The organism is Nonomuraea fuscirosea, from assembly GCF_035917475.1.
GTDB classification, from domain to species: Bacteria; Actinomycetota; Actinomycetes; order Streptosporangiales; family Streptosporangiaceae; genus Nonomuraea; species Nonomuraea fuscirosea.
In genome coordinates this window covers 1,937,621-2,052,963 of sequence record NZ_CP109074.1, presented here as the reverse complement: position 1 = coordinate 2,052,963, position 115,343 = coordinate 1,937,621, and the positions used below count along the sequence as shown (strand labels likewise).

Below are 115,343 nucleotides of genomic sequence, written 5' to 3'. Positions count from 1 at the left end.
GGGCAGCAGCAGCGCCGCCACCACTCCCCCGCCGCTGAACAGCAGCCACAGGTACGGCTCCGGCGTGCGCCTCACTGGAACCCCCTCAGCACGAAGAACGCGACGACCGCCGACACCGCCAGCCACAACGAGTGGTTGCCGCCCTGGATCAGCCACGCGGGCAGCCGGTAGCCGTCCAGGCGCACCACGGTGGCCCTGGGCGCGAGGTTGAGGAACGTGATCGCGTGGAAGCAGGTCGCGGCCAGGGCCAGCACGTTGAGCGCGATCATCCACGGCCGGGCGGCCAGCGCCGCGAACTCCGGCAGGCTCCCGCCCAGCACCGCGTCCACCAGCAGCAGCAGGAAGACGACCGTCCAGGCCACGAAGACGCTGGTCAGCTCGCGCAGCACGAAGACGGTGTAGGCGCGGCTGCGGGCGAACCAGAAGGCGTCGCGGCGCGGCCGGTAGCCGCCGGGGGTGACGTCGTCGCGGGTCTTCATCGCCGGCTCCACGGCAGCACCGAGCGCAGGGCCGCGGTCAGCTTGTAGCGCTGGATGGCCTCGGCCGGATCCACGTGCTTGGGGCAGGCGCTGGTGCACTCGCCGACGAACGTGCAGCCCCACACCGAGTCCTCCAGGTTGAGCACGTCGAACCGGTCGCCCATGTCCCGCGAGTCCAGGTTGTAGCGCTGGGCGAGCGCGATGGCGGCCGGGCCGAGGAAGTCGGGGTCGAGCACGTAGACGGGGCAGGCCGAGTAACACAGCAGGCAGTTGATGCACATGCTGTACTGCTTGTACGCCTCCAGCTGCTCGGGCGTCTGGGCGTACTCGGCCGTCAGCGGCGGCTCCTCCCCCTCCCTGATCAGCCACGGCCGCACGGACGACAGCTTGGCCAGGAAGTCGTCGATGTCCACGACCAGGTCCCTGATCACGGGGAAGCCCTTGAGCGGCTCGATCCTGACCGGCCCCTCGCCGTACTCGGACAGGAAGGTGCCGCAGGTCAGCCGGGGCTCGCCGTTGACGTTCATGCCGCACGAGCCGCATACGCCCATCCGGCACGACCAGCGGAAGGACAGGCTGCCGTCGAGCCGGTCCTTGATGTAGTTGAGCCCGTCCAGCACGGCCCAGTCGGCCATGAGCGGCACCTCGTACTCCTGGAACACCGGCTCCGCGTCCTCGCCCGGCCGGTAGCGGGAGACCTCCACGCGGATCGTGCGCGTGCTCGCCCGCCGTACCGCTTCGGTGGTGTCAGTCACGGCCGTAGACCCTTTCTCCCGGAGGCCAGCGGGTGATCGTCACGGGCAGCAGCCCGACGGACGGGGAGCCGTCGGGCGCGCGGTGCACGAGCGAATGGGCCAGGTACGTCTCGTCGTCCCTGGCGGTGAAGTCGGTGCGCTGGTGCGCGCCGCGCGACTCCTGCCTGTTCAGCGCGCAGGCCACCACGGTCCGCGCGATCTCCAGCATGGCGTGCAGCTCCTGCAGGCTGATCAGCTCGGTGTTGAAGGCGGTGCTGCTGTCGTCGACGCGCGCCTCCTGGGCCCGCTCGCCCAGGTCCGCGAGCGTGTCGACGGCCTTGGTCAGCACGTCTCCCGCGCGGTAGATGCCGGCGGCTCCCTCCAGCGTGTGCTGCATCCGCTCGCGCAGGTCGGCGATCCGCTCACCGTGCCCGCCGCCCCCGCGCACGCGTTCCAGCCGCCGCCGCTCGTCCTCGCCCTGGGCGCGTACGGCGGACGCCTCCGCCTGCCCGGCGTGCGACCTGGCGAACGCGGCGGCGGCGATCCCGGCCCGGCGGCCGAAGACGAGGATCTCGGGCAGCGAGTTGGAGCCGAGCCGGTTGGCGCCGTTGATGCTCACGCACGCCGTCTCCCCGGCCGCGAACAGGCCGGCGATCGGGGTGGCGCCGTCGATGTCGGTGTGGACGCCGCCCATCATGTAGTGCGCGACGGGCCGCACGGGGATGAGGTCGGTGGCCGGGTCGAGGTTCTGGTAACTGCGGCACAGCTCGCGCACGAACGGGATGCGGGCGTCGATCTTCGACTCGCCGAGGTGGCGCAGGTCGAGGTAGACGACGGGCCCGTACGGGGTGTCCACCGTGCGGCCCTTCTCCTGCTCGTGCACGAACGCCTGCGACAGCCGGTCGCGCGGCCCGAGCTCCATGCTGCGCAGCTTCGGCGTGGGCGTGGGGCTGCCGAGGTCGTAGTCCTGGAGGTAGCGGTAGCCGTCCTTGTTGATCAGCCAGCCGCCCTCCGCCCTGGCCGCCTCGGTGATGAGGATGCCGGTGAAGGGCAGGCCGGTGGGGTGGTACTGGACGAACTCCATGTCCTTCAGCGGCGCGCCCTCGCGGTAGGCCAGGGCCATGCCGTCGCCCGTCTTGATGGCGGCGTTCGTGGTGAAGGGGAAGACCTTGCCGCAGCCGCCGGTGGCCAGGACGACCGTTCTGGCGGGGATGGTCTCGATCCTGCCGGTCCTGATCTCGACGGCCACGACGCCGTGGACCCGGCCGTCGTCGACGACGAGCTTGGTGACGTACCACTCGTCGTACCTGATGATGTCCTGATATTTCAGGGTGGTCTGGAAGAGCGTGTGCAGCAGGTGGAAGCCGGTCTTGTCGGCGGCGTACCAGGTGCGCATCTTCTTCATCCCGCCGAACGGGCGCACCGCGACCCGGCCGTCGCTCTCCCGGCTCCACGGGCAGCCCCAGTGCTCCAGCTGGATCAGCTCCTTGGGCGCCTCCGACACGAACGCCTCCACCGCGTCCTGGTCGCAGAGCCAGTCGCCGCCCGAGATCGTGTCGTAGCAGTGCTCGTCGAGCGTGTCGCCGGCACCGATCACGGCCGCGGCGCCGCCCTCGGCGGAGACGGTGTGGCTGCGCATCGGATAGACCTTCGACACGACCGCCACCCTGAGCGAGGGGTCGGTCTCGGCGACCGCGATCGCCGCCCGCAGCCCCGCTCCGCCTCCCCCGACGATGAGCACATCGATCATTGGGGTCACACTCCGTGGTCCGGCTGGATCGGGTCCTTCACGCGCTTGCCGTCGTGGCGGATGGCGGACAGGTGGATGCTGCCGTCGTGGTACTCGTGGCGGATCCTGCGGCAGCCGCAGTCGAAGAGCTGATCCCGGATGACCAGGCCGTAACCGTCGTCGTCGAGAAGACGTTCACCGCCCGATCTCCTCCCGCAGGGGGCAGTCTCAGGATCGAAGGGAGTCTTCGTGCCGGTCATCGCCGATCTCCTTAGATGGGCGAAACATGGGGGGTCAGCCAGGCTCGTCCTGCTTCTCGTGCGGGTAGTGCAGGTCGAACGCGGGCCGTTCGGAGCGGATGCTCGGCATGCTGGTGAAGTTGTGTCGTGGCGGCGGGCAGCTCGTGGCCCATTCCAGGGACCCGCCGTAGCCCCACGGGTCGTCGAGGGTGACCTTGGGCGCGTGCCTGGCGGTCTTCCAGACGTTGTAGAGGAACGGCAGCGTCGAGGCGCCCAGCAGGAACGCGCCGACCGAGGAGATCTGGTTGAGCGTCGTGAAGCCGTCGCCCGGGCTGTAGTCGGCGTAACGCCTGGGCATCCCGGCCTGGCCGAGCCAGTGCTGGATGAGGAACGTGGTGTGGAAGCCGAGGAACAGCGTCCAGAAGTGCACCTTGCCCAGCCGGTCGTCGAGCATCCGGCCGGTCATCTTGGGCCACCAGAAGTAGAACCCGGCGAACATGGCGAACACCACCGTGCCGAAGACCACGTAGTGGAAGTGGGCGACGACGAAGTAGGTGTCGCTGATGTGGAAGTCGAGCGGCGGCGAGGCCAGGATGACGCCCGTCAGGCCCCCCAGGAGGAACGTGACGAGGAAGCCCACCGCGAACAACATGGGCGGCTCGAAGCTCAGATGGCCCCGCCACATCGTGCCGATCCAGTTGAAGAACTTCACGCCCGTCGGCACCGCGATGAGGAACGTCATGAACGAGAAGAAGGGCAGCAGCACCTGCCCGGTCGGGAACATGTGGTGCGCCCAGACGGTCATCGACAGCCCGGCGATGGCGATGGTGGCGCCGACCAGGCTCATGTAGCCGAAGATCGGCTTGCGGCTGAAGACCGGGATGACCTCGGTGACGATGCCGAAGAAGGGCAGCGCGATGATGTAGACCTCGGGGTGGCCGAAGAACCAGAACAGGTGCTGCCAGAGCAGCGGCCCGCCGTTGCCGGCCACGAAGACCTGCGTGCCGAGCTTGCGGTCCGACTCCAGCACCAGCAGCGCCGCCGCCAGCACGGGGAAGGCCATCAGCACGAGCATGCTGGTCAGCAGCACGTTCCAGGTGAAGATGGGCATCCGGAACATGGTCATCCCGGGCGCGCGCATGCCGATGATCGTGGTGATGAAGTTCACCGCGCCGAGGATCGTGCCGAGGCCGGACAGCGCCAGGCCCATGATCCACAGGTCCGCGCCGACCTGCGGCGAGTACACCGAGTCCGACAGCGGCGTGTAGGCGAACCAGCCGAAGTCGGCCGCGCCGCCCGGCGTGAAGAACCCGGCCACCACCATGAGCCCGCCGAACAGGAACAGCCAGTACGCCACCGCGTTGAGCCGCGGGAAGGCCACGTCCGGCGCGCCGATCTGCAGCGGCATGACCACGTTGGCGAACCCGGCGAACAGCGGCGTGGCGAACAGCAGCAGCATCACCGTGCCGTGAATGGTGAACAGCTGGTTGTACTGCTGCTGGCCGACGAGTTGCATGCCGGGCGCGGCCAGCTCGGCCCGGATGATCATGGCCATGATGCCGGCCACGAGGAAGAACCCGAACGAGGTGATCAGGTAGAGGTACCCGATGACCTTGTGGTCGGTCGTCGACATCCAGGAGGCGATGACGGTCCCGGTGCGGCGGCGCCTGACCTGCTCGATCGAGGTCTCGCGAACAGTCGTCACGGGTGCTCCCTCCGACGCGGAGTTGTGCCTGCCCCGATCTACCCATTCCACGCCAACGATCGCCGCTCGGGAAGTCGTTCTTTGACATTCGCCACCGAAACCTTTGGCGATCACCTCCGAAGGACCCGTCCGGCGCCCTTTCCGTGCCGTCCACATGGCGGATATCGAGCGGTCCACCCGGCGGCGTCTTCTATCCTTCGATAAGCCGAACCGAGGAGAGAACATCGTGACCGCTCAGCGTGACTACGCCGCCCTCGTCCAGCGGGGGCTCTCGCTCGACCTGACCCGGGGCAAGCCGTCGCCGCGCCAGCTCGATCTCTCCAACGCCATGCTCACGCTGCCGGCGTCGTACCGGGCGGCCGACGGCACGGACGGCCGCAACTACGGCAACCTGCAGGGGCTGGCCGAGCTGCGCGAGCTGTTCGCGCCGCTGATCCAGGTGCCGGCCGGTCAGCTCGTCGTCGGCGGCAACGCCAGCCTGGCCCTGATGCACGACACGATCGTGCACGCGCTGCTGAGCCCGGTGCCCGGGGCCGCGCGCCGGTGGATCGAGGAGCCGGAGATCACGTTCCTGTGCCCGGTCCCCGGCTATGACCGGCATTTCACCATCTGTGAGCGGTTCGGCATCAAGATGGTCAGCGTCCCGATGAACGCCGACGGCCCCGACATGGACGTCGTCGAGCGCCTGGTCGCCGCCGACGCGAGCGTCAAGGGCATGTGGTGCGTGCCGAAGTACAGCAACCCGACCGGCGTCACCTACAGCGACGAGACCGTGCGCCGGCTGGCCGCCATGACCACCGCCGCCCCCGACTTCCGCCTCTTCTGGGACAACGCCTACGCCGTCCACCACCTCACCGACACCCCCGCCGAGCTGGCCGACCTGCTCACGCTCAGCGCGGAGCACGGCCACCCCGACCGCGTGTTCGTCTACGCCTCGACCTCCAAGGTGACGCTGGCCGGCGCGGGCGTGTCCTTCTTCGGCTCCTCGCCGGAGAACGTGAAGTGGTTCCTGCACAACACCTCGAAGCAGTCCATCGGCCCCGACAAGATCAACCAGCTCCGCCACGTGGAGTTCCTGCGTGACGGCGCCGGCGTGGCCGCGCACATGCGGCGGCACGCCGAGCTGGTCGGGCAGAAGTTCGAGCTGGTGGACAAGATGCTGACCGAGCGGCTCGGCGGCCTGGCCACCTGGACCAGCCCGAAGGGCGGCTACTTCGTCAGCCTGGAGGTGCCGCACGCCGCCGAGGTGGTGGCGAAGGCCAAGGCGGCCGGGATCGCGCTGACGCCCGCGGGCGCCACGCACCCGTACGGGAAGGACCCCGAGGACCGCACGATCAGGATCGCGCCGACCTTCCCCGAGCTGGACGAGCTGGAGCAGGCCATCGACGGGCTGGCGACCTGCGTGCGGCTGGTCGCCGACGAGCGGGGCTGAGCCCGCCCGCGGTCATCTGGGGGCGCCGCCGTTCCTGAAGCCGAAGATGTACTCGCGCGTCTCGCTCGGATGGAACGGGACGCCGACCTCCGGCTCGAAGGCGACGTTGTCGCGGGGGCAGTAGTAGAGGCGTTCCCAGACGGTCAGGGCCTTCTCCCTGGCCGGGGCCTCCTGCGTGTCGCGCTTGCGGGCGCCGTACGAGCCGAGCACGTTGAGCAGCCCCAGCCCCCAGAACAGGCCCGTCAGGCAGAACGGCGCCAGCAGTACTTCGCCCCAGCGCGGGTCCTGCCCCATGGCGATCACCAGCGACACGACCAGATGCACCAGGGCCGCCACCAGCAGCAGCACGTAGCCCTGGTTCCTGGCCCACGGCGTGTAGTGGCGGGCGGGGAACGACAGCCAGACGGCGAGCTGCGTCCGGCTCATGACGTGCTTCGACGCGCCGAGCGAGGCCGCCGTCGGCAGATCGGCGATCTCACGCGTCCCCGGTAACCTGACCCGCCCGATTCTGTACGTGGTACCGGCGGCGACCGCCCCGGGAACCGCTACGACCTGGCCGGTCTCCGAGCACACCGGGCACCTGACTTCCACCCGGGCAGTCTGGCCTTAAGGAACGCACTGCGCAAACCGTCCGTCACCCCTGGCGGCCGGGCCGTCCCGACCTGGCGCTTCCCCGCGCCGGGCGTGCGCCTAGGGTGCATAGTGTGAGACCGATCGATGCCCTGGTGAAGTCCCTGCCCGAAGCCCGCGTCATCACCGACCCCGACGTGATCGACTCCTATGCCCGTGACCGCACGTTCCTGGAGCCCGGCAAGCCGGTCGGCGTGGTGCTCGCCGCCTCGCGCGACGACGTGGTGACCACCCTGCGCTGGGCCACCGAGCACCGGGTGCCGGTGGTGCCCAGGGGCGGGGGCACCGGCCTGGCCGGCGCCTCGGTCGCCGGCGACGGCTCGATCGTGCTGTCGCTGGCCAGGATGACGGCGATCAGGGAGCTGTCGCCGGCCGACGAGATCGCCGTGGTCGAGCCCGGTGTCATCACCGCCGACCTCGACCGGGCCGCGAGGGAGCACGGGCTCATGTACGCGCCCGACCCGTCCTCGTACGAGATCTCCACCATCGGCGGCAACCTGGCCACCAACGCCGGCGGGCTGCGCTGCGTGAAGTACGGCGTGACCAGGGACTCGGCGCTCGGCCTTGAGGTCGTGCTGGCCGACGGCCGGGTGCTGAACACCGGCCGGCGCACGATGAAGGGCGTCACCGGCTACGACCTGACCGGCCTGTTCGTCGGCTCGGAAGGCACGCTCGGCGTGATCACCGCCGCCACCGTGCGGCTGCGCCGCGCGCCGGCCGCGCCGCCCGCGACGTTCGCCGCCGAGTTCGGCTCGCTGCGCGACGCGGGCGCGGCCGTCTCGGCGATCATGGCGGCCGGTTGCCAGCCGTCGCTCATGGAGCTGCTCGACCGGGCCACGCTGGAGGCCATCGACGAGTGGCGCAACATCGGGCTCGAACCCGGCACGCAGGCCATGCTGATCGGCCAGTCCGACGCCGCCGACAGCCAGGTCATGGCCGGGCGCATGGAGGCGATCTGCACCGAGAACGGCGCCTCGTTCGTGGCCGTGTCCTCCAGTCCGGAGGAGGCCGACGAGCTGATCGGGCTGCGCCGGCTGGCGTACGGGGCCAAGGAGCGGCAGGGGGCGTGCCTGGTCGAGGACGTGTGCGTGCCCCGGTCGGCACTGCCCGACATGATCACCGCGATCGAGGCGGCGGCGGTCAGGCACGGCGTGCGGATCGCCACGGTGGCGCACGCGGGCGACGGCAACGTGCATCCGGTCTTCATCTTCGAGCACGGGTCGGTGGAGCCGCCGCCCGAGGTGTGGGCCGCGGCGGACGAGGTGTTCAAGCGGGCGCTGGAGTTCGGCGGCACGCTCACCGGGGAGCACGGGGTGGGGTTGCTGAAGCGGCGCTGGCTGGGGCTGGAGGCCGGGCCGGTGGCGGAGGAGGTGCAGCGGGGGATCAAGGCCGTCTTCGACCCGCTCGGCATCCTCAACCCCGGCAAGGCGATCTGACGCCCTCCGACCCGCTCGGCCCCCGCCGCCCTCGGCGAATCCGACCGCTCGGTGATCGCGGCCGCGGCGAGGCGATCTGACGTGCGCGGTAAATCGATCTTGCCTTGACCAAGCCGTGACTTCGGTCACGGAAGCGCACTCGACCTGCACGAAACGCTGACTTTGCTCGTCAAAACATGAAACTTCTGACAGGTCCGGCAGACGCCCCGTCTGTCGCGCTGGTAGCGTTTTGCCTCATCTATTGGGTGGTAATGGGGGTCCGACGTGAATCAGTTCCAGCCGTTGGCGGCGGACGACCCGCGGCGGCTGGGGGCGTTCGACATCGTCGCCCGGCTCGGCGAGGGCGGCCAGGGCGTTGTCTATCTCGGCAAGAGCGACTCCGGTGAGCAGGTCGCGGTCAAGCTGCTGCACCACGCTCTGGTGGCCGACACCGACGCCAGGACGCGATTCCTGCGCGAGGTGGCGGTGGCCCAGCGGGTGGCCAGGTTCTGCACCGCTCCAGTACTGCACGCCGACCTCGACGGGAGCCGGCCGTACATCGTGAGCGAGTACGTCCCGGGGCCGTCGCTGCGGGAGCTCGTGATCAACGAGGGGCCGCGGCGGGGCGCGGCGCTCGAACGCCTGGCGATCAGTACGGCCACCGCGCTCGCGGCCATCCACCGCGCCGGGATCCTGCACCGCGACTTCAAGCCCGCCAACGTCCTCATGGGGCCCGAGGGTCCCGTCGTGATCGACTTCGGCATCGCCCGCGCCCTCGACTCCCCCGGCGCGACCGCCACCGGCATGGCCATGGGGACGCCTTCGTACCTGGCGCCCGAGCAGCTCAGCGGGGCGGCGGTGTCCGAGGCGGCCGACGTCTTCGCGTGGGGCGTCACGATGGTGTTCGCCGCGACGGGCAAGCCCGCGTTCGGCGCCGACTCCATCCCCGTCGTGATGAACCGGATCCTCAACGAGGAGCCGGAGCTGGAGCAGATGGAGGGCGGGGTCCTCGGGGACCTGGTGGCCGCCTGTCTGTCGAAGGACCCGGCCCAGCGGCCCAGCGCCGACGAGCTGATCGTGCACCTGACCGGCCAGCCGGCCCCCAACGCGGCCGTCGAGCCGATCACGGGCCGGCAGAAGACGGCCGGCGCAGCCGCGGCGGGTGCCGCCGCGGCTCACGCGGGCGGTGGCGCGGGTGGAGCCGGCGGCCCGAAGGGCGCCGGCGGCAGCGGTGGTGCGGCCGGCTCCGCGCAGGACAACTACCCCGGTCCCTGGCACCAGCCGACCGGCCCCGTCGCGGTGGGCGGACCGCAGCAGACGGGTCCGCAGTCCGTGGCGCCGCCGCAGACGGGCGACTACGGCCACGCGGCCGCCGCCGCGCAGGGCGGTCCCGCAGGGCACGCGCCCCAGGCCGGAGCTCAGGCGGGCGCGCCGCACGGCGGCCAGGGCGCTCCCCTGGCCGGTGCGCCGCAGACCGGGCCGCTTGGCACGCCGCCGGCCGGACCGCATGGCGCGGCTCAGGCCGGACCGCAGGGCGGGCCGCATGGCGCGGCTCAGGGCGGACCCCAGGCGGGCATGGCGCCCGGAGCGCAGGCGGGCATGGGGCAGGGCGGTCAGGCCGGTGGGGCGTTCGGGGCACAGCAGCCCGGCGGCTTCCCGCCCGGCGCTCCGCAGCCGCCGCACGGTCCCGCCCAGGGCGGGATCGGGATGCAGGCGTCCGGGATGCCGCACGGCCCCGGCGTTCCGCCCGGCGGCCCCTTCCCCGGCGGGCCCGGCCACCCCGGTGGACCCGGCGCCGGTCATGGCGCGGGCGGTCCTAGTGCCGGTAGTCCTGCGGTCGGTGGTCCAGGGGCCGGTGGTCCTGGTTCGGGTGGTCCTGGCGCCGGTCATGGTGCCGGTGGGCAGTCCGGTGACGGGGTGCCCGCCAAGCAGCGTCGTACGCTGACCCTCGCTCTCTCCGGCGCCGCCGCGGCCGCGCTGCTCGTCGTGGCCGGCGCGGTCGTCGTCCAGGCGAACAGCGGCAAGGAGGTCCCGGTCGTCGCCGTGGGCAACACCAGCGAGCCCGACGGCGGCTCCGGCGCGGGACAGCCGGGCGAGCCGCCCGAGTCCGTGCCGATCCCGACGGACAGCACGCCTCCTGTCCCCACCCTGGACATCGAGGAGAAGAAGACGCGCAAGCCCACCAGGGAGCCCGTCGCCCAGGTGCCCAACCCGGCCACGCAGGCTCCCCGGCCGCAGACCACCACGAGCCGGCCGCAGGCCACGCCGACCAAGAAGAAGAGCAGGAACATGGTCGAGCCGGATCCCGATCCGTCGACCCGGCCGTTCGACGAGCAAGGGAAGGCCACCGACCAGCCGGCCAAGCCGTCGCAGCCGCCGCTGAAGCCCAACACGGCCACGCCGGTCGGGGTGTGCGGCGCCGGATACAAGGTGATCAACTCGCACAAGCTGGGCGAGGGCGCCACGACGTACCTGCTCTACCACGCCGGCGCGGGCAAGAACTGCGTGGTCACCATCTCGCGCATGGTGATCCCCGGCAAGGTGAACATGAACGCGATCCTCCAGGTCAAGGGCGGCTCCAGCGGGAGCAACCCGGGCAAGTTCACCTCGTACGCCGGTCCCGTCCGTCTGGCCGCCAAGAAGAAGTGCGTCATCTGGGGCGGCACGTGGCACAAGACCTCGTGGAAGTCCGGCTGGAGCCACTGCACCTGACCTCGGGCATCCCTGCCCTCGGGCACCTGACCCCGGGCACCCCTGGCCTTCGGCATCCCTGGTCTCGGGCACCTGATCCTGGGAGCCCGGGTCCTGGGCGGCCGAGTCATGGGAGCCCGGGTCCTGAGCGGCCCGATCCGTGCGTCCGAGCGGGACGAGTGGTGTCCCGTTCACGAGCCGTCGCCCGTCATCGGGCGGCGGCTCGGTCTGTGCCGGGGGCACCGGGCTGCGCTAGCGTGCTCACCACATGATCGTCGGCTCTGCCGGAGGAGTGCGCGTGATCAGGAGCAGGCTCGACACGGACAGCGAGGACTACCGGCTGCGCCGTGAGGCGATGCTGACCAGGCTGGCCGAGCTCGACGCCGAGCAGTCCAAGGCGGTGGCCGGCGGCGGCCAGAAGTACGTCGAGCGCCATCGTGCCCGCGGCAAGCTGCTGGCCAGGGAGCGGATCGAGCTGCTCGTCGACCCCGACTCCCCCTTCCTTGAGCTGTCGCCGCTGGCGGCGTGGGGCAGCGAGTTCCCCGTCGGGGCGAGCGTGGTGTCCGGGATCGGGGTGATCGAGGACGTCGAGTGCGTGATCACCGCGAACGACCCCACGGTCCGCGGCGGCGCCTCCAACCCGTGGACGCTGAAGAAGTCGCTGCGCGCGGCGGAGATCGCACTGCGCAACCGGCTCCCGTACGTCAATCTCGTCGAGAGCGGCGGCGCGGACCTGCCCACGCAGAAGGAGATCTTCATCCCCGGCGGCCAGATCTTCCGCGACCTGACCCGGCTGTCGGCGGCCGGGGTGCCGACGGTCGCGCTGGTCTTCGGCAACTCCACGGCCGGCGGGGCCTACGTGCCCGGGATGAGCGACCACGTGGTGATGGTGCGGGAGCGGGCCAAGGTGTTCCTCGGCGGGCCGCCGCTGGTCAAGATGGCGACCGGCGAGGAGTCCGACGACGAGTCACTAGGCGGCGCGGAGATGCACGCCAGGATCAGCGGGCTGGCCGACCACCTGGCCGTGGACGAGCTCGACGCGCTGCGGATCGGGCGGCGGATCATCGCCTCGCTCGGCTGGCGCAAGCGCGGCTTCGTGCCGGACGGGCCGGTGCGGGAGCCGGTGTACGCGGCCGACGAGCTGCTCGGGATCGTGCCTGAGGATCTCAAGGTGCCGTTCGACCCGCGCGAGGTGATCGCCAGGGTGGCCGACGGGAGCGAGTTCGACGAGTTCAAGCCGCTGTACGGGGCCTCGCTGGTGACCGGGTGGGCGAAGATCCACGGTTATCCGGTGGGCGTGCTGGCCAACGCGCGCGGCGTGCTGTTCAGCGAGGAGTCGCAGAAGGCCGCGCAGTTCATCCAGCTGGCGAACCAGTCGCGCACGCCGCTGCTCTTCCTGCAGAACACGACCGGCTACATGGTCGGCAAGGACTACGAGCAGGGCGGCATCATCAAGCACGGCGCGATGATGATCAACGCGGTGTCCAACTCGACGGTGCCGCATCTGACGGTCGTGATGGGCGCCTCGTACGGGGCGGGGAACTACGGGATGTGCGGGCGGGCCTACGATCCCCGCTTCCTGTTCAGCTGGCCCAGCGCCAAATCGGCGGTGATGGGGCCGGCGCAGCTGGCCGGGGTGATGTCCATCGTGGGACGGGCCTCGGCGCTGGCGAAGGGCCAGGTCTACGACGAGGAGGCGGACGCCGCGATGCGGGCGATGGTGGAGGAACGGATCGAGGCCGAGTCGCTGGCCTTCTTCCTGTCTGGGCGCCTGTACGACGACGGGGTGATCGACCCGCGCGACACGCGTACCGTGCTGGGCCTGTGCCTGTCGGCGATCAACAGCGCGCCGGAGCCGGAGCCGGCCGGGTTCGGGGTGTTCCGCCCGTGATCAACCGCCTGCTCGTCGCGAACCGGGGGGAGATCGCCCGCCGGATCTTCCGTACCTGCCGGGAGCTCGGCGTCTCGACGGTCGCGCTCTTCTCCGACCCCGACGCGGACGCGCCTCACGTGGCCGAGGCGGACCTGGCGGTACGTCTGCCCGGCGCGCACCCGGCGGACACCTATCTGGACGCAGCGGCGATCCTGGCGGCCTGTACGGCCACCGGAGCGGACGCGGTCCACCCCGGATACGGCTTTCTGTCGGAGAACGCCGACTTCGCCCGGGCCGTCATCGATGCCGGGCTGGTGTGGATCGGCCCGCCGCCCGAGGCCATCGCGGCCATGGGCGTCAAGATCGGGGCCAAGCGGCTGATGGCGGCGGCCGGGGTGCCCGTGCTGCCCTCGTACGACCTGTCCGAGCCCGCCGCCGTGACCGTGCCCGATCCCGCGTCCGCTCCGGCGTCCGATGCCCCGACCGACCCGACGTCCGACCCGATGTCCGACCCGGCGCCCGATCCGGCGTCCGACCCGGCGTCCGTGCCCGTGGAGTTTCCGCTGCTGGTGAAGGCGTCCGCGGGCGGGGGCGGGCGCGGGATGCGCGTCGTGCGGGCGGCGGGTGAGCTGGCGCGGGAGGTGGAGTCGGCGCGGCGGGAGGCGGCGGCCGCCTTCGGCGACGGCACGGTCTTCGCCGAGCCGCTGCTGGAGCGGGCCAGGCACGTCGAGGTCCAGGTGCTGGCCGATCAGCACGGGACCGTGTGGGCGCTGGGCGAGCGCGAGTGCAGCGTGCAGCGGCGGCACCAGAAGGTGATCGAGGAGTGCCCCGCTCCCGGCATCTCCCCCGGCACACGCGAGCTGCTGCACGACGCCGCCGTCCGCGCCGCCCGCGAGATCGGCTACGTGGGCGCGGGCACGGTGGAGTTCCTGGTCGACGGGGAACGGGTGGCGTTCCTGGAGATGAACACCCGGCTCCAGGTCGAGCATCCGGTGACCGAGCTGGTGCACGGGGTCGATCTGGTGCGGCTGCAGCTGGAGGTGGCCGAGGGGGCGGCGCTGCCGTCCGTCCCGCCGGAGCCGGCCGGGTGGGCGGTCGAGGCGCGGCTGTACGCCGAGGACTCCGCGTACGTGCCGCAGTCGGGTGTGTTGCGGCGGTTCGAGATCGCCGGCGACGTACGGGTGGATTCCGGGGTGGAGTCCGGGTCCGTGGTGTCGCCCTACTACGACGCGATGCTGGCCAAGGTGATCGCGCACGGGGCCACGCGGGAGCAGGCGGTGCGGAAACTGGTGACGGCGCTGCGCGGGGCGCGACTGCACGGCCTCACCACCAATCGGGATTTACTGGTAAATATCCTGACGAATCGGGAGTTCTTGGCCGGCGACACGCACACCGCCTTCCTCGCCCCCGGCGGCCCCCTTCACCCCAGCCCCACGCCCGGCAACCCCACCTCTGACGGCCCTGCCGCCGACGGCGGTGCCGGCCCGGACGGCGATGGCGAGCTGAGCAGCGGTGCCGGACTGAGCAGCGATGCCGCGTCGGGCGGTGGTGCTGGTCCCATGGGCGGGGCGGAGGAGCTGGCGGTGCTGGCGGCTGCTCTGGCCGTCGCCGCGGGCAACCGGCGCAGGGCCAGGGTGCTCGGTGGGCTGCCCGGCGGGTGGCGCAACGTCCGTTCCCAGCCCCGCCGTACCCGCTTCGCCGAGATCGAGGAGGACGTCGTCTACGACCCGCTGCCCCCGGGCGTCACGGTCGTCCGGGCGGAGCCGGACGGGGTGGTGCTGGAGCGGGACCGCGTCCGGCACGCCTTCGACGTGGCGCGCTACCCCGACGGGAAGGTCTGCGTCGACCACGCCGGCGGCCACGCCGAGCTGACCCCGCTCCCCCGCCTGCCCGAACCCGCCGACCAGGTCGCCCCCGGCTCACTCCTGGCTCCCATGCCGGGTAGCGTGCTGCGGGTCGAGGTGGAGCCGGGCGACCGGGTGACCAAGGGCCAGGAGGTCCTCGTCCTTGAGGCGATGAAGATGGAGCATCGGATCGCCGCGCCGGCCGACGGCGTGGTGGCCGCCGTACACGTGGAGAAGGGCCGCCAGGTCGACGCGGGAGCGGTGCTGGCGGTCATCGAAGAGGGGGACTCATGACGGACCTGGTGCACAAGGACCTGGCGGGGGGCGTCGCGACGATCACGCTGGACTCGCCGCCCAACCGCAACGCCCTGTCCTCGCGCCTGCTCGCCCAGCTGTCGGACCGGCTGAGCTGGGCGCTGTCCGAGCCCGAGGTCAGGGTGATCGTGCTGACGGCCACCGGCAAGGTGTTCTGCTCGGGGGCCGACCTCAAGGAGCAGCGCGCGGCGGAGGGAAGCCCCGACGCGCCGGTGACGGCGTCGTTCCCCGAGGTCCTCGAACTGATCTGGGACAGCCCCAAGCCGGTCGTCTGCCGGCTCAACGGCACCGCGCGGGCCGGGGGCCTGGGGCTGGTGGCCGCCTGCGACTTCGCCGTCGCGCCGCTGACGGCGTCGTTCGCGTTCACCGAGGTACGGCTCGGGGTCGCGCCGGCCATGATCGCCGTGCCCGTGCTCAGGAGGCTGAACGCCCGCGCGGCGGCCGAGTACTTCCTGACCGGCGAGGTGTTCGACGCGGCGCGGGCGGCGGAGATCGGCCTGCTGTCGCGCGCCGTCCCCGAGGACGAATTGGACTCGGCCGTCGCCCACTACACCGGGATGCTGATCAAGGGTGGCCCCGAGGCGCTGGCGATCACCAAGCGGCTGGTCAGGGAGGTGCCCGCGATGTCGTTCCGCGACGGGCTGGGCCGGATGACCGAGCTGTCGGCCGAGCGCTTCACCTCGGACGAGGGCCAGGAGGGCATCGCCGCGTTCATGGACAAGAGGGCCCCCAAGTGGGTCCCGCCGCAGGGCTGAGCATGGTGCTGCGCATCGCGAACTGCAGCGGCTTCTACGGCGACCGCCTCTCCGCGGCCAGGGAGATGGTCGAGGGCGGGCCGATCGACGTGCTGACCGGCGACTGGCTGGCCGAGCTGACAATGCTCATCCTGGCCGGGAACCGGCTCAAAGGCCGTCCCGGCTACGCGCCGACGTTCCTGCGCCAGCTCGAAGAGGTGCTCGGCACCTGCCTCGACCGGGGCATCAAGATCGTGACGAACGCGGGCGGGCTGGACCCGGCGGGCTGCGCGCGGGCCGTGCACGAGCTGGCCGGACGCCTCGGCCTGTCCCTCTCCGTGGCGCACGTGACCGGCGACGACCTCACCGGCCGGCCGCTCGACCTGGTCAACGCCGACACCGGCGAACGCCTGGAGGCCACGCCGCTGACCGCCAACGCCTACCTCGGCGGCCGGCCGATCGCCGCCGCACTGTCGGCGGGGGCGGACGTGGTCGTGACGGGCCGGGTGACGGACGCGGCACTGGTGACGGGGCCGGGCATCTGGCGGTACGGGTGGGGTCCCGACGACCTCGATCCGCTGGCCGGGTCGGTGGTGGCGGGGCACGTGATCGAGTGCGGCTGCCAGGCCACGGGCGGCAACTACGCCTTCTTCCAGGACGTACCCGACCTCGCGCACTGCGGGTTCCCGCTGGCCGAGCTGCGGCCCGACGGCTCCAGCGTGATCACCAAGCATCCCGGCACGGGCGGGCTCGTCTCGGTCGGCACGGTCACGGCGCAGCTCGTGTACGAACTGGGCGGCCCCCGCTACCTGGGCCCCGACGTGACGGCCAGGTTCGACACGATCAGGCTCTCGGGCGACGGGCCCGACCGGGTGCTGATCTCCGGCGTCTGCGGCGAGCCGCCGCCCGGCACGCTCAAGGTGGCCGTCAACTACCTCGGCGGCTACCGCAACACGATGACGCTCGTGCTGACGGGTCTCGACCTGCCGGCCAAGGCGCGGGTGGCGGAGGAGGCCCTGTGGGCGCGGATCCCGCGGGAGTCGTTCGACGAGGTGGACGTGACGCTGACGGACTCGGGGCTGCTGCGGATCACGGTGATGTCCGCCGACGAGCGCACGGCGGGCCGGGCCTTCTCCTCGGCCGTGGTGGAGACGGGGCTGGCCAGCTATCCGGGCTTCTACGGGCTGACTCCGCCGGGGAACGCGTCGGCGTACGGGGTGTACTGGCCGGTGCTGGTGCCGACGTCGGAGGTGCGGGCGCGGGTGTTCGTGGACGGGGAGGAACTGCCGTCCACACCACCGGAGACGCCAGAAACGCCGCAGACGGCAGGAACGGCGATGTCGGCGGAACCGCCACCGGAGACACCGGAACCTCAAGCCACGCCGGCCACCGTCGAATCCGAGCCTTCGTCGGCGGCGGAGCCCGCCGGCGACACGGAGACCGTGCGGATCCCGCTGGGCCGGGTGGCCGGTGCGCGGTCGGGGGACAAGGGCGGCAACGCCAACCTGGGCGTATGGGCCGACACCCACGAGCGTTACGCGTGGCTGGCGGGTCACCTGACGGTCGAACGGCTCAAGGAGCTGCTGCCCGGCCTGGCGCCGTACCGGATCGACCGTCATCCGCTGCCCAACGTCAACGCGCTCAACTTCGTCGTCCACGGGCTGCTCGGCCGCGGCGTGGCGGCGAGCCCGCGGATGGACCCGCAGGCGAAGGCCCTGGGCGAGGAGTTGCGCGCCTGTCCTGCGGACGTTCCCGTCACGCTGGTGTGAGGCCGGAATCCGGGTTGACCGTGCGAGCGGCGCTCTCTAGGGTCGAGGCGCAGAACATCGTTCTGGTGAGAAGGGCGGTCCATGACCTCCACCCACATCGACGTCGCCACCGTGGACTTCGACGCGCTCGGCGCGTGGATGGACGCCCAGGGGCTCCCCGGCGGCCCGATCACGGGCGCGGCGCCGGTCCTGGGCGGCACGCAGAACGTCATGATCCGCTTCGAGCGCGGCGGCCGCCCGTACATCCTGCGCCGCCCGCCCGTGCACGCCCGCCGCAAGAGCAACGAGGTGCTGCGCCGCGAGTCGCGGGTGCTGGCGGCGCTGCGCGGCACGCAGGTCCCCGCGCCCCGGCTGGTGGCCGCGCAGACCGAGCGGGAGCCGGTGTTCTACCTGATGGAGCCGGTGGACGGGTTCAACCCCTCGACCGGGCTGCCCGAGCCGCACGCGTCGGACCCCGCGATCAGGCACCGCATGGGGCTGGAGGCCGCGGCGGCGCTGGCCGAGCTGGGGCGGGTGGATCCGGCGGTGCTGCCGGGCTTCGGCCGGCCCGAGGGCTTCCTCGAACGGCAGGTGCCGCGCTGGCTCAAGGAGCTCGACTCGTACGGCGAGCTCGACGGCTATCCGGGCCCCGACATCCCCGGACTGCGCGAGACGGCCGACTGGCTCACCCGGCACCTGCCGCGCACGTTCACGCCGGGCATCATGCACGGCGACTACCACTTCGCGAACCTCATGTTCGCCTGCGACGGCCCCCGCGTGGCCGCGATCGTGGACTGGGAGATGTGCACGATCGGCGACCCGCTGCTCGACCTGGGCTGGCTGCTGGCCACGTGGCCGAGCAACAACGGTCACGTGCCGGGGCTGCCGGCGCCGCGGGAGATCATCGCGTACTACACGGCGCTGTCGGAGCGCGACCTGTCGGCCGTCGGCTGGTACGCGGTGATGGCCTGCTTCAAGCTCGGCATCGTGCTGGAGGGCACCCACGCGCGGGCGTTCGCCGGCAAGGCGCCCAAGGACATCGGCGACCTGTTGCACGCGACGACGCTGAGCCTGTTCGAGCGGGCGGGGCAGTTCATGGCCGGCGCCCTCGACTGAACCGGACACCACCCAGCGAACCGCTCATTTCTTCCGATTATCCGGCAATGTCAACTCGGACTTATGTCGTGATTTCTGGAAAAACGATCACACCTCACCTTTCGGGACGTACAATTGCGCGCAATTGCACCTGATATCGGGGAAGGATCGTCATGCGCATGCGGTTCCTCGGCTCCACCTCGGAGGCGGGCGCCTGCCCCACCCTGTACGAGACCGACCGCGGCACCATCGTCGTCCAAGGTCTGCAAGTCACCGACACGGAGGCGCTCGCCGACCTCCGCGACGTCCTCGACGGCGAGGCCGCGGTGGAGGTCCCCCGGGAACTCCTCACCGAGATCGCCCGCCGCGTCCTGCCCGAGTACGCGGCAAACGCTTTCCCGACCAGCGGAAGAACACCCACGGCAACCGGTTGATCACAATTGCGGCAGGCCCTGGCATGATCGGCGCAAGCGGGGCTAGCCTCTTGCGGCGTGACGTCCTTTCAGCAGGCGCGCATCGACCTCGGCAGCCAGCTACGTCAGCTGCGCGAGGCCGCCCATCTGTCGGGCAAGGAGCTGGCGGAGCGCCTGCGCTGGCAGCCCTCCAAGGTCAGCAGGCTGGAGAACGCCAGGCAGACGGCGACCGAGGATGACGTGGTCGTGTGGGCGCAGGCGGTCGGCGCCTCGCCCGACACGACGGACGGCCTGCTCAGGCAGTCGATCGCGCTGCTGGAGCGGCACGACGACTGGAAACAGCGCCACCGCAGCGGCCTGGCCGCGCTCCAGGAGGACGTCCGCGACCTCGAATCGCGCACCAAGCTCTTCCGCGTCTTCGAGCCCGGCATCATCGTGGGCCTGCTGCAGACCTCCGAATACGCCCGGCACGTCTTCCAGAAGGTCAAACGCCTCTACAGCGCCGCCGACCAGATCGACGCGGCCGTGCGGGTGCGCATGCAACGCCAGGAGATCCTGTACGACCGCACGCGGACGTTCAGGTTCGTGGTGAGCGAGGCCGCGCTGCGCACCGCACTCGCGCCGCCCGAGGTCATGCGCGGCCAGCTCGACCGCCTGCTCGCGGTCAGCACACTGCCGAACGTGGAGTTCGGCGTGATCCCCTTCGGCACCGAGCTGCCGGCCAACCCGGTCAACGGCTTCTGGATCTACAACGAGGCCCTGGTCGCCGTCGCCACCATGACGAAGGATCTGATCCTGCGCGACCCCGACGACATCGCCTTCTACGTCCGGGCCTTCGACGATTACGCGAAGGTGGCGGAGTTCGAGGAATCCGGACGGGAGGTCATCATGGCGATTCTTCACGAATATCGGAAACAAAGTCCACATTAACCGCAGCAATTGCTTGCCTCCCACCCCAAGATCGTGCAATTCTGTCGCGAGACGTTGCGGAGGTGACGCATGATGCTCGATACCGCGCTCTGCCTCGAGCGGTTCGCCTGGCACGCCGGGCGCCACGCCGACCTGGCCGTCCAGAGCCTCGCGTTGGCCAGTGATCCGGCGTACGTGTCGGTCCGCAACCGTTTCTCGGCCACCCTCGCAGAGACCGTGACCTGCTCCGACGAGGGAGCCTTCATCACCTCGTGGGGCTACCGCCTGGGCACGACGGCGGACGTCGAGTCCGCCGCCGCCCGCCTCGCCTTCCTCCTGGCCGCTCTCCCCGCCTGAGCCCGCACCTCCGCCCGGCCCAGGCCCGGCCCGCCCTGAACGGCCGCGCCCGAGCCCGCTTTGAACGGATGGGCCCGAGCCCGCCCTGAGCGGTCGCCCCTGGCGCCGGTTCAGCAGCCGGCCTTGTAGAGCACCTTCTGCACCTCGGGCTGGTCCACGTTCTCCGCCGTCACGATCGTGGCGTCGGTCGGGATCGACGGCGTGACCTGCTGCCCCTTGACCGCCGCGACCGCCTGCTCGACCCCCTTGGCCCCGATCTCACCGGGAAGCTGCGCGATCAGCGCCTGGACGACGCCGTCCTTGAGCTGCTTGACCTGGGCCGGACCCGCGTCGAAGCCCACCATCTTGACCTCACCCAGCTTGCCCGCCTGCTGCAGGGCCGACCCGGCGCCGGTGGCCGAGTTGAGGTTGGCCGCGAAGATGCCCGCCAGGTCGGGGTCCTTGGCCAGGGCCGCGTTCACGATCCTGGACGCCTCGCTCACGTCGTTGTGCGAGTACTGCACGCCGAGGTAGCCGATCCCCGCGTGGTTCGCCTTGATCTCGTCCTCGAAGCCCTTGATCCGCGCGTCCACGGTGCTCACGCCCGGATCGGTCGAGATCACCAGCACCTTCCCCTTGCCGCCGATCTGCTCCGACAGCGCCTTGGCCGCCGCCGCGCCGCCCTTGACGTTGTCCGTGCTGATCCGCGACAGCCCGATGCTCTGGTCCTCGACCACCGTGTCCACCAGGATGATCTTGATGTCCTGCTGCTTGGCCTGGGTCAGCGGCGCGATCATCGCCTTGACGTCGGTCGGCGCGATCAGCAGGGCGTCCGGTTTGCCCGCGACGACCGAGTTCACGATCGGCGTCTGCAGGGTGGGATCGAACTTCTGCGGCCCCTGCACGTCCAGCGTCACCCCGAGCTCCTGGGCCTTGGCCTTCGCCCCGCACGCCATGGTCTCGTAGAACTCCTCCCCGGCCAGGCCCTGCACGAGCGTCACCCTGACCTGGTCGGTGCCGCCACCACCGCCTCCGCCACACGCGGTGATCAACATGAGCGTCCCGAGTACGGCCATCGCCTTGCGCATGGTGGTGCCTCCTGTCGCCTTCCTACTGATCGCGGGCCCTGCGTCGCCACTGGTCCACGTACACGGCGGCGACGAGCACGGCGCCCACCACCACCTGCTGCCAGAACGGCCGCACGCCGAGGATCTGGAACCCGTTCTGCAGCACGACGGGGATGAACACCCCGATGACCGTCCCCGCCACCGTGCCGACCCCGCCGAACAGCGACGTGCCGCCGATCACCACCGCGGCGATGGCCTGGAGGTTGTCGGTGGAGTGCGCGGACACGCCGGTGATGCCGTACTTGGCCAGCGACAGGTAGCCCGCCAGCCCGGCCAGCAGCCCGGCCAGCCCGTACACCTTGATCAGATGCCCGCCCACGGCCACGCCGCCGCGCCGGGACGCCTCGGCGTTGGAGCCGATGGCGTACGTGTGCCGCCCGAACCGCGTCCACGCGAGCACCACCCCCGCGACGGCGGTGATGGCGGCGCAGATCCACACGATCAACGGCACCCCGAGCCAGCGCGCCAGGCCCAGCCCCAGGTTCAGCTCGGCCGGCGCGCGCAGGTCCACGCCGCCGGTCAGCAGCAGCGCCCCGCCCAGCGACATGCCGAGCGTCCCCAGCGTGACGATCAGCGCGGGGATCCGCCCGAGCGCGACGAGCACACCGTTCAGCAGCCCCCACCCCAGCCCGGTGACCAACCCGGCCACCGCCCCGAGCGTCAGCGACCCCGTCCCCTCGATGACCTTGGCCGCCACGACGGCGGAGAAGACCAGCACGCCGCCCACCGACAGGTCGATCCCCGCCGTGACGATCACGAACGTCATCCCCGTGGCCAGCAGCAGCAGGATGGCCGCGTCGCTCACCAGGTTGAGCAGGTTGAACGAGGTCGGGAACGAACCGGGGGCGAGCACGGAGAAGGCCACGAGCAGCCCGGCCAGCACCAGCCCGATCCACACGATCTGCAACCGGCCCAGCTCCCGCACCACCTTCACGCCCGCCCCCTTCACCGCTCGCCCGGTCCGGCCTGCTCGCCCGGCCCGGCCGCCGCGTCCCGTCCGGCCTCGTCCCGTCCAGCCGCGTCCCGTCCGGCCGCCTCATCCTGCCCGTTACGCCCGTTTTGCCCGTTCCGCCCGTTCTGCTCGTCCTGTTCCATGGCGCCGGTCATGGCGCCGACGAGTTCCTCCATCGACACGCGGCCGGTCTCGAAGCCGGCCACCCGCCGTCCCAGCCGCAGCACCTCGACCCGGTCGGACACCGCCATCACGTCCTGCATGTTGTGGCTGATCAGCACGACGGACACACCCGCGTCGCGGACGCTCCTGATCAGGTCGAGCACCCGCCGCGTCTGCAGCACGCCCAGCGCCGCGGTGGGCTCGTCCATGAACACCACCCGCCGCGCCCATGTCGCGGCCCTGGCGACGGCCACCCCCTGCCGCTGCCCGCCGGACAGCGCCGACACCGGCGCGCTCATCGACGCCAGCCGCACCCCGAGCCGCTCGCAGGCCTCCCGCGTCTCCCGCCGCATCCGGGCGTTGTCCAGCACACCGAGCAGCCCGAGCAGCCCCGGGCGGAGCCGTTCCCTGCCGAGGAAGAAGTTGGCCGCGGGGCTGAGGTCGGCGCACAGCGCGAGGTCCTGATAGACGGTCTCGATCCCGGCCGCCCTGGCCTCCTCCACGGTCCCGAAGGCGACGCTCTCACCGTCGAGCGAGATCGTCCCGCCGTCGGGCCGCTCGACCCCGGAAAGGATCTTCGCCAGCGTGGACTTGCCGGCTCCGTTGTCGCCGATGAGCGCGACGACCTCGCCACCGCGCAGGCTGAAGTCCGCTCCCCGCAACGCCTCGACCTGCCCGTAGCTCTTCACGATCCCGCGGGCGTCGATCAGCGGTACGGCCATATGACCATCAAGAAACGCATTGACATCGTTGTCAACCCCACCCGTGCCGAAAAGGCACGCCACACCCAGAAGATCCGCTACGACTCCGCGCGGCGGTCCGGGCTTCCCGGCAGGTCCACGGTCGCGATCGCCCCGCCGCCGGGCGCGTTGGCCAGGCGTACCTCGCCACCCGTCTCGGCGACGGCCTGGGCCACGATCGCCAGCCCCAGCCCCGACCCCGGCAACCCGCGAGCGGACGGGGAGCGCCAGAAGCGCTCGAAGACGTGCGGGAGCTCGTCTTCCGGCAGTCCTGGGCCGTGGTCGCGGACGGTCAGGCAGCCGTCGCGCAGCTTCACCTCGACCTGGCCGCCGGGGCTGAACTTGGCGGCGTTGTCGATGAGGTTGAGCGCGGCGCGTTCGAGCGAAGAGGCGCTGCCCACGACATACCACGGCCGCAGGTCGGTGGTGACCTCGGCGCCGCGCAGCCTGGCGCGTTCCACGGCGGCGGTGACCACCTCGTGCAGGCCCAGCTCGACGTGCGGCTCGTGGTCGCTGTCGCCCCTGGCGAGCTGGAGCAGGTCGGCCACGAGCGTGGACAGCTCGGCGAACTGCGCCTTGACGTTGATCAGCAGGCGCTCCTTGGCGCCGGGGTCGAGGCTGCGGCCGGTCTGCTCGCTGCGCAGGAGCAGGTCGATGTTGGTGCGCAGCGTCGTGAGCGGGGTGCGCAGCTCGTGGCCGGCGTCGGCGACCAGCTGTTTCTGGCGTTCCCTCGATCCGGCCAGGGCGGCGGTCATGGCGTTGAACGAGGAGGACAGGCGGGCGATCTCGTCGGTGCCCGTGACGGGGATGCGGGTGCCGAGGTCTTCGGTCTGCGCGATGTGCTCGACCGCCCGGGTCAGATTCCCGACCGGGCGCAGCGCGGCACGGGAGATGGCGAGCCCGGCCCAGGCCGCGCCGAGCACGCCCAGCGCGGTTATGCCGCCGAGGGTGAGCGCGGCGATCCGCTTCGTCCGCTCGATGTGCCCGTACGGTCTGGCCTCCATGACCGCGACGCCGGGTTTGAAGTGGACCGTCACCACCCGGACCCGTTTGCCGTCACGCGTCTCGCCGTAGCGGTAGACGGGTTCGCACGGCTGGAAGGCCTCCTTGTCCTGCTCGAAGTCGGCCAGGATGGGCGAGGGCCCGACCGAGCAGGTCCTGCCGTCGGTGAACAGCAGCGTGGCCAGACCGTCGGCGAACGGGCCCGGGGTGCCGTCGGACGAGCAGTGCTCCATCAGCCACTTCTTGTCGCCCTGATTCACCGACTCCAGGATGGTCATGTCGAGGTTGCCGCGCAGCCGGTCCGCCAGGATGACGTACGACAGGGCCGCGCACATCGCGATGGCCACCGCCACGGCCACCGTGACCAGGAGCGTCAGGCGGGTGCGCAGGCTGCCGCGGGTGGCCAGGCCGGCCACCCGCTCGCGGAGGCGGCCGGCTCTCACGCCGTGGCCCGCAGCACGTAACCCACCCCGCGCACGGTGTGGATCACCCGTGGCTCGCCACCGGCCTCGGTCTTGCGGCGCAGGTACATCACATAGACGTCGAGGGAGTTGGACGTCGGCTCGAAGTCGAAGCCCCACACCTCGCTGAGGATCTGGTCGCGGGTCAGCACCTGGCGCGGATGGGCGAGGAACAGCTCCATCAGCAGGTATTCGGTCCTGGTCAGGTCGAGCCTGCGCTCGCCGCGGGTGACCTCCCTGGTCGACGGGTCCATCCGCAGGTCGCCGTAGGACAGCGAGTCGCCCTCGGGTGTGCCCGCGCTGAGCGCGCCCCGCCGCAGCAGGGCGCGCACCCGGGCCAGCAGCTCGTCCAGCTCGAACGGCTTGACGAGGTAGTCGTCGGCGCCCGCGTCGAGCCCCGACACCCGGTCGCCGACCGCGTCGCGGGCGGTGAGCATGAGCACGGGGATGTGGTTGCCGGACGCGCGCAGCCTGCGGCACGCGGTCAGCCCGTCGAGCCTGGGCATCATCACGTCGAGCAGCACCGCGTCGTAGGAGTCTGTGGCGACGGCGTCGAGCGCCTCCTGCCCGTCGACGGCGGTGACGACCTTGTAGCCCTCGAACTCCAGGCTCGACTGCAGGGCCTCGCGCAGGGCGGGCTCGTCGTCCACTACCAGCAACCGTGCGGGCTCGTTCATAGAAGAAAACTAAGGGGTCATCATGAGAACGCGATGAAGGATCTCACACCGGCTTCATGAGGAGTTGATGAGGGATTCCCCGACAGGTCACCACGTGACGGGCATCGCCGTGAGACCGAAGATGGCTCCATCGTACTTGGCCGGCAGCTCCTCGTCGGACATCGTCACCCGCAGCCCGGGCACGCGCTCGAACAACGTGCGCAGGGCGATCTCCAGCTCGGCCCTGGCCAGGTTCTGACCCAGGCACTGGTGCACGCCGTACCCGAAGGCCACGTGGTGGTTGGCGCCGCGCCCGGGGTCGAACGCGTCGGGCCGCTCGAACGCCCGCTCGTCATGGTTGGCGCTGGCGCCGAGCACGTAGATGCCGTCGCCCTTCCGCACCTGCTGCCCGCCGATCTCCTGGTCCTCGGTGCTGACGCGGTCGAACGCCACCCAGTCCACGATCGACAGGTAACGCAGCAGCTCGTCCACCGCCGCCGGCCAGCCGGACGGGTCGGCGCGCAGCACGGCGAGCTGTTCGGGATGGCGCAGCAGGGTGAGCGCGGACAGCGGGATCATGTTCGCGGTGGTCTCGTGACCGGCGACGAGCAGCAGGAACGCCACGCCCACGAGCTCGTCGTGGCTGAGCGCGCCCCCGGCGATCAGCCGCCCGAACAGGTCGTCTCCCGGCCGCTCGGCCATGGAGGTGATCAGGGCGTCGAGGTAGTCGTGGATCTCCATCGCCGCCGCCATGCGGACCTGCGGATCGTCCATGGAGGAGATCATCGTGCGGGTCCGCGACTGGAAGAGTTCGTGGTCGGCGTACGGGACGCCGAGCAGCTGGCAGATGACGAGGGACGGCAGCGCCAGCCCGTACGCCTCCACCAGGTCGGCGTCGGGACCCTTGGCGAGCATGTCGTCGAGGAGCTCGTCCGCGAGCCGCTGGATGCCGGGCCGCAGCTCCTTCATCCGCCTGACGGTGAACTCGGGGATGAGCAGGCGCCGGAACCTGCCGTGCTCCGGCGGGTCGAGGTCGATGAAGTGGCCGGCGGTGAACTTGTCCCGCGCCGCCCGCTCCTCCGGCGTCACCTGCTCGTCGTCGGGCGGGGCGCTGGGATGACCGGGGGTGGCCGGGTTGGTGCTGATGCCGGAGCCGGCCAGGACCTGTTTGGCCTCGGCGTGCCGGGTGACGAGCCACACGTCTTTGCCGGAGAGGGTGCCCTTGACGAGAGGAGCCTGCTCGCGCATCCGCTCGTACTCGGGCGGCGGCGCGAACGGGCACGTGCGCTGGACAGGGAAGGGCTGAGCCATAGTCTGCTCCCTACAAGCCGGACCGCATTGCTTACTTACGCGAAAGTAAGCAATGTTGGGCCGGTCGTCAAGCGAGGGAGCGGAATGGCTGGGCGGCGGACGGACACACGAGAGCGGATCCAGCAGGTCGCGCTGGAACTGTTCGCCGAGCGCGGATACGACAAGACCACGCTGCAGGAGGTGGCGGAGCGGCTGGACATCACCAGGCCGGCCCTCTACTACCACTTCCGGACGAAGGAGGCGATCCTCGCCAGCGTGGTGGACCGGCTGACGGAGTCCATGGATGAGCTGGTGGCCTGGGCCAAGGAGCAGCCGGCGACGGCCGCGGCGCGGCTGGAGATCCTGCGGCGCATCGCCGGGCTGCTGGAGGACCAGTGGCGGCCGCTGTTCAGGTTCGCGCAGGTGAACCAGGGGGCCCTGCGGGAGAGCGCGGCCGGCGAACGGCTGCAGACCGGGGTGATCAGCATGCTGTCCCTGCTGTCCTCGCCGCAGGACGGCCCGGTCAGGCAGTTCGAGGCCAGGCTGGCGGTCTTCGCGGTGATCCTCGGGAACGTGCCGTTCCTGTCGGACATGGGGCTGGAGGAGTCGGAGCGCACGGCCGTGGCCCTGGAGGTGGCCGCCAAGCTCATCGCGGACGACTAGGCACCCGGGCGACGCGGCGCTCACCGGCACCCCGGCGGCACGGGTGCACCAGCGGCGCGGTGTTCACCGGCACCCCAGGCGGCGCGGGTGTGCGCCGGTGACCCGCCGCTGGCCGGCGCGATGTTCACCGGCGCCTCGGCGGCGGGTGGTTCGCTAGCGCCCCAGCAGGGCCATCGCGGCGTTGTGGCCGCCGATGCCGCTCACCGCGCCGCCCCTGCGGGCGCCGGCGCCGCACATGAGGATCCGCTCGTGCTCGGTCTCCACGCCCCAGCCGCCCTCCTCCGCGTACGGCCAGCTCAGGTCGGTGTGGAAGATGTGGCCGCCGGGCAGGCCCGCGTCGCGTTCGAGGTCGACCGGTGACTTGGCCTCGACGCACAGGGTGCCGTCGGGGGCGCGGAGCAGGCAGTCCTCGATGGGCTCGGCCAGGACCGTGTTGATGGAGGCGAAGGTGGCGTCCAGGGCCATCTTCCGCGCTTTTTCAGGATTTTTCCGGAAAAGGCGGGCGGGCATGTGCAGCCCGAACAGCGTCATCGTCTCCGCGCGGCCGCGCAGCTCAGGACCGAGGATCGACGGGTCCGTCAGCGAATGGCAGTAGACCTCGGCCGGCGGCAGCTCAGGGATCTCCCCGCGGGCCGCCTGCGCGTACGCGGCGTCGAGCTGGCCGCGTCCCTCGTTGATGTGGAACGTCCCGCTGAAGGCCGCCCGCGGGTCCACCGAGGCGTCCTTGAGCCTGGGCAGCCGCGTGAGCACCATGTTGACCTTGAGCTGCGCGCCCTCGGGCACCGTCACGGGGCGGCCGAGCAGCCGGTCGAGCACGGCGGGCGGCAGGTTGACCAGGACGTGGCCGCCGTTCACCGTGTGCTCGCCGTCCTCGGCCACGTAGGTGACCTCGCCCGTCGGCGCGATGCCGACGATCTCGGCGCCGGTCCTGATCTCGGCGCCCGCCCGCCTGGCCGCCGCCTCCAGCGCGCCGGAGACCGCGCCCATGCCGCCGACGGGGACGTTCCACTCGCCGGTGCCGTCGCCGATCACGTGGTAGAGGAAGCACCGGTTGGCCAGCACGTCGGTGTCCGGATCGGCGAACGTGCCGATCAGCGCGTCGGTGAGCACGACCCCGCGCACGGTGTCGTCGCCGAACCGCTCGTTCACCGTCCGGCCGATCGGCTCGGCGAACAGGTCGCGCCACGCCTCGGGGCCGACCAGGCGCTCGATCTCGGCCTGGGGTCGCAGCGGTTCGAGCAGGGTGGGGGCCAGGGTCCGCGCCACCTCGCCGACCATGCCGTAGAAGCGCCGCCACGCCTCGTGGTCGGCCTCGCCGCCGGTGACGCCCCTGAACGAGGCCGCCGTACGCAGGTCGTCCTCGTTGTCCACGAGCAGGCCGCGCTCGCCCCTGGGCGTGTAGGAGGCGTAACGGCGGCGGCGCAGCTCCAGGTCGAGCCCCAGGTCCCGGACGATGCCCGAGGGCAGCAGGCTGACCAGGTAGGAGTAACGCGACAGGAGCACGTCGACGCCGGGAAAGGCGCGCGTGGAGATCGCCAGCCCGCCCACGTGGTCGTAGCGCTCCAGCACCAGCACCCTGCGTCCGGCCCCGGCGAGATAGGCGGCCGCGACCAGCCCGTTGTGCCCGCCGCCCGCGATGACCACGTCGAACGTCCTCATCGTCGCACCATACGACCCACCCCGCACCCTTCGTCAACGCCACGAACGGCGTCACCGACCGCCATCACCGGCCGACGTCAGGAACCGGCGTCGGACCGGGGTAAGGGGACCGAGATCAGAAGGCCCGAGTCGGGGGTCGGGGACGAGGGGTGGGGCCGGCGGGCGGGGCCGGCGGGCAAGGTCAGGGGCGGGGTCGGGGTTGGGGCGGCGTCATGGGCGGCTGGCGATCGACAGGAGGGTGGCGGCCGGGCCGGTCAGGGCGCGGCCGCGCCGCCATACCGCGCGCAGGCTCCTGACCAGGTTGATGCCCGCCAGCGGAACCTCCACCAGCCGCCCGGTGTCCACGTCGGCCTCCACCGCGTACCGGCTCAGCACCGCCGGCGCCGCCCCCGCCTGGGCCGCCCCCTTGACCGCCGAGTTGGACCCCAGTTCCAGCCGCGGGCTGGCGCGGTGCAGGCCGCCGAAGGCGACGTCCAGCGTCTCGCGGGTACCCGAGCCTGGCTCGCGTACCACGAGGGGCGTGGCGGCCAGCTCAGGACCTCTCAGCGCGGTACGGCGGCGCGCCCACGGATGCCCCGGCGCCACCACGACCACCAGCCGGTCGGTCCCCACGACCCGCCCGGCCAGCCCGTCGGCCACGCTGGGCCCCTCCACGAACCCCAGCTCCACCTCCCCGGCCAGCACCCGCGCCGCCACGTCGGCGGAGTTGACCACGTCCAGCCCCACCTGCACGTCGGGCTCCCGGTTCTGCAACTCGCCGAGCCAGCGCGGCACCAGGTACTCGGCCACCGTCATGCTGGCCGCCACCCGCAGATGGGCGGCCTCGCCGTGCCGCACGGCCTGGACGGCCCGCATGAGCTCCTGCGCGGCGGCGAGCACCTGCGCGGCCCAGCCGGCCACCATCTTGCCCTCGGCGGTGAGCGCGGATCCGCGCGGCGTGCGTTCGATCAGGGGCAGGCCGAGGCGGCGTTCGAGCTGCGCGACCCGCTTGCTGGCGGACGGCTGCGCGATCCCGGCGGCCCTGGCGGCGCGCCCGAGGCTGCCCAGCTCGCCGACGTCGACGAGGAGCTTCAGCGAGTCGAGATCGGGCAGCGCACTCATAGCCACAGGCTATGACCTCCCAGGCAAGGTGTGGCTACCGGGCGTTCCCGCCGTTCAGAAGACTGAGATCGTGCCCGCCACCGCGCAGGATCCCGCCGTCCGCCCCACCCGGAAGGACGCCCAGAGAATCACCCGGACAACCGCCCGGGAAAGCGCCCGTCTCCTGTGGCCAGGACTCCTCGTGGCGGCCGTCGCGACGGCGCTGTCGATGATCGTCAACCGGTACGTCCCCACGCTCAGCCCCGCCGTCGTCGCCGTACTCGCGGGCGCCGTGACGGCGAACCTGACGGGCGTGGCCGGGCGCCTCCGCCCCGGGCTCGCGTTCGTCTCCAGGCGGGTGCTGCGCGTCGCGATCGCCCTGCTCGGCCTGCAGATCGCCCTGCCCGAGGTGCTCGGGCTCGGCTGGCGGACGCTGGCGATCATCACGGTCGCGACGGGGCTCACGTTCGTCACGACCCAGGTGATCGGGCGCGCACTCGGCCTGAGCCCCGGCACGTCGCTGCTCATCGCGACGGGCGTGTCCATCTGCGGCGCCGCGGCCATCGCCGCCATGCGCGAGAGCGCCGGGCTGGCCGACGACGACGAGGCCGCGGCGAGCGCGCTCGGTGTCGTGGTCCTGTACGGGACCGCGGCCATCCCCCTCGTGCCCCTCCTGGGCTCGCTCCTGGGCCTGTCGGCGGCGCAGCTCGGCGTGTGGACGGGCGCCGCCGTGCACGAGGTGGCGCAGGTGGCCGCGGTGGGCGCCGCCACGGGAGTGCTGGCCGCCGCCGTGACGGTCAAACTGGGCCGGGTCGTGCTGCTGGCCCCGATCGTGGCCCTGACATCCTATCGCCGGCGCGGGGCGCACGAGCGGAAGACGGGGCCGAGGCCGCCGATCGTGCCGCTGTTCGTGGCCGCGTTCCTCGCGATGGTGCTGCTGCGCGGCACCGGGCTGGTCCCCCAGGCCGTCACGGCGGCCGTCCCCGCGCTCACGAACGTGCTCATGGCCGCCGCCCTGTTCGGCCTCGGCACCGGCATCGACCTGCGGAAACTGGCCAGAGGTGGCCGGGCGGCGCTGCTCGGCGGGATCGCCACCGCGATCATCGCGGCCACGTCCCTGGCGGGCGTCGCGTTTCTCGTGTGATCCTCGGGTGGACGGCCGCGCCGGGGGCCCGTAGGCTGCTCGGTTTGGAACAAATCCCGTGAAAACGGCCGTTCCTCCTATGTCAGGGCCAAGGACCACACGAGGAGCACGAAACTCACCATGCGCAGCACCACCGACTCCCTTCTGCGGCCGTCCGACGAGGTCGCCGAGGCCTTGGCAACCGGCGCGCCGGTCGTGGCGCTGGAGTCCACGATCATCTCCCACGGGCTGCCGCAGCCGCGCAACCTGGAGGTGGCGCGGGAGCTGGAGGGTGTCGTGCGTGCGGCGGGCGCCGTGCCGGCCACGATCGCCGTGCTCGACGGCGTGCCCCGCATCGGCCTGAACGAGGTCGAGCTGGAGCGCATCGCGACCGAGTCGGGGCTGCGCAAGCTGGGCCAGCGCGACCTGCCCGTGGCGGCGGCACTGAAGGCCAGCGGCGCCACCACCGTGTCGGCCACGTCCTTCCTGGCCGCCCGCGCCGGCATCCGCGTCTTCGCGACCGGCGGGCTCGGCGGCGTGCACCGCGGCTGGACCGAGGACCAGGACGAGTCCGCCGACCTCGGCACGCTCGCGGCCACCCGCATCACCGTCGTCTGCGCCGGGGTGAAGTCGATCCTCGACGTGCCGGCCACGCTGCAACGGCTGGAGACGCGGGGCGTGAGCGTGGTGGGCTACCGTACCGACCACTTCCCCGGCTTCTACCTGCACTCCTCCGGCCAGCCGATCGAATGGCGGATCGAGTCGCCCGAGGACGCGGCGGCCGTCATGCGCGGCCAGGACGCGCTCGGCGGCGCCGACAGCGCCCTCATCGTGGCCAACCCGGTCCCCGAGGACGCCCAGCTCGATCCGGAGCTGCACGACCGCGTGCTCGGCGAGGCGCTGGCCGCCGCCGAGCGCGAGGGCGTCAAGGGACAGGCGATCACCCCGTTCCTGCTCGGCTATCTGGTGGACGGCACCGGCGGCGCCTCCCTGGAGGCCAACCTCGCCGCCGTACGCGGGAACACCGCCCTGGCCGCCCGGATCGCCCTGGCCTGGGCCCGATCGTGACGGACGGCGCCCTGCTCGTCATCGGCGACGTGGTCACCGATGTCGTGGCCCGGCACGGCTCACCCGTCACGGCCGGCACGGACACGGCCGCCGACATCGTGCTGCGTCCCGGCGGCTCCGGCGCGAACACCGCCGCCTGGGCCGCCTCCCTGGGCGCCGAGGTCCACCTGCTGGCCAGGCTCGGCTACGACAGCAGCGAGTGGCACGCCACCGAGCTGATCAAGACGGGCGTCAATCCGCACTTCTCCGTGGACCCCGCGCACCCCACGGCGGTGGTGATCGCGATGGTGGACAAGAGCGGCGAGCGCTCGATGCTCACCAACCGCGGCGCCGGCGGCCTGATCTCCGAGGCCGACTGGGACCCGGCTCTGCTCGACGGCGTCGCCATGCTGCATCTTTCCGGGTACGTGCTGTTCGCCGAGGCGGGGCTGCGGCTGGCCCGGCGGGCGATGGCGGACGCGGCGGCGGCGGGCGTGGCGATCAGCGTCGATCCGGCCTCCACGGGCCCGCTGCGTGACTTCGGCGTCGAACGTTTCATCCGCGAGACGGCGGCGGCCGGGCTGGTCATCCCCAATCTCGACGAGGCCCTTTTGCTCAGTGGGGCGGCGACGGCCACGCGGGCGGCCGTACTCTTGAGTGAGACATACGGCACAGCGGTCGTGAAGCTCGGCGCCGGTGGAGCGCTGGCGGCCGTCGACGGAGAGGTGGTGGCGACCGCGGAAGGTGTGTCCGCCGAGGTCGTGGACTCGACGGGGGCGGGTGACGCCTTCGCCGCCGGGTTCCTCGCCGCCACTCTGCTCGGCTCCGCCAAACAGGCCGCGCTGGAGGCCGGCTGCCGTGCCGGTGCCGCATGTGTGGCCCAGGTGGGGGGCCGTCCACGGTACGGTTTGGATCTGAACCGTCTTTACCCTATTCACACTGATTGATAGCTTGCCGCGTAGGCTTGCACCATTAGCCACATGCGTTACGGGCAGCACCACGCGGCTCACTGGGGAGGATAAGGTCCGCCGATGGAAGTCGAGTCATCGATCTGCCTGAGCGACCTCATCCCTGCGCTGCGCTGGAGCCGCCCTCAGCAGGTGGCCGAGGCGTTGGGCGATCCGCGCCTACCGGCGGGGTGGTGGTCCTCCCTGCCGCTGTCGAAAGCGCTCGGCACCGCCGGGCTCGACTGGATCTGTGACCGCCTGGCCAAGCTGGCCGTCGCCCGCTGGGACCACCTGCCGCTGGCCGATCTGCTGCCCGCGCTGACGGTTCACCCCATCGACCCCGCGCTGCCCGGCTGGTCCGAGGCCACCCGCACCGCCGTCACCGGCCTCGGCGGCTGGCAGCGGCTGCGCCGCCTGTCGCCCAGCGACCTGAGCACGCCGTCGGCCACGCCCGAGGTCGTGATCGGCTCGGTCCTGCGCGAGATCCTGGGCCGCATCCCCGCCCATCGCGAAATTCCCGTCGCCGCGGGCCACCCCGAGGTCACACGCCCGCTCCAGCGGGACCAGATGCCCGTCTCCGCCCGTGGCACCGGCACTTTTCCCGCGGTCGGGCCCGACGGCACGCCACAGTCGCGCAGCGCCTTCACCCCGTCCGAGGCCAACCCAAGCGGCCCCCAGCCGACCGGCCCGTTCGCCGGGCAGGGGCAGGGGCAGGGCGATCTGCGCCGGCCCGCGCCCGGCCAGAGCGGCGCCTTCCCCGTGCCGTCGGCGGCCGACGGCGGTCCCCGCTCCACCGGCTCCTTCCCCGCGCCGCCGTCCTCCGAGAGCAACCCGCGCCAGCCGGGCGTCTTCCCCGCGCCGACCTCCACCGACAGCCCCTCGCGCTCGACCGGGTCGTTCCCCGCCGCCGAGGGCGGCCCGCGCCAGACGGGCTCGTTCCCCGCCGTACCCGGCCAGGACAACGATCCGCGCCAGTCCGGCGCCTTTCCCGCGCCGCCGTCCGCGCAGGGCAACCAGCGTCAGACGGGCTCCTTCCCCGCCGTGCCCTCCTCGGAGAGCAGCCCGCGCCAGAGCCTCTTCCCCGCTCCGCCGCCCTCGGCGGGCAACCAGCGCCACACCGGCTCCTTCCCGGCCGTACCGCCTGCGGAGGGCAACTCGCGTCAGACGGGTTCCTTCCCGGCCGTGCCCTCCTCGGAGGGCAACGCCCGCCAGAGCGGCGCCTTCCCCGGGCCGTCCTCCCCTGAGCGTTCGACCGGCTCGTTCTCCGGACAGCCCCAGACGGGCTCGTTCTCGGCGCAGCCGCAGAGCGGCGCGAATCCGCGTCAGGGGCTCGCGGGTGAGGGCGGCCTGCCGCAGCGCCCCGCATCCGGCCAGTCGGAACGCCTTCCGCAACGCCCCACGGGCCCGCAGTCCGGCCGCCAGGACGCCGGAGGCCCTTCCGCCAACGGCCCGCACCCTGGGAGCGGCGGCCCGCACACCGGCTCGATCCCGCCCATTCCCGGTACACCGCCCTCCCAGAGCGCTCCTGGCGCCCCCGGAGCCCCTGGCACCGGAGCCCCGGGCACCGGAACCCCGGGCACCGGGATCCCTGGCGCCGGGGCCCCCGCCGCTGGGACTCCCGGAGCCCCCGGAACGCCTGGCGCCGCAGGCCCCGGCGCGGGAACGCCCGGATCCGCCAACCCCGCCGGCCTCCCAGGAGCCGCGAACCCTGCCCCCGGCCTCCCAGGAGCTGCCAATCCCGCCGCCGGCCTCGCCGGGGCCGGAAACCCGGTCGCCGGACTTCCCGCGGCCGGAACGCCCGGAGCCGGCATCCCCGGATCAGCCGCCCGCGCGGCCGCAGGCACCCCGGCCGGCCCCTCGGGAGCCCCCTCCGCCCCCGCCCCTTCGTCGCCACCCTCCGCCTCCGGCTCCACCCCCAGCTACCCGGCCGGCACCAGCCCGGTTCCCTCCGACACCGACCACGCGATGGTCCGCGTCGTGGACAACCTGTTCCGCAGTCTGGACAAGCTGGAGCTTTCGGTGGCCGTGCACCGGCTGTTCGCCGAGGACCCGGTCAGTCTCCGTACGCTCGCCCACAAGATGCTCGTCGAGCGTGACGCGCTCTCGCAGGCCCAGCGCACCGCCGAGGAGCGCGTCCTGCACTGGCTGCGCTCCTCCGAGTCCGCGCCGGTCACCGGCCACATGTTCCGCCTGACCGAATGGCTCGGCGCGGCGGCCACCGAGGACCAGCTCATCGGCGCCGACCCGGCGCACCCCGTGACGGTCCCGTCGCTGCGCACGCCGCTCTGGCGCGTCCTGGTGACGCTCATGCCGGACCGCCGTTTCCAGGACGGCTGGCTCGTCGTGGGCGACCTGCACGGCCTGCAGAGCCGTACCAGGCAGCTCCTGGCCTCCAGCCCGCCCGACACCGACCTCGTGGAACTCATGGGCGAACTGGGCATCCGCGCCCATTCCGCCAAGGCCTGGCTCGACGCGCTACCCCCTGAGACCGGCCCCGACCCGGTGGCCGCCGCCTCGTCCCCGGCCCAGCCTCTCCCCCGCCGTACCCCGGGGGCCAACGGCCACCACCACCGGGGGGGCCAGCCCATCCCGTCGGCGACGGCCGGAGCCATCGACCCCTCCGCCGCGCTGGCCACCCTGTCGGCGCTCTCGGGCGGCCGCTCCCCCATGCTCCCCGGCCTGGCGGGCGCCCCCGCCACCCCGCCGCCACCGCTGCCCGGCCCGAACTCGGACCCGCGCCGCTGGCAGCGCATCGAGGTCACCCCCGAACACCTCAGGGGCGGCCCGGTGCCGGTGCCCGAGGGGTACGCGGCCCAGCTGGGCATGCGCCCCGGCACCCTGCTGTCGGTGACCGGCCCCGGCGACAACGCCATCGTCCTGGTCTGGCAGGGCCACCAGCCCGTCTTCGACTCACTGCAGCCGGTCCTCATGCGCCTGAACGCCCGCCCGGGCGACCAGGTCTACGTCACCGTGGACGGCTACCGCCTCGAAGCCCAGCTGACCGGCTGACCCCACCTCGCCGGCCCTTACCGGCGGGCAACGGCCTCCACAGCGAGGAGCCGCCCGCCCCGCGACCGACGGCGCCTTCTGGCTGCTCGGGCGTGCACCAGCCGTCACGGTGAACCGGACGCCGCCACACCCACGCCGGCCGGAACATGGTGCGGCACCCTGGTCGGGCGGACGGTGCCCCGGCATCACCATCAGGAGCCGACGCTGACCACCAGCCAGACCTGGGAACGATCGCAACCCTCCGGGGCCGAGGTGATGACCTCCGCCCGCGCGGTTCCCCCGCCGAGTTCCACGGTCTGCCCGAGTACCGCGGTGCGCCCGTCCATGGTCAGGGTCCGCGCCGCCGCGTCCCACTCGGTGCCCGCGGCGGGGAAGACCGGCAGCCACCGTCGCCCCTCGCTGTCGGCGTAGAGGCAGCCCCGGTCCAGGACGAGTCTCGCGGTCAGCAGGGCGGCGTCGCCCACTCCAGGTTCGGAGCGGTCGTAGGCGGCGAAAGGGGCCGCCGCCGGCGTCTCCACTGAGCTCTCCACTGGGCTCCCCACCGGGCTCTCCATTGGGGTCTGTCCGCCGGTCGTACAGGCGGCGATCGCGAGGGACAGGATGACGAGGCCGGTCGCGGCCCTGATCGCGTGCATGGCTGCTCCGGTCGGTCGGGTGTCTCCTCTTTCGACGCACATCCGTGGGCATGCGTCGCGGCGCATGCCCACGGATGTCACCTCGACCCTGTCACCCGTACAGACGGGAGACGTTGATGTTGGAGATGTAGTTGATCGCCATGTAGACGGCCCAGTTGCAACCGGCGGTCCCGGTTCCGGTGGACGACTGGCCCTTGTAGATGGAGTGCGATCAGCACTCCCGGCACACGCTTACTGATCCTCATCTTCGCCCTTTCTCGTCCGCTCGCGGGCTGCCCGCCCGTTCCTCGTGATCATCGTTGGACGAGATCAATCGGGCAATGCCTGATCAGCTTCCGCCGGGGCGGCGAAAAGGGACCTAGTCCTGGTCGAACAGGCGGAGGCGGTGGGCGGTGGCGGCGGCTTCGCCTCGGGTGGCCACGCCCAGTTTGGCCAGGATGTTGGAAACGTGCACGCTGACCGTCTTCACCGAGATGAACAGCGCCTCCGCGATCTCCCGGTTGCTGCGGCCGCTGGTCACCTCCCGCAGCACCTCCAGCTCCCGCGCCGTCAGCCCGAGCGGCTGCCCGTCGTTCACGTCGTCGGTGCCCCCGAGCCGGGCTCGCCGGCCGAAGACGTCCAGCTGTTCCAGCAGCGGTGTGGCGCCGAGCTCTCTGGCCAGCTCTCGCGACCGGGTCAGCCGGGCGGCCGCCTCCTGCCGGTCTCCCGCCGCCAGCGCCGCCTGCGCCGCGCCCACCAGGCACTGCGCCTCCGGGTACGGCTCCCGCAGGTCGGCCCAGGCCCGCACCGCCTGGTCCCACGCCTTGAACTGCCAGGAGGCCGCGTCGCTCACGTACGCGGACGTCGGCCCCGGCCCGGTCAGGGCCGTGAAGGTGAGCCGGTGGGCCTGCTGCGACTCCCCCATGGTGTCGAGCCGCAACGCGAGCGCCCTGATCTTCGGCAGCAACGACAACGCGAGCCGCGCGAGCGCCCCCAGCCCCGCGCCCGCACCGGACGACATCTCGACGGCGGCCGCCCCGTCACCGGATCTCCCCCCGGTGGGCAGGACGTCACCGGCGCCACCTCCGGAGGGCTCCTCCGCTCCGGATCCCTCCGCGGCGGGCCGGTCGCCGACGGGTGGAGGAGCCTGCATCATGGCGTCGATGAGCTGCTTGGACGGCACCACGGCCCAGATGAGCCGCGCGATGGTCACCAGCACCGGCCACGAGTAGCGCGGGCTGCTCATCAGGTCGTGCTCCTCCAGCGCCCTGGCCGCCGCCTCCACCGCCTGCTCCATCTCCCCTCGCGCCGACAGCAGCTGCACCTCCCTGCGCAGGTGCGGCAGCGTCACCTGGTCGCGGAAGGTGCCGCGCGACAGGATCTGGCGGGAGGAGGCCATCAGGGTCTCGGCCCGGTCGAGCTGCCCCCGCGCGAGCGCGATGTCGGCGGCGAGCCCCTGGAGGCTGGCCCGGTAGGGGGCGGGCGGCGCGAGGTCGAGGGCGTGCTCCACCACCCGCAGCGCCTCGTCCCAGCGCCCGAGCGACAGCAGCGGCTCGGCCAGGTTGATCGACAGGAACGTGCCGGACGTGCGGGCCAGCCCGTATTGGGCGGCGTCGTCGACCCCGCGCCTGGCGACCTGGGTGGCCAGCTCGTGCCAGCCCGCGCCCTCGAAGGCGTCGGACTCGGAGACCGCGCAGCGCAGCAGGGCGTTGTACGCCCCGTCGCGCTGGGCGATGCGGCGCGCCTCGGCGAACGTCTCGATCTGCAGCTCCATGTCGGTGTAGCACGCCTTGCCCCAGTTGAAGCTGATCATCGCGTGCGCCTCGACGTTGGCGTCGCCGATCTCATGGCCCAGCTCGATCGCGCGCTGGGCCGTGTCGAGCCGTTCCTGGAGTTCGTCCGGGTGGGTGAGCATCCGCGCGAACGTCTCCAGCACCTGGCCGAGCAGCCTGGGCTGGTCGGCGGGCACGAGGGCGGCGGCCTTGCGCAGGTCGTCGAGGAAGCCGGGACGGCCGAGATCCCAGCTGGTCAGGCCGCGCTGGCGCAGCACCATGGCCGTACGCGCCGGGTCGGCGTCGTGGTCGAGCTCGTCGAGGGCGGCGCTGCCGAAGGCGATGCCGCGTTCGTACTCGCCGGCCAGGTGGGCGACCGTGGCCGTCCGCCTGAGCACGTCGATCCGGTCGGCGCCGACGCGCTCGGCCGCGTCGGGCACCTGGTCCCACAGCTCCAGCACCCTGGACAGCATCCGCAGCTGCACGTCGTAGGCGGTGGAGGTGCGGGCCGCGTCCGCCGCGCGCCAGGCGCTGACCAGCGCCCAGGCGTAGTCGGCGGACTGCCTGGTGTGGTGGGCCAGCTCGATCGCGCCGCGCGGGGCGGGCAGGATCGACGGGTCGCGCTCCAGGGCCTCGGCGTAGCGGGTGTGCAGGCGGATGTGCTCGCCGGGCAGCAGGTCGTCGTCGAGCGCCTCGCGGATGAGCGCGTGGCGGAAGGAGTAGCCCTCGCCGTCGACCACGAGCACGTTGCCCGCCACGGCGGGGCGCAGGGCGCGCGACAGCGTGTCCTCGTCGAGGCCGGCGACGGCGGTGAGCAGGTCGTGCTCGATGCGCTGACCGCCGACGCTGGCCACCCGCAGCAGCTCCTGCGTCTCCGCCGGCAGCCGCTCGACGCTGGCCAGCAGCAGGTCGCGCAGCGACTCGGGCAGCGCCTCCTGTCCGTCGGCCTCGCTGAGCAGCGCCTCCACGAACAGCGGGTTGCCCTCGCTGCGCGCGTAGATGAGGTCCATGTCGCCGGCGGACGGCTCGCGCTCCAGGATCCCGGCGGCCAGCGCGACGGCCTCCCTGCGGGTGAGCCGGCGCAGCTCGGTCCTGGTCACCCACTCCACCCGGCCCAGCTCGGCGAGCAGCGGCCGCAGCGGGTGGGAGCGGTGCAGCTCGTCGGTGCGGTAGGTCACGACGAGGAGCAGCCGGGCGGCGGTGCGCTGATAGCGGACGAGGAACGTCAGCAGGTCACGGGTGGCGCGGTCGGCCCAGTGGGCGTCTTCCACGATCAGCACCACGGGACGGTCCTCCGCGAGCCGCTCCAGCAGCCCGAGCACCTGCTCGAACAGCCTGGCCCTGGCCTCCGCCCCCTCCTCGCCCGGCTCGCCGAACTCGGGCAGCAGCCGGGCCAGCCCGCGCGTGTCGCCGCCGGGCACCAGCGCGGCGACGCCGTCGCGGCCGAGCTCGCGCACGAGCCCGCGCAGCACGGCGGTGAACGGCGCGAACGGCAGGCCCTCCGTGCCCAGCTCCAGGCAGCCGCCGACGAGCACCCTGGCGTCGTCGGCGCGCCGGGCGGTGAACTCCCTGATCAGGCGCGTCTTGCCGACCCCCGCCTCGCCGCCGACGAGCACGGTGGACGACGCGCCCGCGCGGGCCCGGCCCAGGGCGTCGCCGAGGGCTGCGAGCTCGCGGGCACGCCCGATGAACAAGGGGCTCACGGCGTGGATACTCACGCCCCCAGGATGCCATCCAGCGGTGACAGAAAACGTCGGCCGCCCCCACCTTCGCGGGGAGCGTACGAAAGCCCGAGCAACGGAAGCCCGAGCACGGAAGCCCGAGTGCAGCGGCCCGAGGTCAGCGCACGACCTCGCGGAAGCCGGAAGTCCTCAGCGCAGCACCTTGCGGAAGAACGTGGCCGACGCCTCGTAACCCAGCGCGTGGTAGAACTCCGGCGCCCGCCGCGTGGCCATCGCCACGTAGCCGGCCTCCCGTGTGCGGGCCCACCGCTCGAACTCCTCCAGCAGTGTCCGCCCGATCCCCTGCCGCCGCGATCCGGACTGGACCATGGCCTCCTCCACCCAGGCCACCGGCCCGTTGGCGAAGAGCGTCAGGTGCACGAACCCCAGCAGGTAACCCTGCACCCGGCCGTTCACGACGGCCACGAGCAGGAGGGCGTCGTCGTTGGCGAGGAGTTGGGGAAGCGCCGCGTCGAAGGCCTCGCGCTCGGGCCTGAAGGTCAGACCGAACTCGCGGGCCAGCGCGAACACCTCGTCCGCGTCCGCCTTCTCCGCCTTCCTGATGAGAAGATCGTCAGCCGTCATGACCATCGACCCTAGATCGTGCACCGTCGCCTCCGCAAACATCGTTCACAGGTCACCGAGCCCGAGCTGGCGGGCGATGAGCATGCGCTGCACCTCGCTCGTGCCCTCCCCGATCTCCAGCACCTTCGCGTCGCGGTAGAAACGCGCGACGGGGAACTCGTTCATGAAGCCGTAGCCGCCGAACACCTGGGTCGCGTCCCGCGCGTTGTCCATCGCCGCGTTGGAGGCGACCAGCTTGGCGATCGCCGCTTCCTTCTTGAACGGTACCCCGGCCAGCATCTTCTCGGCCGCGTGGTAGTAGGCCAGGCGCGCGGTGTGGGCGCGGACCTCCATGTCGGCGATCTTGAACTGGATGGACTGGTAGTGGCCGATCGGATGGCCGAACGCCCTGCGGTCCCGTACGTACGTCAGGCACTCGTCCACGCACCCCTGCGCCAGCCCGACGCTGAGGGCCGCGAGCGCGATCCTGCCCTCGTCGAGCGTCTGCAGGAACTGGGCGTAACCCCGGCCGCGCTCGCCCAGCAGGTTCTCGGCGGGCACGCGGCAGTCGGTGAAGGCCAGCTCGCGGGTGTCGGAGGCGTTCCAGCCGACCTTGGAGTACTTCTTCGAGACCGTGAACCCGGGCGTGCCGCTGGGCACGAGGATCGTGGAGATCTCGCGTTCGCCGGTGAGCGCGGCCACGCCGACGACGCCGGTGATGTCGGTGCCGGAGTTCGTGATGAACGCCTTCGTCCCGTTGATCACCCATTCGCCGCCGTCCAGGACGGCGGTGCTGCGCATCCCGCCGGGCACGTCGGACCCGCCGCCGGGCTCGGTCAGGCCGAACGCGCCGAGCATCTCCCCCGAGGTGAGCCGGGGCAGCCAGGTGCCGCGCTGCTCGTCGGTGCCGAAGCGGTAGATCGGCATCGCGCCGAGCGACACCGCCGCCTCCAGCGTGATCGCCACGCTGGAGTCGACCCTGGCCAGCTCCTCCAGGGTCAGGCAGAGGGCGAAGTAGTCGCCGCCCATCCCGCCGTACTCCTCGGGGATGGGCAGCCCGAACAGCCCCATCGCGCCCATCTGCCGCACGATGTCGTACGGGAACTCCTCGCGCTCGTAGAAGTCCCCGATCACGGGGGCGACCACCTCGCGGGCGAAAGACTCGACGGTCTTGCGCAGCTCTTCGTACTCGTCCTTGAGCATGTCTCAGCCTTTCGACAGCGCCTGTACGACGCGAGAGGGGCTGGGCCGGCCGAGCAGCTCCGCCAGCCAGGTGCTGGTGGACACGAGCTTGCCCAGATCGAGCCCGGTTTCGATGCCGAGTCCGCGCAACATCCAGACGAGGTCCTCGGTGGCGAGGTTGCCGGTGGCGGACTCGGCGTAGGGACAGCCCCCGATGCCGCCCGTGGAGGCGTCGACCGTCGTGACGCCCGCCCTGAGGGCGGCGAGGGTGTTGGCGAGGGCCTGGCCGTAGGTGTCGTGGAAGTGCACGGCGAGGCGTTCGGGCCGGCGGAACGCGTCGATCAGGGCCGTGACGTGGCCCGGCGTGCCGACGCCGATGGTGTCGCCGAGCGAGAGCTGGTAGCAGCCGAGCCCGAGCAGCCGCTCGCCGACCGCGACCACCTGCCCGATGGGCGTGGGACCCTCCCAGGGGTCGCCGAAGCACATCGACACGTACGCGCGCACCTTGATCCCGTTGTCCAGCGCCCTGGCCACGACCGGCTCGAACATCTCGAACTGGCTCTCCAGGCTGCGGTTCAGGTTCTTCGCGGCGAAGGTCTCGGTCGCGCTGGCGAAGACGGCGATCTCGTCCACGCCGAGGTCGAGCGCGCGGTCGAGGCCGCGTTCGTTCGGCACGAGGACGGGGTAGCGCACGCCCGGCCTCCTGTGCAGCCGCTCCAGCAGCTCACCTGCGTCGGCGAGCTGCGGCACCCACTTCGGATGCACGAAGCTGGTCGCCTCGATCACCTTGTGTCCCGCGTCCGCGAGCCGGTCGATGAACTCGGCCTTGACCTCGACGGGCACGATCGCGGACTCGTTCTGCAGCCCGTCGCGCGGGCCGACCTCGTAGATCGTGACCTGGTGCGGCAGGCCTTCCTCCGGGTACGGCATCACGTCGCCTCCTCAGCGGTGATCACGGCCAGGACGGCGTCCATGTCGACGGGACGGCCCGCCCGCGCGGTCAGCTCGGAGACGATCCCGTCGCGCGGGGCCGTGACCGTGTGCTCCATCTTCATCGCCTCCACCACGATCAGCGGCTGCCCCTCGCTCACCCGGTCTCCCGGCTCGGCCTTGACGAGCAGGACCGTGCCGGGCATGGGGCTCCTGACCACGCCGTCGCCCGCCGCCGCGGCGCCGGGGCGGTCGCCGGGGTCGCCGATGCGGTGCCTGGTCAGCTGCCAGGACGCGCCGTCGCGGCCGAGCCACAGCGTGTCGGCGCGGCGTACAAACAGGTAATTCTCGGTACGCCCGCCGATGGTGACGCCGAGCGAGCGTTCGCCGGGAACGCCGCGCCGGGTACGGATCCTGGCCGGCCGCGGGCGCCCGTCGTCGTCCAGGACCTCGGCGGCCTCCTCCGGCAGGCCGCGCACCCGGACCTCGTGCACGCCGTCCCGCGACTCCAGCCGCCACGTCGTCCACGCCGGCGCGCCGACGCGCCAGCCGTCGGTGACCTCCCACGGGTCGTCGCCCTGCGGCAGGGCGTGGAAGACGAGAGCCGCCGCGGCGAGCACGTCCCACGGGACGCCGTCGTCCCCCACCAGCTCGGGCAGCACCCGTTCGACCAGGCCCGTGTCCAGATCGCCCGCGCGTACGGCCGGGTGGGCGACCAGAGTTCGCAGGAACGGCACGTTGGTGACCACGCCCAGGACGGCCGTGTCGGCCAGCGCCCGGTCGAGCGCGCGCAGGGCCGCGTCGCGGTCCGGGGCCCAGGCGATGACCTTGGACAGCATGGGGTCGTACGCGCTGCCGACCGTCCCGCCCTCGGCCAGCCCGGAGTCCACCCGGACGACCGCGCGCCCGCCGTGCGGTCGCGCCGCTGTCAGGGGTCCTGGCGTCGCTCCCGTGTCGTCGCCGGGCTCGCGCAGGACGAGCACGCGCCCGCCCGTCGGCAGGAAGCCGCGCGCCGGGTCCTCGGCGTACACGCGCGCCTCGACCGCGTGCCCGCCGAGCCGCACGTCGTCCTGCCCGAACGGGAGCCGTTCGCCGGCCGCCACCCTGAGCTGCAGCTCGACCAGGTCCAGCCCGGTGACCAGCTCGGTGACGGGGTGCTCGACCTGGAGCCGGGTGTTCATCTCCATGAAGTGGTAGGCCCCGGTCGTGCCGTCCACGATGAACTCGACCGTGCCCGCGCCCACGTAGCCCACCGCGCGCGCGGCCTCCACGGCCGCCGCGCCCATCCCGGCGCGCGTCTCGGGGGTGACGAACGGCGACGGCGCCTCCTCGATGATCTTCTGGTGCCTGCGCTGGAGGCTGCACTCGCGCTCGCCCAGGTGCACGACGCCGCCGTGGGCGTCGGCCATGACCTGGATCTCGATGTGGCGCGGGCGCTCGACGTAACGCTCGATCAGCAGCGTGCCGTCGCCGAACGCCGCCAGCGCCGTACGGCGGGCCGACTCGATCGCGCCGGGCAGCTCGGCGGCCGAGCGCACCAGCACCATGCCCTTGCCGCCGCCACCGGCGGACGGCTTGATCAGAGCGGGGAAGTCGGTCCACGCCTCCAGGCCCGGCTCTGTCGCGCCCGGCACCACGGACACGCCGGCGGCCGACACGGTGGCCTTGGCCCGGATCTTGTCGCCCATGGCCTCGATGGCCGCGGCCGGCGGGCCGACGAACACGAGCCCGGCGGCCACGCAGCGGCGGGCGAACTCGGGGTTCTCGGCCAGGAAGCCGTAGCCGGGGTGCACGGCCTGCGCTCCCGCCGCGCGGGCCGCCCCAATAATCGCCTCAATATCCAGATATTTCGGCACCTGGAGGGCTATGTCGGCTTCGCGGACGTGCCTGGCCTCCGCGTCGGACGGCGTGTGCACGGCCACGGACGTGATGCCGAGGGCGCGCAGCGTGCGCGCGATCCGTACGGCGATCTCGCCCCTGTTGGCGATCAGAACACGGTCGAACACCATCGCGTCACATCCGGAAGACGCCGTAACCGGCGGGCTCGAGCGGGGCGTTGGCCGCCGCGGACAGTGCCAGGCCCAGGACGGTACGGGTGTCGAGCGGGTCGATCACCCCGTCGTCCCACAGCCTGGCCGTGGAGTAGTAGGGGTTGCCCTGGTGCTCGTACTGGGCCCTGATCGCGTCGGGGTCGGCGTCGCCGACGGTGGTGAGCACGTTCGCGGCCTGCTCGCCGCCCATGACCGAGATGCGGGCGTTCGGCCACATCCACAGGAATCTGGGCGAGTACGCCCGCCCCGCCATCGCGTAGTTCCCCGCCCCGAACGAGCCGCCGATCACCACCGTGAACTTGGGCACCCGCGCGCACGCCACGGCCGTCACCATCTTGGCGCCGTGCTTGGCGATGCCGCCCGCCTCGTAGGCCTTGCCGACCATGAAGCCGCTGATGTTCTGCAGGAACAGCAGGGGGATGCGGCGCTGGTCGCACAACTCGATGAAGTGGGCGCCCTTCATGGCCGACTCGCTGAACAGGATGCCGTTGTTGGCCACGATGCCGACCGGGTGGCCGTGCACGTGGGCGAACCCGGTCACGAGGGTCGATCCGTATTCGGCCTTGAACTCCAGGAAGCGCGAGCCGTCCGCGATCCTGGCGATCACCTCGCGCACGTCGTAGGGCTGACGTGTGTCGGCGGGGACGATCCCGTACAGGTCGCGGGGGTCGTGCACGGGCGGCTCCGGCGCGATCGTGTCCCACGGGCGGGCGGCGCGCGGGGCCAGCGTGGAGACGATGTCGCGGACGATGGCCAGCGCGTGCGCGTCGTCCTCGGCCAGGTGGTCGGTGACGCCGCTGACGCGTGCGTGCAGGTCGCCGCCGCCCAGCTCCTCCGCCGTGACCTCCTCGCCGGTGGCCGCCTTCACCAGCGGCGGGCCGCCCAGGAAGATCGTGCCCTGGCCGCGGACGATGACCGCCTCGTCGCTCATGGCAGGCACGTACGCGCCGCCGGCCGTGCACGAGCCGAGCACGGCGGCGATCTGCGGGATGCCCCGGGCCGACATCGTGGCCTGGTTGTAGAAGATGCGGCCGAAGTGCTCGCGATCGGGGAACACCTCGTCCTGCCTGGGCAGGAACGCCCCGCCCGAGTCGACGAGATAGACGCACGGCAGGTGGTTGTGCAGGGCCACCTCCTGCGCGCGCAGGTGCTTCTTGACCGTGATCGGGTAGTACGTGCCGCCCTTCACGGTGGCGTCGTTGGCCACGATCACGCACTCGCGGCCCGACACCCGGCCGACGCCGGTGATGATGCCGGCCGCGGGCGCCTGGTCGTCGTAGAGACCGCCGGCGGCCAGCGGCGACAGCTCCAGGAAGCGCGAGCCCGGGTCGAGCAGGCCGTCCACGCGGTCGCGCGGCAGCAGCTTGCCGCGCTCGACGTGGCGCCGCCGCGACCGCTCAGGCCCGCCGAGCGCGGCGGTCGCGAGCCGTTCGAGCAGCTCGGCGGCCAGCCGCTCGTTGAGCTCGGCGTTGTGCTTGTACGCCTCGCTCCCGGGCACGGCGGCCGATCTCAGCACCGGCCAGTCACTGCTCATGAGTCCCCTCTCATGGCACGGATGTTAGTCATCATTAACGTCATCGTCTAGCATGTGAGACGTGGCCACCGTCTCCAGCACCACCTCCGGCACCGCTTCAGGCACTCCTACCCGTGGTCGGCGCAACAGGCGCGGGGAAATCCTGGAGGCGGCCGCCCGGCTGTTCGCGGCGCGCGGCTTCCACGGCGTCTCGATCGAGGACATCGGCGGCGCGGTCGGGGTCTCAGGCCCCGCGCTCTACCGCCACTTCGACGGCAAGGACGCGCTGCTGTCGGAGATGCTGCTGGACATCAGCTCACGGCTGCGCGAGTCGGCGGTCGCGGCCGTCACGACCTCCCCCGACCCTAGGGCCACGCTGGACGCGCTGCTCGACGCGCAGATCACGTTCGCGATCGAACAGCCGGCGCTGATCACGGTGCACGACAGGGAGCTGGGCAACGTGCCGGAGCCCGCCCGCCGGCAGATCAGACGGCTGCAGCGGCTCTACGTCGAGGAGTGGGTGACGGTGCTGGCCGAGCTCCACCCCGCCTGCCCGGCGGCCCGGCTGCGCGCGGCCACGCACGCGGTCTTCGGCCTGCTCAACTCCACCCCGCACAGCGCCGGCGAACTACCGGCCCAGGACATGCGCCCGCTCCTGCACACGATGGCCCACGCCGCCATCACCGCCGCCGTTAAGGCTCGCTAACTTCTCCGGGGTCACTCAGATCGAACAGGAGTGAATCTCGCATCTTTCTGCGCATGATCTTGTACGGAGGGTAACTTTCCCGATGCAGCCGCGCGGCTCATCCCCTTCTCCCTCCGAAGCAAGGAGCACATCCGAGATGTTCGAACTTCGAACGAAGTGCCGCGACCTGGAAGTCAGGGTCGCCAGGCTGGAGCAGACTACTGTGAGTGGTGTGCCAGGAAACAGCATCGCAGACCGGCTCGATACGCTCCACGAGCGTGTGGACGCCGTCGGGGAGAACCTTCTCGAGAAGATCGACAAGAGGTTCGACGAGGCCACACAGAAGATGCAGAAGGGGTTCAGCGACGTCACGCGCGAACTCAACAGCACGAACGAGCGCATCACCAAGCTGACGTCGTCGACGGCGGAACGTCTGGGCCGCATCGACACCGACATCTCCCGCGTCGAGCTGCGGATCGACCAGGTCAACAACCGGCTCGATCAGCACGACGCACGTTTCGACAGCCTCAAGTCCCTCATCGAGCAGCAAGCCGGTGAGACCGAACGGCAGTTCAAAGCCATCGACGGACGCTTCGAAGCCATCGACAGGCGCTTCGAAGCCATGGACGGACGCTTCGAGGTCATCGACAAGCGCTTCGAAGCCATGGACGGACGCTTCGAGGCCATCGACAAGCGCTTCGAGGGTGTGGACGGGGAGATCGCCGACATCAAGGCGATGCTGACTCGCGTCCACGACAAGATCGTCACCTGAGCCGGCGAATGGGCGAGGCCCGAGGTGGTGCCCCCGGGCCTCGTTCGTTCAGTGGTGGGTGATCAGCGTCGCACGCGGACGTAGTCCCTGCGGCTGTCGTCGCCGTAGGCGTCCTCGTCGCCGCCGAAGACGAACTTCCAGTAGCCCGACCGCCAGGCCTTGGCCCTGGTGTAGAGGCGGCCGCTCTCGCTGGACCAGGTCGTCTTCACGTACTGCCACTTCTTCGAGCCGAGCGGCTTGAAGTACAGCCCGACCTTGCCCTCGTAGCCTTCCCAGGTGCCCTCGTCGTCGATCTGCAGCTTGCCCTTGAACTTCAGGTACCGGCCGCGCTTGACCGGCTCCGGGTAGGCGTTGAACTTGGTCAGCCGCGTGTCGGCCCTCGACGGCTCGGGCTCGGGCTCGGGGGCGGGCTGGTTGACCCGCACCCAGTCGGCGCCGCTGGTCGAGCCGTCGACGCCGCGCGTGCCCGCGTACTGGGCGCGCCACCAGCCGGAGGTCTGCGCCCGCGTCGTGGCCCAGAAGCGGCCGTGCCTGCTGGTCACGTCGCTGGTGACGTACTCCCACCTGCGCGACCCGTCGGCCTTGAAGAAGACGCTGACGCGCTGGCCGTCCAGGCCGCCGCGGCCGTCGACGCGCAGGGAGCCGGTGAAGGCGAGCCGGTCGCCCTTGTCCACCGGTTCCGGCCGGGCGTCGAAGCCGACGAGGTGGCTGGCGAGGTCGGCACGCTTGACGTCCACCCGGTCGGACTCGCTGACCGAGCCCTTGGCGGTGCCGGAGGCGCTGAACGAGGCCCGCCACCAGCCGGTGGCCTCGGCCTTGACGCGGGTGCCGAACCAGCCGCCGCGGCCGGAGGTCACCTTGGCGACCTCGCGGTAGTCGTTCGAGCCGCGGGCGCGGAAGGCGATGGAGACGGACTGGCCGCCGAATCCTCTGCCGTCGGCCAGCAGCCGGCCGGTGACCCTGATGTCGTCACCCTTGTCGACCAGGTCAGGGCTGGCGTCGAAGTCGCCGAACGAGGTGGTCACGGCCTTGGTGACGATGAACGAGCCGGACTTGACCGCGGGCGGCGTGCCCTGGGCGGTGGCGGCGTAGTCGTACCTGCCGGGGCCGAGGGACTTGGTGCCCGTCCACTTCAGGCCGCCGCCGGCCGGCGAGGAGGAGACGTTGACCGTCTGTCCGTTGAGCTTGAGGCCGGCGTCGGTCGCGTCGGTGGTGGTGAAGGTGAACGTGACGTTGACCGGCGAGTCGAAGACGACCGGAGCGGCCGGGCTGACCGCCACGTCACTGATGGCTGGGGCGGTGGCCGCCGTCGCCGCCGCGGTGGGAGCCAGGGTGAGCGTCCCTGCTCCGAGCACGACTGCGAGGGCGGCGACACGAATGCGTTGTAACATGCGGGTTCCTTTCTGGAGACCCCATTGGTCCAACGCGGCATTGAGGGTGCCACGTGTGTCATATAAGTAGACGTACGCGCGGGCGACAGGGTTGAGTATTCTGACAAACCGTAATAATTGCGGGTCAAACGGACCGGTCCACAACATGTCACCGGTGTCCGGCAGACGTCAGCGCCGATCAGAGACATAATCGATGCTGTGGCGCGGGACACAGTTGAGACTCACTTCATCCAGGCGGTTGCGACGCTCAAGACGGGCCCCGAGCGAGATCCGGGGCAGCCGATCCTTGAGGGCACGTCCCTGACCGGCGAGCGGGCGAGGACGTTGTTCCTGCGCCAGCTCGACAGCAGGCTGCTCGACATCGCCGCCCGCTGGCTGCGCGGGCAGGACGAGGGTTACTACACGATCGGCTCCGCCGGTCACGAGGGCAACGCGGCCGTCGCCGCCGCCCTGCGGCCCGACGACCCGGCGCTGCTCCACTACCGCTCGGGCGCGTTCTACCTGACCCGGTCCGAGCAGGCCGGGCGGCTGCCCGAGCAGGGCATCCGCGACGTGCTGATGGGCCTGACCGCCGCGGCGGACGAGCCCATCGCGGGCGGCCGGCACAAGGTGTTCGGCCACCCCGACCTGGCGGTCATCCCGCAGACCTCGACCATCGCCAGCCATCTGCCCAGGGCCGTGGGCGTGGCGTTCGCCATCGAGCGGGCCCGCGCGCTCGGGGTGCGGGCCGCCTGGCCCGGCGACGCCATCGCGGTGTGCAGCTTCGGTGACGCCTCGGTCAACCACGCCAGCGCCCTGTCGGGCTTCAACACCGCCTCCTACGCCACCTACCAGGGGCAGGCGCTGCCGCTGCTGTTCGTGTGCGAGGACAACGGCATCGGCATCAGCGTCCGCACGCCCCAGGGCTGGGTGGAGGCGGCCGCGCGCCGTCCCGGCATCGAATACTTCGCCGCCGACGGCTGCGACCTGACCGCCGCGTACGACGCCGCCGCCCGCGCCGCCGAGCACGTGCGCGAGCGCCGCTCCCCCGCCTTCCTCCACCTGTCCACGGTGCGGCTCATGGGCCACGCCGGGTCCGACGTCGAGTCGGCGTACCGTACCCAGCGCGAGATCAGGGCCGACCTCGAACGCGACCCGCTGCTGCGTACCGCCGCCCTGCTCATCGAGGCGGGGCTGGAGACGCCGGAGGATCTGCTCACCCTGTACGAGTCCGCCCGCGAGCACGTGCTGCGGATCGCTCTGGAGACGACCCGCAGCCCGCGGCTCGGCTCGGCCGAGGAGGTCATGGAGCCGATCGCGCCGCGCCGGCCCGAGCTGATCGCCAAGATCAGCCCGATGGCGGCCTCCGCCGCGGTCAGGGAGAAGGCGTTCGCCGGGGCGCTGCCCGAGAACGACAAGGCGATGACGCTGTCGCAGTCCATCAACCGCACGCTCGCCGACGCGCTGGCCGTCTATCCGGAGATGACGGTGTTCGGCGAGGACGTTGCCAAGAAGGGCGGCGTCTACGGCGTGACCAGGGGGCTGCAGAAGCGGTTCGGGGCGGGGCGGGTGTTCGACACGCTGCTCGACGAGCAGGCCGTGCTGGGGCTGGCGCTCGGCCAGGGCGTGTCGAAGCTGCTGCCCGTACCCGAGATCCAATATCTGGCTTACCTGCACAACGCGCTCGACCAGATCCGCGGCGAGGCGGCCACGCTGTCGTTCTTCTCGCGTCACCAGTACACCAACCCGATGGTGGTGCGGGTGGCCGGATTCTCCTACCAGAAGGGGTTCGGCGGCCACTTCCACAACGACAACGCGGTGGCCGCGCTGCGGGACATCCCCGGGCTGGTCATCGCCTCACCGGCGCGGCCCGACGACGCCTCCGCCATGCTGCGCACGTGCCTGGCGGCGGCCCGTACGTCCGGCTCGGTCTGCGTGTTCCTGGAGCCGATCGCGCTCTACCACACGCGCGACCTGTTCGACGAGGGCGACGGCGGCTGGCTGGCGCCCTACGCGCCCCCCGGGCGCTGGCCGGAGACGCACGTGCCGATCGGGCGGGCGCGCTCCTACGGCGACGGCCGCGACCTGACCATCGTCACGTTCGGCAACGGGCTGCGGATGAGCCTGCGGGCCGCGGTGCGACTGACCCAGGAGGGGTACGGCTGCCGCGTCCTCGACCTGCGCTGGCTGTCCCCGCTGCCGGTCGAGGACCTGCTGCGGGCGGCCGAGCTGACCGGCAACGTGCTGATCGCCGACGAGACCCGCCGCTCCGGCGGCGTCTCCGAGGGCATCGTGGCCGAGCTGCTCGACGCCGGCTTCACCGGCACCGTCGCCCGGGTCACCTCCTCCGACAGCTTCATCCCGCTCGGCGGCGCCGCCGATCACGTGCTGCTGTCGGAGGACGAGATCGAGCAGGCGGCGCGCAAGCTCCTCGGCTGATCTCCCCTGGTCACTGACCTTGTTTGGCGCGTGCGCCCCTGATGCAGTACGGCGCCGACCAGGCCACCGTGGAGTTCTCCGAGATCCGCAGCGGCACGCCGACCAGGAAGCAGTAGCCGCGGTTCGGATCGAGGCCGGCTACCCGGGCCGAAGTGGCGCCCGTGCTCAGCGCGGTGATCGCCTGCTCGCCCTCCTTGATCGGAGAGCGCTGCAGGACCACCGGATAGTCGCGGGCGCCGGCGGGCAGGGTCCAGCGCAGCTCCACCAGCGCTCCCTGGTCGGCCGCCGCCTTCACCTGGCGCGGCGCCAGGGCCGCCACCTCGCTCTTGTCGATGGAGGTCTGGTTCTCGGGCTGCTGCCGGGGCGCGGCCGTGCTGGTGGCCGGGGTCGTCCGGGGGTCGGAGGGCGGCTGGAGCGACAGGTAGACCGCCAGCACGGTGCCGCCGGTGACGGCCACCGCCACCGCGCCGCCGACCAGGATGCCGTTCCTGACGCGGGTGGCGCTCTCCGAACCGGCCGGCTTCCGGTGCCCGGCGCCCGGCTGGACCGGATTCTGCGGGGTTGTGGGGGGCTGAGCCGGGGGGTAGGTGGGCTGTTGCGCGTGCTGGGCCTGGGCGGAGCCGAACTGCGCCGCGGAGTGGGGGTGTACGGGGCCCGGCTGGGCTTGGTTGGGCTGGGCTGGACCGGGCTGCGTCGAGCCGGGCTGGGCTTGACGGGAGGCTGAGTACTCCGGGCTCCACCGCAGGTCGTTCTGCCGGCCCGGCGCCGTGTACGCCTGCGCCGACGCGGCGGCGGCCGTGTCGGGCGTCGCCTCGCTCTGGCCGGTGGCCTGCCGCGGGAAGGGCGGCAACTGGCTGCCCGTGGCGGGGAAAGCGCCGCTTCCCTGTGTCGGATGGTTGCCCGTAGCGAGAAAGGCGTCCCCTCCCTGTGGCGGGTGCTGGCCGGGCACGGGTTGAGCACCACCGCCCTGCGGCGCATGCTGACCTGTGGTGGGGAGGGCGCCGCCCTGCGGCAGGTGGTGACCCGTGGAGGGGAGGGCGCTGCCCTGCGGCAGGTGGTGGCCTGTGGAGGGTGGGCCGCCGCCGGTCTGGGACGGGTGGCCGCCGGTGGCGGCAGCGGGGCCGGAGTCCTGGCCGAGCAGGTCGGTGACCGGGAGGCCCAGGTCCGCCTGCACCGCCTGGAGGCGCCTGGCCAGCTCGCGCGCGGAGCCGTACCGGGACTCGGGCTGCTTGGACATCGCCCGTACGACGGTCTCGAAGACCGCCCGCGGCACGTCCGGGCGGTTGATCGGCGGCGGTTCGACGCTGAGCACGCGGTACATCAGCGGCGCGATCGACGGGTCGGCCGGGTTGTGGAAGGCTGGCCGGCCGGCCAGCAGGTGGTAGAGGGTCGAGCCGAGCGAGTAGATGTCGGTCGAGGCCGAGTGGGGCTGTCCGGTGAGCACCTCGGGCGCGGCGTGCAGCGGGGTGAACGCCTGCGAGGTGGCCGAGATCTCCGAGGAGTCCACGACCCTGGCCACGCCGAAGTCGGCGATCGCGAGCTCGCCGTACCGGGAGATGAGGATGTTCTGCGGCTTGATGTCGCCGTGCAGCACCCCGGCCTCGTGTACGGCGGCCAGCGCGCCGGCGAGCTTGACGCCCGCCCGCAGCACCTCGGACACCGGCAGCGGCCCCTCCTTGCGGACCTTGTCGCGCAGGGAGCCGTTCTCGAAGAAGTCCATCGCGATGTACGGCTTGCCCGAGCTGGTCACGCCCGTGTCGAAGACGGTGACGACGTTCGGATGCCCGGTGAGCCGGCCGGTGAGCTGCAGTTCGCGCTGGAACCTGCGCATCGTGCGCTGGTCGACCCGATCGACGGACAGCACCTTGAGCGCCACGACGCGGTCGAGGCGCTCCTGGTAGGCGCGGTACACGACGGCGAATCCGCCCTGACCCGCCTGATCGAGTACCCGGTAGCCCGGGGCGTCCTCGACTGGCAGCACGTCATCTCCCCCTGTTGCTGTGGAGTTTAGTGCGAAATAGCGGGATCAGAGGGGGTTCATGAGGTATGCGCCGAAGAGCACGGACACCACCGCGACCAGCAGGAAGAAGAACACGTAGAACCCGCCGGGCAGGAACGTCAGCCGGGCGAGCTGGTCGGCGTCGGAGTCTCTGGCCTGCCGCCTGCGCCGCTTGTGCTGCAGCTCGATGATCGGCCGGATGCCGCCGAAGAGCAGGAACCAGGCCGCCACCATGGCCACGACCTGCTGCACGTCGGCCGGCGCGTACATGATCAGCGCGAACACCGCGCCGCCGGTCACCAGGAGGATCAGCGCGCCGTACAGGTTGCGGATCAGCAGCAGCATGCAGACCAGGAGCAGCAGCACGCCCCAGATCAGCAGCGTGATGCGCCCCTGCTCGGTCATCCACGCGGCGCCCAGCCCGAGGAACGGCGGCGCGAGGTAGCCCGCGAGCGCGGTCAGCACCATGCCGGGACCGGTGGGCCGGCCCCTGGTCAGGGTCACACCCGAGGTGTCGGAGTGCAGCCGGATGCCTTCGAGCTTGCGCCTGGTGAGCAGGGCCATCAGGGCGTGACCGCCCTCGTGGGCGATCGTGATCAGGCCGCGCGACACCTGCCAGGGCATGCGGAAGCCGACGATCAGCAGGGCGGCCAGCGCCGAGACGCCCACCACCCAGGGATCGGGGTTGGGCTGAACCGCGATCAGGTGGGCCCAGAACTTGTCCATCGAGGAGAAACCCTAACCGCTCGGCCTGCTCCCCGGAGCCCGTGAAGCCAGGGATTTCCGGCCGGCATGAACCGATCGGCGGAGATCGGCGGGCCACCGGTGGACGACCCTGTGGGGATGACCACCGGCGGGGGCCGGAGAGTGGCGGCCTGCCGGTCGCGGGAGCCCGTCGGTAGGGTCGGCACCGTGCCCGAAGAAGCCACACCCTCAGCCGCACCCTCGGCTACGCCCTCAGCTGCGCGCGGGCCCTTGCCCGGAGTCACGCCCCCGGCTACGCCGGAAGAGAACGCACCGGACGGGACCTCCTTCGACGAGCCCGAATCCGACGCGCGGGTGCCCGGCTGGTGGAGCGAGCTGGGGCTGCCCGGCCTGATCGACCTGCACGTGCACTTCCTGCCCGAACGCATGGAGCGCCGGGTGTGGCACCACTTCGCCCACGGCGGGCCGCTCATGGGCGACGGCTGGCACATCGCCTACCGGTGGCCGGTCGAGCGCCGGGTCGAGCGGCTGCGGATGATGGGCGTGCGCACGTTCCCCGCCCTCGCGTACGCGCACAAACCCGGCATGGCCTCCGACCTGAACGTCTGGACGCTGGAGTTCGCCCGGCGTACACCCGGCTGTCTTCCGTCGGCGACCTTCTACCCCGAGCCTGGGGTCGACGGATACGTGCGGCGGTCGCTGGCGGACGGGGTCAAGATCTTCAAGGTGCATCTGCAGGTGGGCGGATTCGATCCGCGTGCCCCTGAACTGGACGGGGTGTGGGGGCTGCTGGCCGAGGCCGGGGTGCCGGCGGTGGTGCACGCGAGCTCCGTACCCGTGCCGGGCGGTTACGTCGGGGCGGAGCCGATCGGCGAGGTGCTGCGCCGGCATCCGGCGCTGCGCGTGGTGATCGCTCATCTCGGGATGCCCGAGTACGACCCGTTCTTCGACCTCGCCGCCCGCCACGAGCGGGTGATGCTGGACACGACGATGGCGTTCACCGAGTTCAGCGAGCTGGGCATGCCGTTCCCCGATCGGCTGCGGCCCGCGCTGCTTGATCTGGGTCTGGCGGGGAAGGTGGTGCTCGGCAGCGACTTCCCGACCATTCCGTACCCCTATGTCCATCAGCTCGACGCCCTGGAACGCCTTGATCTCGGGGATGCCTGGTTGCGGGCTGTGTGCTGGGACAACGGTGCGGCCGTGATTCGATAGAGGGGTGAACGATCGGCACGTGGCGCTCATCAGCGCTTTCTACGACGCTCTGGGGCGCGCGGACTACGCGGCCATGGAGCGCTGCTACCACCCTGAGGTCAGCTTCGGCGATCCCATCTTCCAGGAGGTCGAAGGGCGGGACCGGGTGATGAGGATGTGGCGGCTGCAGCTCGGCGTTCGTGACGGGCTGAAGTCGGAATACCGGGATGTCACCGCCGACGACCGTAGCGGCACCGCTCACTGGACCGCCCGCTACACCTTCTCCAGCACCGGGCGTGAGGTCGTCAACGAGATCGACGCGCTGTTCAGGTTCGAGGACGACCTGATCGTGCGCCACCACGACGAGTTCGACTTCAAGCGGTGGTCGAAGATGGCGCTGGGCAGACCCCACGGGCTGCTCTTCGGCTGGACGCCGATGTGGCGCAAGACCATCAGAGACCGCGCCACCCAGCAGCTCGACGAGTTCCGTCCGTCATAGTCACAGTCGTCAGGGAGGCTTCATGGCCAGGGTGAAGGGGTTCAGGCGCGGCGCGGACGTACGCGAGGAAGCGCCGGAACACTCGATGGACCCGCGGGCCGGCGACGAGCCCCCCTACCGTCCCACCGTCATCGACAACGCGATCTACCAGAACGGCGAGCGGGTCGACAACCCCGGCTCGCTCGCCGACGCCTTCGACCGCCTCAAGCAGATGCCCGACGCCATGGCCTGGATCGGGCTCTACCGGCCGAAGGAGTGGGAGCTGGTCAAGCTCGGCGAGGAGTTCGAGCTGCACGAGCTGGCGCTCGAAGACGCCATCGTCGGCTCCCAGCGGCCCAAGGCCGACCGCTACGGCGACACGCTGTTCGTCGTGCTGCGCGCCGCGCGCTACCTGGACGCGGCCGAGGAGGTCGCGTTCGGCGAACTGCACATCTTCGTCGGCCCCAACTTCGTCATCACCGTACGCCACGCGGAGGCCCCCGACCTCGTGGCCGTGCGCCGGCGCATGGAATCCGACCCCGACCTGCTCCGCCAGGGCCCGCAGGCCGTCCTGTACGCGCTCCTCGACGCCGTCGTCGACGGATTCGCGCCGGTGGTCGCCGGGCTGCAGAAGGACATCGAGGAGATCGAGGCCGAGGTCTTCAGCGGCGACCCGTCGGTGTCGCGGCGCGTGTACGAGCTCTCCGGCGAGGTCATCGAGTTCCAGCGGGCCACGGCGCCCCTGACCGACATGATCAACGGCTTCATCGCGGGGGCGCGGAAATACGGGGTGGCCGAAGAACTCCAGAGCTACCTGCGCGACGTCACCGACCACGCGATCACCGTGACCGAGCGCATCTCCTCGTTCCGGCAGATGCTGCAGAACATCCTGATCGTCAACTCCACCCTGGTGACCCAGGCCCAGAACGCGGAGATGGCCCGCATGACGGAGGCCAGCATCCAGCAGGGCGAGGAGGTCAAGCGCATTTCCGCCTGGGCCGCCATCCTCTTCGCCCCCACTTTGGTCGGCACCATCTACGGGATGAACTTCGACTTCATGCCGGAGACGCACTGGGTGTTCGGTTACCCGTTCGCCATCGTCCTGATGGGTGCCGTCTGCCTGATCCTCCACAGGGTCTTCAAACGCCGCAACTGGCTGTAGATTCTCCCCGATTTAGCATTTGCCACGCTATAACACCTGAAACCCATAAACAGACACGCCCGCCCGACAAGCGGCACCTCCCCGATGGCTCTTTCTCTGCAATCCCCTGATCCACTCCACTCCGCGGCCGGCCTCCGGTTACCATTCCATCGGCTCGGCGTGCCCGTTCCACAGGACGAATGAGATCAGGCGATGATGGCGACGCGGGAACAGATCGACGCCGCCCGGCGGCACATTGAGGAATTGCGCGATTATCACGTGAATGACGTGACCGCGCTCATCCGCCTGGTGGACGACGGCGCGCTCAAAGGCGCGTCCGGAGACCGGCTCGCCGCCGAACTGCGCGCCTGGGACCGCGGCTTCAGAGACCGCTTCACCCGCGCCCTGTCCCTCCTGGACTCACTCCAGCCGAGCGACCAGGGCGCCGCGGGAGTTCCTCGATGAGCCCCATGGTCGGCATCGATCCCGCGCTGATGACCCGCCTGATCGACGGCATGAAGCGGGTCAGCGGCATGATCCCGGACGTCGACCGCCAGGTGGAGCGGGCGCTGACGTCCCTGGGCATCCACCTGTGGGGCCCGTCGCCGCTGCGCGACATCGGCCGTCAGATGAGCGACCTGATCCCCTCGCTCCAAGGCCGCCTCGACCTCATCCTCGCCGAACCGGACCGCACCTCCGGCACGGGCGGCACCCTCTGGGCCGACGAATCACCCTGGCTGTCGAGCTCACCCGCCGAGGGCGCGGCCTCCGCCAAGACCCTGGCCACTCAGCTACGGGACCAGGTCACGAGCCATTCCCTCGATCCGCACCTGGTGGCCGAGATCGAGCGGCACAAGAACGACCCGTACTTCGCCACGGCCTTCGCCACGGAGATACCGCCGCGCGAACTGAAGGCGTTGATCAACGCCCTCTACGGGGCCGGCCTCTCCGCCTCGGCCCGCCCGCTCCAGCGCGACGTCATCACCCAGGACAGGCTCCTCACCATGCTCAGCACCATCCTCGGCACCGCCTCACGGGGCGCGGGCCGGATGAGACTGCCGGACGGCTACGCCGACCAACTGGTCGACGGGATCGAGAACGGGCAGGACGCGTTCGCGGTGAAGAGGCTGCTCCAGGACGCGGAGTTCGACCACACGTTCCTGCTCACGGTGGTCCAGAAACTGTACGACAAGGACCTGGCCCACCCACCGGACCCGAGCCTCCCACGAGACCCCTGGGCACTGCCCGGCCCGAGAGACGCGGCACCCGGCGACCTCAGCCCCATGGGCGCCGCCCTGACCGCCCTCGCCCACCATCCCACCGTCGCCCAGGACTTCTTCACCGACCCGCAGCGGCGTCCGCTGGCGTACCTGATGCGCAAACACCACTGGGACAGCGACGCCGACACGGAACTCGGCTGGGCCATCGAGGCGGCCGGCACGGAATTCCGCGATCACGACCTGCCACCGGGGGATTCACGCGGCTACAAGTCCGCACTGATCGCCTCATGGGCGGTCCACTTCTGGAGCGACCCGAAAGTCCAGCAGAACCTCCCGACCACCCGCGGCCACCTCGCGTCAGTGCTCGCCCAGTACACGGGAGACGTGCATCGCGACACGCGCGCCTTCACACAGAAGATGCCGGGAGTCGTGACAGGCCCGGACGCCGACAAGAATTTGATCGGGTCTGAACCCTACGGAGCCAAGTTCAACTCCGTGAATCTGAAGCAGGCCATGACGTGGGCATTCGAAGACCCGGACGCCTTCAAGACGGTGATCGCCGCACACGGACAGTACTCCACCGATGTACTGGACCAACTGGGCGCCGAGATCGCACAGAAGGTAGCGGCCGACTTTGAATCTTGGCATAAAGCCCATCCGGACGCCACAAACCAGCATAGCGCCGCCATACGACAGACGCTGCTCGAATCTCGTATGAGCGGTAGCGATGGTGGAGAATTCACCCAAGCAGTGCGAAACCTTAGCATGACAACATATGCGCTCACCGATGCAGCCAACATCGCCAGCATCGAGGCGGCGAAACGAGATGATGCTCGTTTCGCCATATTCAAGGAGGTGAGTGAGAAAGTGGTCGGCCTGGCGCCAGGTCCGCAGGGAAAGTTCATCGGACTCTTGGTCGACGAAGCCAGAGGGAAGATCTTCGGGAAGATCAAGTCCACTAACGAGGGACGAGCACGCACAGATGCGGACACCGCCCTCGGAGCCGCAAAGCACATGTTCACCGATCTCACCATCGCCGCGATGCTGCGCCATCGCCTATTCGGCGACGAAAAAGAACCGCCGGAGATGCACCCTTACTTCCACCAGGATTTCCTTCCCGGCGCTGAGGGTCATTTTCTAGCCGATGGAAAACTCATCCCATGGGCGGAGATGAACGACAGCCAGCGAGAGAACTACGAGGAATGGCTGACCTTGGATGACATCGGCCGCGTCTTCAGCCAACCATACGGCGCCATCGCGGACGGTTTCAACGCCGCCAAGGATCACTATTCCGGGAGTAGTGCATGAAAATGCTGCTCCTTACGATCGTTATCGCCATCCCCACTGGAGCAGGCACGGCATGTTCCGCTCCTCTCGTAGTTCCTCCCGACACCCGCCCGCTAGGAGATGTCACTGCCGCGCCGCGCGAGTGCGACCTGATCTCAGCGAACGCCATCAAAATTGCCACGGGCCTTAGTCGCTACAAGGCTTCCATCACCAAGCTGGGTTCCAGTCAGCATTTCACATCGTGCACAGTCAGCGATGATGGAATCTCCGCAGGCGAGCGAGGACTTCTGATCGAGCTCCTCGATCCATCAGAGAACGACGCGGAGGACCTCGAGAACACCAGGCTGGCCACTCAAGCTCAACAGCTACCTGACGGGATGGGGCCGGGATTCGCCGGACGACGAAAGAATGCCCAGAACGAGACCGTAGCATTCGTCTACGGATGGACGTCAGATTACCATCGCCTGCTCATCGTCAGCATTATGCAAAGCACGCAGAACAGAGACTCGCTGGCGGACGCTACTGAATTCTTCCGGCAACTCAAGCCCGTCTTGCTGGATGAGCATGAGTGAGCTATTTCGGGCTTTCGGCCGATGTCCAGTGCCCGTTCAGAGCTCGGGATCGACGAGGTCGTGTGGCCGTACAAACTGAAAAGCCGGTCCGGCGACTCTGCGTGCCTGCTCTTTTGAGCACGCCTGCGGCACGATCACCGTCAGGACGCTCTGTGCCTCCGGCGACAGGACGGTGATGTTCTCAGCGGTGCGGAGGTAACCGGTGGAGACCAGCCCGGGCCGTATCGACTCTCCCTTTCCCGGGAAATGCAGGAGGGTGACGCGGAAGCCTGTGTCGTCGCCCAATACCACCGCCCCGTCGCCCCGGGACAGAAGCTTGAGGGAAGGGTCGAGGTGGAAGGTGGTGCGTAGGGTGCCTGAGTCGGCGGTGTCGTGTACTGCCAGCCAATCCGTTCCGTGGTTGATCACGATGTGGCGGGTTCTGCGGATGCCGTAGGCGTCGTCGGTGAGGGTGAAGGACTGGGTGGCCGGGGTGATGGAGGAGGAGAGGAGGTGGGTGGGAGTGCCGGGGCGGAAGGTGCCGGTGGTGGGGATGGGGACGTTGTGGGCTTCGGGTGAGCGGGTCCAGTCGACGTAGCCGGTGCGTTCGTAGGAGTGGAAGCCGGCCTCCACCAGGATGCGGCGGCCTCGGGCGGCGTAGGTGAGGCCGAGGTGGTCCTCGTGGCCGTGCAGGCGGCGGCCGGGGCCGAATCGGATCGAGTAGTACGCGGAGTGCGGGTCGTCCCAGGCGGTCCGGCCGAAGACGTAACCTCCGTCGAAAACCCGCACCGTGGGGCCCTCGTGGGGGAAGCCGTCCGCGCGGGTGTCGGCGGGGCTGTCGCCGATGGGGACGAGGTGGCCGTCGGGCTGGGTGGCGTGGGCCACGTAGGTCTCCAGGGCGCGCCGTCTGGCCAGCAGCCGTTCGGGGGGCTCGGTGCCGCTCTCGCGGATGGCACGCAGGGCGACGCCGAGGCGGCGGTAGACGTAGAGGCCGTAGCGGGGGGCCTGTTCGTGCAGGACGCCCTGGGCGTCGATGGCGCGTTCCGCGGAGCCGGTCATCCTGCGTACGGCCAGGTCACGCCAGCGGGCCCGGCCCAGGCGGCAGCCCACGACCAGGAGGGCGATGTCCTGGTCCAGGCCGTGGTTGTGGCCTTCGCGGTAGAGCGCCGGGGCGGCCAGGACCTCCCCGTGCTCGGCCAGGGAGTCCCACAGGGCGGGTGTCCGGACGTGTTCGCTGAGGCACACCAGGGCGGGGGCGCGCAGCGCGACGGCGTGCTCGGCCCAGGCCCACGGGCTGACGCCGACGCCGCCTCTCGGGTTGGCGCGCAGCCACTGGGTGGTGATGTCGGCGGCGCGGTCGAGGCGGGCTCGATCACCGCTCTGCTCGTACGCGCCGACCAGCCGCCCCATCCAGCGCAGCGTGTGCAGGTTGAGCGCCCAGGAACGGTTGCCGTGCGGGTTCGCGGTCCAGTCGATCTCGCCGGTGCCGAGTTCTACCGGTGGCAGGCCGACGAAGGTCACCTGGCCGCGCATCACCTCCTCCACCTTGATTCCGGGGAACTGATCGCTCAGGCAGATGGCCTTGCCTGAGGTCGAGCGGGCACGCCAGAACACGTCGTCATGCTCCAAAGGGTGAATTGACCGGCATATGCCTCAGGCCCAGTGCGAGGCCGCCACCCCTATGGCCGGGCCGGCGCCACACACGCTGAAGTCACACGTGCGTGGCGGGTGAGGAGGCGCGGGTCAGGGGAGGTTCGGAGGGGCCTGGTCGGTCCATCCGGCGGTCAGGATGAGTTCCGAGCGGCCGCCCTGACCGCTGTCGACGCTGGACAGCACCTGCGAGGAGGCTGGGTCGATGATCAACGTGCGCCGCACGCCGGAGGGCAGCCCGTAGGCGAACGCCTCCCCGCCGCGCCCCCGCGGGTCCGTGGCGGCCCCCAGGTAGCGGACCTCGGGCAGGTCGGCCAGGGCCCGGTACGCGGCCGCGCGCACGCCGGGGGCCGACGGCTTGGTCCACAGCAGGCCGCTGAGCGCGTCGGCGAGCAGCCCGCGTGAGCCGTCGGGCAACAGGGCGGCCACCTGGTCGCGCAGCGCGCCCGCCTCCGCGGGCAGGGCCCGGATCTGTTCGTACGTCATGCCGCGCCCGGCCAGGCTGAACGGCGGCCGGCCGGTGACGCGGCTGACCCGCCCGCGTTCGGCGGTCCACGCCCGGCCTTGGGCGTTCACCCAGAGCTCGGTCTCAGGGCCGCCGTCGCGCTGCTTCCTGACGTGCCAGTACGCGCCCGCGGATCCGCTGGACGCGGCGGAGGCGGCGGCCGTCAGCAGGATCGAGCGGCCGGGGACCGGCGGCGGATCGGTGGCGGGGAGGACGGTCAGCAGGATCGCCGTCAGCGCCGCGGTGAAGGGGATCGTCATCCAGGTCAGCCGCGCGCGCCGGCGTCTGGCCGTCACCTTGCGCCACACCCGCTGCCGGGCCCGCGGGTCCTCGCGCGGCGTCCCGTACAGGTCGCGGATCAGCTCATCCATGGACGGCCACCTCCCCGAGCAGCGCCCGCAGTTTCCTTCTGGCCCGGTTCAGGCGGGAGCAGACGGTGCCGTACGGGATGCCGAGCACCGTGGCGATCTCGTCGTGGCCGAGTCCGGCCAGCGCGACCAGCAGCAGGACGTCGCGGTCGCCCCGGTTCAGCCCGGCCAGGGCGGCGGCCAGTTCCGGCCGCAGGCTCTGGGCGCTGACCCGTACGGCGACCGTCTCCTCGTGTCCCGGCGCGTCGGTGTCGGGGGCGCAGCGGGCGAGCGCGCGCAGGGTGCGCGCCTCCAGGCGGCGGTGTTTGCCGACGAGGTTCGTGGCGATGCCGTACAGCCAGGCCCGCACCCCGGCGCGGGACGGGTCGTACTGGGCGCGCTTCCTGAACGCGGTGAGGAAGGTCTCGGCCACGATGTCCTCGGCGTGGTCGGGGCCGACGCGCTGGGCGACGTAGGCGTGGATCTCGCCGAAGTGCGCGTCGAACGCCGCCTCGAACGCCGCCTCGTCCGCGAGCGTTCCCGGCGCGCGGGCCGCCCAGGGCATCATGGCCGCGATGCTCTCCCCTGTCATGTGCAACCCTCCGGTGGATCGGTGCTCATGACTAATCACCCGATAGGCCGATTCGGCTTCACGCCCGCGTCTCCACGCTGAGGAAGCGGTGGACGTCGGTGATCTCCGCGTCGAGCATCTCCCCGGGAAGGTCGCCGAACGGTTCCACGCTCGCGCGCGGGCCCTTCCGCGTCCACACGCCCTGGATCACGCCGTTCACCAGCACGACGGGCCGCAGGATGCCGCCTCCTGGGAAGACTTTCCGCGCGTGGTCGGCGGCCAGGATCGGCGTCCGGTCGCGCCAGCCCATCAGGTATTCGTCGAAGGCGGGGGCGAGCCGGACGAAAGGGGCCGTACGTGGCACAGGCGCGGGGGCGGCGCTCATGGCCCAGGCGCGGCGGGCCTGTCCGAGCGGGAGGCCGGACCAGGCGGTCAGGTCCTCGGGGTCGGCGGGGTGGTGGGCGCGGCGGTAGCGGACGGCCAGTTCCTTCAGTGCGCGGTCGCGGTCGGGCTCGGGCGTGATGGGCGCGCCGAGCCAGTCGGCGGCGTGGACGTACGTGGGCTTGCCCGCGCGGGACGGCCCGAGTACGGCCAGGCCGTGGTGGGCGGCCAGCGCCACCAGGTGCACGACGCCCTGACCGCGGGCCCGGCCCGCGAGACGTTCCTCCAGTTCGGCCTTGGTGAGCGGGCCCTGGCCCGCGAGGGCGCGGTCGATGAGGGCGAGCAGGTCGTCGCCGGTGACGCCCTCTTGGGCCAGGCGGCGCCGGGCGTTCGTGGCGCTGCTGGTGAGGGCGTGGATCCAGGGGAGGTCGTCGGCGTGCACGAGGTGGAGGGTGCCGCGCGGGCCCCACGTCCTGACGAGCTCGCGGGCCTGCCCGGCGGCCTCGACGTCGGCCCTGGTGAGGGTGGCGGAGCGGGCGCGGAAGGCGAGCAGGGCGGAGGGCACGTCCTGGGCCTGGACGGCCGTCAGGCACCGGACGATCTCGCCCGCCGTCAGGCCGGGAGGGCGGTGCAGGAGTTGCGCCTCGACGCTTCTCATCGGTTATCGCAGCAGCAGACGGTCGCGCAGGCGGATGGTAAAGGGGGTGCGGGCGTGGACGATCCGGCGGATGGCGTCGCTGTGGTGCCAGGCTTCTGTGGCCGCCGTGTCGGTGCCGGCTTCGGGGGCGTACCGGACGAAGTTCGAAATTTCGGCCAACGGCCGGAGATGCGGTGAGATGTCGACGGGCTGGCGGGACAGCACGTCCTCCGCCGTCAGCGCGGGCTCACCCCGCAGCCCCAGGTCGTCGCACGTCTGCCGCCACGCCCCGAGCACCCGCCGCTCCGGGCCCGGCGCCAGACGGCGGCCGCGCCTGCGCCGCCACGGCACCACCACGATCACGACGCCGTACGCCACCAGCAGGCCGCCCGCCGCCACCGCCGCGACCACCCAGACCGGCGGGCCGGAGCCGTCCTGCTCGCCGTTCCCCGTGGCCTGCGGTTTTGACTGCCGTGACCGGTCGCTGCCGCCCTTGGCGAACTCCCCCTCCAGTTCCTCGCTCTCCTCGATCGCCGACGAGACGACCTCGTGGTCGTCCTTGGCCCCGCTGCGTCCCGGCGTCGGATAGAACGGCCGCCAGCCCAGCCCCTCGAACTCGATCTCCGCCCACGCCATCACATGTCCCGACTTGACGTGATAAGCCCCGCCGGACGCCTGCCCCGGCCGGAACCCCACGACCACCCGTGACGGCAGCCCGAGGGTTCTGGCCATGAGCGCGAACGTGGCCGCGAACTGCTCCGACGTCCCCCGGTGGGTGGTCTGCAGGAAGAACTCCAGCCCCTTGAGCGAGTGCCCCGGAGGGGCGGTGACGTCGTAACTGGCGTTGGTGCGCAGGTAACTCTGCAGGCGGTAGGCCTGCTTGATCGGCGCGTCGGCGCCCTTGACGGCCTGCTGGGCGAGCCGGCGGAACAGCCGTTCCTGCGGGCCGGCGGGGAACGCGGTCAGGGCGGGGTCGCGTACGGGCGTGGCGGCGAGCAGGTCCTCCTTGGACGGTTTGGGCACACGCGAGGTCACCTGGTAACCGAATCCCTTGCCCGGTTTACCGCCGGTGGTGAGCAGGGCCCCGCTGCCCGGGTCCACCGCCAGGCCGCGTACGCCGGTGACGTTCTCGGGGCGTTCGGCGGCGGGCAGCCAGGTGCCGGGCAGGCCGCCGAACGTCACCTTCTGGTGGACGACGTCCGCCGCGCCCGTCCACTCGCCCTCGGGGACCCGGCCGCCGGTGGGCTGGAAGCGGGCGCCCGAGGTCCAGCGGACGCCGTCGTACCGGTCGAGCACGGCCAGCCGCCAGTTCTGCGGCTTGTCGGCCCTGACGGTGAACAGGTCGCGGTCGGGGATCTGCAGCCACGCGGAGACGCGGTCGAGCGGGCTGACGCTGTCCACGCGGGCCGGCGGGGGCAGTTCGACGTCGTTCCTGGGGTTGTACGGCTGCGCCGCCATCGGCAGCAGCGGGCCCGCCACCAGCGCCAGCGCGGCCAGGGCGGCCGCCGCGGGAAGGCCGGTGAGCAGCCAGACGGGCGAGCGGCCGTCGCGCAGGAGGGCGAGGGCGGCGATCAGCACGAAGAGCGCGGCGGCGACCGGGAGGTTGGAGCCCTCGCCGTCCACGCCGAGCAGCAGCGCCACGCCGTAGACGGCGAGGGCGGGCAGGGCGGCCACGATCTTGGTTCTGGTACGGGTCAGGGTCTCCGCGCCGATGGTGGCGGCGGCCCAGACCAGGGTGTGCACGAGGACCAGCAGCCGGGGTTCCGGCTGGGCGGGCAGGAGGGTGGTGAGCAGGGCGTGCCAGGCGTTGCCCACGTCGGCCAGGACCGTGGGGGTGAGTGCCTGGTAGAGGGGGACGGTGCCGGCCAGCCAGAGCAGCACGTCCAGGGCCAGGGCCAGCCAGAGCGGGCGGCGGCGGACGAGCGCGGCGACGACGGCGGGGGCCACGGCCGCGGGGACGACGGCCAGGAGCAGCCCGTCCGACGGGAAGACCCGGTGGAACCCGCATCCGGCCACGGCCGCGGTCGCCGCCACGACCCCCAGCCCGGCCGCCCACCGCCACCCGGGCCCGTCCGCCCCGCGCCCCCGCCACTCGCCGCCCTCCCGAGTGTCCGCGCGCCGGTCGCCGCCGTCCTGGGTGTCCGCGCGCCGGTCGCCGCCGGTCGCGGCCCGCCGGGCGCGCCCACGGGACCCGGCACGGTCGTGCCGGGACGACCGCGAGCCCGCCGCCCGCTCGCCGCCGGACGCCGCGCCGCCGCCGGATCCACCGGCTGGCGCCGCCCCGGGTCCGTGCCCGCCCGAGCCGGGCGCCCCCATCGGCGTCGCCTCATGAGCGGGTACGCCGCCCACCGGCCCGTGCCCAGGGGCGGCACCAGGCGGAGGACCGTACCCGGGCGGCGGTACGGGGCCGGATGGGCCGCCGAGGGTCTGGTCGGTCATCGGGCGCCCCAGGCCACCGGCAGTTCCTCCAGTGACGAGACGCGTACCACCGACACCCCGGGCGGCGCGGCAGGAGCGGGGCCGGCGCCGACGTACACGCAGATGACCCGGTCGAAGCGGCGCCGCACTCCCGCGGCCCGCCCCACCTCAGCCGGGTCCGCCGTCACCAGCACCAGCGATCCCCCGCCCCGCGCCGTCCGCAGCGCCTCCGTGACTCCCGAAGCGCCGGCGGCTCCCGACGTGCGCGCCTGGACCAGGGCGAGCCGGTCCAGGACCGCCTCCGCGTCCGACTTGCTGTCGGGCAGGGGCCCGGCGTCGGTGAGGAGCCGTACCGGGAAGCCGGCCCGGGCGGCGGCCACCGCGACCGAGGCGGCCGCGTCCACCGCCGGCTCCGTCAGGCCCCGCGTGTCGAGCAGGACCGTCGTCGTCGGCAGGCTGGCGTCGATGAGCTGGCGCACCATCAGCGTCCCCGTGCGGGCGCTCGACCGCCAGTGGACGTGACGCAGGTCGTCGCCCACCACGTACTCGCGCAGGGTGTGGAAGGTGACCGTGCCGCTCGGCGCGTTGTCGCTGGTGGGGCCCTCCAGGTGGTGGGCCTTGCCGGACGGCGGGACGGACAGGGGGACCGTGCGGGGCCGGACGAGCAGGGTGACGGGCCGGCCGTACTCGCGCACGCGGCGCGTCAGCCCGAACGGGTCGGCGCGCACGAGCGCGAGCGGCCCCACCGGGATCTCCCCCCGGGTGCCGGTCGGCAGCGGGTACGACACCGTCCGCGTCGCCCCCTTGGGCAGCCTGGGCAGGTCGACGGTGTGCTCGTCGGCCCCGATCCGGTCCTGGGCGCGCAGCCCGGACAGACCGCGGCCGCCGAGGTTGGCCACGTTCAGCACGGCCACCGCGGCCTCGCCGCGCGGCACCTTGACCGGCGTGACCTCCCTGAGCACCTCCAGCCGCGGCTTCGGCGCGGTCCAGGCCAGCGCGGCGGCCAGCGCGAGCAGGGCGCCCGTGGCGAGCACGACGGGCTCGGGGTAGCCGAGCGCGAACCCGGCCGCGTACAGGACGACGGCGCCGGCCAGCGTGCCGCGCCCGAGCGGCGTCAGCACCGCCATGAGCCGCACCCTACGCCGCCTGCGGCACCGGCATCCCGGCGAGGATCTCGCCGAGCGCGGCGGCGGCGGTGACCTCGCGCAGCTCGGCCTCCGGGGTGAGGATCAGGCGGTGCGCCAGGACGGGCACGGCCAGCGCCTTGACGTCTTCGGGCACGACGAAGTGCCGTCCGGCCGCGGCGGCCTTGACCCTGGCCGCGCGCAGCAGCGCCAGGCTGCCGCGCGGGCTGGCGCCCAGCCGCAGATGGGGGCTGGTACGGGTGGCGCCGCAGAGCGCCACGATGTAGTCGTAGACCGGGTCGGCGACGTGGATCCGCGAGGCGAAGTCGATCATCCCGGCCACGTCGGAGGCGCGCGCCACCACCGGCAGCCGCTCGACCTGCGGCCCCGTCGGCATGCCCTTGAGCACCTCGACCTCCGACACGTGGTCCGGGTAGCCGACAGAAATCTTCATCAGGAACCGGTCGAGCTGGGCCTCGGGCAGCGGGTACGTGCCGTCCATGTCGACCGGGTTCTGCGTGGCGACCACGAGGAAGGGCCTGGGCACCGGATGCGGCTCGGCGTCCACCGTGACCCGGCGCTCCTCCATGACCTCCAGCAGCGCGGCCTGCGTCTTCGGCGAGGCGCGGTTGATCTCGTCGGCGAGCACGATGTTGGCGAAGACGGGCCCCTGGTGGAACTCGAACTTCTGGTGCGCCTGGTTGAAGATGGACACGCCGGTGATGTCGCTGGGCAGCAGGTCGGGCGTGAACTGGATGCGCCGCCACTCCGCGTCCACGCTGGCCGCGACGGAGCGGGCGAGCGTGGTCTTGCCGGTGCCGGGCACGTCCTCGACCAGCAGGTGCCCCTCGGCGAACAGGCAGATCAGCGCCAGCTCGATGGCCTCGTGCTTGCCGCGGATGATGCGTTCGATGTTGCTCGCCAGCAGCTGGAACCGCTGGGCGAACTGGCCGGCCAGCTGCGCGGGCTGCTGGGCGACCTGCTGCTGCGGCACCTGCGGCTGCTGCTGGTACGGCTGTGCGGTCTGCTCGAACTGGTCCCCGTAGTTGTACTGGTTCAACTGAGTTCCCCTTCTCAGTCGGTGCACTCGAACAGCGGCCCCTCGGGGAAGCCTCCGTCCGGAGTCGCCACCAGGGTGTCGTTCAGGTAGCCGTTGCCGTACTGGCTCTCGATCCGGTTCCAGATGTCGCTGGTCTTGCCGGTGGACGAGTCGGTGTACGAGGCTCCCTTCACCTGGCAGATCACGGTCAGGGTGATGTACTCCCCCTTCGGGATCGTTCCGGCCTTGTCACCGGCCGACGGGCCGGTCCTGATGATCGTGTTGGTGTCGTCGTTGCTGGCGTTCTTGTACTGCTGCTTCGGGTAGGCCAGGTCCACCTCGGCGGTGGCCACGTCGGGGCTCTCTCCCGCCGCGTTCCTGGCCTTGAGCTTGAACGAGTGCTTCTGGTTGTTCTTCAGGCCCTCGACGGTGAACGTGGTGCCCTTGATCGCGTCGTTGGTCGCGGCGCCGGTCAGCTCGTACGTGGTGGCGTCGTCGGCGCCCTCGGGGGCGTTCCAGGTGAGCTCGGCGCCGCGATTCCTGGCCTTGGCCGCGAATCCGGTCGGCGAGCCCGGCGCCACGCAGGGCTTGGCCCCCGCGCTCGGCTCGGACTCGACCTCGCCGCCCTGCCAGTGCGCGACCACGGTGAACGTGTACTCGCCGCTGCAACTGCCGCCGGTGAACTCGAACCGGAACGGCCCGTCGGCGTCCACCGACTGCGGCACGGACCTGCCGTCGCCGGAGGACTTGAGCGTGTACCGCTCGACCTTGCCGCCGGCGGACGGGCTGAAGGTGACGGTCACCTTGCCCGGCCCCGACCTGGCGGTGACGCCGCCGGGCGGCGCCGGCGCGCTCGGCGTGGGTGTGGGTGTGGGTGTGGGTGTGGGTGTGGGTGTGGGGGTCGAGGACGGGGTCCGCGTCGGTGTCCGCGTCGGCTGCCCAGTGGATTCGCGCGTGGGGTCGCGTGTCGGCGGGACCGGGGCCCGCGTGGTGGTCTCGACGGGGTCCGGCTGCGGCGGGGTGTCGGTCCGCGTCGGGTCGGAGCGCGGCGTCTGCTTGGGCTTGGGGGTGCTGGTCGGCCCCGGTACGTCGGAGTCGTCCTTGTCGACGTCGTGCTTGCGGCCTTCCGGGTCGATGACGATGGCCTTGTCGCCGTTCTCGTCGTTCGCCCACAGCAGTCCGTCCTTGACGAACACGTCCACCGGGCCCGGCTCCTGGGCCACCCTGAGCGTGGTGGGGCGGCCACCGTCCGCGCTGTCCCAGACGATCAGCGAGCCGGCGGCCTGGTCGGGCACGTACACCTTGGAGCCGAGCACCTGCGGCGTGCCGAGCGCGGCCGGGTCGCCGGTGCCGAGCTTGGTGCTGAGCACGGCATTGGAGGCGGTGTCGATCACCACGAGCAGTCCGGAGTCGCCGGGCGTCAGGATCGGCACGAGCGAGCCCTCGGTGGCGGCGGGGGTGAGCGCGCCGCCCCTGGCGGCCTGGGAGACGCCCTTGGGCAGGGTGATCTGGCCGACGCCGCCGTCGGACCCGATGACGGTGGCGGTGGCCGCGCGGCTGTTGACGACGACGGGCAGGCCGCCGGCGATCGTGACCGACAGCTCCTCGCCGGGCTCTCCGACCTTGACCGGGGCCGCCGCCGTGCCCTCGGCCACCGGGACGACCTCGCCCCTGGCGGTGACGGGCACCCACAGGCGGCCGCCGCCGTCGATGCGGGCCGCGCCGAGCGGGGCGGGCAGGGTGAGCGCGGTGCCGACGGTGTCGAGCGTGGCGGGGTTGATCTGCTGGATCTTGCCGCTCGCGGGATCGACCGCGTACGCCGTGCCGCCGGACACGGCCAGCTGCAGCCCGGCCGCGCCGAAGTCGCGGGTCTCGGCCACGCTGAGCTGGCTCGGCTCGACCCGGCTGACGTAGCCGGTCGTGTCGTCGACGAGCAGCACGTCGCCGCCGTCCTGCACCACCCGCAGCTGACGGCCCGCCTTGTCGTTGAGGTAGCCGTCCACCTCGCCCGACAGGCCGTTGACGTGCACGATCTTGCCTCTGGCCTTGGTCCAGAGCCAGGCGCCGACGTCGGCCAGCTTGGGGTTGGCGCTCGACACGCCCACGCCCAGCCACGCCGCCACGGCGACCAGGATCGCGGCCACCGCGGCGGCGATCAGTGCCGTTGCTCGATCGCCTCGGAGCATGCGCACTCGTCACTCACCCCGGTTTGTACGATTACTTAGCGTTTCGCCCCCGTGTTATCGGGCATCACCCTAGCGCCCAGGCGTCCCGTACGCGTACGTACTGGCTGGTATACCTGGGGTTCTCCTGAGCTCCTTCGGGGCTCTCGGTGCGAGCGTGCCAAGAGTGTCGGTGTGAAGCCGTACCTTAGTGCCCGTGTCCGAACAGCCCCTGACCCTCGACTCCGTCCTCACCGACGAGGCGGTCCTGTCGACCTACCGCCGCATGTTCGCCGCGCTGGCCCGCGACAGCGGGGCGGTGGTCGACGATCCCGCCCTGGTCGACATCGCCGAGACGCTGTTCGCGGCGTTCGCGGAGGCCGGCGAGGAGTGGCTGACCCACGAGCAGATGCGCTTCGCCTGCCGGGCCCATCCCGCCGACCAGTTCGACAACCGGCTGCGCGTGCTCAAGGGGCTCGGCGCGATCCGCGAGGTGTTCCCCAAGCCCAACCAGCTGCGTTACCGCGCCTCGTTCACCAGTGTGGTGGGGCTGATGTTCATCCGGCGGATGATGGACGACGGCGGGCAGTCGGAGATGCACCGGCTGCTCGCGCTCGAAGACCTCAACGTCGCCGATCCGCGCACCACGATGGAGGAGGCCAGGCAGAGCGCGCTCAACCTGGCGCGGGCGTTCCGGCTGTGGGCGCTCGAGCTGATCACGCTCACCACGGGCACGATCGAGGAGCTGCGCGAGCAGGCGCCCAAGCTGTGGGGCACCGAGGAGATCGCGCGCCGGGCGCAGAGCCTGCACGGCACGATCCTGACCCGATGGCCGGAGCTCGACCGGACCTGCACCGACCTGCGGGCGGCCATCTACGCCTACAGCGACGCCTCCCGCCGCGCCGCCGGGCGCCTGGCCGACTCGGCGGGCACCACGCGCAACCTGACCCTGCTGCCGACGGAGACGTGGCGGACGTTCGCGCAGACGGCGTCCAGGGAGCGGCTGGCGGCGGTGCTCGACGGGTTCGTCTTCGACGCGCCCGCGCCGTGGCACGATCCGGCCGCCGTCGCCCGCGCCGTCGACGAGGCCCCGCGCCCGGCCCCTGCCCAGCCCACTCCCCCGCGCTCCAACCTGCCCGACCCCGGGCCCGAGTCCTCGCTCGACTCCTCGCCCGGCGCGGCGCTCGAACGGCTGACCCTGATGGCCGAGTCGCTGCTGGGCGAGGCCGACCGGATCGCGCTGGCCGACGTGCTCGGCTCCGACTGGCCCTCCGCGCGGCGCGTGCTGGCCGACCTCACCACCGTCGATCTGCGGCCCGAGCTGCCCTACCGGCTGGCCTGGTCCGACGGGCTGAGCGTCGATCCCGAGCGCGAGCCCGCGTGGCTCTCCCACGGCTACCTGGAGCGGGTCTCATGAGCGTCGATCGGCAGGCTCACGCGCTCGCCCACGCGCGGGTGCGGGCGGCCGGGCCGGCCCGGCTCGGTGCCGGGGTGGCTGCGGCTCCCGGCATGCTGCGGCTGACCCGGCCCGACTCCACCGGCGAGGCCGTGCCCGTGTGGCCCGACGGGGTGACTCCGTCGCTCCTCGACGAGCACCAGGTGCCGCCCGTCTCCGTGGAGCGGTCGGGGGAGACCAGGCGGGTGCTGGCGGCGGTGCTCAAGTGCTGCTGGCGCGACCTGTCGGTGGATCCGTGGCCGGGCGAGCCCGCCTCCGTGGAGCTGGTGCTCGACACCTACCGCGAGCTGATCGGCCGCACCGACGACCTGATGCGCAACTGGGCGCGCGGCGCGCTGCGGCGGCTGCACGACTCCGCCTGGGTGGTCGTCGACGACGGCGTGGTGCTGCTCGGGCCGCGGTGCGCGCTGTGGCCGGTGGAGTCGCACGCGCAGTTGCAGGAGCTCGTACGCCGGCTGCCCGAGCCCGAGCGGCCCGAGCTGACCGTGGTCGGCGACGCCGACATCGTGGCCGTGGCGGGCCCGCATCCTCCGGCGCCCGCCGGGGCCGGGGGCCGGGCCGAGGGCGGGGCGGCCGAGTTCGACGACCTGCTCAGCGGTTACGACGAGCGGCGGCGGGCCGAGCTCGTGGCGGCGTTCATGGTGGTCGAGCACGCGGCGGAGCCGGTGCCTGAGGTGCGGTTCGCGGCCCTGCGCGATCCGGCGCTGCGCCACACGCTGGGCGAGATGCTGGCCAGGCGCGGCCGTACGCTGATCCAGCACCGTGAGCGCTGGACCTCCGGCTACGACGACGCGGTCGCCGCCGAGCTGGGCGGCCCCGAGGGCACCAGGCTGGGCGTGAGCGAGCGGGCGGTGCTGACGCTCGTGCTCGTGCACTCCGTCGCCATCCCGCGCGCCGAGGGCCTGCTGCCTGAGGACTCGTGGCTGTCGCCGCACCCGACCCCGGTCGACGAGCTGCGCCGCCACACCCAGCTGCCGATCGGCGAGCTGGAGGCGGCGTTGCGCTCGCTGCGGCACGCCGGGCTGATCGGGCAGGTCAAGGCGGGCGAGGAGGCGGGCGGCTACGTGCCGGGGCCGCAGTTCCACCGGCTCACGCCGGCGGCCAGGCGGCGGTTGCAGGAGGAGCTGATCCTGGCGGCGGGGCCCAACACGCCGCTGGCGGCGGCCGTACTCGCGCGTAGATCGGCGAAGTGACGGGGACGGGCCGCTTCGCAGCGGCCCGGTAGTGGCTTTCAACACGGATGGAAGGACAACGGGGGTTTCAGGTGTCGCAGGTGGAGAACGTCGTCGGAGACCGGGTGCTGATCGCCGTGCAGGCGGTCAACATCTCGCGGCTGTCGACCCATCCGGTGCCGACGGTCCCCGGCACGCTCATCGTGGTGGCGGGCGCGGGGCCGAAGGACTCCAACGGGGCGGGCAAGTCGTCGTTCATCGCCTCGATCACGGCGCTGCTGGGTGACGAGCAGTGGCGCTTCGCCTCCGGCGCCAAGGCGGTGTCGGAGCTGCTCTTCAACGCCGAGCTGGCCAGCGGCGCCGGGGCCCGGCAGTGGGCCAGCGCCGATCACGGATACATCGTGGGCGTCTTCGGGCCGCCCGGCATGGAGGGCTTCGGCGACGCGACGGCCTCCCCTCCCCCGGCTTCTTCCGTGGCTGGCAGCGGCCCGGCCGCTGCTGTGGACGTGGTCGGCTCGGCTGACGGAGAGCTGTTCGAGGAGGCCGGCTCGGCTGACGGGGAGCTGTTCGAGGTGCCCGACACCTCCGGCGGGGCCATGACCGTCTGGCTGAAGGTCAACCAGGAGGCGCCGCACCTGGAGATCCGCTGGCGGGAGGGCGTGCACCTGGCGGCGTCGCCGTCCGAGGCCGAGCGGGTGGCCCGGGCCGACGAGATCTGGGCGTCGCTGCCGAAGTCGGCCGGGCGGCGCGACGTCGTGGCCCGCGACCTGACCAAGGTGCTCTACGGCGACCGGGTCAGGTGCGTGTCGTTCCTGTCCACGTCCGTACGCAGCAAGGTCGCCACCAACCTGCTCTCCCAGCCGCTCAACGAGATCTCGCCCGAGCGGGTCTTCGAGGCCATCGCCGCGCTCACCGGCCTGGACGCCGAGCTGGAGCAGGAGCGCGAGGCCCGCCGCGACGAGCACGCCAAGCGGGTGCGGGCGGCGCAGGCGGGCGAGCGGCTGGCGGAGTTCGAGGCGGAGTCGAAGGCGCTGCTGAGCACGTTCGACCGCCGGGATCAGGCCAGGATCCGGCTGGCCGACGCGCTGCGGTGCTGGCGCGGGCGGCAGGCGCGCCGGCTGGCCGACGCGGCCGGCAAGGACGAGGCGCTGGTCGCCGACCTCGACCGGCACCGCGCCGCGGGCGAGGCGGCCGCCGAGTCGATCGCCATGGTCAAGGCCGAGATCGCCACCCTGCGCGAGGACACCCTCGACCGGCAGGTGTCGCAGGCCCGTAAGGAGCTGGCGGCGATGCAGGCGCGGGCGGCCAAGCTCGAAGCCGACCGCGCCGTGGCGGAGAACTCCGCCGACGAGCTGCGCGGGCTGATCCCCGCTCTGGAGGAGACGCGCCGCTTCGCCGACGGGCGCGACGTGCCGGCGGCCGAGCGGGAGCTGGGCGAGGTGCGGCTACGGCTCAACGAGGCGCTCAAGGCGCTCGGCGTGGCCGACCGGGAGGTGTCCTCGGCCCAGGCGGCGCTCGACGACGCCGAGGGCGGCCCGGCGGCGGCCCAGCTCAACGCGCTGGCGGCGGCCGGCATCGGCGCCACCGGCCTGCTCGACGCCCTCGACGTGGCCGAACAGGCCCGGGACGCCGCCCACACGCCGCAGGGAGCCGGCCACGCCGGTCGTGGCGCCGATGCCGATGCCGGTGGCGGTGAGGGGAGGGCGCTCGGGGAGGCGCTCAAGGCGCGTTACGGCAAGTCGCAGGGGCAGGCCGGGACCACGGCCGGGGCGCTGGGCGAGTTGCGTGGCTGGCCCAACGAGCACGCCGTGATCGTGGATGCCGCCCAGCTCGACGCCGCCGCCGCGGCGCTGGCCGCGCTGCCCGGGTCCGTGCTGGTCAGCGCGGCCGGGGTGAGCGTCGTCGGGGCGTTCGACGGGGTCGCGACCGGGCGGGAGGCCCGGATCAAGGCGGCGGAGCAGCGGCTCAACCGGGCCAGAGACGTACAGGAGAGCGCCGCCCAGGCCGTGCACGACGGGGAGGAGTCGGTCGCGCGGGCGCAGCGGCGGCTGGAGGGCGCAAGGGCCGGGGTGCGGCTGGCCGAGCTGGAGGCCAAGCTCGGCGAGCGGCGGGCCAGGCTGGGCGAGCTGAACGCGGCCGTCGAGGAGCTGGCGCCGAAGGTGGCCGAGGCCGAACGGCAGGCGGGCTCGCTCGACTTCCGCGCCCGTACCAGGGACATGGAGATCGAGCGGCTGGAGGGCCGCAGGCAGCGGCACGAGGCCGAGCGGGCGCAGGCGCGCGGGCTGGAGGCGAAGGTCGGCGCGGAGCGGGAGACGCTCAAGCTGGCGGCGCTGGCCGCCGACTGGGGCGGCACGATCGAGACCGCCCGCGAGTGGCTGGCGGCGCTGCCTGAGGAGGAGCGGCCGCGCGCCGCCGAGGAGTGGTGGCGGGTCGCCGAACGCCACCTCGACCAGGCGTTGCGCGACACGTTCCCCGAGGAGGAGGCGGAGATCCCGGAGGAGCTGCGCTTCCTGCTGAGCGAGCGGGAGGGCAGCACGGCTCGCGAGCAGGCGACGTTCGCGGGCGTGTGCGGGGCGCTGGCGTCCTACCTGCGGGGGCAGGAGGAGTACGAACGCCACCAGCGGCGCCAGATCGAGGCGCAGCTCGGCTCCCGCCAGCGTGACCTGGCGGCGGCGGCCAGGGGCGCGGAGGAGGCGGCCCAGTCGACGGCCGTGCACCGGGCGGCGCTGACGGCGGCGATCAAGGCGCGGCTCACGCGGGTGGCCGAGGAGTTCGACAAACTCGACACCTCCTACGGCGGCTACGGCGCGACCCTGGAGTTCCCGGTGCCACCCGCTCCCGCCGATCCCGAGCAGCGCTGGCAGTGGCGGGTGACGCCGAAGTGGCGGCGGGGCGAGGGGCAGGGGTTCGTCCCCTACAACCGGCGGGCCAACACGGCGCTCATGGACGAGAAGGCCGTCAAACTGGTGTGTTCGGCGGCCATCGCCTCCTCCGGGGGCGGGCACCTGTGCCTCGTCCTCGACGAGCTGGGCCGCAACCTGGGCAAGGAGCACCGGAGGGAGGCGGTGGCGCTGTTCAGGAGGATCGGGGAGACGTACGGGATCACGGTGATCGGGGCGTTGCAGGATGACATGGAGCCGTACGCGATCGACGCCTGCGGGCAGTACATCAAGCTGCGTCGCTCCTCGGACGCGATGCCGTACAACGAGCCCCCGGTGATCGTCGGCCACGACCAGCACGCCGAACGAGTCCGCGCCCTGTCCTCGTACGTGGACCGCAGCACCCCGACCCCGGCATAGCCGCCCGCGCCCTTGCTTCCCCGGGTCGCGGAGCGGCTACGAGCACGGTGGGTGAGGACCGTGGGGGGCCGCGAGTGACCGGGGATTCCGGAGCGCGTGCAGGCCCCTGAGCGGTCGAGGTCGTTGGTGGCTGAGAGGCTCGGTGGGTGAGGATCGCGGCAGCGTGAGTGACCGAGGGCATGAAGAGGTCGAAGGTCGTGGAGCGGTCGAAGGTCGTGGAGCGGCTGCGGGCAGCGTGTGGTGAGGCGCACGTGTGGGCGGGGCTACGGGTGATCGCGAGTAACCGAGGATCGCAGATGGCCAGGGTCGTGAGGGGCCGAGCGTCGCGGATGGTTGAGGCCGCAGATGTGAGCTAGGGGCCATGATGTGGTCGCGGGGGCGCACGGTGCGGCGCTGGCGGCGAGCGGCACTGGGCGTGCGCTGCTGAGGTGTGCGGCGTTGATGGTGTGCGGCGTTGGCGGCATGCCGCGTTGATGGTGTGCGGCGTTGGGGGCGTTTACTTGGTGGGTGGGCCGGTGTAGGAGGCGCGGAGGCGGAGGAGGGAGCCGCGGTGGTACTCCTCCATCGCGTGGGCCAGCCAGCCCGCTGCTCTGGCGACCGCGAAGATCGCCTCGCCGGCGCCGCTCACCATGCCGGTGACCGCGGTGAGGACGGCGAGGGCGAAGTCGATGTTGCGGTCGGGGAGGCGGCGCCGGCGCATCTCCGCCAGCAGGGCGTCTCCGGCGGCGATGCGCTCATGGCCTGGGGCGGCGGTTCTGACCAGGTCGAGCAGCAGGGCGCCGCGGGCGTCGCCGTTCTTGTAGACACTGTGGCCGAAGCCGGGGATGCGCTCGCCGCGCCGTACCCGCTCGGTGACGACGCGGGCGGCCTGGTGTGGCGCGGCGATCTCGGCGAGCAGGCGTTCGGCGCCGTACGACGCTCCTCCGTGCAGCGGGCCGCCCAGTACGCCGAGGCCGGTCAGCACCACGGCGTACGGATCCGCCTTGGCGGAGGCGGCGACCCGGGCGGCCAGCGTGGAGGCGGCCAGTTCGTGGTCGGCGAGCAGGACCAGGGCACCTTCGAGAGCGGTGAGCAGGGCGGGGGTGGCGGGTGCCGGGCACAGGCGGGACCACAGGCGCGCGGCGATCGAGTCGCCATTGGGCTCGCTGAGCTGGGGCAGCGCGTCCACCAGGCCGGCGATCATGCGGCGGCCGGTTTCGGTGACGGAGGCGGGGTCGAGCTGATGGCGGAGGGAGTCGGACGCGCCGAGGACCGTGGTGATCACCTGCAGCCGGTCGAGCGGCAGCAGGTCGGCGGGCAGTCCGCGTTGAGCGGCGACGGCCGCCTCCAGCGCCTCAGGCTCACACCGCCAGGCCGCGGGTGCCGCCATCCTGCGCCGCCCACCGACCTCGGGCCCACGTCCCCGGCGGGCACCATGCTCACCAGCGACCGACACCTCGCCCTCAACGCCGACACCGCCTTCGTAGCCGGCCGGCCGTCCCTGCGTAACGCGCGCGCCTGGGGCGGAATGTTCATGCGGAGTTGACGCACCGGCGACCGACGCCCCACCCTCAACGTCGGCATCGTCTCCGGAGACGGCCGGACGCCCCTGCGGATCGTTCGTGCGCGCGAGTGAAGGTTCATGCGGAGCGGACGCGTCGGCGGCCAGACGTTCCCGCGGCGGAACGTGCGCTCTGGCGGCCGACACCCCGTCCGGAACGTCAACGCTGCCGGTGAAACTGGCTGTTTCGCGAGAGATGCCCGCGTCGCTCGTGGAAACGACCGGGGTGCCCAAGTCGCCGGACGAAGCACCCGAGTCGCCCGGAAGGCCAGGGTCGGCGTTGGAGGTGCTGGGAGCGGCGTTGGAGGCATTCGGATCGGTGGTGGAGGCGTTCGGAGTGTTCAGGGGGGTCGGTCGGGTGGGGGGCCAGACGGTGGGGTTGCCGGTCCAGAGCCATTCCGCGACCGTTTCGAACGGGGCCATGCCCGCCAGGCTGAGTACGTCGAGGCCTCGGTAGTAGGGGCGGTCGACGCCGAGTGCGGTGATGGCCGATTCGATGACCAGTTCCGGGCGCTGGTTGCGGGGGCGGCCGCGGCGGGCCAGGCGTTCGATCTCCTCGGCGGAGAAGAGGCTGCGGCGCCCGTCCTCCCCGTGCCGCCGCTGCAGCACTCCCCTGCTCACGTACGCGTACAGCGTCGCGGGTTTGACGCCCAGCCGTTCCGACGCCGTGGCCGCGTCGATCCACTCCGCCACCGAACACCCTCCGAAGTTGACGATAATCAATATTGATCCATGTCGAACGAGCATGTCAACGTGGGAGCATGCCCAACGTTCACTTCCTCGACGTGACCAACCGGGACGGCGTGCAGACCGCGCGCACCGGCCTGTCGAAGTTCGGCAAGACCATGGTCAACTTCTATCTGGCCAGGCTCGGGGTGGCGCAGTCCGAGATCGGGTTCCCGTTCCTCTTCCATGAGGCGCCTTACGTCAGGGCGCAGGTGGCGCTGGCCGAGGCGGGTGTGTTCGGGGAGCTGCGGCTGTCGGGGTGGTGCCGGGGCGTGCCGCAGGACGTGGAGCGGGCGGCGCCGCTCGGGCTGAAGCACTACAACCTGTCCATCTCGACCTCCGACTACATGATCCAGAACAAGTTCCGCGGCCGGCTGGGCCGGGAGGAGATCATCAGGGAGATGACGGCCGCGGTCCGCGTGGCCAAGGGCGCGGGGGCGCTGACGGTCGGGGTGAACGCCGAGGACGGTTCGCGTACCGACGACGGGTTCCTGCTGGAGTTCGCGCTGGCGGCCAAGGAGGCGGGCGCCGACCGCGTACGCTACTGCGACACCATCGGCGGCGACACGCCCGGCCGGATCCGTGAGCGGTTCGCCAGGCTGGCCTCGGGCGCCGCGATGCCGGTCGAGACGCACTGCCACAACGACCTGGGCATGGCGGTGGCCAACTCGGTGTCGGGCGCGCTCGGCGACCTCGACGCCGGGCAGGACGCGTGGATCAACACGTGCGTCAACGGCGTCGGCGAGCGCTCGGGCAACGCCGACCTGCTGTCCACCGTGCTGGCGTTCCGGCACGGCTTCGGCCTCGACGCGAAGATCGGCGACCCGCTGGATCTGTCGTGGGCGCGCCGGTTCGCGTTGTGGGCGAGTTACGCGCTGGGGCAGCCGCTGCCGTACAACCAGGTGGGGGTGGGGCGCAACGCGTTCGCGCACGAGTCGGGCATCCACGCCGACGGGGCGCTGAAAGATCACGGCAACTACGAGTTGTACGACGAGGCGACGCTGGGCCCGTTCCCCGACGACCGGCACGCGCGGGCGGGCCGGGTGGTGCTGACCGGCGAGTACGGCGGCAAGGCCGGCTTCCGGCACGTCATGGACGGGCTCGGCACCGAGGTGGCCGACGAGGACCTGTCGTTCCGCGTGGTCCAGCTCTGCAACGCGATGACGGGCAGGCCGCTCACCGACGATGAACTACGTCTGATCGCGGCCCATCCGCGCGAGTTGTCCCTGTTGTTTCCCGGTTACTAGGCCCGGTCGGCGCAGGGTGCTGTTCCCAGGCCGTCGAGGTCCCGTCAGCGCAAAGTGCTGTCGCCGGTTTCCGGCAGGGCGAGCAGGCAGAGCAGGCTCAGCAGGGCCATCGCGGCGACGTACCCGCCGACCGCCAGCGCGCCCAGCCCACTGGCCTGCATGGCGGTGGCGACCAGCGGCGGCACCGCGCCGCCGAGCACGCCGCCGAGGCTGTAGGCGGTGGACGCGCCGCTGTAGCGGAACTCGGTCCTGAACAGCTCCGGCAGGTACGCGCCCATCGGCCCGAAGACCAGCCCCATGAGCGCGAGCGCCCCGGCCAGCGCCACCCCGACCAGGAGCACCGAGCGCGTCTCCATCAGCGGGAACATCACCAGCCCCCACACCACGGCCGCGATCGTGCCCGTGATCAGGGTGCGGCGGCGGCCCACCCGGTCGGACACCACGGCGGAGACGACCGTGCCGGCCGCCATGAACACCACCCCGACCATGGTCAGCGCGAGCATGGTGGTCCTGGGGATCTGCAGTGTGTCGGTGCCGTAGGCCAGGCAGTAGGTGGTGGCGGTGTAGAAGAGCGTGTAGGCGATCGTCATGGCGCCGGCGCCGAGCAGCACGCGCCGCCACTGGTGCCGCATGAGGCCGGCGAACGGCACCTTGGCGATCCGGCGCTCGTCCATGGCCTGCTGGAAGACGGGCGTCTCGGAGATCTTCAGCCGTACGTACAGGCCGACGATCACCAGCAGCAGGCTCGCCACGAACGGCAGCCGCCAGCCCCAGCTGTCGAACTGCCCCTCGCTCAGCGTCTCCCCGAGGACGAGGAACAGCCCGTTCGCCACGATGAACCCGGCCGACGGGCCGAGCTGCGGGAACATCGCGTACAGGCCGCGCTTGCCCGGCGGGGCGTGCTCGGTGGCCAGCAGCGCCGCGCCGCCCCACTCGCCGCCGAGGCCGATGCCCTGCGTGAAGCGCAGCAGCACCAGCAGGACGGGCGCGAGCACGCCGATCGAGGCGTAGCCGGGCAGCAGCCCGATCACCACCGTCGAGAGCCCCATCACCAGCAGGGACACGACCAGCATGGACTTGCGGCCGATCCGGTCGCCCCAGTGACCGAACACGGCCGAGCCGAGCGGCCGCGAGATGAACGCCACCGCGAACGTCGAGAACGCCGCGAGGTTGCCCGCCACCTGGTCCATCTCGGGGAAGAAGGCGGTGTTGAGCACCAGGGCCGCGGCGGTGCCGTAAATGTAGAAATCATAGAATTCGATCGCGGTGCCGATCAGGCTGGCGGTCGCGATCCTGGACCGGCTCGGCGCCGACGTCTGGGGGGATGTCGTCATTCTGTCTCACCATGCGGACTAGCGTCTTGTGAAGTGGTACGGGAACGCTACCACCTGCGCGATGTTACGTTTCAAGCAATGCTGACTCGGGGAAAGGGAAACAGTTTGGCTGTCGAGCTGGTCATCTTCGACTGCGACGGGACGCTGGTGGACAGCGAGCCGATCTCCGTACGCGTGGGCACCGCCGCGCTGCGCCGCCTGGGCTGGACGATCGACGAGGCCGAGTACGCCGAACGCTTCGTCGGCTGCACGAACGACTACTGGCTGGAGCAGATCGGCCGGACCCCTCCCGGCTGGCGCGAGCAGCTCAACGCCGACTACGTGGCCGCCGTCAAGGCCGAGCTACGCACGATCGAGGGCATCGAGGAGGCACTCGAGCGGCTCACCATCCCCTGCTGCGTGGCCTCGAACGGCCGTCACGCCACCATCCGCCGCAGCCTCGAACTGACCGGCCTGGCCGACCGGTTCGACGGGGCGGTGTTCAGCGTCGAGGACGTGACGCGGGGCAAGCCGGCACCCGACCTGTTCCTGCACGCCGCCGCCGTCATGGGGGCCGAGCCCGAGCGGTGCGTGGTGGTGGAGGACAGCCCGTTCGGGGTGACGGCGGCGGTGAGCGCGGGCATGCGCTGCCTGGCCTTCGCCGGCGGTGTCACGCCCGTTTCGCGGCTGGAGGGGCTGGGGGCGACCCTCTTCCACGACCCCGCCGAACTCCCCGACCTGATCGCCGCCCTCGACTGACCCGGCTCTCCCCCCAGGGTGCGGGAAACGGTCGGTCACGCCTCCTTGCGGGTGCGGCCGTTCTCGTCGAGGTAGTCGCGCCACGACCGCTTCGGGGTCCAGCCCAGCAGGCGGTGGGCCTTGGCGCAGGAGATGCCCGACGCGTCCGGCCTGGCCAGCGCCCGCAGCTCGACCCGGTCACCATGAGAGCGCCGCAGCGAGGCCGCGAAGTCGTGCCCGCCCGCGTTGTCCGGCGAGGCGATGTAGAACACCTCGTGCCCGGGCAATTCGGACTCCGCGGCCAGCACGATCGCGTCGGCGAGGTCGTACACGTCGATGTAGCTCAACAGCCCCGCCCCCACCACGGAGGCGTCGCGCACCTGCGGCCCGAGATTGCGCTCGTAGTTGCCCTCGTGCTGCACCCAGCTCGGCCGCAGCGAGATGCACCTGATGTCCGACCGGCGCACGGCCGCGTCCATGAGCTGCTCGCCGAAGTGCTTGGCCAGCGCGTACGGGTCCTGCGGCCGGATCGGGTGCTCCTCGTCCACCGGCGCGTAGTCGGGCAGGAACGGCCGCTCGGGGAAGAAGAAGCCGGGCACGGTCTCGCTGGAGATGTTCACGAACCGCCGGACGCCGAACCGCACCGCCGCCTCGATCATGTTGAACGTGGACATCAGGTTGTTCTGGAACACCACGTGCGCCGGGTTGGAGGTGGGATCCGGGATCGCCGCCGCGTGCACCACCGCCTCGGCCCCGTGCGTCACCGCGAACGCCTGCCCGGCGTCGGTCAGGTCGGCCTGCACGTAGCGGGGGGTGTCGGGGTCGTGGCGCTCCCAGACCGGGCGGGTGAGGTCGGTGGCGGTCACCTCGTGACCCGCCTCGGCCAGGGCCTTGACGGCCGCTCTGCCCACCTTGCCGTGGGCTCCCGTGACGACGACGCGCATGATGACCGCTCCCTTGGTATCTCGGCCCGGCCCAGCGTAGTGCGCACCCGCCGCCAAGGTCATCTCCCCGGAACGGCCGCGTCACCCGCGCCCGGAGCGAAGGTCATGTCGCCGTACCTCAGGGCCTCAGCGCAACCCCACCGCCCGCAGTGTGGAGCCGGTGCGGGTCTTGGTGACCTTGAGCTGGGCGGTGATCCTGGTACGCAGCTCGGCCACGTGGCTGACGATGCCCACCGCCCGCCCGCCGTCGCGCAGCCCGTCCAGGATGTCGAGCACGCTGTCGAGCGTGTCCTCGTCGAGCGTGCCGAACCCCTCGTCCACGAACAGCGTGCCCAGCTCCGCGCCGCCCGCCTCGGCCGTGACGACGTCGGCCAGCCCCAGCGCCAGGGCCAGGGAGGTGATGAAGCTCTCGCCGCCGGACAAGGTGGCCGGGTCGCGGTCGACGCCGGTCCAGCCGTCGGCCACACGCAGCCCCAGCCCGCCGCCCGCGCGAGTGCGGGAGCCGGCCGTCTTCCGCAGGTCGTGCCGCAGCAGGTAGCGGCCGCCCGACATGTGGTCGAGCCGTTCGTTCGCGGCGTCCACGACCTGGCGCAGCCGCTCCCCCAGCACGTAGGAGGACAGGCTCATGCTCCACTGGTTGTCGCCGGAGGTGCCGCTGGCCAGGGCCGCCATCCGCTCGGCCAGCCGGTGCCGCTCGGCGGCCGGTCGCCAATGCTCGATGCGTTCCGACAGCTCGGCGTGCAGCTCCTCCAGCCGCCGCGCCCTGGCCCGCGCCCGGTCGAGGGCGCTGGACAGCCTGGTGTACGCCGCCTCCAGCTCGTCGCGCCCGGCCCCGATCGCGGCCAGGTCCGGTGCGGGTTCGGCCGCCGCCGCCACCAGCTCGGGATCGGCCAGCACGCCGCTCACGGCGGCATGCTCGTCGTCCAGCCGGCGCAGCAGCTCCGCCTTGCTCTCCCGTTCCGCCGGGCTCCGGTACGCGGCCTCCGCCTCCCCCACGTCCCCGAACCCCGCTTCGAGTGCCGCCTGCTCGGCCGCCCGCCGGGCCGCGTCGCGCTCGGCGCGGGCCGTCACCGCCGACTGCGTGGCCTCCAGCGCCTCGCGCAGCAGCTCGGCCTCGTCGTTGAGCCGGGACAGGCGGGCGGAGAGGGTGGCGTCGCCGCCGCGTGCCGCGTCCAGCCGCGCGCTCAACCGGCCGGCGTCGCCGCTCAGCTCCTCGTGCCTGGTGCGGCAGGCGGCCAGCCGCGCGGCCACCCGCCGTCCGCGTTCCTCCTGCTCCAGCCGGTCCCGGTTGAGCCCCTCCGTCTCCTGCGCCAGCGCGGCCTCCTGCGCCGCCGACGCCTCCAGCCTGCGCAGCTCACGCTCGGCGGCGGCGAGCACCGCGCCCCCATCGGCCACGGCGTCACCTTGTCCGCCCGCGTCACCGGCCGCGACCCGCTCGGATCCGGTGCCGCCACCGGACGTGGCCGCCTCCGGCCAAGCGGACGGCGGAGCGGTGTGCGGGCCTGCCTGGGGTGCGGTGGTCTGGGCGAGCTGGGCCTGGACGCGGGCCCGTTCGGCGGTCAGTTGCTTTCTGTGGGCGCGGTGGGCGGCGAGGGCTTCGGCGATCTCCCTGGCCTGGTCGCGGACGCGTTCGCGTTCGGTTTCGATGCGTTCGAGCGTGGCGGCCAGGGCGGGCTCGCGGTCGGCCACCGATCGCAGGCGGGCGACCTCCTGCGCGGCCTGTTCCACCTGTTCGGCGGCTGTGTCGACGTCGAGGCCGGCGGTGGCTTCGACGGCGTCGGCGTGGCGGGAACCGATGGCGGCGAGAGTGCGCTCGGCTTCCTCCCGGCTCGCGAGAGCCGCCTCGTGGGCGGACTCGGCCTCGTGTTCGTCGTCGGCCGAAGGTGCGCTCTCGGCGGGAGAGGCCGGATGAGGGTGGTGCTCGGAGCCGCAGACCGCGCACGGCCGCCCGTCGGCCAGATCGCGGGCCAGCTCGGCGGCCATGCCGTCGATGCGGGCCTGGCGCAGGTCGAGCCACCGTTCGCGCAGGGCTTGCGCCTGGTCGACGAGCACCTGATGCCGGGCGGCGGCGGACTCCAGCTCGCCCGCGAGGGCTTCGCGGCGGTGGGTGGCCTCCAGCGCCGCCCTGGCCGCGTCGAGGGCCGCGCTCGCCGCCGGGACGGCCGCCGCCTGCGCGCGTACGTCCGCGAGGGCCGCGTTCGCGTCGGCCAGCCGTTCGGGCAGCTCAGCCTCGGCGGCGGCCACCTCGGCCTCGCGCTGCGCCAGCGTGTCGAGCTCCGCCGCCAGCCTGGACAGCTCGCCGTCGATCTCGATCAGGTGGGCGGCGGCATCGCGGACGGCCCGCGCCGCGGGCACCCTGGCGGCGTCAACCCGGGCCGCGGCGAGCCTGGCCTCCGCCCGTTCGATGAGCTCGGGGAGCCTGGCCAGCCGGGCCGCCACGTCCTCGTCGGCCCTGACCAGCCCGGCCAGCTCCTCCTCCACCCGCAGCAGGTCGCGGCGGACCACCGACAGCCTGGCCTCCTCGGTGAGGAGCTCCTGGAGGCGGGCGATCTCGTCCTGCCGCCGCCGTTCCAGCGCCGCCAGCTCGGCCACGGACGGCGAACCAGCCGCGTTGAGAGCGTCCGAAGTGGCCGGGGCGTCATAAGTGGCCGCGACGTTCGAAGCGGCCGGGGGGTTCGCACCAGTCGGGGCGTTCGCACCGGCCGGAGCGGTCCAAGGAGTCGGATCAGCCGGGGCGTTCGCGGCGGCCGAAGCGGTCCGAGGCGTCGGAGCGGGCGGGGGTGCGGGAGTCCGGCCCCGGTGTGCGATGGCTTCGGCGGCGGACAGCAGGGGGCGGGCTCGGGCTAGGGCGTCGGCGGCCATCGTGCGGGCCTTGGTGGCGGCCTCGGCGCGCTGTCCGGCGACGGTGATGAGCGGGCGCACCCGATCCGCCCTGGCGGCGTCATCGAGGATGGCCTGCAGGTCGGCGCGTTCGTCGGCGCGCTCGTCGAGGGTACGGCGCAGCGTGAGGGCCTCGGCGTGGCGGCGCTGCCGGTCGGCGAGCGCCGCGGCCTGGTCGAATCGCGTCCGCGCCGCTCGAACCGCGTGCCCGGCGGTGGCGAGCTCGCCGTCGGCCCGCCGCACGACGGCCCGCGCGGCATCGAGCAGCGCCCCGGCCCACCGCAGCGGATCATCCTCCGGCGCCGGCACCTCGTCCCCGCCCGACTCCCCCTCGGCCGCGTCTCCCCCGCCGTTGTTCTCCTCGGCTTTGTCCTCCTTGGGCGTGTCTGCCGCCGCCTCGTCTCCCCCGGTCGTGCCCTCGGCGGCGGCATCGGACGGTGCTGAGGAGGCGGGCCAGTCGAAGAGCGACGGCTCGGAGACGCTCCCCTCAGCCGGCGCCACAGCGGGCACCGACGCGGCGAGGGGGCGGGCGGTGAGGAGGGCCGGGAGGTCGTCGCCGGCTACTTCCTCGACGCGCTTGACCGCGTAGTCCACCTGCTGCCGGAGCTCCTGCGCCTCACGCCAGGCCAGTTTGCGGTGTTCGGCCAGCCACGACTCCGCCGCCGTGAAGATCTTGACCGTGAAGAGCCGTTCGAGCAGCTTCGAGCGCTCGTCGCCGTCGGCGCGCAGGAACCTGGCGAAGTCGCCCTGCGGCAGCATCGCCACCTGGCAGAACTGGCCGGCGTTCATGCCGAGCAGCCCGCTCACCAGGTCGCCGGCCTCGTCGAGGCGGGTGGTCAGGCCGTGCCAGTCGGCGCCCTGCCACTCCGACAGGACGACCTTGGACTTCTCCTCGGTGAACCCCGTGCCCCGCAGCTTGGGCCGCTGCCAGGCCGGGGAGCGCTGGATGCGCAGTAACCGGCCGCGGAGCGTCACCTCCAGCGTGACCGACGGCCCCACCGTGGGCGGGGCGTGGTCGCAGCGCAGGCTGCGGGCGCTGTTGCGCTGCCCGGGCACCTGGCCGTAGAGGGCGAAGCACAGCGCGTCGAGGATCGTGGTCTTGCCCGCGCCGGTGGGACCGTGGACGAGGAAGAGGCCCGCCTCGGCCAGGGCGTCGAAGTCGACCGTCTCCGTGCCGGGAAACGACCCGAACGCCGTCAGCGAGAGCCTGTGCGGCCGCACTACGCCATCGTCTCCTTCACCCTCGACGCCTCGATGGCCTGTCTTAGCAGGTCTTCCTCCTCGGGTGCGGCAGGCTCGCCGCGCACCTCCCTGACGAAGTCGAGGGCGACCTCCGCCTCCGGCCGCCCGTTGAGGCGCACGGGCTGGGCGGCGGGCGCGCCGCCGGCCGGGTCGAAGGACAGGGCGAGGGTGTGCGGGAAGCGGGCGCGCAGCCGGTCCATCGCCGATTTCGGGCGTACGGGGTCGGTCAGCACGATCTGCAGCCAGTGGTCCTCGTAGGCGGCGTAACGCGGGGCGCTCAGCAGGTCGTCGAGCTCGCCGCGCAGCCGGCCGACCGGCCGGGGCACGGGGGCGGGCACGAACTCCGTCTCCTCCCCCAGCGTGACCAGCCACGACCCCTTGACGTGGCCCACCTCGGAGAAGGAGTAGGCCAGCGGCGAGCCGGAGTAGCGGACGGTCTCCGACATGCGCTGCCGGCCGTGCAGGTGGCCGAGCGCCACGTAGTCGACGCCGTCGAACGCGCTCAGCGGCACGTGGGCGACGCCGCCGACGCTGATGTCGCGTTCGCTGTCGCTGGCCTGCCCGCCGGTCACGAAGCAGTGGGACAGCACGACCGAGGCGCGGTGGCGCGGGGCGTCGGCCCTGATGTGTCTCATCGCGTGCGCGATGGCGGCGGTGTGGCTGCGGTCGGGCAGCTCCCAGTCGGCCCTGACCAGCTCGGGCTCCAGGTAGGGGATGCCGTAGAAGGCCACGTCGCCGACCAGCACCGGCTCCCACGACTGGCCGGGCCAGGTGCGTACGTGGACGCCCGCGGGCTCGAACAGCGCCGAGCCGAACCGCAGCCGCAGCGCCGAGTCGTGGTTGCCGCTGATCAGCACCACCCGAGCGCCGGCCGCGCGCAGCCGGCCGAGCGCCTCGTCGAGCAGGGCCACGGCGTCGACCGGGGGCAGCGCCCTGTCGTAGACGTCGCCGGCGATCGCCACCACGTCGACCCGCTCGGCCCGCACCGTCTCCACCAGGTGGTCGACGAACGCGGCCTGCCCGGAGAGCAGGCTCTCGCGGTGGAAGGAGCGCCCGAGGTGCCAGTCGGAGGTGTGCAGGATCCGCATGTCGCAGGAAGCTAACAGTTCTCACCGACAAATGCGGTCTCTCCTGTCCCACACGCCAGGAGTAGTCTGAAAGATCAGCGGAAAACAATGCCTTTGGGGAGGCCGATGCGCACTGGCCGTGGCACTTTAAGCGTGGCCGCCGGCCTGGTGCTGGTGGTCCTCGCTTCGGTCGGATACGTGCTGCCGCCCGCGTTCGACCCGCCACCGCTCAAGACGGACGCGGCCTTCCGGTCCATCCCGGCGCAGCCGGCCGACGAGCTGAAGCCCGTCGTGGCCGCCGATCCGATCCGCAGGGAGGCGATCTCGCTGCCGGCGGAGGCCCAGCGTCTCGACGGCACGTTGCGGGTGCCGCTCACCCCGGGCCGGCATCCGGCGATGGTGTTCGTCTCGGGGTCGGGCAACGGCTCGCGGGAGGAGTTCACGCCGCAGGCGGAGTTCCTGGCCAAGGCGGGCGTGGTGACGATCGCGTTCGACAAGCGCACGATCGGCTACAACTTCCGCGACCGCGACTTCGGGCTGCTCGCCGACGACGCGCTGCGGATGGTCGAATACCTGCGCACGCGGCCCGAGGTCGATCCGGCCCGGGTGGGCATCTGGGGCGTGTCGGAGGGCGGCTGGGTGGTGCCGATCGCGGCGGCCAAGAGCACCGCGGTGGGTTTCATGGTGCTGGTGTCCTCGCCCAACGTCTCGCCGCTGCGCCAGGTGGCCTGGGCCTTGAACGAGCAGCTGCTGCGGCTGCGCGCCCCCATCGGCGCGCGTGACCTGCTGACCAGGGCGATGGGCGGCGTCGGGTTCGACTTCCTGCGCTATGACGCGATGCCCGCGCTGAGCCGGGTCAAGCAGCCGGTGCTGGCCTTCTACGGCACCACCGACCCGTCGATCCCCTTCGTCGAGTCCACCAAGGCGCTGGTCAAGGCGCTCAACACGGCCGGCAACGACGACTACACGATCCGGTTCATGGCCAAGGGCGACCACGCCATGCGGGTCAACGGCGGCGACTTCACCGCCGGTTACCTGGAGACCCTGGCCAACTGGATCAAGGGCCTGCCGGGCACGGCCCGGCCCGCGGTGCACATGGCGGGCGCGACGCCGGTCCAGCGGTTCGAGGCCAGCGACGTGCCGGCGGCCCCGTGGTACGCGGGCGGCACGATGCTCGGGCTGACGATCTGCCTGGCCGCCGTCGGTTACGTGGCGGGCCCGGTCGCGGCCATGCTCGTCCGCCTGCGGCACCGCAACCAGACCCCCGTCGAGGCCAACGCCAGGCTGTGGCCGCCGATCAGGCGCCGGCTGAGCCGGATGGCGTGGACCGGGCTGGGCCTGCTGGCCTCGGTGGTGGCGTTCATCACGCTGCTGGTGCTGTTCTCGGTGAACCAGGCGGGCGCCTGGCCCGCCGTGCTGGCGGGCTGGCTGGTCGTCCGCCTGCTGGCGGTGCTGATGCTGATCCAGGAGGTCACGGCGGTGGCGGCGTTCGTGTCGGCGCTGCGTGAGGGGCTGCGGCCGAGCCGGTGGCAGCACGTGGCGGTCGCGGGCGTGCTGGGCGGCACGGGGCTGCTGCTGGTGGCCGCCGCCTACTACGGGCTGTTCTCCTTCCCCTGGTGAGCCTGGTCAGCCGGGGCCTCGCTCTGGTGGATGTAGGTGTTCATCCAGCGGTCGAGCTCGGAGAAGACCTGCTTGCGGGCCGGCTCGGCCGACAGGACCAGGTCGTGCACGCCGTCGGGGATGCGGACGCAGGTCACGTGGGGGCCGATCGCGGTGGACCAGCGGGCGATGTGCCGGGGGTCGAGCACGATGTCGGCCGAGCGCGCCTCCGGGACGAAGTCGCGTACGCGCAGGCCGGTGGTGGAGGCGAGGACGAGGACGGGCACGTCCACGGACAGGCCCGCGTGCAGCCGCCGCTGCGCCCGCCGGATCGCGGCCAGCCACATGGCGTGCACCGAGAAGCCGCCCAGCGGCTTGAGCTCCAGGTCGTAGTCCCATTCGCCCTGCTCGCTGCGGTGCAGCGTGCGCCCGTAGACGGTGCTGGAGCCCAGCGGCAGCGCCCTGCGCGTGTACGACAGCGGCGTCCTGAGCAGGTCGGCGGCCAGCCGCAGCGGCGTGGGCACGTTGAGGTCGAAGAACGGGCTGTTGAGCACGAGCCCCTGCACCAGGCCCCGGCCGCGGACCCGGTCGGCCCACAGGGGCGCGATCAGGCCGCCGGTGGAGTGGGCGTTGACGGTCAGCTCGTCGTGGTCGCGCCGGATGACGCGGACGGCCTCGTCGATCTCGGGGAAGTATTCCGTGATGCTCCTGACCAGGCCCCTGGTCTGGTGCGACAGCAGTGACCGGCCGTATTTGCGCAGGTCGAGCGCGTAGAAGTCGATGCCGCGCTGGACGTAGTGCTCGGCCAGGTGGTCCTGGAAGAAGTAGTCGGTGAACCCATGGAGATAGAGCACGGCCCGGCGGGAGGGGGTCTCGGCCCTCCTGGACACCAGCGTCGCCACGACCTCGCCCTCGAAGTCGTCGGGCATGGGCAGCACGGTGATCTCGTACATGCTAGACACGATAGGGATCGTCGGGCCATGAGGGCACACCGGGCGGCAGGTCCTGGCTGACCTTCATCGGGAAGGCGGCCGGCCTCTTCTCCATGAACGCCGTGACGCCCTCCACCGAGTCGGGCGCGCCGCCGAGCTCGGCCATGAGGCGCGAGTCGGCCGCGTGCGCCTCCCAGGGTGAGGCGGCCGACAGGCCCGACCACATCAGCCGGCGGACGGCGGCGACGGAGACGGCCGAGGTGTTGTCGGCGATCTCGCGGGCCAGCGCGTACGCCGCAGGCAGCAGTTCGTCCGCCGGGTACACGCGCGAGACCAGCCGTCCTTCGAGCGCCTCGGCGGCGGGGAAGACGCGGCCGGTCGCGGCCCACTCCATGGCCTGGGCGATGCCGACGATCCTGGGCAGGAACCAGCTGGAGGCGGCCTCGGTGACGATGCCGCGCCGGGCGAACACGAACCCGAAGCGGGCCGTCTCCGAGGCGAGCCGGACGTCCATGGGCAGCGTCATCGTCACGCCGACGCCCACGGCGGGGCCGTTGATCGCGCCGATGACGGGCTTGAGCGAGCGGGCGATCCGCAGCGCGACCGTGCCGCCGCCGTCGCGCGGCACGCCATCGACGGTCTCGCCGTCCGAGGTCTCGCCCTTCGAGGTCTCGCCGTCCGAGGTCTGGTCCCTGCGGGCGAACGTGCCTCCCCCGCCGCCGAGGTCGGCCCCGGCGCAGAAGGCCCGTCCGGCCCCGGTGACCACCACCGCGCGGACGTCGTCGTCGGCGTCGGCCAGGTCGAAAGCCTCGATCAACTCTCCGCGCATCGTAAAGGTGAAGGCGTTCAGCCGTTCAGGACGCTTCAATGTGACGGTGGCGACGTGATCGGTCACTTCGTACGCGATCTCAGAGAAGGCCATGTCCCGAATCTTATTCGGTTACTGATGTTCACCCTTCGATAGACAGATATTTCGTATCCGATCGGTAGGCTGCCGCCGCTACGGGAGCCTGAGGCGACCGCGACCGCGTGGTTCACCGCAGGTTGCGGACTTTGCGCTTATGGTGGAATTCGCGGGGAAACGGGGAAGGCGTGCGGCAGGCTGACAAACCGAAGAGCGCCGGAGCGGTCCTCGGGTGGCTGGTGCTCTCGGCACTCGCCCCCGGGTCCGCCCATTTGCGCGCCGGATGGCGCAGGACCGGCCTCGTTCTCCTGTCCTGCTACGCCGCCCTGCTGCTGGCGCTGCTCGCCTTCGTCCTGTCCAACGACCTCGGCACCCTGGCCGGCTCGGCGACCCAGGACTCCTGGCTCACCGCCATCATGGTCGGCGGGATCGTGCTGGGCCTGGCCTGGTTCGCGCTGATCGTCCACTCGTTCGTGGTGCTGCGGCCCGGCCGTCTGGCGCAGTCGGGACAGGCCCTCACCGGCACGGTGGCGGGCCTGCTCGCCATCGCGGTGGTGGTGCCGTTCGGGTACGCCGCCCAGTCCGCCGGCACCTCGCGCCAGACCCTCGACCGGATCTTCACCGCCCCCGAGAACGAGGGCGAGCCGCCCCCGCCGGAACCCGAGCCCGAGGACCCCTGGGCCGGCCGGGAGCGCGTCAACATCCTGCTCCTCGGCGGCGACGCCGACGACAACAGGACCGGCGTGCGCACCGACAGCATGAACCTGGCCAGCGTCGACGTGAAGACCGGCAACACCGTGCTGTTCAGCCTGCCGCGCAACCTGGAGGACGTCCGCTTCCGCCCGGACACGCCGATGGCCCGCCGCTTCCCCGGCGGCTTCGACCTGCCGAAGGACGCCAACGGCGGCAGCAGCGACCTGCTCAACAGCGTCTGGGAGTACGCCGACGCCCACCCCGAGATCTTCGGCGGCAAGCAGCACCAGGGCCCGAAGGTGCTGATGGACACCATCGGCTACACCCTCGGGATCGAGGTCGACTGGTACGCCCTGGTCAACATGTGGGGCTTCGCCCGCCTCATCGACGCCATCGGCGGCGTGCGGATCAGCGTCGAGCAGGACGTCGTCTTCGGCAAGTACAACGAGGGCCTGGTCAAGGCCGGCACCCGCAGGCTCAAGGGCGCCGACGCCATGTGGTACGCCCGCTCGCGCACCAACTCCGACGACTACACCCGCATGCGCCGCCAGCGGTGCGTGCTCGGCGCCCTCCTCGACCAGGCCGACCCGGCCACGGTGCTGACCAGGTTCAACCAGATCGCGCTGGCCACCAAGGAGCTGATCAGGACCGACATCCCGCGGCCGATGCTGAGGCACCTGGTGCCGCTGGCGCTCAAGGTCAAGGACGCCGAGGTGTCCAGCGTGCAGTTCGTGCCGCCGCTGATCAACACCGGCTACCCCGACTGGGACAAGATCCGCGACATCGCGGAGAAGGCGCTGCGCGCGTCCAGCCGCGCACAGGCGCCCGTGGCGGCGTCGGCCTCCCCCGCAGCCACGCCCACGTCCACGCCGAGCCCCAGGAAGACCCCGAAGAAGCCGCAGGCCAAGGACGGCCAGGACCCGGCGCAGGGCCTCACGGAAGGCTGCGGCGGCTCATCCGCCAAGGGCTGAGGCCACCCGAGGGCTGGCGGGCCTCCAGCGTGCGGGCCAGCTTCGACAGCGACGCGTTGACCACCAGGTAGATCAGCGCGACGACCAGGTACGTCTGGATGAGCAGGCCGTTGTAGGCGGCCAGGACCTTGCCGCTGTAGAGCAGCTCCCCGTAGCTGACCACGAAGCCGAGCGAGGTGTCCTTCAGCAGCCCCACCGACTGGCTGACGATCGACGGCAGCACCCGCCGGGCCGCCTGCGGCAGCACGACCAGACGCATCGCCTGGAACCTGGTCAGGCCGACGGCCAGGCCCGCCTCGGTCTGCCCGCGCTCGATCGACACGATGCCGGCGCGGAAGATCTCCGCGTACGCGGCCGCGTTCGACACCGTCAGCGGCACGGTCAGCTTCCAGAACAGCGGCAGGTCCAGCCCGTACCGGGGCAGCGCGAACAGGACCACGTACACCAGCAGCAGCGCCGGGATCACCCGGACCACCTCGACGTAGGCGGCGGCGGGAGCGCGCACCCACGACCGGTGCGACAGCCGCCCCAGTGCCAGGACCAGGCCGAGCGCCATGGCCAGCGCCACGAGCGCCACCGCCGCCAGCGCGCCCGCGACGGTCGCCACCTTGATCCGCCGGCGGGCCTTCGGCCCCGGCTCGTCGAACAGCGCGGTGCTCATCGCAGGATCACCAGCCTGCGCTCCAGCCGGCCCGTGACGAACCCGGCCACCGACGCGATCAGGGCGTAGGCCACGCCCGCGCCCACGAAGATCGGGATGGGCCGCGCCTCCACCAGGTTCACCCGGTGCGCCGCCGCCGTCAGGTCCACCACCCCGACCGCCGCCGCCAGCGCCGTGTTCATCGCGGTCGCGATGACGATGATCACCGTCGCCAGCGGCGGCGCCTGCAACCCGATCTCCGGCAGCCCGAAGAAGGTCAGGACCAGCAGCACCAGCAGCGGCAGGTTCTGGAACGTCTCCACGTACGCCGTGCCGATCGCGCGCAGCACCCCCACCGGGCTCACCCGCAGGGCGCACACCAGCACGCCCAGCACCGCCGCGCCGGCGAACGACGTGACGGTGAGGTGGACCGTCACGATCAGCCCCTGCCACAGCTCGGGCAGGTGCTCGAAGAGGACCGGTATCAGGACCCCGGCACGGAGCCGATCCCCGGCGGCTGGGGAGCCTCACCGGTCACCACGGTGCCGATGGAGTTCTTCCAGATCCCCTGCCAGACGCCCGCGTCCTGGATCTTCTTCAGCCAGTCGTTGACGAACTTCTTGAACTGATCGTCGCCGTGCTTGAGGCCGATCCCGTAGGGGTCCTCGGTGAACGGCTTCGTCACGATCTCGATCGACGGGTCCTTCTTCGCGTCCGCGATGAGGATCGCCTCGTCCTGCACGTACGCCACGCCCCGGTCCTGCTTGAGCGCCTGGATGCACTCGGGGTCGCTGCCGAACGTGAGGATCTCCGCCTGCGGCGCCAGCTTCTTGATCGCCGGGATCGCCGGGGTGTTCGCGCCCGCCAGGACCTTCTTGCCGTTCAGGTCCTCCGGCTTGGCGATGCCCGTCGTGCCCTTCTTCACCGCGATCGTCAGGCCCGAGGTGTAGTACGGGCCCGCGAACGCCACCTGCTTCGCCCGCTCCTCGGTGATCGTGTACGTCTGGAAGACGGTGCCGTTGGCGAGCAGCGCCTCCCGGGTCTCCGACGCCGAGTTGACGATCTTCACCTTGGGCTCGCCCAGGATGTACGTGGCCAGCGCCTTGCCCATCTCCGCGTCGAACCCCTCGACCTCACCCGAGACGGGGTTCTGCTGCGAGAGCAGCGGCGCGTCCAGCGAGCCGCCCACGATGAGCTCGCCGCGCTGCTTGATCTTCTCCATGGTCGAACCGGCCGAGTCACGCGCCGAGCTGTCCCGCTTATCCGGCCCGGCCGCCTCCAGCGTCTCACTCCGCGTCGAGGAGCTCATCGACGCCGGCCTGCTCGCCGAATTCGACGAGCTCCTGACCGAGCACGTGCCCGCCGGCGTCCCCCTGCGCGGCGTCGGCACCGGCGTCCCCTGCCCCGTCGACCCTGTGACCCTGCGCGTCGTCACGCCGTCGCGCATGCCCGGCTGGAACGGCTTCCCCGTCGCCGAGCACCTCGCCACCCGCTACGACCTGCCCGTCCTGGTCGAGAACGACGCCAACCTGATGGCCGCCGGCGAGGCCAGATGGTGGCCGGGCACCGAGAACCTCATGGTCGTCAAGGCCGGCACCGGCATCGGCTGCGGCGTCATCGCGGGCGGCCGCCTGCACCGGGGCCGGGGCGCGGCCGGCGACATCAGTCACGTCCGCGTCCGCTCCGGCTCCTCGACCGTGTGCGCCTGCGGCCACCCCGACTGCCTGGAGGCGTACGCGAGCGGGGCCGCGCTGATGACCGCGCTCGCCGAGGCCGGCGTCACGGTGACCCGCCCGGCCGACATCGTCACGCTGGTCAACGACGCCGTCCCCGAGGCCACCAGCCTGGTGCGCCACGCGGGCCGGCGCATCGGCGAGGTGCTGACGGTGCTGGTGAACTTCTTCAATCCGGACGTGGTGGCGGTCGGGGGCAGCCTGTCGGCGGCCGAGCCGCTGCTGACCTCGATCAGGGCGGCGGTCTGGGAGCGCTGCCTGCCGCTGGCGACCAGGGATCTGGAGATCGCGCCGGCGCGGGCGGGCCGGGACGCGGCGTTGCGGGGGGCGCTGCTCCTGGAGGCCGCCCTTACATTGTAGATTTTTTATCGGCTTATATCGGTAGATAGAGGGTGACGTCGCCGTACAGACTGGGGCTCATGACGGGAGAGGACCTGGTGACGGCGGTGACGTGCGGCGAGAACGAGGAGGCCGGGCGGCTGCTGGAGTCCCGCCTCCCCGGCCCGCCGGACGGCCATCCCGCGAGTTGAGCCACCCCGCGAGCTGAGCCACCCCGCGGGTTGACCCGCCCGACCTTCGGCGAACGGCCTCCCGGGCCTGGTCAGGCCACGCGGAGGTCGTCTAGGGCGTTCCTGTCCCAGGCGATCCCCAGGCCGGGCTCGTCGGGCGCGACGGCGTGCCCGTCCTCGATCGGCAGCTCCGTGCGGGTGACGGCGCGCAACTGCGGGATGTGCTCCACGTACGTGCCCGCCGGCACCGCCGCCACCAGGCTGACGTGCAGCTCCATCAGGAAGTGCGGGCACACGGCCACGTTGAACGCCTCCGCCAGGTGGGCCACCTTGAGCCACGGCGTGATCCCGCCCACCCTGGCCACGTCCGCCTGCACCACCGAGGCCGCGCCGCGCGCCAGGTAGTCGCGGAACTGGCCGACCGAGTACAGCGACTCCCCCACCGCCACCGGGATCGAGGTCGACCTGGCCAGCTCCCTGTGCCCCTGGACGTCGTCGGCGGGCAGCGGCTCCTCGAAGAAGCCCACCTGGTACGGCTCCAGCGCGTACGCCCGCCGCCTGGCCTCCGCGTACGTCATGGACTGGTTCGCGTCGACCATGATGTCCATCCCCGGGCCCACGGCGGCGCGGACGGCGGCCACCCGCTCGGCGTCCTCCTCGGCCCTGGGGCGGCCGATCTTGAGCTTGACGCCGCGCAGGCCGGTCTCCTTGGCCGCGAGCGCGCCCCGTACCAGCTCCTCGGTGGACAGGTGCAGCCAGCCGCCCTCGGTGTCGTACACGGGGACGGCCCGGCGGAAGCCGCCGGCCAGGCGCCACAGCGGCTCGCCCGCGCGCAGGCAGCGCAGGTCCCACAGGGCGGTGTCCACGGCGGCCAGGGCCAGGGAGGTGATCGCGCCGACCGTGGTGGCGCGGGTGACCGCGAACAGCTCGCGCCAGGCCGCCTCCACGTCCCGCGCGTCGCGGCCCTCCAGCAGCGGCAGCAGGTGGTCGCGGAGCATGGACAGCACGGCCCGGCCGCCGGTGCCGATCGTGTAGGAGTAGCCGGTGCCGTCGAGGCCGTCGTCCGTGCGCAGGTCCACGACGATGGTCTCCTGCTTGACGAACGCCTGCACGGCGTCCGTCCTGACGGTCTCCACGGGCAGGTCGACCAGGGCGGCCGAGGCGTTGACGATCTTCGTCATGTCGATGGTCCCATCCGGAGGAAGCGGTCGCGGGCGGCGCCGAGGTGGTCGCGCATCGCCTGCTCGGCCGCCTCGGGGCCGCCCGCCGTGACGGCCTCGGCGATGCGGGCGTGCTCGGCCAGCGTGGGCTCGCCGCTGCGCCTGCCCTCGTACTCGATGCGGAACAGATGCAGGTGGCAGTGCGTGCGCTGGAGCGACTCGCGCAGCGCGGGGCTGCCGGACAGCTCGGCCACCAGGTCGTGGAAGCGCGCGTCGTGGGCGGCGATGGCGTGGTAGTCCTCGTACCGGGTGCCCTGCGGCGCCTGCGGGACGCTGTCCAGCTCGGCGCGCAGGCGGGCGGCGGCGCCGGGGCCGATCCGCTCGGCGGCCCTGCCGGCGGCCCACGGCTCCAGCAGCAGCCTGAGCTGATACAGGTCGGCGACCTGGGCCGGGTTGAGCACGGGCGCCACCGAATAGCCGCGCAGCGCCTCCTTGGTCAGCAGGCCCTCCGACTCCAGGGCCGAGAGAACCTCCCGCACCGGCGTCTGGGAGACGTCGAGGAGCCTGGCCACCGCGTAGATGTTGACCCGGGCGCCGGGCTCGAGCTCACCGTTCATGATCAGGCTCTTGACGCGCTCGTACACGTCCTCGGTGAGGACGCTGCGGCGGGCGGCGCGTACCGGCCCCTTCAGCTCACTGCCTGCCATCTCTCTCCTGTGACTCCACTTGACGTCCGTGGTGAACTCTAGGCAACATGTCCGAATTATCCAATAGGAAATTGTACTGAGGATCGCCATGGCCACAACTTCCCGGAGCACCGTCCACGGCCGGCTGCGCTGGTACATGATCAGTTACGTCTTCGCCGGGCTCGTCATCAACTACCTGGACCGGGCCAGCCTGGGCGTCGCGCTGCCGTTCATGGGCGAGACCTTCCACCTCAGCAAGACCGAGGAGGGCATGATCCTGGCGGCGTTCTTCTGGTCGTACGACTTCTTCCAGCTGGCCGCCGGCTGGTTCGTCGACCGGTACGGGCCGCGCAGGACGTTCACCTTCGCCGCCGTGTGGTGGTCGCTGTTCACCTCGCTGACGGCGCTGGCCACCAGCTTCGCCTCACTCTTCGGCGTACGGCTGCTGCTCGGCGTCGGGGAGAGCCCGGCCGCCACGACGAGCGCCAAGGTCGTCGGCCGCTGGTTCCCCAAGCACGAACGGGCCCTGGCCACCGGGATCTGGGACTCCGGCTCCCGGGTGGGCGGCGTCATCGCGCTGCCCATCGTGACGACGCTGATCGCCTGGCTGGGGTGGCGGTGGACGTTCGCGATCATCGGCGTGGCGGGGCTGCTGTGGGCGGTCGGCTGGTGGCGGGCCTACCGGGACCCGCAGGAGCACCCGAAGATCACCCAGGAGGAGCTGGACTACCTGCGTGAGGGCGGGGCCCGGGGGTTCGAGGGCGACGAGGAGGAGGACGGGATCCGGTGGCGGGACCTGTTCCGCTATCGCACGATATGGGCGATGATGCTGGGCTTCTTCTGCCTCAACATGGTCGTCTACTTCTTCCTCACCTTCTTCCCGACGTACCTGGTGGAGGAGCGGCACTTCAGCCTGCTCACGCTGGGCATCTTCGGGGCGCTGCCCGGGCTGGTGGCGATCGGCGGCGAGTGGCTGGGCGGCTGGCTGGCCGACCGCCGCATCTCGGCCGGCGACTCGGTGACGAAAGTCAGGAAGACGTTCATCGCCGGTGGTTTCCTGGTCTCGACCGTGATCGGGATCGCCGTGTGGGTGCCGGAGGCGTGGATGGCGCTGGCGTTGCTGTCGGTCGCGTACGCGGGCTCGACGTTCGCCGCCGCCAACATCTGGTCGCTGCCGGCCGACGTGGCGCCCGCCGACCGGCACGTGGCCTCGATCGGCGGCATCCAGAACTTCGCCTCGAACTTCGCCGGCATCATCAGCCCCATCATGATCGGCGTCCTGGTGGACCGGACGTCGTCGTTCACCGTGCCGCTGATGGTGATCTCCGCCGTGGCGCTGCTGGGCGCGTTCACGTACGCGGTGATCCTGAAGCGCGTCGAGCCCCTCGGCCTCCCCTCCACCGAACACACCTGACCGGCACGCCCGACCAAGGCGCCTGGTCGACGCGCTTGCTCGACGACGCACGTACATCTTCCGTGTCCGCCACCGTCAGGCGTTTCGGCCCTTCAGTGCGCCTGCGTCAGGCGGGGCGGTGGAAGATGGCCCGCCACCGGTGCCGCTCCCCTCCCCGCAGGTCCTCGATCTTGTCCGCCTCAAGCCCTTCACCGGCGAACGCCCTGATCTCGGACGGCGTCAGCGGCCACGGCGGCGCGAACACCGGCCCGTCTTCCTCCCGCCCGGTCGCGATCACCACCAACGTGCCGCCCGGCCGCACGAACCCGGCCACCGCCGCGATGGCCCGCCCGTGCAGCGGCTCCGGCAGTGACTGCACGGTCATGACCTCGACGACCAGGTCGAAGGCCCGGTGCCACTCCTTCGGCGGATCCAGCAGGTCGGCGACCTGGTAGCGCACCCGGCTGCCGGGGAAGCGCTCGCGGGCGAGCCGGACCGCCGACTCGCTCACGTCGAACGCCTCCGTCTGAAATCCGAGCCCCGCCACATATTCGGCGTCGTCGCCCAGCCCGGCCCCCACGACCAGCGCCCGCCCACGCGAACCCCCGGCACCCCCGCCGGGCACGCCGAACTGCTGGTCGCCCCACTCCGTCAGCAGGTAGTGGGGTGAGCGCGAGTCCCATGGGACGAGCGCGTCGCCGGTCGCCGACTCGGCGTAGAGCCGCTCGAACCAGCCGGTCGCGTCACCGGCCGCCAGCGACTCGCCGGCCAGCCGGATGGCGTCGGCCTCAGGATCGTCTCCGGTCATCGGCCCTCCGAGCATGAGCCCCCACGGCTCGCCTGACTCCGTCTTCCTGGACAGTTCTACCAGGTCCACCCGGTCCCCGGTCGGCCCGACGAGCACGCGCTGAGCGAACACGTGTTCGTGCGTGTAGCCCCGGCGGCGCAGCGCCACGTCGAACAGCGGCATGAGGGCGCAGACGCCGGGTGTGGGATGCGGGCACGAGCCCTTCTTGCCCCACCACTCCAGCTCGCCGGCGCGCCCCGCGACCACCAGCTCGACGACGTCCAGGTTCGTGGCGGGCCGGCCGAGGAGCCGGGTGGCGGCGTCGAGCACGGCCACGCGCCGTATCACCATGGGCGCGGTCCATTCGTGCGCGGGAAGCTCACTCAGCCGGTACGGCCTGGCGAACAGCGACAGGCTCACACCGCCTGCCACCCGGTAGGCCAGCACCTTGTTCAGCCGGAGGTCGAGCGCGGCCCCCACGCTCTCCAGAACGCCGCCGACCGAGGTGGGCGACCATTCGTCATCGCCCATGAGTCGTTCGCCACCACGAGAGTCGGCACCGGGCTCATCGCCGGACCCATCACCGCCGTGCTCATCACCGCCGTGCTCATCAGCGCCGTGCTCATCAGCGCCGTGCTCATCAGCGCGTGCACCGCCGCGCTCGTCAACGCGTTCATCGCCGTGCTCGTCAACGCGTTCATCGCCGTGCTCGTCAGCACGCTCACCGCCACGCCCGCCGCCGAGCTGAGCATCGGTCTCATCACCGGTCCGGGCGGGATAGCCGCCGCACTCGAGTTCGACCGCGTCGGAGAGGGCGCGGGAGAGTTCCTCGGCTTGCGGCCGGACCCGGGTCATCAGGTCGTCTTCCTGGATCTTCCACCGGAAGCTCTCATACAGGTCGGTCGGCCATCCTTTGCCCGCGAAGCTGGCCGCGTACCGGGTCAGATGCCACTGGAACGCCTGCCGTGCGACCAGTTCGGCACGCGTGGCGGCGAAGACGGCCTTCCAGCCGACGAGGGCGGCGGTCTCGGCCGTGAGGGCGTGCCGCATCGGCGCGCAGGCCGCGGCCAGCCACTCCCAGTCGCGATGGGCGCGCAGCAGGGTGACGGCCCACCGCTCGTGCCAGGACCACCGCTGGGCACTGATCAGCTCGCGCAGGATGAACGTGCGCAGTTCCTCCGCTCGCATCCCCAAGAGCAGGTAAGCGGCGATCATCAGTTCCACCCGCCCGTCCCTCTTGACGCGGACCCACACCCCCCGGTCGGCCGTCAGCCGCACCATCGGCAGTCCGTCGAGCCCGGCCAGCCGCCCGGCGTCCTCGATCACGGCGCGTAATCGCGGCTGGTCGTCCAGGGGAAGCCGCGGGCAGCTCCACTCATACGTACGCGGCACCCGGGCGGCCAGAAACGCCCACAGCACGGCGACCCACACCGCCACGATCATCAGGAGCCCGAAGCCGCCCAGGGCGGCGGCGGGCACAGTGAAGGCGGCTGCGACGGCGCAGATCACGACCGTGCCGATGACGATCTTCAGCGGCTCCGGAACCAGCCAGGCCGGATGCCTGGTCAGGAGAATGCGTAAGATCCGCTCCCTGGTCAGCTCCACCACATCCCCCTCGATATCCCGAAATTTCGGGACAACGGTAGGGGAACGTGATCACGCCGACGTCACACCCCCACCACACCCGGACGTCCGGCGGCCCCGACCTGGTGAAGGAGACGACTCCACCAGCATGCGGCGGGTCCGGGCCGCACCCGCGAAACGACTCCTCCGCGACCCGCCCGAGCACGGGCCGCACCCGCGGAACGACTCCTCCGCGATCCGCGGTGTCACACGCGGAAGGATTCCTTGGCCATCCGGTGCAGCCGGGTCTCGTCGATGTCGTGCCCCAGCCCCGGCTGGGTCAGCGGGACCGCGATCACCCCGGCGTTCGCGCCCACGATCGGCGTGACGATCTGGTTCTGGCGCGGCGGCTGCGTGACGTCGCACGGCAGGGTGCAGCCGGGCAGGCTGGCCACCGCCACCGTCGCCGCCCTGGCCAGACCGGCCCCCTGGCCGCCCGTGCACTGGATGTCCCAGCCGGCCGCGGCCGCGCGGTCGTGCGCGCGGCGTACCTGTGACAGCGAGGGGAAGGCGGAGGGCCGCAGCAGCAGGACGCGCGCGGCCCGCAGGGTCAGGTAGTCGTCCAGCTCGGCGGAGGAGCCCACCTCGACCGCGACCGAGGCGGTCACCTGGTCCTGGAGCGAGGCGTGCGAGTAGGTGTCGGCGACCGCGAACGGCCGTTCGATGACTTCAAGGCCGTAGGAGTCGAGCGCGAGCAGCTGGTCGAGGTCGGTGTAGGCGTTGCCGCAGTCGACGGCCAGGGTGAGCGCCGGGTACGCCTGCCGCACCGCGCGGATGGGCTCGACGTCCCAGCCGGGCCTGACGTCCACCGTGACGTGCCCGTATCCGGCGCAGACCTGCTGGTTGACCCGGGAGACCAGGCTCTCGACGGACGAGTCGGGGGTCAGCCGCACGGTCGCCATGAGCGAGGTGCGGGTGCCGCCGATCGCCTCGGCGAGCGGCACCCCGCGCATCCTGGTCCACAGGTCCCAGCAGGCCATGTCGACGGCCGGCTCGCCGGTCGGCACGGTGTCGGGATGCTCCCAGTCGATGCCGATCAGCTGGGCGGCCAGCGTCTCCTCCAGCTTGGCCCAGGTCTTGGCCGGAGGCGAGGTGGCCTCGCCCCACCCGGTCATGCCGCCGTGGTCGGTGAGCTTGACGAGCAGGGTCTCCGACTTCCTGCCGTACGGCAGCAGCAGCCGGAAGACCTCGAGCTCCCGCACTCGCGGCATGAACCCCCCTTTTATGACGCGGCTTCCTCCATAGTGCCCGGTGCCGAGGAGTGCACGAAACGCGGGGCCAGCACTACGGCCACGACGGCCAGCGCGACGGCGAAGGCGAGACCGGCCGCGTAGTTCTGGGCGGCGGCGGTGAACAGGGCGCCGCTGACCGCGACGGCCATGACGGTGAACACCGACTCCCCCACGCCCACGGCGGCGGAGTTGTCGCCCTCCTCACCCTCCTTGGACATCTCCAGCACCAGGACCGACACCGTCGGGTGCAGCGCGCCGATACCGAGCCCGACCAGGGCCATCGCCACGTACGCGACCGCGAGCGGCACCTGGTCGACGAGCACGAGGCTCACCATCGCGATGCCGGCCGCGATCAGGGCGGCGCCGCCGCGGATGGCCGTCAGGTTGCCGATCATGCCGCGACCCTTGATCCACGAGCCGGTGGACCAGCCGAGCGCCCCGACCGTGAGCACCACGCCCGCGCCGGTGGCGGTCAGGCCCCGCTCGTTCATGAGCATGAGCGGGATGAGCACCTCGGCCGCCGTGTACGAGCCGAAGGCCAGGCCGCGCAGGACGGGCCCCGTCGGCAGGCCGCGGGCGGCCCGCAGCGAGCCGGGCAGCAGCAGCTTCGGCAGGGAGATCACCAGCAGCGCCACGCCGATGGCGAGCAGGGGCAGGCCGGCCAGCTTGAGCGCGCTGCCGTACTGGATCAACGCGGCGGCGATGGCGGTCAGCGTGGCGTAGACGAGCTTGCGTCCGAGGCCGGAGGCGGGCTCGGTGGTGACGCCGGCGGCGATCTTGCCCGCGGTGCCGCGCCAGAGCAGCAGCGCGGCGGGGATCACGATGACCGTGACGCCGAGGAAGATCAGCCTCCAGTCGAGGTTCTCCACCACGAAGCCGGCGATGGCGGGGCCGACCATGGAGGGCACCACCCACGCCGCCGAGAACAGGGCGAAGACCCGTGGATGCATCGCCGGCGGGTAGACCCGGGCGACCAGGACGTACAAGGCGACCTGCGTGAATCCCATCCCGATGCCCTGCACGAACCGGCCCGCCACGAACAGCTCCATCGTCGGCGCCAGCCCGGCCAGCAACAGCCCCGCCACGAACGCCGCCACACCCGTCGCGATCGGCGGGAGCGGCCCGCGCACGTCACTCCACCGTCCGCCCAGCACCGTGGCGATCACGCTGGCGGCCAGCGTGGCGCTGAAGGCCAGGTTGTACAGGTGCATGCCGCCAAGATCACGCGCCACCACGGGCATGGCCGTGGCCACCGCCATGGCCTCGAACGCCTGCAACATCACCAGGGCGACCAGCCCGACGCTCAGCGCCCGGTATTGAGGGGCCACCACGCTGGGGGCCGCCGCCGCCGTCTTCTCCATCGTCGTCGTCATACCGGAAAGCTATGGCCAGACCCCTGACCGCACATCGGGCCCGGGGCCTAGGCAATTCGGCCTAAGGCGCCCGCGCCCGCCGCCCGCGCCCGGCCGTCAGGGGTCGCGCGGCATGCGGGCCTCGATGCCGTCGAGGATCAGGTCGAGGCCGTAGCGGAAGCGCTGCTCGCCGTCGTCGGCGATCAGGTCGTCCACGTGTTTGACCAGGTACGGGAAGCGCTCCGGCGGGATCGCCCGGTAGTAGCCGGCGATCTGGGCGACGAACGCCTCGAAGTACTCCTCGGGATCGTCCATCCCGGCCGCCCGCATCCGCGCGTAGTGCAGGGATGCCTCGTAGGCGTCGCCGGTGATGTAGAGGGAGAGGCGGTCCATCGCCACGGCGGCCTCCCGGGGCGCCATCCCTGCCTCGACGAGCAGCCCGAAGAGGAACTCGCCCGCGCGGATCGAGTGCTCGCCCGTCGGGATGGTGGCCAGGGCGGCCCTGGCCACGTCGGCGTGCGCGCCCAGCACGCGGTGCACCTCCAGGGCGTACGCCCGCAACTGCTCCTTCCATCGGGCGGGGTCGCGCGCGGGCAGCCTGATCTCGCTGAGCACCCGGTCGTAGATCAGCTCGAGCAGCTCCTCCTTGCCGGCCACATGCGCGTACAGCGAGGCGGGGCCGGTGTCGAGCTCCTGGGCCACCCGTCTCATGCTGAGCGCGTCGAGGCCCTCGACGTCGAGGATGCGCAGGCCGGTATCGATGATCAAATCCTGGCTGAGCTGCCGTCTCGGCTGCGCCGGCTTGCGCGACCTGCGCCACGGGGGCGCCGGGACCTCGCCCTCGCCACGTTCCTTCCGATCCACCATGCACTCACTCTACCGCGAACGCCGTACTTGACACGAACGGTGTTCGCGCTTAAAACGGTGTTCGTAACGAACAACGTTCGTCCGACACGAACACCGTTTCAAGGAGTCCCTCATGACCGTCATCGCCTCAGCGGAGGCCACCGGTGTCCAGCCCTATCGCTGGCGCTGGGCCGCGCTGTTCGTCATCCTGGCCGCCGAGGTCATGGACCTGCTCGACGCCCTCGTGACCGTGATCGCCGCCCCTACGATCCGCAGGGAGCTGGGCGGCAGCGAGAGCCTGGTGCAGTGGCTCGGCGCGGGCTACACCCTGGCCATGGCCGTGGGCCTGATCACCGGTGGCCGGCTCGGCGACCTCTACGGCAGGAAGCGCATGTTCGTGATCGGCGCCTTCGGCTTCACCGCCGCCTCACTGCTGTGCGGCGTCTCCGGCAGCCCTGAGCTGCTGATCGCGGGACGCGTGGTGCAGGGCCTGTTCGGCGCCGTGATGCTCCCGCAGGGGCTGGGGCTGATCAAGGAGATGTTCCCGCCGGAGGAGCTGGGCAAGGCCTTCGGCATGTTCGGCCCGGTCATGACCATCTCCTCCGTCGGCGGCCCGGTGCTGGCCGGCTGGCTGGTGGACGCCGACCTCTTCGGCACCGGCTGGCGCATGATCTTCCTGATCAACCTGCCGCTCGGCCTGGCCGCCGTCGTGGCCGCGCTGCGCTTCCTGCCGGAATATCGCCTCTCGAACGCCACCCGGCTCGACCTGCCCGGCGTCGCGCTCGTCTCGGCCGCCGCGTTCCTGCTCATCTTCCCGCTCATCCAGGGCCGCGAGTCGGGCTGGCCGGCCTGGACGTTCGTCTCGATGGCCGCCTCCGTCGTGCTCTTCGCCCTCTTCGGCCGGTACGAGTCCCGCCGCGCCAGGTCCGGCCGGGACCCGCTGATCACCCCCAGCCTGTTCCGCAAGCGCTCCTTCAGCAGCGGCCTCGTGGCCGGGCTCGCCTTCTTCTCCGGGATGATCGGCTTCGGCCTGGTCTTCAGCCTCTACACGCAGCTGGGCCTCGGCTTCACCCCGCTCCAGGCGGGCCTGGCCGCCCTGCCCCAGGCGCTCGGCGGCGTGGCCGGCTTCGGTCTGGCGATGTCCGGGCTGCAGACGAAGCTCGGGCGCGGCCTGATGCAGATCGGCACCCTCGTGATGGCGGCGGGCGCGGCCGTGCTCGCCCTCACCATCCACCTCACCGGGGTCGACGTCTCCACCTGGCAGCTCTCCCCAGGTCTGGCCCTGGTCGGGATCGGCATGGGGCTGACCATGGCGCCGTTCTTCGACATCGTGCTGGCCGGGGTCGAGCCGCACGAGACCGGCTCCGCCTCCGGGGCGCTGACCGGCATCCAGCAGCTCGGCGGCGCGGTGGGCACCGCCGTGCTGGGGACGCTCTTCTTCGACCTGCTGGCCTCCGGCTGGGGGTTCGGCGCCTCCATGCAGGCGACGGTGTGGGTGGAGGTGGGGTTGCTGGCGCTGACGTTGGCGCTGACGTACCTGCTGCCCCGCCACGCCCGCCCGGAGTCCGAGCCCGCGTGACGGCGCTCAGAGGGTGGTGTGGCGTTCGGCCCACTGGGTGATGTCGCGCCGCTCGATCGCGGCCGCCATCAGGTCGGGGAAGGCGTCGGGCGTGCACGCGAACGCGGGCACGCCCATCGCGGCCAGCGCGGCGGCGTTCTCGTGGTCGTAGAACGGCGCCCCCTCGTCGGACAGCGCCAGCAGCACGATCACCTGGACGCCGGCCTGCGTCATCGCCGCCACCCTGCGCAGCATCTCCTCCCTGACGCCGCCCTCGTACAGGTCGCTGATCAGGATGAAGATCGAGTTTGCCGGCCGGGTGATCAGTCCTTGTCCGTACGCGATCGCCCGGTTGATGTCGGTGCCGCCGCCGAGCTGGGTGCCGAACAGCAGCTCCACCGGATCATGCAGCCGGTCGGTGAGGTCTGCCACCGCCGTGTCGAACACCACGAGCGACGTCTTCAGCGCCCGCATCGAGGCCAGCACCGCCCCGAACACGCTCGAATACACCACCGAGGCCGCCATCGACCCGCTCTGGTCGATGCACAGCACCACCTCGCGCTGCACCGACCGCTGCCTGCGGGCGTAGCCGACGAGGCGGGAGGGGACGACGGTGTTCCGCTCCGGCAGGTAGTTCTTGAGGTTCGCCCTGATCGTCCGGTCCCAGTCGATGTCGGCCACCCGCTTGGGGCGGTGGGTCCTGGCCGACCGGTCGAGCGCCCCGCTGACCGCCGCCCTCGTCTTCTGCGCCAGCTTGCGCTCCAGCTCCGTCACCACCTTGCGCACGAGGGCCCTGGCGGACTCGCGGGCCTGGTCGGGCATGACCTTGTTGAGCGCCAGCAGGGTGCCGACCAGGTGGACGTCCGGTTCCACGGCTTCGAGCATCTCGGGTTCGAGGAGGAGCCTGGTGAGGTTGAGCCGCTCGATCGCGTCCTTCTGCATGACCTGGACGACGGTGGAGGGGAAGTAGGTGCGGATGTCGCCGAGCCAGCGGGCCACCCGGGGCGCCGACGCGCCGAGCCCGCCCTCCCTGCCTCCCGGCGCTCCGTCCTCCCGGCCGCCCCGGTCGTAGACGGCGGCCAGCGCCGCGTCCATCTGCGCGTCCACGCCGTCCAGCCCGAGCCCGGTGCCGTCGGCCGCCCCGCCCCCGAGCACCAGCCGCCACCGCCGCAGCCGCTCATCCGCCGCGTCCATCCGTCCATCTGCCGCGTTCATCGGTCCATCCGTCCGCCTGCCGCGTCCATCCGTCCGTCCATCCGTTCGTATGCCACGTCCATCGGTGCGTTCATCCGTCCGTCCCTCCGATGATCGACAGGACGGTGGCGACGGCGGCCGCGGCGCGGTGCTCGTCCACGTCCTGCTCCCGGTCGGCGTCGTCGCGGCCGGCCGAGCGGAGCCGTTCGCCGATGGATCTGCGTTCCGGCGCGGCGAATCCGCCGAACGTACGGCGCAGCAGCGGCAGCACGTCGATGAACTGCTCGCCGGACAGCCCCGTCAGCCAGTCGTCCACCAGGCCGAGCAGGCGCGGATCATGCACCAGCAACAGCCCTCCCCCGGACAGGAACCCCTCCACCCACGCCGCCGCCCGCGCCGGAGCCTGCCCCCGGGACATCGCCCTGGACATGCGGTCACCGGCGTCGTCGAGCTCACCCGAGTCGAGCAGGATCCTGGTGAGCCGGCCCTCGATCAGCCCGTGCAGATCCTGCCGGTCACTGATGCCGCGCAAGGTGCCCATCCACCGGCCACGCGGCGACACCGCCGAACCGGCCTCCTCGACCACATCGGAGCGTGCGACTCCCGATGGCGGCGCACCAGAAGCCGCCCTCTCTTCCGGCCCCGCGCCCTCGGGAGCCGCCGTCTCCTCCGACGGCGCGGTCTCGGGAGCCGTCGTTCTCCGCGGTGACGTGTTCTCGGGAGGGTCGGTGAGGAGGGCGACGGCCGAGTGGACCGCGTCCACGTGTTTGAGCAGGTCGGCCGCCGCGTCGTCGTCCAGGCCCGTCACCGCCACCGGCAGCCCGACGCAGATGCGTTCCAGCATCGAGCGGACGATCACCGCCAGCCCGTCGGCCGAGGTGCCGCGTACGTCGCCGTAGCGGTGGGCGCGCACCATCGCGGGCAGTGCCGCCATCAGGTGCGTGACGTCCGTGTCGAGCGCCGCCTTGGCCGACAGGGCCGCCAGCACGCCGGGCAGCGCCTGCGGCAGGTCGGCCAGCAGGCACTGTTCGACCAGCGAGGTCAGGTCGGCCAGCGTCGCCGACGGCGCCCCGGCCAGGTCGCGGGCCCGCTGGGCGGCGGCGGACGGCACGGTGGTGCCCAGGGCGGCGTGCTCGATGAGGGCGAGGTCGTGCTCGGGCCGCCACTGGAGCGTCCACGTCTCCCTGAACGTCCCCTTGCCGCGCGCCCGCACCGGCGTGCCCCAGCCCACCCCGAGCAGCCGCAGCCGGTGCAGCAGGTGGCTGCGGTCGAGGTCGAGGGGCTTGCGCAGGTCGAGGTCGATCTCGCGGTCGAGCGCCTCCGGCCTGAGCTTCAGCCGCCGCTGCCGTTCGCGCAGGTCGCGCTGGAGCGGCACCATCGGGGTGCCGTCGGAGACGTGGCCGAGCCGGTCGCCGACGACCATGCGCCGCTGGATCAGCTCCACGGCCAGGTCGTCGCCCTCGCACAACACCGCCCTGGCCGCCTCGGTGACCTCGCCGAGCCCCGCGAGTGGCCGGCCGCGCAGGGCGGCCAGGCTGCCGGCCAGGCGTACGGACTCGATGACGTGCGCGGACGAGACCGCCAGCCCCTCGTCACGCAGCACCGCCGCGGCCGCGGCCAGCCACCGCTCCACGGGCCGGTCGGGGGTGTCGAACAGGTGGTGGTACCAGCCAGGCGAGGTGATCCCCGCGCCGTAGCCGCTCCAGGAGGCGAGCCTGCCGTACGTCCACGGCACCCAGGTCAGCTCGGCCTTCACCTTCGGCAGGCCGCGCAGAACGGCGTTGTCCGCGGTCACGGACGGCAGCGGGCCGGTCAGCGCGGGCACGTGCCAGGCGCCGCAGACCACCGCGATCCGGCCGAAACCCTGCTTGATCGCCGCGCGGAGCGTCTTGCGCATGTACGCCTCGCGCCTGGCCTCCCGCTCGTCCGGCCGGTATCCCTCGCGTACGGCGGCCATGGCCTCGGCGATGACCTCGAACGGCGTGTCACCGCCCCGGTGCTCGACGACGTCTTCCCACCAGCGCTCGGGATCGTCGTACCCGGCCGCGCCGGCCAGCGCCCCGATGGGATCCCCCCGCATCCCGGTCACCGCCGCCCCGTCAGGCCCCGCTGCCTCTCCCTCGGGTGCCGCCGTGCCGGGCGGCTCCGTTCCGGGCTCAGGGCCGCCGGGGTCGGCGTCGGGCGGAGCGTCGGCCAGGGAGTGGGCGGCGGGCAGGTCGCAGAAGCGTACGGGGACACCCGCCGACGTGCCGTACCGGATCGCCTGCCACTCCGGCGAGAACTCCGCGAACGGCCAGAACGCCGCCCGGGCCGGCGCCCCCGGCACGTGCGCGAGCAGCGCGACCGGCGGCTCCAGACCGGGCGCGTGCGTGACCAGGGCGTCGGCCTCGGGCGGGCCCTCGATGAGGATGACGTCGGGGCGCAGGCGCTCGAGCTCGCGCCGCACGGCCCGCGCCGAGCCGGGCCCGTGGTGGCGTACGCCCAGGACGGAGACGCTCATGAAGTCTCGCGGCACGCGCGGTAGAAGTCGCGCCAGTCGGAGCGTTCGCGCACCACCGTCTCCAGGTATTCGCGCCACACCACCCGGTCCGACACGGGTTCCTGCACCACCGCGCCGACGATCCCCGCGGCCACGTCGGACGGCCGCAGCACCCCGTCGCCGAAGTGGGCGGCCAGCGCGATGCCGCTGGTCAGCACGGAGATGGCCTCGGCCGTGGACAGGGTGCCGCTGGGCGACTTGAGCTTGGTGCGGCCGTCCTCGGTCACGCCGGCGCGCAGCTCTCTGAACACCGTCACCACCCGCCGGATCTCCGCCAGCCCCGTCGTCGTCTCCGGCAGCTCCAGCGAGCGGCCGAGCTGGGCGACGCGGCGGGCGACGATGTCGACCTCCTCCTCGGCGGTGGCCGGGACCGGCAGCACGACGGTGTTGAAGCGGCGGCGCAGCGCGCTGGACAGCTCGTTGACGCCGCGGTCGCGGTCGTTGGCCGTGGCGATCACATTGAAGCCGCGCTCGGCCTGGACCTCGCGGTTGAGCTCGGGGATCGGCAGCGTCTTCTCCGACAGGACGGTGATCAGGGCGTCCTGGACGTCGGACGGCATGCGGGTCAGCTCCTCGACCCGGGCGACGCGGCCCTCGGCCATGGCACGCATCACCGGCGACGGGGTCAGCGCCTCGATGGAGGGGCCCTCGGCCAGGAGTCTGGCGTAGTTCCAGCCGTACCTGATGGCCTCCTCGGCGGTGCCGGCGGTGCCCTGCACGAGCAGCGTCGAGTCGCCGCTGACGGCGGCGGCCAGGTGCTCGGACAGCCACGTCTTCGCGGTGCCGGGCACGCCGAGCAGCAGCAGCGCGCGGTCGGTCGCGAGCGTGGCGACGGCCACCTCGACGATGCGCCGCGCGCCCACGTATTTGGGGGTGACGCGGTCGCCGTCGCCCAGGATGTACGTGGTGACGGCCCACGGCGAAAGCTTCCAGCCGGGTGGCCTCGGACGGTCGTCGTCCTTGGCCAGGAAGGCCAGCTCCTCGGCGTACTGGTCTTCCGCGTGCGGGCGCAGAACGGTCATATGGGGAGCTCCTTGTACATGTCAGCGCGGAACCGTAGCAGGGCGGCGACCTGCTGGATGGGCTCCGCGGGTGAGAAGTCCTCGGCCAGCTCGTACAGGGCCGGGTCGATGTGCTCGCCCGCCAGCTTGACCAGCTCGCCGAGGTTCCACGGCTGGGTGGCGGCGACTTTCACGATCTTGCGCAGCACCGCCGTGGCCAGGCCCTCGCCCCAGAGGGACGACACCCCGCCGAGCACCATGATCAGCTGGCTGTCCAGGTCGTGGTTGTGCACGAACCGGGCGGCCAGCTCCTGCTGCTCCACCGGCGGAAGGGATTCGAGCAGGTCGGCGATCGGGTCCCAGCCGAACATCGCCCGCGCCCACTCGGGGTTTCGCTGCAGCACCGCGGCGCGCACCCAGGCCGCCTTCACCTCGGCGTCCCAGTCGGGGATCCGCATCGCGAGCAGTTCGGCCGGCGGCCGGTCCCAGAGCGCCAGCGGGGCGCGGGCGATGACCTGCTGCAGCCACCAGGCGCGCTCGCCGATGCCCCTGGGCGGCTTCTGGCGCACGCCGTCGCGCTCCATCGCCTTGTCGCAGACCGTGGGTGCCTCCACGGCGATGACCTCACCGCCGCCGCTCTCTCGCCGGATCGTCACGCAGGCGCGCACCCGCTCGGCCATGCGCCGGGACATGCGCGAATCGGGCAGGCGGGTCAGCAGGTTGGCCGCGGCCTGGCGCACCTCCCTGCGCCGGTCGTCCAGCGCCTGCTCAAGGAACGGCTCGTCCTCCATGCTCAGCCCCTCGGCCAGCACCTCCACGAACCCGGCCCGGTCGTCGGGGGTCTCGCGCTCCCACGAGCTCTCCAGCAGCCGCCTGGCCCCGGCCGGATCGGCCGCCCTGAGCGTGCTCAGGTGAGCCCGCCGGTCGGCGGCGCCGCCCAGCTCCCACGTCTCGCCCGTGGGCTCCTCCAGCAGGTAGTCCCAGGCGGGGTTGAGCCCGGCCAGCCAGCGTCCGCGCCGTCCCGCGAGCACGCCGAGGTGCACCCTGATCGAACGGTCGCGCCGGCCGCGGTCGAGCAGGTCGGGCAGCGCGTACGCGGGCACCCTGCGGCCGGTCGCGGCGGCCGCGGCCAGCCACTCCGGCAGCAGCCGCTCGTGCTCGCCACTCAGGATGCGGACGAGCCGTTCGGCCGCGCGCCTGCCGACCGCCTCCCGCTCCTCCTCGGGCGCTCGCTCCAGCCGCCCGGTCTCGCCCGCGCGCCGCCCGGCCCGCTGCCGCGCCACTTCGACGGCCGCGGCTTCGAGCAGGTCTCCGGGGTACGGCCGGCGGTCGGTGCCCACGAGCGCCGTGGAGGTCAGCTGCTCCCAGCCCGTCATGCCAAAATCACCGCCCTTCCCTCGTCGTCCCAGGTGGTCAGGGGTCTCAGGCCCTGCGGCGTCCATTCGACGGCCACGGTGAGCGGCCGCCCGCCGGACACGGCGATCAGCCGCCAGGGGTCGCGGGAACGCGGGTGCCAGGGCAGGCCACCGATCTCGGTCCGGCCGGGAACGGCTCCGGCCAGGACGAGCGGCCAGGACTCGGTCCACGGATCTTCGGCCAGCGCCCGCGCCACCTCGTCCAGCGCCTCGTCCACCGCCACCCCCGGCGGCACGGCCCAGAGCCCCGCATTTCCGGACGATTCGGCCTGCGACGGTGTGGCCTCCAACGCTGTGGCCCTGGAGGTTGGGCGGAGGGAGGGGGTGGTGTCGGGTGTCGGGGTGTCCGGGAGAGGTGGGGTGAGGATGGCGTGGCGGGTGGCGACCAGGGCTCGCAGGGGGGCGGCGCCCGGGTAGTAGGTCAGGTCGGCGTCGATCGTGGTGCCCGTCACCAGGGAGGCGTCCAGCGCCTGGCCCTGGGGGGCGAACGACAGGATGAGGGCGGGGCGGCCGGTGCGGCGGCCCCGTAGCCAGACGCGGCGTGCCGTCAGCCGGTCCTGTTGCTCGTCACGCCGTCCCAGGACGTCCCAGTGGTCGCGGACCACGGGGCCGGCCAGCACCTCTTCCCTGGTGACGGGGAAACCGGTGCGGATCAGCACGGTCTCGGCGAGCGGCCCCGGCAGGGCGGCCCGCCGGCGGTAGGCGACGGCGAGCAGGTCGATCAGCGCGTATTCCTCCAGCAGCCGCCCCGGCCAGCCCTCCTCGGCCCGTACCCGGGCAAGGCGGGAGACGACGCCCGCCACACCGGGGGCCTGGGCGTCGATGAGCCGCTTGGCCAGCCCCTCCCAGTCGTGCTCGGCGGCTCCGGCCAGCCCTTGACGCACCTGATCGGCCAGCCACCGCTCCAGCTCGCCGAGCCCAGCGGCAACCCGCCCATGCCGCACGCTCTCCGCCCGCCCGGCCCCACCACCCCCAGCCCTCTCCACGCCCGAAGCCGCCCCACCGGATCCAGGCCCTTCTGTGCCGGGCCGAACCACCTCACCGGTTCCAGGCCCCTCCATGCCTGACCGCGCAACTCCGCTGGTTCCAGGACCTTCCGCGCCTGGCCGGGCCGCCTCACCGGCTCCAGAGCCTCCCCGGCCAGGCCGGGCCGTTCCAGCGGCGGCCGATCCCTCCGTGTCGGGTGGAACGTCGTCGGTGGGGCTGGCTGACACCCCGTCGGTGGCGTCAGCGCGGGTTTCGGCGCGGGCGGCTTCGAGGCGGGCGGTGGACTTGGCGGCGCGGGCGGCCCTCCCCTCCATCCACTCCGTCACCCACTGCGGGGCCGCCGCCAGCTCGGGGACCCCGTCGGCGGACCAGAGGAGCAGCAGCCCGAGGGCGTGCTTGCAGGGGAACTTCCGGCTCGGGCAACTGCACCGGTAGGCGGGCTCGGTGAGGTCGACGCATGCCAGGTAGGGCCTGGACCCGCTGCCCCGGCACTCCCCGAACACGACCAGGCCCGTCGTGCCGTTGGACGACCATCTGCCCGGCGCCGACACCCCCTGCGCCGCCTTGCGGGACGGCGCGTCGGGGGCGAGGGCGAGGACCTGATCCCGGCTCCACCGCTGCATCACCTGCCGCAGACTAGCCAGCCTGACCGACATTTAGCAGCCCTGGCCGCAAGACGGTCCCACGCTCGGCACTGGCCCGGCGTC

At 72.0% G+C, this 115,343-nt stretch carries 89 protein-coding genes (1 of these 89 cut by a window edge); 35 read left to right on the top strand and 54 right to left on the bottom strand.

Annotation, left to right across the window (positions count from 1 at the left end):
• The 6 genes in view from frdD to ctaD are tightly spaced (at most 34 nt apart) and all read right to left on the bottom strand, a layout consistent with a single transcriptional unit that may run on beyond the window.
• Positions 1-75: the 5' portion of a fumarate reductase subunit FrdD gene (gene frdD, locus OIE67_RS09165; RefSeq protein WP_326638551.1), read on the bottom strand. The gene continues 276 nt to the left of window position 1, outside the view; 75 of the gene's 351 nt are visible here — the first part of the coding sequence; the start codon lies at positions 73-75; its stop codon lies beyond the left edge, outside the window.
• Positions 72-479, bottom strand: coding sequence for a hypothetical protein (locus OIE67_RS09160; RefSeq protein ID WP_326638549.1), 408 nt, complete (start codon positions 477-479; stop codon positions 72-74). The genes frdD and OIE67_RS09160 overlap by 4 nt, the downstream gene beginning before the upstream one ends.
• Complete coding sequence (gene sdhB / locus OIE67_RS09155; RefSeq protein ID WP_219911607.1) at positions 476-1,234, bottom strand: succinate dehydrogenase iron-sulfur subunit; 759 nt, start codon at positions 1,232-1,234, stop codon at positions 476-478. The genes OIE67_RS09160 and sdhB overlap by 4 nt, the downstream gene beginning before the upstream one ends.
• Positions 1,227-2,963, bottom strand: a complete 1,737-nt coding sequence (gene frdA, locus OIE67_RS09150; protein WP_326638547.1) for a fumarate reductase (quinol) flavoprotein subunit — start codon at positions 2,961-2,963, stop codon at positions 1,227-1,229. The genes sdhB and frdA overlap by 8 nt, the downstream gene beginning before the upstream one ends.
• A gap of 5 nt (positions 2,964-2,968) precedes the next feature.
• A complete protein-coding gene (locus OIE67_RS09145; RefSeq protein ID WP_326638545.1) occupies positions 2,969-3,202 on the bottom strand; it encodes a hypothetical protein in 234 nt (77 codons plus the stop codon).
• Between the two features lie 34 nt (positions 3,203-3,236).
• Positions 3,237-4,814, bottom strand: a complete 1,578-nt coding sequence (ctaD, locus tag OIE67_RS09140) for an aa3-type cytochrome oxidase subunit I (protein ID WP_326645275.1) — start codon at positions 4,812-4,814, stop codon at positions 3,237-3,239.
• Positions 4,815-5,112: 298 nt separating this feature from the next.
• Here ctaD and OIE67_RS09135 point away from each other — a divergent pair, with 298 nt between their 5' ends.
• The gene (locus tag OIE67_RS09135; protein ID WP_326638543.1) at positions 5,113-6,318 is read left to right on the top strand and encodes an aminotransferase class I/II-fold pyridoxal phosphate-dependent enzyme; all 1,206 of its coding nucleotides are present in this window, start codon (positions 5,113-5,115) and stop codon (positions 6,316-6,318) included.
• A 12-nt stretch (positions 6,319-6,330) separates the two neighbouring features.
• Here OIE67_RS09135 and OIE67_RS09130 read toward each other — a convergent pair whose 3' ends face one another.
• Positions 6,331-6,909, bottom strand: a complete 579-nt coding sequence (locus tag OIE67_RS09130; RefSeq protein WP_326638540.1) for a hypothetical protein — start codon at positions 6,907-6,909, stop codon at positions 6,331-6,333.
• Between the two features lie 113 nt (positions 6,910-7,022).
• Here OIE67_RS09130 and OIE67_RS09125 point away from each other — a divergent pair, with 113 nt between their 5' ends.
• The 10 genes from OIE67_RS09125 (at position 7,023) to OIE67_RS09080 (ending at position 20,342) form a co-directional block, all read left to right on the top strand.
• Entirely contained in the window at positions 7,023-8,384 is a 1,362-nt protein-coding gene (locus tag OIE67_RS09125; protein WP_326638538.1) for an FAD-binding oxidoreductase, read from the top strand.
• A gap of 264 nt (positions 8,385-8,648) precedes the next feature.
• A complete protein-coding gene (locus OIE67_RS09120) occupies positions 8,649-11,075 on the top strand; it encodes a serine/threonine protein kinase (RefSeq protein WP_326638536.1) in 2,427 nt (808 codons plus the stop codon).
• Between the two features lie 271 nt (positions 11,076-11,346).
• Positions 11,347-12,945, top strand: coding sequence for an acyl-CoA carboxylase subunit beta (locus OIE67_RS09115; RefSeq protein WP_106234528.1), 1,599 nt, complete (start codon positions 11,347-11,349; stop codon positions 12,943-12,945).
• Complete coding sequence (locus OIE67_RS09110) at positions 12,942-15,065, top strand: acetyl/propionyl/methylcrotonyl-CoA carboxylase subunit alpha (protein WP_326638533.1); 2,124 nt, start codon at positions 12,942-12,944, stop codon at positions 15,063-15,065. Before OIE67_RS09115 ends, OIE67_RS09110 begins: the two co-directional genes overlap by 4 nt.
• Entirely contained in the window at positions 15,062-15,841 is a 780-nt protein-coding gene (locus OIE67_RS09105; protein ID WP_326638531.1) for an enoyl-CoA hydratase-related protein, read from the top strand. The genes OIE67_RS09110 and OIE67_RS09105 overlap by 4 nt, the downstream gene beginning before the upstream one ends.
• 2 nt (positions 15,842-15,843) lie before the next feature.
• Entirely contained in the window at positions 15,844-17,589 is a 1,746-nt protein-coding gene (locus OIE67_RS09100) for an acyclic terpene utilization AtuA family protein (RefSeq protein WP_326645272.1), read from the top strand.
• An 81-nt stretch (positions 17,590-17,670) separates the two neighbouring features.
• Entirely contained in the window at positions 17,671-18,684 is a 1,014-nt protein-coding gene (locus OIE67_RS09095) for a phosphotransferase family protein (protein WP_106234521.1), read from the top strand.
• A gap of 152 nt (positions 18,685-18,836) precedes the next feature.
• Positions 18,837-19,097, top strand: coding sequence for a hypothetical protein (locus tag OIE67_RS09090; RefSeq protein ID WP_326638528.1), 261 nt, complete (start codon positions 18,837-18,839; stop codon positions 19,095-19,097).
• Positions 19,098-19,154: 57 nt separating this feature from the next.
• Positions 19,155-20,006 (top strand): helix-turn-helix domain-containing protein, encoded by an 852-nt coding sequence (locus tag OIE67_RS09085; protein WP_326638526.1) that lies wholly within the window; start codon positions 19,155-19,157, stop codon positions 20,004-20,006.
• A 69-nt stretch (positions 20,007-20,075) separates the two neighbouring features.
• Positions 20,076-20,342: a hypothetical protein gene (locus tag OIE67_RS09080; RefSeq protein ID WP_106234515.1), complete on the top strand. Its 267-nt coding sequence runs from the start codon at positions 20,076-20,078 to the stop codon at positions 20,340-20,342.
• A gap of 110 nt (positions 20,343-20,452) precedes the next feature.
• Here the strand turns inward: OIE67_RS09080 and OIE67_RS09075 are convergent, their stop codons facing one another.
• The 6 genes from OIE67_RS09075 to OIE67_RS09050 form a co-directional block, all read right to left on the bottom strand.
• Positions 20,453-21,409 carry an ABC transporter substrate-binding protein gene (locus OIE67_RS09075; RefSeq protein WP_326638522.1) on the bottom strand — a complete coding sequence of 319 codons (957 nt, stop codon included), beginning with the start codon at positions 21,407-21,409 and terminating at the stop codon, positions 20,453-20,455.
• A gap of 22 nt (positions 21,410-21,431) precedes the next feature.
• Complete coding sequence (locus OIE67_RS09070; RefSeq protein ID WP_326638520.1) at positions 21,432-22,382, bottom strand: ABC transporter permease; 951 nt, start codon at positions 22,380-22,382, stop codon at positions 21,432-21,434.
• Between the two features lie 11 nt (positions 22,383-22,393).
• Positions 22,394-23,284: an ATP-binding cassette domain-containing protein gene (locus tag OIE67_RS09065; protein ID WP_326638517.1), complete on the bottom strand. Its 891-nt coding sequence runs from the start codon at positions 23,282-23,284 to the stop codon at positions 22,394-22,396.
• Positions 23,285-23,361: 77 nt separating this feature from the next.
• On the bottom strand, positions 23,362-24,747 hold the full coding sequence (locus OIE67_RS09060) for a HAMP domain-containing sensor histidine kinase (protein WP_326638515.1): 1,386 nt from the start codon (positions 24,745-24,747) through the stop codon (positions 23,362-23,364).
• Positions 24,744-25,442: a response regulator transcription factor gene (locus tag OIE67_RS09055; RefSeq protein WP_106234508.1), complete on the bottom strand. Its 699-nt coding sequence runs from the start codon at positions 25,440-25,442 to the stop codon at positions 24,744-24,746. The genes OIE67_RS09060 and OIE67_RS09055 overlap by 4 nt, the downstream gene beginning before the upstream one ends.
• Positions 25,443-25,529: 87 nt before the next feature.
• Positions 25,530-26,732, bottom strand: coding sequence for a cytochrome P450 (locus tag OIE67_RS09050; protein ID WP_326638513.1), 1,203 nt, complete (start codon positions 26,730-26,732; stop codon positions 25,530-25,532).
• Between the two features lie 84 nt (positions 26,733-26,816).
• Here OIE67_RS09050 and OIE67_RS09045 point away from each other — a divergent pair, with 84 nt between their 5' ends.
• Positions 26,817-27,374 carry a TetR/AcrR family transcriptional regulator gene (locus OIE67_RS09045; protein WP_326638511.1) on the top strand — a complete coding sequence of 186 codons (558 nt, stop codon included), beginning with the start codon at positions 26,817-26,819 and terminating at the stop codon, positions 27,372-27,374.
• Positions 27,375-27,527: 153 nt separating this feature from the next.
• Here OIE67_RS09045 and OIE67_RS09040 read toward each other — a convergent pair whose 3' ends face one another.
• Positions 27,528-29,033, bottom strand: a complete 1,506-nt coding sequence (locus OIE67_RS09040; RefSeq protein ID WP_326638508.1) for a phytoene desaturase family protein — start codon at positions 29,031-29,033, stop codon at positions 27,528-27,530.
• A 210-nt stretch (positions 29,034-29,243) separates the two neighbouring features.
• Positions 29,244-30,134, bottom strand: a complete 891-nt coding sequence (locus OIE67_RS09035; RefSeq protein ID WP_106234500.1) for a LysR substrate-binding domain-containing protein — start codon at positions 30,132-30,134, stop codon at positions 29,244-29,246.
• Positions 30,135-30,315: 181 nt separating this feature from the next.
• Between OIE67_RS09035 and OIE67_RS09030 the strand changes: the two genes are divergently transcribed.
• From OIE67_RS09030 to OIE67_RS09015, 4 genes are all read left to right on the top strand, one after another.
• Positions 30,316-31,257, top strand: coding sequence for a YeiH family protein (locus OIE67_RS09030; RefSeq protein WP_326638506.1), 942 nt, complete (start codon positions 30,316-30,318; stop codon positions 31,255-31,257).
• Positions 31,258-31,377: 120 nt separating this feature from the next.
• Positions 31,378-32,304 carry a pseudouridine-5'-phosphate glycosidase gene (locus OIE67_RS09025; protein ID WP_326638504.1) on the top strand — a complete coding sequence of 309 codons (927 nt, stop codon included), beginning with the start codon at positions 31,378-31,380 and terminating at the stop codon, positions 32,302-32,304.
• Positions 32,301-33,230, top strand: a complete 930-nt coding sequence (locus tag OIE67_RS09020; protein ID WP_106234496.1) for a carbohydrate kinase family protein — start codon at positions 32,301-32,303, stop codon at positions 33,228-33,230. Before OIE67_RS09025 ends, OIE67_RS09020 begins: the two co-directional genes overlap by 4 nt.
• Before the next feature lie 84 nt (positions 33,231-33,314).
• Positions 33,315-36,239 (top strand): serine/threonine-protein kinase, encoded by a 2,925-nt coding sequence (locus tag OIE67_RS09015; protein WP_326638501.1) that lies wholly within the window; start codon positions 33,315-33,317, stop codon positions 36,237-36,239.
• Positions 36,240-36,430: 191 nt separating this feature from the next.
• On the opposite strand, the gene OIE67_RS09010 is transcribed toward OIE67_RS09015, so the two are convergent.
• From OIE67_RS09010 to OIE67_RS08980, 7 genes are all read right to left on the bottom strand, one after another.
• Positions 36,431-36,874, bottom strand: coding sequence for a hypothetical protein (locus OIE67_RS09010; RefSeq protein WP_326638499.1), 444 nt, complete (start codon positions 36,872-36,874; stop codon positions 36,431-36,433).
• Between the two features lie 358 nt (positions 36,875-37,232).
• Complete coding sequence (locus tag OIE67_RS09005; RefSeq protein WP_326638497.1) at positions 37,233-40,343, bottom strand: helix-turn-helix transcriptional regulator; 3,111 nt, start codon at positions 40,341-40,343, stop codon at positions 37,233-37,235.
• A gap of 153 nt (positions 40,344-40,496) precedes the next feature.
• Positions 40,497-40,931 (bottom strand): GNAT family N-acetyltransferase, encoded by a 435-nt coding sequence (locus OIE67_RS09000; RefSeq protein ID WP_106234864.1) that lies wholly within the window; start codon positions 40,929-40,931, stop codon positions 40,497-40,499.
• Between the two features lie 45 nt (positions 40,932-40,976).
• Complete coding sequence (locus tag OIE67_RS08995; RefSeq protein WP_326638494.1) at positions 40,977-42,113, bottom strand: acyl-CoA dehydrogenase family protein; 1,137 nt, start codon at positions 42,111-42,113, stop codon at positions 40,977-40,979.
• A gap of 3 nt (positions 42,114-42,116) precedes the next feature.
• Positions 42,117-43,022, bottom strand: coding sequence for a hydroxymethylglutaryl-CoA lyase (locus OIE67_RS08990; RefSeq protein ID WP_326645269.1), 906 nt, complete (start codon positions 43,020-43,022; stop codon positions 42,117-42,119).
• Positions 43,022-45,031: an acetyl/propionyl/methylcrotonyl-CoA carboxylase subunit alpha gene (locus OIE67_RS08985; protein ID WP_326638491.1), complete on the bottom strand. Its 2,010-nt coding sequence runs from the start codon at positions 45,029-45,031 to the stop codon at positions 43,022-43,024. The genes OIE67_RS08990 and OIE67_RS08985 overlap by 1 nt, the downstream gene beginning before the upstream one ends.
• Before the next feature lie 4 nt (positions 45,032-45,035).
• Positions 45,036-46,607: a carboxyl transferase domain-containing protein gene (locus OIE67_RS08980; protein ID WP_106234485.1), complete on the bottom strand. Its 1,572-nt coding sequence runs from the start codon at positions 46,605-46,607 to the stop codon at positions 45,036-45,038.
• A 61-nt stretch (positions 46,608-46,668) separates the two neighbouring features.
• Between OIE67_RS08980 and OIE67_RS08975 the strand changes: the two genes are divergently transcribed.
• Complete coding sequence (locus OIE67_RS08975; RefSeq protein ID WP_393273886.1) at positions 46,669-47,292, top strand: SACE_7040 family transcriptional regulator; 624 nt, start codon at positions 46,669-46,671, stop codon at positions 47,290-47,292.
• Positions 47,293-47,428: 136 nt separating this feature from the next.
• Complete coding sequence (locus OIE67_RS08970; RefSeq protein WP_326638487.1) at positions 47,429-48,043, top strand: hypothetical protein; 615 nt, start codon at positions 47,429-47,431, stop codon at positions 48,041-48,043.
• Between the two features lie 62 nt (positions 48,044-48,105).
• Here the strand turns inward: OIE67_RS08970 and OIE67_RS08965 are convergent, their stop codons facing one another.
• On the bottom strand, positions 48,106-49,434 hold the full coding sequence (locus tag OIE67_RS08965; RefSeq protein ID WP_326638485.1) for a hypothetical protein: 1,329 nt from the start codon (positions 49,432-49,434) through the stop codon (positions 48,106-48,108).
• A gap of 198 nt (positions 49,435-49,632) precedes the next feature.
• Here OIE67_RS08965 and OIE67_RS08960 point away from each other — a divergent pair, with 198 nt between their 5' ends.
• Positions 49,633-51,852, top strand: coding sequence for a thiamine pyrophosphate-dependent enzyme (locus OIE67_RS08960; RefSeq protein ID WP_326638483.1), 2,220 nt, complete (start codon positions 49,633-49,635; stop codon positions 51,850-51,852).
• A 10-nt stretch (positions 51,853-51,862) separates the two neighbouring features.
• Here OIE67_RS08960 and OIE67_RS08955 read toward each other — a convergent pair whose 3' ends face one another.
• Both OIE67_RS08955 and OIE67_RS08950 read right to left on the bottom strand, forming a co-directional pair.
• Positions 51,863-53,833, bottom strand: a complete 1,971-nt coding sequence (locus OIE67_RS08955) for a serine/threonine-protein kinase (RefSeq protein ID WP_326638481.1) — start codon at positions 53,831-53,833, stop codon at positions 51,863-51,865.
• Positions 53,834-53,878: 45 nt separating this feature from the next.
• The gene (locus OIE67_RS08950; RefSeq protein WP_326638479.1) at positions 53,879-54,577 is read right to left on the bottom strand and encodes a M50 family metallopeptidase; all 699 of its coding nucleotides are present in this window, start codon (positions 54,575-54,577) and stop codon (positions 53,879-53,881) included.
• A 333-nt stretch (positions 54,578-54,910) separates the two neighbouring features.
• On the opposite strand from OIE67_RS08950, the gene OIE67_RS08945 reads away from it, so the two are divergent.
• The 6 genes from OIE67_RS08945 to OIE67_RS08920 all read left to right on the top strand — a co-directional run bounded on the left by OIE67_RS08945 (position 54,911) and on the right by OIE67_RS08920 (position 60,445).
• Positions 54,911-55,768: an amidohydrolase family protein gene (locus OIE67_RS08945; RefSeq protein WP_407674890.1), complete on the top strand. Its 858-nt coding sequence runs from the start codon at positions 54,911-54,913 to the stop codon at positions 55,766-55,768.
• Between the two features lie 4 nt (positions 55,769-55,772).
• Positions 55,773-56,246: a nuclear transport factor 2 family protein gene (locus OIE67_RS08940; protein WP_326638474.1), complete on the top strand. Its 474-nt coding sequence runs from the start codon at positions 55,773-55,775 to the stop codon at positions 56,244-56,246.
• A gap of 22 nt (positions 56,247-56,268) precedes the next feature.
• On the top strand, positions 56,269-57,387 hold the full coding sequence (locus tag OIE67_RS08935) for a magnesium and cobalt transport protein CorA (RefSeq protein ID WP_326638473.1): 1,119 nt from the start codon (positions 56,269-56,271) through the stop codon (positions 57,385-57,387).
• A 192-nt stretch (positions 57,388-57,579) separates the two neighbouring features.
• Entirely contained in the window at positions 57,580-57,831 is a 252-nt protein-coding gene (locus OIE67_RS08930; protein ID WP_326638471.1) for a hypothetical protein, read from the top strand.
• Positions 57,828-59,894: a hypothetical protein gene (locus OIE67_RS08925; RefSeq protein WP_326638469.1), complete on the top strand. Its 2,067-nt coding sequence runs from the start codon at positions 57,828-57,830 to the stop codon at positions 59,892-59,894. Before OIE67_RS08930 ends, OIE67_RS08925 begins: the two co-directional genes overlap by 4 nt.
• Positions 59,891-60,445: a hypothetical protein gene (locus OIE67_RS08920; RefSeq protein WP_326638467.1), complete on the top strand. Its 555-nt coding sequence runs from the start codon at positions 59,891-59,893 to the stop codon at positions 60,443-60,445. The genes OIE67_RS08925 and OIE67_RS08920 overlap by 4 nt, the downstream gene beginning before the upstream one ends.
• A 36-nt stretch (positions 60,446-60,481) precedes the next feature.
• Here OIE67_RS08920 and OIE67_RS08915 read toward each other — a convergent pair whose 3' ends face one another.
• The 8 genes from OIE67_RS08915 to OIE67_RS08880 form a co-directional block, all read right to left on the bottom strand.
• Entirely contained in the window at positions 60,482-62,038 is a 1,557-nt protein-coding gene (locus OIE67_RS08915; protein ID WP_326638465.1) for a heparinase II/III domain-containing protein, read from the bottom strand.
• A 129-nt stretch (positions 62,039-62,167) separates the two neighbouring features.
• The gene (locus OIE67_RS08910; RefSeq protein WP_326638463.1) at positions 62,168-62,950 is read right to left on the bottom strand and encodes a hypothetical protein; all 783 of its coding nucleotides are present in this window, start codon (positions 62,948-62,950) and stop codon (positions 62,168-62,170) included.
• Complete coding sequence (locus OIE67_RS08905; protein WP_326638461.1) at positions 62,943-63,518, bottom strand: RNA polymerase sigma factor; 576 nt, start codon at positions 63,516-63,518, stop codon at positions 62,943-62,945. Before OIE67_RS08905 ends, OIE67_RS08910 begins: the two co-directional genes overlap by 8 nt.
• A gap of 58 nt (positions 63,519-63,576) precedes the next feature.
• A complete protein-coding gene (locus OIE67_RS08900) occupies positions 63,577-64,536 on the bottom strand; it encodes a winged helix DNA-binding domain-containing protein (RefSeq protein ID WP_326638459.1) in 960 nt (319 codons plus the stop codon).
• Between the two features lie 3 nt (positions 64,537-64,539).
• Complete coding sequence (locus tag OIE67_RS08895) at positions 64,540-66,954, bottom strand: DUF3488 and transglutaminase-like domain-containing protein (RefSeq protein WP_326638457.1); 2,415 nt, start codon at positions 66,952-66,954, stop codon at positions 64,540-64,542.
• Entirely contained in the window at positions 66,951-68,060 is a 1,110-nt protein-coding gene (locus OIE67_RS08890; RefSeq protein ID WP_326638455.1) for a DUF58 domain-containing protein, read from the bottom strand. Before OIE67_RS08890 ends, OIE67_RS08895 begins: the two co-directional genes overlap by 4 nt.
• A gap of 10 nt (positions 68,061-68,070) precedes the next feature.
• Positions 68,071-69,117 (bottom strand): AAA family ATPase, encoded by a 1,047-nt coding sequence (locus OIE67_RS08885; protein ID WP_326638453.1) that lies wholly within the window; start codon positions 69,115-69,117, stop codon positions 68,071-68,073.
• Positions 69,118-69,131: 14 nt separating this feature from the next.
• On the bottom strand, positions 69,132-71,282 hold the full coding sequence (locus tag OIE67_RS08880; protein WP_326638451.1) for a fibronectin type III domain-containing protein: 2,151 nt from the start codon (positions 71,280-71,282) through the stop codon (positions 69,132-69,134).
• A 193-nt stretch (positions 71,283-71,475) separates the two neighbouring features.
• Here OIE67_RS08880 and OIE67_RS08875 point away from each other — a divergent pair, with 193 nt between their 5' ends.
• The 3 genes from OIE67_RS08875 (at position 71,476) to OIE67_RS08865 (ending at position 77,185) form a co-directional block, all read left to right on the top strand.
• Complete coding sequence (locus OIE67_RS08875; protein WP_326638449.1) at positions 71,476-72,675, top strand: hypothetical protein; 1,200 nt, start codon at positions 71,476-71,478, stop codon at positions 72,673-72,675.
• Positions 72,672-73,907: a hypothetical protein gene (locus OIE67_RS08870; RefSeq protein ID WP_326638447.1), complete on the top strand. Its 1,236-nt coding sequence runs from the start codon at positions 72,672-72,674 to the stop codon at positions 73,905-73,907. The genes OIE67_RS08875 and OIE67_RS08870 overlap by 4 nt, the downstream gene beginning before the upstream one ends.
• 80 nt (positions 73,908-73,987) lie before the next feature.
• Entirely contained in the window at positions 73,988-77,185 is a 3,198-nt protein-coding gene (locus OIE67_RS08865; RefSeq protein ID WP_326638445.1) for a chromosome partitioning protein ParA, read from the top strand.
• A gap of 496 nt (positions 77,186-77,681) precedes the next feature.
• Here the strand turns inward: OIE67_RS08865 and OIE67_RS08860 are convergent, their stop codons facing one another.
• Positions 77,682-79,418, bottom strand: coding sequence for a citrate synthase (locus OIE67_RS08860; RefSeq protein WP_326638443.1), 1,737 nt, complete (start codon positions 79,416-79,418; stop codon positions 77,682-77,684).
• A 68-nt stretch (positions 79,419-79,486) separates the two neighbouring features.
• On the opposite strand from OIE67_RS08860, the gene OIE67_RS08855 reads away from it, so the two are divergent.
• Positions 79,487-80,698 (top strand): LeuA family protein, encoded by a 1,212-nt coding sequence (locus OIE67_RS08855; protein ID WP_326638441.1) that lies wholly within the window; start codon positions 79,487-79,489, stop codon positions 80,696-80,698.
• A 44-nt stretch (positions 80,699-80,742) separates the two neighbouring features.
• On the opposite strand, the gene OIE67_RS08850 is transcribed toward OIE67_RS08855, so the two are convergent.
• A complete protein-coding gene (locus tag OIE67_RS08850; protein WP_326638439.1) occupies positions 80,743-82,032 on the bottom strand; it encodes an MFS transporter in 1,290 nt (429 codons plus the stop codon).
• A 105-nt stretch (positions 82,033-82,137) separates the two neighbouring features.
• Here OIE67_RS08850 and OIE67_RS08845 point away from each other — a divergent pair, with 105 nt between their 5' ends.
• The gene (locus tag OIE67_RS08845) at positions 82,138-82,770 is read left to right on the top strand and encodes an HAD family hydrolase (protein WP_326638437.1); all 633 of its coding nucleotides are present in this window, start codon (positions 82,138-82,140) and stop codon (positions 82,768-82,770) included.
• Between the two features lie 35 nt (positions 82,771-82,805).
• Here the strand turns inward: OIE67_RS08845 and OIE67_RS08840 are convergent, their stop codons facing one another.
• From OIE67_RS08840 to OIE67_RS08830, 3 genes are all read right to left on the bottom strand, one after another.
• Entirely contained in the window at positions 82,806-83,693 is an 888-nt protein-coding gene (locus OIE67_RS08840; protein ID WP_326638435.1) for an NAD-dependent epimerase/dehydratase family protein, read from the bottom strand.
• Between the two features lie 126 nt (positions 83,694-83,819).
• A complete protein-coding gene (locus OIE67_RS08835) occupies positions 83,820-87,794 on the bottom strand; it encodes an AAA family ATPase (RefSeq protein ID WP_326638433.1) in 3,975 nt (1,324 codons plus the stop codon).
• Entirely contained in the window at positions 87,794-88,903 is a 1,110-nt protein-coding gene (locus tag OIE67_RS08830) for an exonuclease SbcCD subunit D (RefSeq protein ID WP_326638431.1), read from the bottom strand. Before OIE67_RS08830 ends, OIE67_RS08835 begins: the two co-directional genes overlap by 1 nt.
• Positions 88,904-89,035: 132 nt before the next feature.
• On the opposite strand from OIE67_RS08830, the gene OIE67_RS08825 reads away from it, so the two are divergent.
• A complete protein-coding gene (locus OIE67_RS08825) occupies positions 89,036-90,502 on the top strand; it encodes an alpha/beta hydrolase family protein (RefSeq protein WP_326638429.1) in 1,467 nt (488 codons plus the stop codon).
• Here the strand turns inward: OIE67_RS08825 and OIE67_RS08820 are convergent.
• Both OIE67_RS08820 and OIE67_RS08815 read right to left on the bottom strand, forming a co-directional pair.
• Positions 90,475-91,434, bottom strand: coding sequence for an alpha/beta hydrolase (locus OIE67_RS08820; protein WP_326638427.1), 960 nt, complete (start codon positions 91,432-91,434; stop codon positions 90,475-90,477). The two genes, OIE67_RS08825 and OIE67_RS08820, sit on opposite strands and share 28 nt — an antisense overlap.
• 1 nt (position 91,435) lies before the next feature.
• Positions 91,436-92,335, bottom strand: a complete 900-nt coding sequence (locus OIE67_RS08815) for an enoyl-CoA hydratase-related protein (RefSeq protein WP_326638425.1) — start codon at positions 92,333-92,335, stop codon at positions 91,436-91,438.
• Positions 92,336-92,505: 170 nt separating this feature from the next.
• Between OIE67_RS08815 and OIE67_RS08810 the strand changes: the two genes are divergently transcribed.
• On the top strand, positions 92,506-93,981 hold the full coding sequence (locus OIE67_RS08810; RefSeq protein ID WP_326638423.1) for an LCP family protein: 1,476 nt from the start codon (positions 92,506-92,508) through the stop codon (positions 93,979-93,981).
• Here the strand turns inward: OIE67_RS08810 and OIE67_RS08805 are convergent.
• The 3 genes from OIE67_RS08805 to OIE67_RS08795 are packed head-to-tail and all read right to left on the bottom strand — an operon-like array spanning position 93,944 to position 95,843.
• Positions 93,944-94,642 (bottom strand): amino acid ABC transporter permease, encoded by a 699-nt coding sequence (locus tag OIE67_RS08805; RefSeq protein WP_326638421.1) that lies wholly within the window; start codon positions 94,640-94,642, stop codon positions 93,944-93,946. The two genes, OIE67_RS08810 and OIE67_RS08805, sit on opposite strands and share 38 nt — an antisense overlap.
• Positions 94,639-95,076, bottom strand: coding sequence for an ABC transporter permease subunit (locus OIE67_RS08800; protein ID WP_326645265.1), 438 nt, complete (start codon positions 95,074-95,076; stop codon positions 94,639-94,641). The genes OIE67_RS08805 and OIE67_RS08800 overlap by 4 nt, the downstream gene beginning before the upstream one ends.
• 29 nt (positions 95,077-95,105) lie before the next feature.
• Positions 95,106-95,843: a glutamate ABC transporter substrate-binding protein gene (locus tag OIE67_RS08795; RefSeq protein ID WP_326638419.1), complete on the bottom strand. Its 738-nt coding sequence runs from the start codon at positions 95,841-95,843 to the stop codon at positions 95,106-95,108.
• Between OIE67_RS08795 and OIE67_RS08790 the strand changes: the two genes are divergently transcribed.
• The gene (locus OIE67_RS08790; protein ID WP_326638417.1) at positions 95,842-96,714 is read left to right on the top strand and encodes an ROK family protein; all 873 of its coding nucleotides are present in this window, start codon (positions 95,842-95,844) and stop codon (positions 96,712-96,714) included. The genes OIE67_RS08795 and OIE67_RS08790 overlap by 2 nt on opposite strands.
• A 241-nt stretch (positions 96,715-96,955) precedes the next feature.
• Here OIE67_RS08790 and OIE67_RS08785 read toward each other — a convergent pair whose 3' ends face one another.
• Positions 96,956-98,044, bottom strand: a complete 1,089-nt coding sequence (locus tag OIE67_RS08785) for a mandelate racemase/muconate lactonizing enzyme family protein (protein ID WP_326638415.1) — start codon at positions 98,042-98,044, stop codon at positions 96,956-96,958.
• Positions 98,041-98,730: a GntR family transcriptional regulator gene (locus OIE67_RS08780; protein ID WP_326638412.1), complete on the bottom strand. Its 690-nt coding sequence runs from the start codon at positions 98,728-98,730 to the stop codon at positions 98,041-98,043. Before OIE67_RS08780 ends, OIE67_RS08785 begins: the two co-directional genes overlap by 4 nt.
• An 88-nt stretch (positions 98,731-98,818) precedes the next feature.
• Here OIE67_RS08780 and OIE67_RS08775 point away from each other — a divergent pair, with 88 nt between their 5' ends.
• On the top strand, positions 98,819-100,123 hold the full coding sequence (locus OIE67_RS08775; RefSeq protein ID WP_326638411.1) for an MFS transporter: 1,305 nt from the start codon (positions 98,819-98,821) through the stop codon (positions 100,121-100,123).
• Between the two features lie 106 nt (positions 100,124-100,229).
• Here the strand turns inward: OIE67_RS08775 and OIE67_RS08770 are convergent, their stop codons facing one another.
• The 4 genes from OIE67_RS08770 to OIE67_RS08755 form a co-directional block, all read right to left on the bottom strand.
• Positions 100,230-102,497 (bottom strand): class I SAM-dependent methyltransferase, encoded by a 2,268-nt coding sequence (locus tag OIE67_RS08770; RefSeq protein WP_326638410.1) that lies wholly within the window; start codon positions 102,495-102,497, stop codon positions 100,230-100,232.
• Positions 102,498-102,718: 221 nt separating this feature from the next.
• On the bottom strand, positions 102,719-103,723 hold the full coding sequence (locus OIE67_RS08765) for an enolase C-terminal domain-like protein (protein WP_326638408.1): 1,005 nt from the start codon (positions 103,721-103,723) through the stop codon (positions 102,719-102,721).
• A gap of 11 nt (positions 103,724-103,734) precedes the next feature.
• On the bottom strand, positions 103,735-105,117 hold the full coding sequence (locus tag OIE67_RS08760) for an MFS transporter (RefSeq protein ID WP_326638406.1): 1,383 nt from the start codon (positions 105,115-105,117) through the stop codon (positions 103,735-103,737).
• A 96-nt stretch (positions 105,118-105,213) separates the two neighbouring features.
• The gene (locus tag OIE67_RS08755) at positions 105,214-105,963 is read right to left on the bottom strand and encodes a TetR/AcrR family transcriptional regulator C-terminal domain-containing protein (RefSeq protein ID WP_326638404.1); all 750 of its coding nucleotides are present in this window, start codon (positions 105,961-105,963) and stop codon (positions 105,214-105,216) included.
• 112 nt (positions 105,964-106,075) lie between these two features.
• Between OIE67_RS08755 and OIE67_RS08750 the strand changes: the two genes are divergently transcribed.
• Positions 106,076-107,521 carry a DHA2 family efflux MFS transporter permease subunit gene (locus OIE67_RS08750; protein WP_326638402.1) on the top strand — a complete coding sequence of 482 codons (1,446 nt, stop codon included), beginning with the start codon at positions 106,076-106,078 and terminating at the stop codon, positions 107,519-107,521.
• 6 nt (positions 107,522-107,527) lie between these two features.
• On the opposite strand, the gene OIE67_RS08745 is transcribed toward OIE67_RS08750, so the two are convergent.
• The 5 genes from OIE67_RS08745 to OIE67_RS08725 form a co-directional block, all read right to left on the bottom strand.
• A complete protein-coding gene (locus OIE67_RS08745; RefSeq protein ID WP_326645263.1) occupies positions 107,528-108,694 on the bottom strand; it encodes a VWA domain-containing protein in 1,167 nt (388 codons plus the stop codon).
• 91 nt (positions 108,695-108,785) lie between these two features.
• A complete protein-coding gene (locus OIE67_RS08740) occupies positions 108,786-111,194 on the bottom strand; it encodes a DUF5682 family protein (RefSeq protein ID WP_326638400.1) in 2,409 nt (802 codons plus the stop codon).
• The gene (locus OIE67_RS08735) at positions 111,191-112,255 is read right to left on the bottom strand and encodes an ATP-binding protein (RefSeq protein WP_326638398.1); all 1,065 of its coding nucleotides are present in this window, start codon (positions 112,253-112,255) and stop codon (positions 111,191-111,193) included. Before OIE67_RS08735 ends, OIE67_RS08740 begins: the two co-directional genes overlap by 4 nt.
• Positions 112,252-113,610, bottom strand: a complete 1,359-nt coding sequence (locus OIE67_RS08730) for a DUF5691 domain-containing protein (RefSeq protein ID WP_326638396.1) — start codon at positions 113,608-113,610, stop codon at positions 112,252-112,254. The genes OIE67_RS08735 and OIE67_RS08730 overlap by 4 nt, the downstream gene beginning before the upstream one ends.
• A complete protein-coding gene (locus OIE67_RS08725; protein ID WP_326645262.1) occupies positions 113,607-115,259 on the bottom strand; it encodes an SWIM zinc finger family protein in 1,653 nt (550 codons plus the stop codon). Before OIE67_RS08725 ends, OIE67_RS08730 begins: the two co-directional genes overlap by 4 nt.
• Positions 115,260-115,343: the final 84 nt, after the last annotated feature.

Coding starts and splice junctions, on each gene's coding strand:
- frdA (WP_326638547.1), bottom strand. CDS start 2,963: ATGATCGATGTGCTCATCGTCGGGGGAGGCGGAGCGGGGCTGCGGGCG.
- OIE67_RS08970 (WP_326638487.1), top strand. CDS start 47,429: ATGTTCGAACTTCGAACGAAGTGCCGCGACCTGGAAGTCAGGGTCGCC.
- OIE67_RS08730 (WP_326638396.1), bottom strand. CDS start 113,610: ATGACGGGCTGGGAGCAGCTGACCTCCACGGCGCTCGTGGGCACCGAC.
- OIE67_RS08900 (WP_326638459.1), bottom strand. CDS start 64,536: ATGAGAAGCGTCGAGGCGCAACTCCTGCACCGCCCTCCCGGCCTGACG.
- OIE67_RS08785 (WP_326638415.1), bottom strand. CDS start 98,044: ATGACGAAGATCGTCAACGCCTCGGCCGCCCTGGTCGACCTGCCCGTG.
- OIE67_RS08815 (WP_326638425.1), bottom strand. CDS start 92,335: ATGGCCTTCTCTGAGATCGCGTACGAAGTGACCGATCACGTCGCCACC.
- OIE67_RS09055 (WP_106234508.1), bottom strand. CDS start 25,442: ATGAACGAGCCCGCACGGTTGCTGGTAGTGGACGACGAGCCCGCCCTG.
- OIE67_RS08910 (WP_326638463.1), bottom strand. CDS start 62,950: ATGGATGAGCTGATCCGCGACCTGTACGGGACGCCGCGCGAGGACCCG.
- OIE67_RS08775 (WP_326638411.1), top strand. CDS start 98,819: ATGGCCACAACTTCCCGGAGCACCGTCCACGGCCGGCTGCGCTGGTAC.
- OIE67_RS09075 (WP_326638522.1), bottom strand. CDS start 21,409: ATGCGCAAGGCGATGGCCGTACTCGGGACGCTCATGTTGATCACCGCG.
- OIE67_RS09080 (WP_106234515.1), top strand. CDS start 20,076: ATGATGCTCGATACCGCGCTCTGCCTCGAGCGGTTCGCCTGGCACGCC.
- OIE67_RS08790 (WP_326638417.1), top strand. CDS start 95,842: ATGGTCGAACCGGCCGAGTCACGCGCCGAGCTGTCCCGCTTATCCGGC.
- OIE67_RS08995 (WP_326638494.1), bottom strand. CDS start 42,113: ATGCTCAAGGACGAGTACGAAGAGCTGCGCAAGACCGTCGAGTCTTTC.
- OIE67_RS09100 (WP_326645272.1), top strand. CDS start 15,844: ATGGTGCTGCGCATCGCGAACTGCAGCGGCTTCTACGGCGACCGCCTC.
- OIE67_RS08985 (WP_326638491.1), bottom strand. CDS start 45,031: ATGGTGTTCGACCGTGTTCTGATCGCCAACAGGGGCGAGATCGCCGTA.
- OIE67_RS08980 (WP_106234485.1), bottom strand. CDS start 46,607: ATGAGCAGTGACTGGCCGGTGCTGAGATCGGCCGCCGTGCCCGGGAGC.
- OIE67_RS09025 (WP_326638504.1), top strand. CDS start 31,378: ATGCGCAGCACCACCGACTCCCTTCTGCGGCCGTCCGACGAGGTCGCC.
- OIE67_RS09145 (WP_326638545.1), bottom strand. CDS start 3,202: ATGACCGGCACGAAGACTCCCTTCGATCCTGAGACTGCCCCCTGCGGG.
- OIE67_RS09105 (WP_326638531.1), top strand. CDS start 15,062: ATGACGGACCTGGTGCACAAGGACCTGGCGGGGGGCGTCGCGACGATC.
- OIE67_RS08765 (WP_326638408.1), bottom strand. CDS start 103,723: ATGCCGCGAGTGCGGGAGCTCGAGGTCTTCCGGCTGCTGCTGCCGTAC.
- OIE67_RS08750 (WP_326638402.1), top strand. CDS start 106,076: ATGACCGTCATCGCCTCAGCGGAGGCCACCGGTGTCCAGCCCTATCGC.
- OIE67_RS08840 (WP_326638435.1), bottom strand. CDS start 83,693: ATGCGCGTCGTCGTCACGGGAGCCCACGGCAAGGTGGGCAGAGCGGCC.
- OIE67_RS08755 (WP_326638404.1), bottom strand. CDS start 105,963: ATGGTGGATCGGAAGGAACGTGGCGAGGGCGAGGTCCCGGCGCCCCCG.
- OIE67_RS08760 (WP_326638406.1), bottom strand. CDS start 105,117: ATGACGACGACGATGGAGAAGACGGCGGCGGCGGCCCCCAGCGTGGTG.
- OIE67_RS08850 (WP_326638439.1), bottom strand. CDS start 82,032: ATGACGACATCCCCCCAGACGTCGGCGCCGAGCCGGTCCAGGATCGCG.
- OIE67_RS09090 (WP_326638528.1), top strand. CDS start 18,837: ATGCGCATGCGGTTCCTCGGCTCCACCTCGGAGGCGGGCGCCTGCCCC.
- OIE67_RS08950 (WP_326638479.1), bottom strand. CDS start 54,577: ATGGACAAGTTCTGGGCCCACCTGATCGCGGTTCAGCCCAACCCCGAT.
- ctaD (WP_326645275.1), bottom strand. CDS start 4,814: ATGTCGACGACCGACCACAAGGTCATCGGGTACCTCTACCTGATCACC.
- OIE67_RS08740 (WP_326638400.1), bottom strand. CDS start 111,194: ATGAGCGTCTCCGTCCTGGGCGTACGCCACCACGGGCCCGGCTCGGCG.
- OIE67_RS08735 (WP_326638398.1), bottom strand. CDS start 112,255: ATGACCGTTCTGCGCCCGCACGCGGAAGACCAGTACGCCGAGGAGCTG.
- OIE67_RS08830 (WP_326638431.1), bottom strand. CDS start 88,903: ATGCGGATCCTGCACACCTCCGACTGGCACCTCGGGCGCTCCTTCCAC.
- OIE67_RS08880 (WP_326638451.1), bottom strand. CDS start 71,282: ATGCTCCGAGGCGATCGAGCAACGGCACTGATCGCCGCCGCGGTGGCC.
- OIE67_RS08890 (WP_326638455.1), bottom strand. CDS start 68,060: ATGGCGGTGCTGACGCCGCTCGGGCGCGGCACGCTGGCCGGCGCCGTC.
- OIE67_RS08855 (WP_326638441.1), top strand. CDS start 79,487: ATGCCCAACGTTCACTTCCTCGACGTGACCAACCGGGACGGCGTGCAG.
- OIE67_RS08930 (WP_326638471.1), top strand. CDS start 57,580: ATGATGGCGACGCGGGAACAGATCGACGCCGCCCGGCGGCACATTGAG.
- OIE67_RS09160 (WP_326638549.1), bottom strand. CDS start 479: ATGAAGACCCGCGACGACGTCACCCCCGGCGGCTACCGGCCGCGCCGC.
- OIE67_RS09045 (WP_326638511.1), top strand. CDS start 26,817: ATGGCTGGGCGGCGGACGGACACACGAGAGCGGATCCAGCAGGTCGCG.
- OIE67_RS08795 (WP_326638419.1), bottom strand. CDS start 95,843: ATGGAGAAGATCAAGCAGCGCGGCGAGCTCATCGTGGGCGGCTCGCTG.
- OIE67_RS08780 (WP_326638412.1), bottom strand. CDS start 98,730: ATGGCAGGCAGTGAGCTGAAGGGGCCGGTACGCGCCGCCCGCCGCAGC.
- OIE67_RS09015 (WP_326638501.1), top strand. CDS start 33,315: ATGGAAGTCGAGTCATCGATCTGCCTGAGCGACCTCATCCCTGCGCTG.
- OIE67_RS08820 (WP_326638427.1), bottom strand. CDS start 91,434: ATGTACGAGATCACCGTGCTGCCCATGCCCGACGACTTCGAGGGCGAG.
- OIE67_RS09050 (WP_326638513.1), bottom strand. CDS start 26,732: ATGGCTCAGCCCTTCCCTGTCCAGCGCACGTGCCCGTTCGCGCCGCCG.
- OIE67_RS08990 (WP_326645269.1), bottom strand. CDS start 43,022: ATGCCGTACCCGGAGGAAGGCCTGCCGCACCAGGTCACGATCTACGAG.
- OIE67_RS09000 (WP_106234864.1), bottom strand. CDS start 40,931: ATGACGGCTGACGATCTTCTCATCAGGAAGGCGGAGAAGGCGGACGCG.
- OIE67_RS09040 (WP_326638508.1), bottom strand. CDS start 29,033: ATGAGGACGTTCGACGTGGTCATCGCGGGCGGCGGGCACAACGGGCTG.
- OIE67_RS08870 (WP_326638447.1), top strand. CDS start 72,672: ATGAGCGTCGATCGGCAGGCTCACGCGCTCGCCCACGCGCGGGTGCGG.
- OIE67_RS09065 (WP_326638517.1), bottom strand. CDS start 23,284: ATGGCCGTACCGCTGATCGACGCCCGCGGGATCGTGAAGAGCTACGGG.
- OIE67_RS09035 (WP_106234500.1), bottom strand. CDS start 30,134: ATGAGTGCGCTGCCCGATCTCGACTCGCTGAAGCTCCTCGTCGACGTC.
- OIE67_RS08935 (WP_326638473.1), top strand. CDS start 56,269: ATGGCCAGGGTGAAGGGGTTCAGGCGCGGCGCGGACGTACGCGAGGAA.
- OIE67_RS08920 (WP_326638467.1), top strand. CDS start 59,891: ATGAAAATGCTGCTCCTTACGATCGTTATCGCCATCCCCACTGGAGCA.
- OIE67_RS08905 (WP_326638461.1), bottom strand. CDS start 63,518: ATGACAGGGGAGAGCATCGCGGCCATGATGCCCTGGGCGGCCCGCGCG.
- OIE67_RS08745 (WP_326645263.1), bottom strand. CDS start 108,694: ATGGACGCGGCGGATGAGCGGCTGCGGCGGTGGCGGCTGGTGCTCGGG.
- OIE67_RS08965 (WP_326638485.1), bottom strand. CDS start 49,434: ATGTTACAACGCATTCGTGTCGCCGCCCTCGCAGTCGTGCTCGGAGCA.
- OIE67_RS08725 (WP_326645262.1), bottom strand. CDS start 115,259: ATGCAGCGGTGGAGCCGGGATCAGGTCCTCGCCCTCGCCCCCGACGCG.
- OIE67_RS08895 (WP_326638457.1), bottom strand. CDS start 66,954: ATGACCGACCAGACCCTCGGCGGCCCATCCGGCCCCGTACCGCCGCCC.
- OIE67_RS09010 (WP_326638499.1), bottom strand. CDS start 36,874: ATGCACGCGATCAGGGCCGCGACCGGCCTCGTCATCCTGTCCCTCGCG.
- OIE67_RS09095 (WP_106234521.1), top strand. CDS start 17,671: ATGACCTCCACCCACATCGACGTCGCCACCGTGGACTTCGACGCGCTC.
- OIE67_RS08805 (WP_326638421.1), bottom strand. CDS start 94,642: ATGAGCACCGCGCTGTTCGACGAGCCGGGGCCGAAGGCCCGCCGGCGG.
- OIE67_RS08925 (WP_326638469.1), top strand. CDS start 57,828: ATGAGCCCCATGGTCGGCATCGATCCCGCGCTGATGACCCGCCTGATC.